General features: G+C 69.4%; 112 protein-coding genes, 1 tRNA gene and 3 pseudogenes (1 of these 116 running past the window's edge). 58 read left to right on the forward strand and 58 right to left on the reverse strand.

Going from position 1 to position 110,267, the window contains the following annotated elements:
- Positions 1-903: 903 nt before the first annotated feature.
- Positions 904-1,470, reverse strand: coding sequence for a NifU family protein (locus tag MKK84_RS33215; RefSeq protein ID WP_243926979.1), 567 nt, complete (start codon positions 1,468-1,470; stop codon positions 904-906).
- 174 nt (positions 1,471-1,644) lie between these two features.
- On the opposite strand from MKK84_RS33215, the gene MKK84_RS33220 reads away from it, so the two are divergent.
- The 4 genes from MKK84_RS33220 to MKK84_RS33235 all read left to right on the forward strand — a co-directional run bounded on the left by MKK84_RS33220 (position 1,645) and on the right by MKK84_RS33235 (position 3,851).
- A complete protein-coding gene (locus tag MKK84_RS33220; protein ID WP_243926981.1) occupies positions 1,645-2,109 on the forward strand; it encodes an atp-dependent helicase in 465 nt (154 codons plus the stop codon).
- A 78-nt stretch (positions 2,110-2,187) separates the two neighbouring features.
- Complete coding sequence (locus MKK84_RS33225; RefSeq protein ID WP_243926983.1) at positions 2,188-2,643, forward strand: DUF2934 domain-containing protein; 456 nt, start codon at positions 2,188-2,190, stop codon at positions 2,641-2,643.
- 146 nt (positions 2,644-2,789) lie between these two features.
- Positions 2,790-3,455, forward strand: coding sequence for an HAD family hydrolase (locus MKK84_RS33230; protein WP_243926985.1), 666 nt, complete (start codon positions 2,790-2,792; stop codon positions 3,453-3,455).
- Between the two features lie 189 nt (positions 3,456-3,644).
- Positions 3,645-3,851 (forward strand): hypothetical protein, encoded by a 207-nt coding sequence (locus MKK84_RS33235; RefSeq protein ID WP_243926987.1) that lies wholly within the window; start codon positions 3,645-3,647, stop codon positions 3,849-3,851.
- A gap of 18 nt (positions 3,852-3,869) precedes the next feature.
- On the opposite strand, the gene MKK84_RS33240 is transcribed toward MKK84_RS33235, so the two are convergent.
- The 3 genes from MKK84_RS33240 to MKK84_RS33250 form a co-directional block, all read right to left on the reverse strand.
- Positions 3,870-4,124: a hypothetical protein gene (locus MKK84_RS33240; protein ID WP_243926989.1), complete on the reverse strand. Its 255-nt coding sequence runs from the start codon at positions 4,122-4,124 to the stop codon at positions 3,870-3,872.
- 130 nt (positions 4,125-4,254) lie between these two features.
- Entirely contained in the window at positions 4,255-4,521 is a 267-nt protein-coding gene (locus MKK84_RS33245; RefSeq protein WP_243926991.1) for a hypothetical protein, read from the reverse strand.
- Between the two features lie 175 nt (positions 4,522-4,696).
- Positions 4,697-5,077, reverse strand: a complete 381-nt coding sequence (locus MKK84_RS33250; RefSeq protein ID WP_243926993.1) for a DUF6481 family protein — start codon at positions 5,075-5,077, stop codon at positions 4,697-4,699.
- A 922-nt stretch (positions 5,078-5,999) separates the two neighbouring features.
- Between MKK84_RS33250 and MKK84_RS33255 the strand changes: the two genes are divergently transcribed.
- The 9 genes from MKK84_RS33255 (at position 6,000) to MKK84_RS33295 (ending at position 15,482) form a co-directional block, all read left to right on the forward strand.
- Positions 6,000-6,206 (forward strand): DUF4089 domain-containing protein, encoded by a 207-nt coding sequence (locus MKK84_RS33255; RefSeq protein WP_243926995.1) that lies wholly within the window; start codon positions 6,000-6,002, stop codon positions 6,204-6,206.
- 14 nt (positions 6,207-6,220) lie between these two features.
- The gene (locus MKK84_RS33260) at positions 6,221-7,600 is read left to right on the forward strand and encodes an AtzE family amidohydrolase (RefSeq protein ID WP_243927217.1); all 1,380 of its coding nucleotides are present in this window, start codon (positions 6,221-6,223) and stop codon (positions 7,598-7,600) included.
- Positions 7,600-7,983 (forward strand): oxalurate catabolism protein HpxZ, encoded by a 384-nt coding sequence (hpxZ, locus tag MKK84_RS33265; protein ID WP_243926997.1) that lies wholly within the window; start codon positions 7,600-7,602, stop codon positions 7,981-7,983. Before MKK84_RS33260 ends, hpxZ begins: the two co-directional genes overlap by 1 nt.
- Positions 7,984-8,400: 417 nt before the next feature.
- Entirely contained in the window at positions 8,401-10,023 is a 1,623-nt protein-coding gene (locus MKK84_RS33270; RefSeq protein WP_243926999.1) for an ABC transporter substrate-binding protein, read from the forward strand.
- A gap of 161 nt (positions 10,024-10,184) precedes the next feature.
- Positions 10,185-11,138 carry an ABC transporter permease gene (locus MKK84_RS33275; RefSeq protein WP_243927002.1) on the forward strand — a complete coding sequence of 318 codons (954 nt, stop codon included), beginning with the start codon at positions 10,185-10,187 and terminating at the stop codon, positions 11,136-11,138.
- Between the two features lie 13 nt (positions 11,139-11,151).
- Positions 11,152-12,081, forward strand: a complete 930-nt coding sequence (locus MKK84_RS33280; protein ID WP_243927219.1) for an ABC transporter permease — start codon at positions 11,152-11,154, stop codon at positions 12,079-12,081.
- The gene (locus MKK84_RS33285; RefSeq protein WP_243927004.1) at positions 12,078-13,133 is read left to right on the forward strand and encodes an ABC transporter ATP-binding protein; all 1,056 of its coding nucleotides are present in this window, start codon (positions 12,078-12,080) and stop codon (positions 13,131-13,133) included. The genes MKK84_RS33280 and MKK84_RS33285 overlap by 4 nt, the downstream gene beginning before the upstream one ends.
- An 8-nt stretch (positions 13,134-13,141) precedes the next feature.
- On the forward strand, positions 13,142-14,167 hold the full coding sequence (locus MKK84_RS33290) for an ABC transporter ATP-binding protein (RefSeq protein WP_243927005.1): 1,026 nt from the start codon (positions 13,142-13,144) through the stop codon (positions 14,165-14,167).
- A gap of 70 nt (positions 14,168-14,237) precedes the next feature.
- Complete coding sequence (locus MKK84_RS33295; protein ID WP_243927007.1) at positions 14,238-15,482, forward strand: hypothetical protein; 1,245 nt, start codon at positions 14,238-14,240, stop codon at positions 15,480-15,482.
- A 12-nt stretch (positions 15,483-15,494) separates the two neighbouring features.
- Here the strand turns inward: MKK84_RS33295 and MKK84_RS33300 are convergent, their stop codons facing one another.
- The gene (locus tag MKK84_RS33300) at positions 15,495-16,976 is read right to left on the reverse strand and encodes a PLP-dependent aminotransferase family protein (RefSeq protein ID WP_243927009.1); all 1,482 of its coding nucleotides are present in this window, start codon (positions 16,974-16,976) and stop codon (positions 15,495-15,497) included.
- A gap of 112 nt (positions 16,977-17,088) precedes the next feature.
- Here MKK84_RS33300 and MKK84_RS33305 point away from each other — a divergent pair, with 112 nt between their 5' ends.
- From MKK84_RS33305 to MKK84_RS33315, 3 genes are all read left to right on the forward strand, one after another.
- The gene (locus tag MKK84_RS33305) at positions 17,089-17,715 is read left to right on the forward strand and encodes an FMN-binding negative transcriptional regulator (protein WP_243927011.1); all 627 of its coding nucleotides are present in this window, start codon (positions 17,089-17,091) and stop codon (positions 17,713-17,715) included.
- A complete protein-coding gene (locus tag MKK84_RS33310) occupies positions 17,712-18,428 on the forward strand; it encodes a GNAT family N-acetyltransferase (protein ID WP_243927013.1) in 717 nt (238 codons plus the stop codon). The genes MKK84_RS33305 and MKK84_RS33310 overlap by 4 nt, the downstream gene beginning before the upstream one ends.
- A gap of 300 nt (positions 18,429-18,728) precedes the next feature.
- Positions 18,729-20,825, forward strand: coding sequence for a methyl-accepting chemotaxis protein (locus MKK84_RS33315; RefSeq protein ID WP_243927016.1), 2,097 nt, complete (start codon positions 18,729-18,731; stop codon positions 20,823-20,825).
- 81 nt (positions 20,826-20,906) lie between these two features.
- On the opposite strand, the gene MKK84_RS33320 is transcribed toward MKK84_RS33315, so the two are convergent.
- A complete protein-coding gene (locus MKK84_RS33320; RefSeq protein WP_243927018.1) occupies positions 20,907-22,466 on the reverse strand; it encodes a GMC family oxidoreductase in 1,560 nt (519 codons plus the stop codon).
- Positions 22,463-23,887, reverse strand: coding sequence for an alpha/beta hydrolase (locus tag MKK84_RS33325; RefSeq protein ID WP_243927020.1), 1,425 nt, complete (start codon positions 23,885-23,887; stop codon positions 22,463-22,465). Before MKK84_RS33325 ends, MKK84_RS33320 begins: the two co-directional genes overlap by 4 nt.
- 123 nt (positions 23,888-24,010) lie before the next feature.
- Here MKK84_RS33325 and MKK84_RS33330 point away from each other — a divergent pair, with 123 nt between their 5' ends.
- Positions 24,011-24,766 carry a GNAT family N-acetyltransferase gene (locus MKK84_RS33330; RefSeq protein WP_243927021.1) on the forward strand — a complete coding sequence of 252 codons (756 nt, stop codon included), beginning with the start codon at positions 24,011-24,013 and terminating at the stop codon, positions 24,764-24,766.
- Positions 24,767-24,917: 151 nt separating this feature from the next.
- Here MKK84_RS33330 and xseA read toward each other — a convergent pair whose 3' ends face one another.
- The 7 genes from xseA to MKK84_RS33365 form a co-directional block, all read right to left on the reverse strand.
- Positions 24,918-26,606 carry an exodeoxyribonuclease VII large subunit gene (xseA, locus tag MKK84_RS33335; RefSeq protein WP_243927023.1) on the reverse strand — a complete coding sequence of 563 codons (1,689 nt, stop codon included), beginning with the start codon at positions 26,604-26,606 and terminating at the stop codon, positions 24,918-24,920.
- Positions 26,607-26,658: 52 nt separating this feature from the next.
- Entirely contained in the window at positions 26,659-28,131 is a 1,473-nt protein-coding gene (locus MKK84_RS33340) for an MDR family MFS transporter (RefSeq protein WP_243927025.1), read from the reverse strand.
- A 371-nt stretch (positions 28,132-28,502) separates the two neighbouring features.
- Positions 28,503-29,831, reverse strand: coding sequence for an MFS transporter (locus MKK84_RS33345; RefSeq protein WP_243927026.1), 1,329 nt, complete (start codon positions 29,829-29,831; stop codon positions 28,503-28,505).
- Positions 29,831-30,034, reverse strand: coding sequence for an Rmf/CrpP family protein (locus MKK84_RS33350; RefSeq protein WP_243927029.1), 204 nt, complete (start codon positions 30,032-30,034; stop codon positions 29,831-29,833). Before MKK84_RS33350 ends, MKK84_RS33345 begins: the two co-directional genes overlap by 1 nt.
- A gap of 66 nt (positions 30,035-30,100) precedes the next feature.
- Positions 30,101-30,358, reverse strand: a complete 258-nt coding sequence (locus tag MKK84_RS33355) for a DUF6894 family protein (RefSeq protein WP_243927031.1) — start codon at positions 30,356-30,358, stop codon at positions 30,101-30,103.
- An 87-nt stretch (positions 30,359-30,445) separates the two neighbouring features.
- Positions 30,446-30,709, reverse strand: a complete 264-nt coding sequence (locus MKK84_RS33360) for a hypothetical protein (RefSeq protein ID WP_243927032.1) — start codon at positions 30,707-30,709, stop codon at positions 30,446-30,448.
- Positions 30,710-30,864: 155 nt separating this feature from the next.
- On the reverse strand, positions 30,865-31,086 hold the full coding sequence (locus MKK84_RS33365; RefSeq protein WP_243927034.1) for a hypothetical protein: 222 nt from the start codon (positions 31,084-31,086) through the stop codon (positions 30,865-30,867).
- A 293-nt stretch (positions 31,087-31,379) separates the two neighbouring features.
- Between MKK84_RS33365 and MKK84_RS33370 the strand changes: the two genes are divergently transcribed.
- Positions 31,380-31,745: a c-type cytochrome gene (locus MKK84_RS33370; protein ID WP_243927036.1), complete on the forward strand. Its 366-nt coding sequence runs from the start codon at positions 31,380-31,382 to the stop codon at positions 31,743-31,745.
- 169 nt (positions 31,746-31,914) lie between these two features.
- Here MKK84_RS33370 and MKK84_RS33375 read toward each other — a convergent pair whose 3' ends face one another.
- From MKK84_RS33375 to MKK84_RS33385, 3 genes are all read right to left on the reverse strand, one after another.
- Complete coding sequence (locus MKK84_RS33375) at positions 31,915-32,433, reverse strand: MarR family winged helix-turn-helix transcriptional regulator (protein WP_243927038.1); 519 nt, start codon at positions 32,431-32,433, stop codon at positions 31,915-31,917.
- A gap of 211 nt (positions 32,434-32,644) precedes the next feature.
- Positions 32,645-33,586, reverse strand: coding sequence for a site-specific tyrosine recombinase XerD (locus tag MKK84_RS33380; RefSeq protein WP_279599855.1), 942 nt, complete (start codon positions 33,584-33,586; stop codon positions 32,645-32,647).
- Positions 33,583-33,735: a histidine kinase gene (locus MKK84_RS33385; RefSeq protein WP_243927040.1), complete on the reverse strand. Its 153-nt coding sequence runs from the start codon at positions 33,733-33,735 to the stop codon at positions 33,583-33,585. The genes MKK84_RS33380 and MKK84_RS33385 overlap by 4 nt, the downstream gene beginning before the upstream one ends.
- A gap of 269 nt (positions 33,736-34,004) precedes the next feature.
- On the opposite strand from MKK84_RS33385, the gene MKK84_RS33390 reads away from it, so the two are divergent.
- From MKK84_RS33390 to MKK84_RS33400, 3 genes are all read left to right on the forward strand, one after another.
- Positions 34,005-34,616 carry a shikimate kinase gene (locus MKK84_RS33390; protein ID WP_243927223.1) on the forward strand — a complete coding sequence of 204 codons (612 nt, stop codon included), beginning with the start codon at positions 34,005-34,007 and terminating at the stop codon, positions 34,614-34,616.
- 13 nt (positions 34,617-34,629) lie between these two features.
- Complete coding sequence (aroB, locus tag MKK84_RS33395) at positions 34,630-35,775, forward strand: 3-dehydroquinate synthase (protein ID WP_243927042.1); 1,146 nt, start codon at positions 34,630-34,632, stop codon at positions 35,773-35,775.
- A 110-nt stretch (positions 35,776-35,885) separates the two neighbouring features.
- Positions 35,886-35,961 (forward strand) — tRNA-Thr (locus MKK84_RS33400).
- Positions 35,962-36,055: 94 nt separating this feature from the next.
- Here the strand turns inward: MKK84_RS33400 and selB are convergent.
- Positions 36,056-37,891 (reverse strand): annotated as a pseudogene (gene selB, locus MKK84_RS33405) (selenocysteine-specific translation elongation factor); the annotation flags it as partial.
- A 67-nt stretch (positions 37,892-37,958) separates the two neighbouring features.
- A pseudogene (locus MKK84_RS33410) lies at positions 37,959-39,467 on the reverse strand (ABC transporter substrate-binding protein).
- Between the two features lie 576 nt (positions 39,468-40,043).
- Between MKK84_RS33410 and MKK84_RS33415 the strand changes: the two are divergent.
- A complete protein-coding gene (locus tag MKK84_RS33415) occupies positions 40,044-41,669 on the forward strand; it encodes a hypothetical protein (protein WP_243927044.1) in 1,626 nt (541 codons plus the stop codon).
- Positions 41,670-41,743: 74 nt separating this feature from the next.
- Positions 41,744-42,337, forward strand: a complete 594-nt coding sequence (gene cysC, locus MKK84_RS33420) for an adenylyl-sulfate kinase (RefSeq protein WP_243927046.1) — start codon at positions 41,744-41,746, stop codon at positions 42,335-42,337.
- A 97-nt stretch (positions 42,338-42,434) separates the two neighbouring features.
- Here the strand turns inward: cysC and MKK84_RS33425 are convergent, their stop codons facing one another.
- Genes MKK84_RS33425 through MKK84_RS33455 form a run of 7 tightly spaced genes read right to left on the reverse strand, consistent with a single transcriptional unit; the run spans position 42,435 to position 46,645 of the window.
- A complete protein-coding gene (locus tag MKK84_RS33425; protein ID WP_243927048.1) occupies positions 42,435-44,189 on the reverse strand; it encodes a complex I subunit 5 family protein in 1,755 nt (584 codons plus the stop codon).
- Positions 44,186-44,593 (reverse strand): sodium:proton antiporter, encoded by a 408-nt coding sequence (locus MKK84_RS33430; protein ID WP_243927050.1) that lies wholly within the window; start codon positions 44,591-44,593, stop codon positions 44,186-44,188. Before MKK84_RS33430 ends, MKK84_RS33425 begins: the two co-directional genes overlap by 4 nt.
- Positions 44,590-45,366, reverse strand: coding sequence for an MnhB domain-containing protein (locus tag MKK84_RS33435; protein WP_243927052.1), 777 nt, complete (start codon positions 45,364-45,366; stop codon positions 44,590-44,592). The genes MKK84_RS33430 and MKK84_RS33435 overlap by 4 nt, the downstream gene beginning before the upstream one ends.
- Complete coding sequence (locus tag MKK84_RS33440; RefSeq protein ID WP_243927054.1) at positions 45,363-45,614, reverse strand: Na(+)/H(+) antiporter subunit B; 252 nt, start codon at positions 45,612-45,614, stop codon at positions 45,363-45,365. Before MKK84_RS33440 ends, MKK84_RS33435 begins: the two co-directional genes overlap by 4 nt.
- A 10-nt stretch (positions 45,615-45,624) precedes the next feature.
- Positions 45,625-45,909, reverse strand: coding sequence for a monovalent cation/H(+) antiporter subunit G (locus MKK84_RS33445; RefSeq protein ID WP_243927055.1), 285 nt, complete (start codon positions 45,907-45,909; stop codon positions 45,625-45,627).
- Positions 45,906-46,157, reverse strand: a complete 252-nt coding sequence (locus MKK84_RS33450) for a monovalent cation/H+ antiporter complex subunit F (protein WP_243927057.1) — start codon at positions 46,155-46,157, stop codon at positions 45,906-45,908. The genes MKK84_RS33445 and MKK84_RS33450 overlap by 4 nt, the downstream gene beginning before the upstream one ends.
- On the reverse strand, positions 46,154-46,645 hold the full coding sequence (locus MKK84_RS33455) for a hypothetical protein (protein WP_243927059.1): 492 nt from the start codon (positions 46,643-46,645) through the stop codon (positions 46,154-46,156). Before MKK84_RS33455 ends, MKK84_RS33450 begins: the two co-directional genes overlap by 4 nt.
- A 147-nt stretch (positions 46,646-46,792) precedes the next feature.
- Here MKK84_RS33455 and MKK84_RS33460 point away from each other — a divergent pair, with 147 nt between their 5' ends.
- The 3 genes from MKK84_RS33460 to MKK84_RS33470 all read left to right on the forward strand — a co-directional run bounded on the left by MKK84_RS33460 (position 46,793) and on the right by MKK84_RS33470 (position 50,434).
- Positions 46,793-47,362, forward strand: a complete 570-nt coding sequence (locus MKK84_RS33460) for an NUDIX domain-containing protein (RefSeq protein WP_243927061.1) — start codon at positions 46,793-46,795, stop codon at positions 47,360-47,362.
- Positions 47,363-47,481: 119 nt separating this feature from the next.
- Positions 47,482-49,200 carry an IlvD/Edd family dehydratase gene (locus tag MKK84_RS33465; protein WP_243927062.1) on the forward strand — a complete coding sequence of 573 codons (1,719 nt, stop codon included), beginning with the start codon at positions 47,482-47,484 and terminating at the stop codon, positions 49,198-49,200.
- Positions 49,201-49,264: 64 nt separating this feature from the next.
- Entirely contained in the window at positions 49,265-50,434 is a 1,170-nt protein-coding gene (locus MKK84_RS33470) for an acetyl-CoA acetyltransferase (RefSeq protein WP_243927064.1), read from the forward strand.
- Positions 50,435-50,673: 239 nt separating this feature from the next.
- On the opposite strand, the gene MKK84_RS33475 is transcribed toward MKK84_RS33470, so the two are convergent.
- From MKK84_RS33475 to MKK84_RS33485, 3 genes are all read right to left on the reverse strand, one after another.
- Positions 50,674-51,966: an O-acetylhomoserine aminocarboxypropyltransferase/cysteine synthase family protein gene (locus MKK84_RS33475; protein ID WP_243927066.1), complete on the reverse strand. Its 1,293-nt coding sequence runs from the start codon at positions 51,964-51,966 to the stop codon at positions 50,674-50,676.
- Between the two features lie 58 nt (positions 51,967-52,024).
- Positions 52,025-52,411 (reverse strand): response regulator, encoded by a 387-nt coding sequence (locus tag MKK84_RS33480; RefSeq protein WP_243927068.1) that lies wholly within the window; start codon positions 52,409-52,411, stop codon positions 52,025-52,027.
- Between the two features lie 86 nt (positions 52,412-52,497).
- A complete protein-coding gene (locus MKK84_RS33485) occupies positions 52,498-53,154 on the reverse strand; it encodes an alpha/beta hydrolase (RefSeq protein ID WP_243927070.1) in 657 nt (218 codons plus the stop codon).
- Positions 53,155-53,426: 272 nt separating this feature from the next.
- On the opposite strand from MKK84_RS33485, the gene MKK84_RS33490 reads away from it, so the two are divergent.
- The 7 genes from MKK84_RS33490 (at position 53,427) to MKK84_RS33520 (ending at position 60,371) form a co-directional block, all read left to right on the forward strand.
- Positions 53,427-54,596: a cysteine desulfurase family protein gene (locus MKK84_RS33490; protein WP_243927073.1), complete on the forward strand. Its 1,170-nt coding sequence runs from the start codon at positions 53,427-53,429 to the stop codon at positions 54,594-54,596.
- A gap of 68 nt (positions 54,597-54,664) precedes the next feature.
- A complete protein-coding gene (gene sufB / locus MKK84_RS33495; RefSeq protein WP_243927075.1) occupies positions 54,665-56,134 on the forward strand; it encodes a Fe-S cluster assembly protein SufB in 1,470 nt (489 codons plus the stop codon).
- A 10-nt stretch (positions 56,135-56,144) separates the two neighbouring features.
- Positions 56,145-56,402 carry a hypothetical protein gene (locus tag MKK84_RS33500; protein ID WP_243927076.1) on the forward strand — a complete coding sequence of 86 codons (258 nt, stop codon included), beginning with the start codon at positions 56,145-56,147 and terminating at the stop codon, positions 56,400-56,402.
- A gap of 45 nt (positions 56,403-56,447) precedes the next feature.
- Positions 56,448-57,200, forward strand: a complete 753-nt coding sequence (gene sufC / locus MKK84_RS33505) for a Fe-S cluster assembly ATPase SufC (protein WP_243927078.1) — start codon at positions 56,448-56,450, stop codon at positions 57,198-57,200.
- A gap of 3 nt (positions 57,201-57,203) precedes the next feature.
- Positions 57,204-58,526, forward strand: a complete 1,323-nt coding sequence (locus MKK84_RS33510) for a SufB/SufD family protein (RefSeq protein WP_243927080.1) — start codon at positions 57,204-57,206, stop codon at positions 58,524-58,526.
- A gap of 164 nt (positions 58,527-58,690) precedes the next feature.
- On the forward strand, positions 58,691-59,935 hold the full coding sequence (locus tag MKK84_RS33515; protein WP_243927082.1) for a cysteine desulfurase: 1,245 nt from the start codon (positions 58,691-58,693) through the stop codon (positions 59,933-59,935).
- A 52-nt stretch (positions 59,936-59,987) separates the two neighbouring features.
- Positions 59,988-60,371: an SUF system Fe-S cluster assembly protein gene (locus MKK84_RS33520; RefSeq protein ID WP_243927084.1), complete on the forward strand. Its 384-nt coding sequence runs from the start codon at positions 59,988-59,990 to the stop codon at positions 60,369-60,371.
- Positions 60,372-60,378: 7 nt separating this feature from the next.
- Here the strand turns inward: MKK84_RS33520 and MKK84_RS33525 are convergent, their stop codons facing one another.
- Positions 60,379-60,966 carry a Uma2 family endonuclease gene (locus MKK84_RS33525; RefSeq protein WP_243927086.1) on the reverse strand — a complete coding sequence of 196 codons (588 nt, stop codon included), beginning with the start codon at positions 60,964-60,966 and terminating at the stop codon, positions 60,379-60,381.
- Between the two features lie 256 nt (positions 60,967-61,222).
- Here MKK84_RS33525 and MKK84_RS33530 point away from each other — a divergent pair, with 256 nt between their 5' ends.
- From MKK84_RS33530 to MKK84_RS33550, 5 genes are all read left to right on the forward strand, one after another.
- Positions 61,223-61,561 (forward strand): hypothetical protein, encoded by a 339-nt coding sequence (locus MKK84_RS33530; protein ID WP_243927088.1) that lies wholly within the window; start codon positions 61,223-61,225, stop codon positions 61,559-61,561.
- Between the two features lie 307 nt (positions 61,562-61,868).
- A complete protein-coding gene (locus MKK84_RS33535; protein ID WP_243927090.1) occupies positions 61,869-62,180 on the forward strand; it encodes a hypothetical protein in 312 nt (103 codons plus the stop codon).
- 220 nt (positions 62,181-62,400) lie between these two features.
- Positions 62,401-62,655: a hypothetical protein gene (locus MKK84_RS33540; RefSeq protein WP_243927092.1), complete on the forward strand. Its 255-nt coding sequence runs from the start codon at positions 62,401-62,403 to the stop codon at positions 62,653-62,655.
- A gap of 163 nt (positions 62,656-62,818) precedes the next feature.
- The gene (locus tag MKK84_RS33545) at positions 62,819-63,754 is read left to right on the forward strand and encodes an ABC transporter ATP-binding protein (protein WP_243927225.1); all 936 of its coding nucleotides are present in this window, start codon (positions 62,819-62,821) and stop codon (positions 63,752-63,754) included.
- Between the two features lie 14 nt (positions 63,755-63,768).
- The gene (locus MKK84_RS33550) at positions 63,769-64,530 is read left to right on the forward strand and encodes an ABC transporter permease (protein ID WP_243927227.1); all 762 of its coding nucleotides are present in this window, start codon (positions 63,769-63,771) and stop codon (positions 64,528-64,530) included.
- A 4-nt stretch (positions 64,531-64,534) separates the two neighbouring features.
- Here the strand turns inward: MKK84_RS33550 and MKK84_RS33555 are convergent, their stop codons facing one another.
- A complete protein-coding gene (locus MKK84_RS33555) occupies positions 64,535-65,311 on the reverse strand; it encodes an alpha/beta fold hydrolase (protein ID WP_243927094.1) in 777 nt (258 codons plus the stop codon).
- A 116-nt stretch (positions 65,312-65,427) separates the two neighbouring features.
- On the opposite strand from MKK84_RS33555, the gene MKK84_RS33560 reads away from it, so the two are divergent.
- Positions 65,428-66,270, forward strand: a complete 843-nt coding sequence (locus MKK84_RS33560; protein WP_243927096.1) for an FkbM family methyltransferase — start codon at positions 65,428-65,430, stop codon at positions 66,268-66,270.
- Here the strand turns inward: MKK84_RS33560 and sfsA are convergent.
- Positions 66,257-66,970: a DNA/RNA nuclease SfsA gene (sfsA, locus tag MKK84_RS33565; RefSeq protein WP_243927098.1), complete on the reverse strand. Its 714-nt coding sequence runs from the start codon at positions 66,968-66,970 to the stop codon at positions 66,257-66,259. The two genes, MKK84_RS33560 and sfsA, sit on opposite strands and share 14 nt — an antisense overlap.
- 77 nt (positions 66,971-67,047) lie before the next feature.
- Here sfsA and MKK84_RS33570 point away from each other — a divergent pair, with 77 nt between their 5' ends.
- Both MKK84_RS33570 and MKK84_RS33575 read left to right on the forward strand, forming a co-directional pair.
- A complete protein-coding gene (locus MKK84_RS33570) occupies positions 67,048-67,788 on the forward strand; it encodes a competence/damage-inducible protein A (protein ID WP_243927100.1) in 741 nt (246 codons plus the stop codon).
- Positions 67,789-67,834: 46 nt separating this feature from the next.
- Positions 67,835-68,704, forward strand: a complete 870-nt coding sequence (locus tag MKK84_RS33575; protein ID WP_243927102.1) for a formate/nitrite transporter family protein — start codon at positions 67,835-67,837, stop codon at positions 68,702-68,704.
- 10 nt (positions 68,705-68,714) lie between these two features.
- Here MKK84_RS33575 and MKK84_RS33580 read toward each other — a convergent pair whose 3' ends face one another.
- The 8 genes from MKK84_RS33580 to MKK84_RS33615 all read right to left on the reverse strand — a co-directional run bounded on the left by MKK84_RS33580 (position 68,715) and on the right by MKK84_RS33615 (position 74,322).
- Positions 68,715-69,995 carry an NAD(P)/FAD-dependent oxidoreductase gene (locus tag MKK84_RS33580; RefSeq protein ID WP_243927104.1) on the reverse strand — a complete coding sequence of 427 codons (1,281 nt, stop codon included), beginning with the start codon at positions 69,993-69,995 and terminating at the stop codon, positions 68,715-68,717.
- Between the two features lie 210 nt (positions 69,996-70,205).
- Positions 70,206-70,691, reverse strand: coding sequence for an ATP F0F1 synthase subunit B (locus MKK84_RS33585; protein WP_243927229.1), 486 nt, complete (start codon positions 70,689-70,691; stop codon positions 70,206-70,208).
- A gap of 17 nt (positions 70,692-70,708) precedes the next feature.
- A complete protein-coding gene (locus MKK84_RS33590; RefSeq protein WP_243927105.1) occupies positions 70,709-71,287 on the reverse strand; it encodes a F0F1 ATP synthase subunit B' in 579 nt (192 codons plus the stop codon).
- 118 nt (positions 71,288-71,405) lie between these two features.
- A complete protein-coding gene (locus MKK84_RS33595) occupies positions 71,406-71,633 on the reverse strand; it encodes a F0F1 ATP synthase subunit C (RefSeq protein WP_007566773.1) in 228 nt (75 codons plus the stop codon).
- Positions 71,634-71,700: 67 nt separating this feature from the next.
- Positions 71,701-72,456, reverse strand: a complete 756-nt coding sequence (locus MKK84_RS33600; RefSeq protein WP_243927107.1) for a F0F1 ATP synthase subunit A — start codon at positions 72,454-72,456, stop codon at positions 71,701-71,703.
- Positions 72,457-72,528: 72 nt separating this feature from the next.
- Positions 72,529-72,915, reverse strand: coding sequence for an AtpZ/AtpI family protein (locus MKK84_RS33605; protein ID WP_243927109.1), 387 nt, complete (start codon positions 72,913-72,915; stop codon positions 72,529-72,531).
- Between the two features lie 189 nt (positions 72,916-73,104).
- Entirely contained in the window at positions 73,105-73,749 is a 645-nt protein-coding gene (locus tag MKK84_RS33610; protein WP_243927111.1) for a DsbA family protein, read from the reverse strand.
- 90 nt (positions 73,750-73,839) lie between these two features.
- Positions 73,840-74,322 carry a DUF721 domain-containing protein gene (locus MKK84_RS33615; RefSeq protein ID WP_243927113.1) on the reverse strand — a complete coding sequence of 161 codons (483 nt, stop codon included), beginning with the start codon at positions 74,320-74,322 and terminating at the stop codon, positions 73,840-73,842.
- Positions 74,323-74,455: 133 nt separating this feature from the next.
- Between MKK84_RS33615 and mutY the strand changes: the two genes are divergently transcribed.
- Positions 74,456-75,799 carry an A/G-specific adenine glycosylase gene (mutY, locus tag MKK84_RS33620; protein WP_243927115.1) on the forward strand — a complete coding sequence of 448 codons (1,344 nt, stop codon included), beginning with the start codon at positions 74,456-74,458 and terminating at the stop codon, positions 75,797-75,799.
- Positions 75,800-75,899: 100 nt separating this feature from the next.
- Here mutY and MKK84_RS33625 read toward each other — a convergent pair whose 3' ends face one another.
- On the reverse strand, positions 75,900-77,090 hold the full coding sequence (locus MKK84_RS33625; RefSeq protein ID WP_279599856.1) for a site-specific DNA-methyltransferase: 1,191 nt from the start codon (positions 77,088-77,090) through the stop codon (positions 75,900-75,902).
- A 585-nt stretch (positions 77,091-77,675) separates the two neighbouring features.
- On the opposite strand from MKK84_RS33625, the gene MKK84_RS33630 reads away from it, so the two are divergent.
- The 5 genes from MKK84_RS33630 (at position 77,676) to MKK84_RS33650 (ending at position 82,178) form a co-directional block, all read left to right on the forward strand.
- Positions 77,676-78,026: a septal ring lytic transglycosylase RlpA family protein gene (locus MKK84_RS33630; protein WP_243927117.1), complete on the forward strand. Its 351-nt coding sequence runs from the start codon at positions 77,676-77,678 to the stop codon at positions 78,024-78,026.
- A 122-nt stretch (positions 78,027-78,148) separates the two neighbouring features.
- Complete coding sequence (locus MKK84_RS33635; protein WP_243927119.1) at positions 78,149-78,463, forward strand: polyhydroxyalkanoic acid system family protein; 315 nt, start codon at positions 78,149-78,151, stop codon at positions 78,461-78,463.
- 80 nt (positions 78,464-78,543) lie between these two features.
- Complete coding sequence (locus MKK84_RS33640) at positions 78,544-78,777, forward strand: hypothetical protein (RefSeq protein ID WP_243927121.1); 234 nt, start codon at positions 78,544-78,546, stop codon at positions 78,775-78,777.
- 66 nt (positions 78,778-78,843) lie between these two features.
- Positions 78,844-80,646, forward strand: coding sequence for an ATP-binding cassette domain-containing protein (locus MKK84_RS33645; protein WP_243927123.1), 1,803 nt, complete (start codon positions 78,844-78,846; stop codon positions 80,644-80,646).
- 41 nt (positions 80,647-80,687) lie between these two features.
- A complete protein-coding gene (locus MKK84_RS33650; protein WP_243927125.1) occupies positions 80,688-82,178 on the forward strand; it encodes a carboxypeptidase M32 in 1,491 nt (496 codons plus the stop codon).
- Between the two features lie 117 nt (positions 82,179-82,295).
- Here MKK84_RS33650 and MKK84_RS33655 read toward each other — a convergent pair whose 3' ends face one another.
- The 4 genes from MKK84_RS33655 to MKK84_RS33670 form a co-directional block, all read right to left on the reverse strand.
- Entirely contained in the window at positions 82,296-85,772 is a 3,477-nt protein-coding gene (locus MKK84_RS33655; protein WP_243927127.1) for a YhaN family protein, read from the reverse strand.
- 17 nt (positions 85,773-85,789) lie between these two features.
- Positions 85,790-87,028, reverse strand: coding sequence for an exonuclease SbcCD subunit D (locus MKK84_RS33660; protein WP_243927129.1), 1,239 nt, complete (start codon positions 87,026-87,028; stop codon positions 85,790-85,792).
- A gap of 279 nt (positions 87,029-87,307) precedes the next feature.
- Positions 87,308-87,688: an energy transducer TonB gene (locus MKK84_RS33665; RefSeq protein WP_243927131.1), complete on the reverse strand. Its 381-nt coding sequence runs from the start codon at positions 87,686-87,688 to the stop codon at positions 87,308-87,310.
- Between the two features lie 88 nt (positions 87,689-87,776).
- The gene (locus MKK84_RS33670; protein ID WP_243927133.1) at positions 87,777-88,526 is read right to left on the reverse strand and encodes a sigma-70 family RNA polymerase sigma factor; all 750 of its coding nucleotides are present in this window, start codon (positions 88,524-88,526) and stop codon (positions 87,777-87,779) included.
- Between the two features lie 300 nt (positions 88,527-88,826).
- Here MKK84_RS33670 and MKK84_RS33675 point away from each other — a divergent pair, with 300 nt between their 5' ends.
- A complete protein-coding gene (locus tag MKK84_RS33675) occupies positions 88,827-89,072 on the forward strand; it encodes a hypothetical protein (protein WP_243927135.1) in 246 nt (81 codons plus the stop codon).
- A 57-nt stretch (positions 89,073-89,129) separates the two neighbouring features.
- Here MKK84_RS33675 and MKK84_RS33680 read toward each other — a convergent pair whose 3' ends face one another.
- The gene (locus MKK84_RS33680) at positions 89,130-89,453 is read right to left on the reverse strand and encodes a metal-sensitive transcriptional regulator (RefSeq protein WP_243927137.1); all 324 of its coding nucleotides are present in this window, start codon (positions 89,451-89,453) and stop codon (positions 89,130-89,132) included.
- A 57-nt stretch (positions 89,454-89,510) separates the two neighbouring features.
- Positions 89,511-90,368, reverse strand: a complete 858-nt coding sequence (locus tag MKK84_RS33685) for a manganese catalase family protein (protein ID WP_243927139.1) — start codon at positions 90,366-90,368, stop codon at positions 89,511-89,513.
- Between the two features lie 716 nt (positions 90,369-91,084).
- Here MKK84_RS33685 and MKK84_RS33690 point away from each other — a divergent pair.
- Positions 91,085-91,717 carry a Crp/Fnr family transcriptional regulator gene (locus MKK84_RS33690; protein WP_243927142.1) on the forward strand — a complete coding sequence of 211 codons (633 nt, stop codon included), beginning with the start codon at positions 91,085-91,087 and terminating at the stop codon, positions 91,715-91,717.
- Between the two features lie 94 nt (positions 91,718-91,811).
- Here MKK84_RS33690 and MKK84_RS33695 read toward each other — a convergent pair whose 3' ends face one another.
- A complete protein-coding gene (locus tag MKK84_RS33695; RefSeq protein ID WP_243927144.1) occupies positions 91,812-92,093 on the reverse strand; it encodes a hypothetical protein in 282 nt (93 codons plus the stop codon).
- Positions 92,094-92,412: 319 nt separating this feature from the next.
- Between MKK84_RS33695 and MKK84_RS33700 the strand changes: the two genes are divergently transcribed.
- The 5 genes from MKK84_RS33700 (at position 92,413) to MKK84_RS33720 (ending at position 96,551) form a co-directional block, all read left to right on the forward strand.
- Positions 92,413-93,834 carry a hypothetical protein gene (locus tag MKK84_RS33700; protein WP_243927145.1) on the forward strand — a complete coding sequence of 474 codons (1,422 nt, stop codon included), beginning with the start codon at positions 92,413-92,415 and terminating at the stop codon, positions 93,832-93,834.
- Between the two features lie 156 nt (positions 93,835-93,990).
- Entirely contained in the window at positions 93,991-94,443 is a 453-nt protein-coding gene (locus MKK84_RS33705) for a cupredoxin domain-containing protein (RefSeq protein ID WP_243927147.1), read from the forward strand.
- Between the two features lie 15 nt (positions 94,444-94,458).
- On the forward strand, positions 94,459-94,875 hold the full coding sequence (locus MKK84_RS33710; RefSeq protein ID WP_243927149.1) for a thiol-disulfide oxidoreductase DCC family protein: 417 nt from the start codon (positions 94,459-94,461) through the stop codon (positions 94,873-94,875).
- Between the two features lie 7 nt (positions 94,876-94,882).
- On the forward strand, positions 94,883-95,098 hold the full coding sequence (locus MKK84_RS33715) for a hypothetical protein (RefSeq protein ID WP_243927151.1): 216 nt from the start codon (positions 94,883-94,885) through the stop codon (positions 95,096-95,098).
- 1,036 nt (positions 95,099-96,134) lie between these two features.
- On the forward strand, positions 96,135-96,551 hold the full coding sequence (locus MKK84_RS33720) for a cupin domain-containing protein (protein ID WP_243927153.1): 417 nt from the start codon (positions 96,135-96,137) through the stop codon (positions 96,549-96,551).
- A 15-nt stretch (positions 96,552-96,566) separates the two neighbouring features.
- Here MKK84_RS33720 and MKK84_RS33725 read toward each other — a convergent pair whose 3' ends face one another.
- On the reverse strand, positions 96,567-97,142 hold the full coding sequence (locus MKK84_RS33725) for a hypothetical protein (protein ID WP_279599859.1): 576 nt from the start codon (positions 97,140-97,142) through the stop codon (positions 96,567-96,569).
- A gap of 165 nt (positions 97,143-97,307) precedes the next feature.
- Positions 97,308-97,592: a hypothetical protein gene (locus MKK84_RS33730; protein WP_243927155.1), complete on the reverse strand. Its 285-nt coding sequence runs from the start codon at positions 97,590-97,592 to the stop codon at positions 97,308-97,310.
- A 559-nt stretch (positions 97,593-98,151) separates the two neighbouring features.
- Here MKK84_RS33730 and MKK84_RS35785 point away from each other — a divergent pair.
- A pseudogene (locus tag MKK84_RS35785) lies at positions 98,152-98,247 on the forward strand (EamA-like transporter family protein); the annotation flags it as partial.
- Between the two features lie 156 nt (positions 98,248-98,403).
- Here the strand turns inward: MKK84_RS35785 and MKK84_RS33735 are convergent.
- From MKK84_RS33735 to MKK84_RS33765, 7 genes are all read right to left on the reverse strand, one after another.
- Positions 98,404-99,318, reverse strand: coding sequence for a manganese catalase family protein (locus MKK84_RS33735; RefSeq protein WP_243927157.1), 915 nt, complete (start codon positions 99,316-99,318; stop codon positions 98,404-98,406).
- A gap of 167 nt (positions 99,319-99,485) precedes the next feature.
- On the reverse strand, positions 99,486-100,154 hold the full coding sequence (locus tag MKK84_RS33740; protein WP_243927158.1) for a class I SAM-dependent methyltransferase: 669 nt from the start codon (positions 100,152-100,154) through the stop codon (positions 99,486-99,488).
- Positions 100,155-100,198: 44 nt separating this feature from the next.
- Positions 100,199-101,269: a glycosyltransferase gene (locus MKK84_RS33745; RefSeq protein ID WP_243927160.1), complete on the reverse strand. Its 1,071-nt coding sequence runs from the start codon at positions 101,267-101,269 to the stop codon at positions 100,199-100,201.
- Positions 101,266-102,189: a glycosyltransferase family 2 protein gene (locus MKK84_RS33750; protein WP_243927162.1), complete on the reverse strand. Its 924-nt coding sequence runs from the start codon at positions 102,187-102,189 to the stop codon at positions 101,266-101,268. Before MKK84_RS33750 ends, MKK84_RS33745 begins: the two co-directional genes overlap by 4 nt.
- 41 nt (positions 102,190-102,230) lie before the next feature.
- Positions 102,231-103,394, reverse strand: coding sequence for a glycosyltransferase (locus tag MKK84_RS33755; protein WP_243927163.1), 1,164 nt, complete (start codon positions 103,392-103,394; stop codon positions 102,231-102,233).
- 17 nt (positions 103,395-103,411) lie between these two features.
- Positions 103,412-104,320, reverse strand: coding sequence for a glycosyltransferase family 2 protein (locus tag MKK84_RS33760; protein WP_243927165.1), 909 nt, complete (start codon positions 104,318-104,320; stop codon positions 103,412-103,414).
- Complete coding sequence (locus MKK84_RS33765; protein WP_243927167.1) at positions 104,310-106,361, reverse strand: HAD-IIB family hydrolase; 2,052 nt, start codon at positions 106,359-106,361, stop codon at positions 104,310-104,312. The genes MKK84_RS33760 and MKK84_RS33765 overlap by 11 nt, the downstream gene beginning before the upstream one ends.
- Before the next feature lie 93 nt (positions 106,362-106,454).
- Here MKK84_RS33765 and MKK84_RS33770 point away from each other — a divergent pair, with 93 nt between their 5' ends.
- Entirely contained in the window at positions 106,455-107,495 is a 1,041-nt protein-coding gene (locus tag MKK84_RS33770) for a glycosyltransferase family 4 protein (RefSeq protein ID WP_243927169.1), read from the forward strand.
- On the forward strand, positions 107,495-108,688 hold the full coding sequence (locus tag MKK84_RS33775; protein WP_243927171.1) for a glycosyltransferase family 4 protein: 1,194 nt from the start codon (positions 107,495-107,497) through the stop codon (positions 108,686-108,688). The genes MKK84_RS33770 and MKK84_RS33775 overlap by 1 nt, the downstream gene beginning before the upstream one ends.
- On the opposite strand, the gene MKK84_RS33780 is transcribed toward MKK84_RS33775, so the two are convergent.
- Positions 108,676-109,659 carry a hypothetical protein gene (locus tag MKK84_RS33780; RefSeq protein ID WP_243927172.1) on the reverse strand — a complete coding sequence of 328 codons (984 nt, stop codon included), beginning with the start codon at positions 109,657-109,659 and terminating at the stop codon, positions 108,676-108,678. The two genes, MKK84_RS33775 and MKK84_RS33780, sit on opposite strands and share 13 nt — an antisense overlap.
- Between MKK84_RS33780 and MKK84_RS33785 the strand changes: the two genes are divergently transcribed.
- Positions 109,658-110,267, forward strand: partial view of a hypothetical protein gene (locus MKK84_RS33785; RefSeq protein WP_243927174.1) — the 5' portion only. Its footprint extends 119 nt past the window's final position; the window shows 610 of its 729 coding nt (coding positions 1-610); the start codon lies at positions 109,658-109,660; its stop codon lies beyond the right edge, outside the window. The genes MKK84_RS33780 and MKK84_RS33785 overlap by 2 nt on opposite strands.

The raw sequence follows: 110,267 nt of genomic DNA on the forward strand, positions 1-110,267 counted from the left end.
GGCAGGGGTCTCGTGCGCGCCGGTCCTGCGCCTCCCCGTTAGCGGTGCCGGGCCGGGTCCACGCACCCCCGGAACCCGCATCGGCGCCGTGGCCTTCCAGCCGGCCCCCGCCTGGTCGTGGGCGGGTCCGCAGGTCGCTCAGGGTAAGCCCAGACGCGGGTCGGCGCGGGGGGCATTTCCTCCCCCCGCCGGGGAAACTGCCGCCCGGTCTCACGCCCGCATCCGGGGCACGCCCCGTAGCGGTCCGCCGCCCGGGGCGATGGCGGCTGAGAGCCACCGACGCGGGCACCGCCCCGTCCCCGGACCCGCACGGTCAGCCACCGCGCGGGCCCCCGAAGGATGCCGCTGGGTCACCCCAGAAGCGTCGCGGACAGGTGGCGGCTAATGAGCACAAAATAGGAACATTGTCAAGGATGGCGTAGGGTGGTCAGCTCTTTGGGCACGCTGATCACACCTTCCCCCCGATGCGCGCTCTCCTACCGCGGCTGCGGGGGACGCAGGTTTGAAGCATGCGGCTCATGATAGAGCGCGACCGGCCCCCTCTCCCGAGCGGGAAAGGGTTGGGGTGAGGGAGAAGAACTCTCAGGATCGAGTGCGTGATTGATGAGCAGACAGGGCGCGTCTCGTTCGGAGAGTTCTCGACCCTCACCCTGTCCCTCTCCCGCTTGGGAGAGGGGACCTGTGCCTCAACCTGCAGAAGGGCGCGCCTGACGAGACCGAAAACCTGTGTCACCCGTAGCCGCAAGGGGGAGAAGAGAGCCCCGCGGCGAGAAAGGTTTAACTATCGTATCGTGTGCGGAGAGCGGAAAAACGCACACTTTTCGAAGCATCGGCGCCACGCCGACACCCTCGCGGCCGCGGGCGAAAAAGCCCGCGGCGCACCGTTCGTCGCCGATACGCTCCTCAGATCGCCTGAACTTCCCGCACCTCGGGGAGGAAGTGCCGGAACAGGTTCTGAACCCCGTGCCGCAGCGTCGCGGTCGAGGACGGGCAGCCCGAGCACGCACCCTTCATCTCGAGATAGACGACGCCCTCCTTGTAGCCGCGGAAGGTGATGTCGCCGCCGTCGCCGGCTACGGCCGGGCGCACGCGCGTTTCGAGCAGATCCTTGATGGTGACGACCGTGTCGTGATCGGCCTCGTCGTAGAACTCGTCGCCGGCCTCGGTCGCATCGTGACCGCCCTCATCCATCACGGGGGCGCCGGACTGGAAATGCTCCATGATCGCGCCGAGCACGGCGGGCTTCACCTGCGCCCAGTCGGACCCGTCCTCGGCCTTGGTGACCGAGATGAAGTCGTGCCCGAAATAGACGCCCGAAACGCCCGGGACCGCGAACAGGGCGGACGCCAGGGGCGAGCGGGCGGCAGCCTCGGCGTCCTTCGCCTCGAAGGTCGATTCGGACAGGACGACGCGCCCGGGGAGGAACTTGAGGGTGGCCGGGTTCGGCGTGGCTTCGGTCTGGATGAACATGCTGGCATAACTCCGCTGCGCCGGTTCAAGGCCGGCCGGGACATGCGCCCCAGGGCGCCCTGTTCATGTGGACCGACCATCGGATTTTCTCAACCTGCGCGGCCTCCCGCGAGAGTGGACATTCCGCTTCGCGCATCCGAGGACGGGCGCATCGAGGCAACAGAGGAGCCAGCGGTGACCGTGACCGGGGACGAGATGCTCGCGCAGGATCAGCCGGGAGACCTTCGCGAGATCCAGGCGAAGCTCGACGCGGCCCAGACCGAGGTCGCGGCCCTCAAGGTCCTGCTCGCCCTGCGCACGCACCAGCACGCGCAAGCCTGGCAGGCCGCGCGGCGCGCGGGCCTGGACCTCGATCACGCCCGGGCCGGCGCAGACATCGCGGCTGCGGACGCCAGGACCGTGGCGGATGCCACAGCCGCCCACGGCGAGGTCGTCGCCCGCGCCGAGGCGCGTACCGATGCCGTCCGCATCGTTCTCGACGCCGTACTGGCAAGCCTGCGCGTCTGGGGCTTGGACCGGCGCCGGTTCCAGAAGCGCATCGCCCAAGCCGGCCGCGACGCTCCCGTGGCCGGTCCCGGGGCGGAGCGCCACGCGATTCTCCTCGCCGAGGCCCGGCGCATTCTCGGCCGCACCGAGTAGCCGATCTGCAGGGTTAACTGCCCCTTAACCCAGCCCTCCCATCGTCAGTCGCGGGACGGACAGCAGGAGGCCAACGGCATGCAGATCAGCGAACACCACGTGCGCGAATGCGCCTATTTCATCTGGGAAAACGAAGGCCGGATCCATGGCCAGGCCGTGGCGCATTGGATGCGCGCGGAGACCGAGCTGCACGCCAACGCCACGCTGGCGGCGGGAACCGTGATCCAGGCCGTCACCGCCGAGAAGGCCGCCATTCCGGCCTCTGCCAAGGTTGCCGCGCCCAAGGCCGCTGCCCCCAAGTCCGCTGCCCTCAAAGCCGCTGCCCCCAAGGCTGCGACGAAGGCCGCCGCGCCGAAGACCGCGAAGGCGGTTGCGCCCCAGGCTGCCGCCAACCCGGTTGCGCCGAAGCCCGCCCCCGTCAAGGCTGCCGCGAAGCCGACGGCGCCGAAGCCCGTCCGGGCCTCGAAGGTTGCGGTCACCGCTGGGCTGGCCGCCAAGGCGAAGCCCGCCCGCACCCCGGCCGCGATGCACTGACGCACGCCGCACCGGATTCATTTCGGAAGCCCGTCCCCGACCGGGGGCGGGCTTCTGCCGTTCCGGCGCCCCGAAAGGGAACAGGCCTCCCGCCGCCCCGGTTGTTGGCCCTGAAGCGGGCTGCCCTGCGCCGCAACGAGGCTCGCATGCGCGCTGTTATCTTCGACATCGACGGGACCCTGCTCGACAGCGTCGATCTGCATGCCCGCGCCTGGGTGGAAGCCTTCGCGCATTTCGGCGTGGAGACGGATCAGGGCCACGTCCGCAGCCAGATCGGGAAGGGCGGCGACGAACTGATGCCGGTGTTCCTGCCGCAGGAGCGGATCGAACGCGAGGGCAAGACCATCGAGGCGTTCCGGTCGGACCTGTTCAAGCAGAAGTTCCTGCCCGAGGTGCGGCCGTTTCCGGGCGTCCGCGCCCTGTTCGAGCGGATCCGCGCGGATGGCCTCACGATCGCGCTGGCCTCGTCGGGCAAGCGGCCCGAGGTGGAGCGCTACACCGAGATCCTGAAGATCGGCGATCTCGTCGATGTCGCCACCAGCTCGGATGACGCCGAGCGGTCGAAACCGCATCCCGACATCTTTCAGGCTGCCCTGACCAAGCTCGGAGCCGGGCGGTCCGACACGATCCACGCGGTCGGTGATACGCCCTACGATGCCGAGGCCGCGGGAAAGGCCGGCGTGCCGACGATCGGCGTGCTCTGCGGCGGATTCCCGGAGGCCGACCTCTCGGCGGCGGGCTGCGTGGCGATCTTCCGCGATCCCCAGGATCTCCTCGACGGCTACGACCGCTCCCCGCTGGCGCAGCGTTGACGGCCCGCCAGACCCGCGCTGTCTATACGGCAACCCGCGCTATCCCCATGTTTCACGCGATCTGTTGCAGCGCGGTGACTCGGCACAATGCCGGCTACGTAAAATCGCGATAGGGGCTGGTGCGGCTTCGGCAAAAGGCGTAGCCAGCCGCCCGCCAACCTGGATCCTTTCAAAGGACGAGCGCTGCGGATGCCTCAGACCCATCAGGCCGAACCGGCGATGCGCTTCGTTCCGGCCGCCAAGTCGCTGCCGGATCAGATCGCCGACGCCGTCGCGTGTCAGTCGACCCCGCTGAGCCACCTGCTGCGCCTGATGGCGGCCCTGCAGGCCGAGGGCGGCGACGAGACCCTGCGCCTGCGTCTGCGCGCCCGGATCGGAGCGCCGCTCAACTCGTAATCGCCGGAGCCTGAGGGCTCACGACCGCCGATGGCGCCGCTTGTGCCGTCGGTGTGCGGGCTTGGCGGGCTGCGCGGCTTCGCCCAGCCGCGCCATGCAGGCGTAATAGATCTGCTTCCCGATCTCCTCGAGTTCCAGACCGCGGGGGTTGGGTGCCACGAAGACCTTGGCCCGGGCCTCCAGCCGGCAGGCCGCGTCTTCCGGACTGCGAATCGGGGGTTCGGCGCGGGCGGGGCTCACGGCCAGCATCAGGCCGATCAGCGTTCCGAACACTCCGCATGCGGATAAACGCTGTCTCGCCCAATTATTCAGCATTCCGATCGCGATCCCTGCTCCACTCCGATGCCGAAATAGAGCGTTTCGCGCGGCAGTGAACCGTCCGAGACTACGGTCTGCGCGTCCGTCAGGGCACGATCCACAGGCAGCGGCCGGCACCCGCGATCGTCATGCATTCGTACGGCGCGCCGCCGATCAAAGCCCGCTGCTCCACCGAACCGATCGACTTCCGATCGATGCTGCGGCAGCCAACCTCGCCCTCGGCGGTACGGCTCGCGCCAGTCGAGGCATCGACCCGGCGGGCCGCCAGCAGCGTGTCGCACGCCATCGCCTTGGCCGGGTCCTGAGCCGCGGCGGCCCCTGACCACAGCAGAACGGCAACGAGCGGACCCATCCTGCACAGCATCGCGCGACCTCTCCAGGGCAGCCGCACGAATCAGGACGGCCGAAAGACAGTCGCAAACGCGGCACGCCGCGCGCAGGTTTCAGGCTCCAGGCCCAAATACGACGACGCCCGCCGGAGAGGCGGGCGTCGTGCCATCGAAACAGCCGAGTCGACCGGCGCGCGCTTAGCGCTTGACCTTGACGCTGGCCTTTCGCGCCGCGTACCGCGCGTCGCGCTGGGCCTTCTTGGCGTGAAGTTCGGCCGACTTGCGCTCCTGCGCGGCGGCGAACTCGGCGACTTCGCGGGCGAGCTGGGCAGCCAGCTCGGTTTCCTCGCGCTCACGCTTCTCTTCGGCGGCCTTCAGCTCGGCGGCGATGCGCGCGGCCTCACGCTCGCGGGTACGCTCCTCGCGGGCCTTCGTGATCTCGGCCCGGGCCTTGGCCTTGGCGATCACCTCCGGATCATCGGCCGGGGGGCGCGCCTTGAACTTGGCCAGCAGGGCAGCCTTGGCACTCTGGGAGTGCTGGCGGCGGTCGTCGAAATTTCTGTAGTCGAATGCGCTCATCTGACCTTTCTCAGTTCAATACGTTCGACATGCACAGGGACATCCGGCCACGCCGGTGCGGGACCTTTCGTCTGCGGATCCCGATGCCGTCCCCGGACCTCGGAACCATGCCGACCCATCGGGTGTACCGATGGTTCGACCCGAGCGCTCAGCGGACGCCGCAGCGCTCGGGTCGAACCAAGGTTTGAAAACGGTTAGCCTTTAGCCGGAGCCCCGGCGGCGATGCAATCGCGGGAACACGTTCGGCCCGCCGACACAGCGACAATCCACACCGTCTCTGTAAGAGTCTCACCCGGCGATGCAGAAAAACATCAAGCGCCAGTCGCAACGCACGCCTCAGTGAGTGGGATGCCAGCATCGCGCGGCGCCGTCCACAAGATAGGACGGGGCCTAAGAGGCGGCAAGATGGCCAACCTGTATTGGCCGTCACCCTGATAGACGGCCCGAGGCCATGCGCAGCTCATTCGGCATCACGGTTCGCGCGCCAACATACCACCGGACTTGTTTGCGATGGTTCACCTTCGGTGGCTGCAACCCTGATTTGCACCAGCGACATCTTTGCGTTGCCGGGTGATGCGAGCCGATCTGCGGAATGGCTGCGCCGTATTTGGAAGCGGGGTCTCGGCCCACGGGTATTGGTGGCGACGGGCCGCCCAGGCTGCGTCTCAGCGCATCACGATCAGGCACAGCGTCTAAACCCGGCACCGACGCGGTCTATCAGGTCGACCCGGAGCCAGCCTTGGCGACGAGCGCTTTGCGCTCAAGAATGAGGCAGCGCGGCATCCTGAACTGCTCGCTCGCGCAGCCGATAGGGCGTTGCACACTAATGAGGCAGGGGATCAAAGTCTTCGCCGCCGAACCTGTCGGCATGAGGCCTGCTAAACCCAGCCGCGTCGATCCCAGCGCCGAATTGAGTCGCGCCATGCCCGAACCCGTACCGTCATCCGCCGCCGTGTTCGATCCGGAGGCGTACATCGCGGCGACCGCGCCGCTTCTCGGCATCGCCATCGAGGCCGGGTGGACGGACGCGATCACGGCCAATCTGCGCGTCCTCGCGGGGGCCGCCGCGTTGCTGACCGAGTTCCCGCTGCCCGATACAGTCGAGGCCGCGCCGAGGTTCGAAGCGTGAGCGCGGCGCCTCCGATGGATGCGGCGTCGATCGCCGCCGCGGTCGCCGGCCGACGCAGCACCGCGCGCGACGTGGTTGCGCAGACCCTCGACCGGATCGCGCGGACCGACGGTCGCATCAACGCCTTCACCGACGTGCTCGGCGCCCGCGCCCTGGCCCGGGCCGAGGCCCTCGACGCCGCCCTCGGTGAGGGCGCCACCGCCGGGCCGCTCGCGGGCGTGCCGTTCGCGGTGAAGAACCTCATCGATGTCGCGGGCCTGACCACCCGGGCGGGCGCGAAGATCAACCGGGGGCATCCCCAGGCCCAGCGGGACGGCGCCCTGGTGCGTCGGCTCGAGGCGGCCGGGGCGATCCTCGTCGGGGCGCTCAACATGGGCGAATACGCCTATGACTTCACGGGCGAGAACATCCACGACGGGGACGCCCACAACCCGCACGCGCTGGATCACATGACCGGCGGCTCATCCAGCGGGTCCGGCGCGGCGCTGGCTGCCGGAATGGTGCCGCTGACGCTGGGCTCGGATACCAACGGCTCGATCCGGGTGCCCGCCGCCTTCTGCGGCTGTTTCGGGTTGAAGCCGACCTACGGCCGGCTCAGCCGCGCCGGGAGCTTCCCCTTCGTCGGCAGCCTCGATCATCTCGGGCCGATGGCCCGCGGCGTCGCCGATCTCACCCTGGCGTATGACGCGATGCAGGGCCCGGATCCGGACGATCCCGTGGCAACGCCCCGCGCAGCCGAGCCGGTCCTGCCGGTTCTGGAATCCGGCATCGACGGCCTGCGGATCGCGGTTGCGGGCGACTATTTCGCCCGGGGCGGCGATCCAGACGCGTTCGCGGCGGTGGCGCGCGTCGCCCAGGCCCTCGGCGCAGGCCGGACCGTCGAGCTGCCGGAGGCCCATCGCGCCCGGGCTGCCGCCTACCTCATCACCGCGGCCGAGGGCGCGACGCTCCACCTCGACCGCCTGCGCACCCGGCCGGGGGATTTCGATCCTGCGGTGCGGGACCGGCTGATCGCCGGCGCGATGATCCCGGCGCCCTTCGTCGAGCGGGCGCAGCGCTTCCGCCGCTGGTACCGGGATGCGGTGCTCGACCTGTTCGGTGGCGTCGACGTGATCCTGGCGCCCGCCACCCCCTGCCGGGCGCCGAAGGGTGGCCAGACCCACTTCGTGCTCGACGGGGTGAGCCTGCCGGTGCGGGCCAATATCGGCGTGTTCACGCAGCCGATCTCGTTCATCGGCCTGCCGGTGGTCGCCGTCCCGGTCCGGCTCGACGACGGGCTGCCGCTCGGTGTTCAGGTGATCGCCGCCCCCTGGCGGGAGGATCTGGCCCTGCGTGTCGCCCGCTACCTCGAACGGGCTGGAATCTGCACGGCGCCCATCGCGGAGTTGACCTGATGGTGATCGACGATCCCGCCGTGAAGGCCGAGGTCGAGGCCGCGTTCGAGGCCTACGAAACGGCGCTCACTACCAACGATGTCCCGACCCTGGAGGCTTTGTTCCGGGACGATCCGCTGACCATCCGCTACGGTATCGGCGAGAACCTCTACGGCATGGACGCCATCCGCGCCTTCCGTCGCGCCCGCTCGCCCGTGGGCCTGGAGCGCACCCTGGCGCAGACACAGATCACCACGTACGGGCGCGATGCCGCTATCGCCATGACGCTGTTCACCCGCGCGTCGGCACCCGGGAAGATCGGCCGCCAGAGCCAGACTTGGATGCGCTTCCCCGAGGGCTGGCGGGTGATCGCCGCGCATGTGAGTTTGATTGACGCTGACTAAAGCGCTCGGCGCCGACGTGGACACTGGTTCGCAGCACGAAAGCGGTTTAAAAATAAAGGTTTGGTGCTGCGCATGTATGCAACGCGCACAGTACACGACAGAAGACTGAAACCCCTCCGGTCATCCCACCCAAGCCCTCATCCTGAAGTGCCGAAGCGTTGCGCAGGCCTCGAAGGAGGTCTCCAGGGATCGCGCGGCTGGCTAGAGGCCTCCTTCGAGGCTCGCTGCGCTCACACCTCAGGATGAGGGGGATTGGGTGGGATCGCTCATGACCCAGCCGCAGGGTTCTGTCGTGCACGATGGGCAACGCAATCAGTCGCCGTTCCAGCTCCGCGGGGCGAGTGGCCGCGGGCTTGCATACGGTCGAGCGTATTCCGGGCCGTCCTGGCCCGGACCGACGCGAGTACCCGACCCAAGATGCTGTCCCGTCTGAGAAAACTCGGCGCCCGTGCGGCGCTGGCCGGCGCCCTGGCGCTCACCGCGAGCACCGCTGCCCTCGCGCAGGGGACGCTGCGGATCGGCATGACCGCCTCCGACATCCCGCTGACCACCGGCCAGACCGACAATGGCGGCGAGGGCATGCGCTTCCTCGGCTACACGGTCTATGACGGGCTGATCAATTGGGACCTGTCGAGCGCGGAACTCGCCTCCGACCTCGTGCCCGGGCTGGCGACCAGCTGGGCCGTCGATCCCGCCGACAAGACCAAGTGGACCTTCAAGCTGCGGCCCGGCGTGAAATTTCACGACGGTTCCGACTTCACCGCCGACGCGGTGGTGTGGAACCTCGACAAGCTCCTGAAGGCCGACGCGCCGCAATACGATCCGCGCCAGTCGGCGCAGGGCAAGACCCGCGTCCCGGCCGTGGCCAGCTACCGCGTGGTCGATCCGTTGACGGTGGAGATCACCACCAAGGCTCCCGACGCGACGCTGCCCTACCAGATCGCCTGGATCATGATGTCGTCGCCCGCCCAGTGGGAGAAGCTGGGCAAGTCCTGGGATGCCTTCGCCAAGCAGCCCTCGGGCACCGGCCCGTGGAAGCTGACCCTGTTCGCCCCGCGCGAGCGCGCCGAGATGGTCCCCTTCAAGGAGTACTGGGACACGGACCGGGTGCCGAAGCTCGACAAGCTGGTGCTGATCCCGCTGCCGGAGGCCAATGCCCGGACCGCGGCACTCCGCTCCGGCCAGGTCGACTGGATCGAGGCGCCCGCGCCGGATTCCGTGGCCTCGCTCAAGGGCGCCGGCTTCACCATCGTCACCAACGCCTATCCGCATAACTGGACGTGGCACCTGTCGCGGGTCGAGGGCTCGCCCTGGAACGACATCCGGGTGCGCAAGGCCGCCAACCTCGCCATCGACCGCGATGGGCTGAAGGAATTGCTCGGCGGCCTCGCCATCCCCGCCAAGGGCTTCATGCCGCCCGGCCACCAGTGGTTCGGCCATCCGACCTTCGACGTGAAGTACGATCCCGAGGCGGCCAAGAAGCTGCTCGCGGAGGCCGGCTACAGCGCCGCCAAGCCGTTGAAGCTGAAGGTCGCGATCTCGGCCTCGGGCTCGGGCCAGATGCAGCCGCTGCCGATGAACGAGTTCATCCAGCAGAACCTCGCCGACGTGGGCATCCAGGTCGATTACGAAGTGGTCGAGTGGAATACGCTGATCAATATCTGGCGGGCCGGCGCCAAGGCCGAGATCTCCCGTGGCGTCTCGGCGATCAACTACTCGTACTTCATCCAGGACCCGTTCACCGGCTTCATCCGCCATCTGCAGTGCAATTTCGCCCCGCCGAACGGCACCAACTGGGGTTATTACTGTGACCCGGCGATGGACAAGCTGTTCGATCAGGTCCGCAACGCCTTCGACAAGGCCGAGCAGACGAAGGTGCTGGAGAAGATCCACGAGAAGTACGTTGACGACGCGCTGTTCGTCATGATCACGCACGACGTCAATCCGCGGGCGATGAGCCCGAAGGTGAAGGGCTTCGTTCAGGCGCAGAACTGGTTCCAGGACTTTTCGAAGATCACTATCGCCACGGCGGGGCGGTAGCGTAACGGGGCCCCTCTCTCCTCCCCCTTGCGGGGAGGAGCCGGAGGTGGGGGTGGTGCAGAATGAGGTGCTGCGGTGCCTCCTGCACCACCCCCACCCCTAACCCCTCCCCGCAAGGGGGAGGGGAATAGCTTCGGCTATGCATGACAACAGGTCTTTGAATGCTCCTCTACACCCTCAAACGACTGGTCTCCGCCACGCCGGTGGCGTTCGGTGTCAGCATCGTCTGCTTCCTGCTCGTCCATCTCGCGCCGGGCGATCCCCTGAGCGCGATCCTGCCGGCCGACGCCACCCAGGCGACCATCGACGAGATGCGCGCCGCCTATGGCTTCGATAAGCCGTTGCCGATCCAGTACGCGATCTGGCTCTGGCACGTGCTGCACGGCGATCTCGGCATCTCGATCGCCACCGGCCGTCCGGTGCTGGGGGAGGTCAGCCGCGCGGTGGTCAACTCCCTGATCCTCGCCTCCGTGGCGACCGTGATCGGCTTCACCTTCGGCACGCTGTTCGGCTTCGTGGCGGGCTATCACCGCAACTCGCTCGCGGACCGGGCCGCCTCCGCCCTCTCGGTCTTCGGGGTGAGCGTGCCGCATTACTGGCTCGGCATGGTGCTGGTGATCGTGTTCTCGGCGACGCTGGGCTGGCTGCCGCCGACCGGCGCCGGGCCCGACGGATCGGGCAACTGGCGGCCGGACTTCGACCACCTACGCTACCTGCTTCTGCCCGCGATCACCATGTCGGTGATCCCGATGGGCATCATCGCCCGCACGGTCCGGGCGCTGGTGGCCGACATCCTGTCCCAGGATTTCGTCGAGGCCCTGCGCGCCAAGGGTATGGACGAGCGCGGCGTGTTCAAGCACGTCGTGCGCAACGCCGCCCCGACCGCACTGGCCATCATGGGCCTGCAGCTCGGCTACCTGCTCGGCGGCTCGATCCTGGTCGAGACCGTGTTCGCATGGCCGGGCACCGGCTTCCTGCTCAACGCCGCGATCTTCCAGCGCGACCTGCCCCTGCTGCAAGGCTCGATCCTCGTGCTGGCGATGTTCTTCGTGCTGCTCAACCTGCTGGTGGACGTGATGCAAACCGCCCTCGATCCGCGCATCGAGCGCGCCTGACCCGGAGGCCATGATGACCGCGCCCATCACCGCCGCCTCACTGGCCCTCGACGGCGGCGTGCTCGCCGTCGACGACATCGCCCCCGAGGCCGCCTTCGCGCCGTCGCGCGGGTTCTGGGGCCATGTCGGCCACCGGCTTGTCCGCGACCCCGTCGCCATGGGCGCGGGCGCCGTGATCCTCCTCGTGGTCCTGATCGCGATCCTGTCGCCCTGGATCACCCCGATGGACCCCTACAAGGGCTCCATGATCCGCCGCCTGAAGCATGTCGGCGACGCGACCTATTGGCTGGGCTCCGACGAGCTCGGCCGCGACATGATCAGCCGGCTGATGCTGGGCTCGCGGCTGTCGCTGTTCATCGGCGTCACCCCGGTGCTGATCGCCTTCGTGATCGGCTCCGGCATCGGAATCCTGGCCGGCTACGTCGGCGGCTGGACCAACACGATCCTGATGCGCACGATCGACGTATTCTTCGCGTTCCCCTCCGTCCTGCTGGCGATCGCGCTGTCCGGCGCCCTGGGGGCGGGCATCTTCAACTCGATCGTCTCGCTGACCTGCGTGTTCGTGCCCCAGATCGCCCGGGTGGCCGAGAGCGTCACCACCGGCATCCGCCGCCGCGACTACATCGACGCCGCCAAGCTCTCGGGGGCCTCGGCGCTGACGATCATGCGCGTGCAGGTGTTGGGCAACGTCGTCGGGCCGATCTTCGTCTATTCCACGAGCCTGATCTCGGTCTCGATGATCCTGGCCTCGGGCCTGTCGTTCCTCGGCCTCGGCGTGCGCCCGCCGGAGCCCGAATGGGGCCTGATGCTCAACACCCTGCGCACCGCGATCTACGTCAATCCGGTCGTGGCCGCCCTGCCGGGCGTGTGCATCTTCATCGTCTCGATCGCCTTCAACCTGTTCTCGGACGGCCTGCGCGCGGCCATGGAGATTCGCCAGTGAGCGTCATCCCGGACGCCCCCGATCCGTTCGCCCACGACCGCGGCGGACCGGCCCAGCCGCTGCTGTCGGTCTCGGGGCTGATCAAGCACTTCCCGGTCCGCAAGGCCGGCGGCAAGAAACAGGTCATCCGCGCGGTCGACGGTGTCGATTTCGATGTCCTGAAGGGCGAAACGCTCGGCATCGTCGGCGAATCCGGCTGCGGCAAGTCCACCACCGCCAAGCTGCTCATGGGGCTGATCGAGCGCGATTCCGGCGCCATGCTGTATGACGGCCAGGCGATCGGCGAGCGCGCCATGCCGTGGCGCGCCTACCGCCGCCAGGTCCAGATGGTGTTCCAAGACAGCTACGCATCCTTGAACCCGCGCATGACGGTCGAGCAGTCGATCGCGTTCGGCCCGAAGGTCAACGGCGTGCCGGGCCGCGAGGCGGTGGAGCGCGCCCGCGCGCTGCTGGCCCGGGTCGGGCTGGAGCCGAAGCGCTTCGCGGGCCGCTATCCGCACGAGATCTCCGGCGGCCAGCGCCAGCGGGTCAACATCGCCCGCTCGCTCGCCCTGGAGCCGCGGCTGGTGCTGCTCGACGAGGCGGTCTCGGCGCTCGACAAGTCGGTGGAGGCGCAGGTGCTGAACCTGCTCCTCGACCTGAAGGCCGAGTTCGGCCTGACCTACATCTTCATCAGCCACGATCTGAACGTGGTGCGCTTCATCTCCGACCGGGTGATGGTGATGTATCTCGGCCGGGTCGCCGAGATCGGCCCGTCCGACACCGTGCTCGACGCGCCGGCGCATCCCTACACCGAGGCGCTGCTCGCCTCGATGCCGTCGCTCGATCCCGACAACCGCACGGAGGTTGCGCTGCTGGCCGGCGACCCGCCGAACCCGATCGACCCGCCCTCCGGCTGCCGCTTCCATCCCCGCTGCGCCCTGGCGGAGGGCGTCTGCGCCGAGACCGAGCCGCCGCTCGACCCGATCCGGCCGCTGCACCGCGTCGCCTGCCTCGCCCGTCAGCCCGGCTCAGGCCATTCCGCGGCCCCCGCCGCGGCCCTGGCCGCATGAGCACCCCGATGTCCTCTTCAGAACCCGCCGTTGCGCTCAAGGACCTGCGCGTCGCCTTCGGCAAGGTGCAGGTCGTCGACGGTGTCGACCTGACCCTGGAGCGCGGGCAGGCGCTGGCGCTCATCGGCGAATCCGGCTCCGGCAAGAGCGTGACCCTGCGGGCGATCCTGCGGCTGTTCCCGGAGGGGCGCAGCCGGATCGAGGGCGGGATCCTGGCCGCCGGCAAGGACGTGCAGGCCCTGACCAAGCGCCAGCTCGCCGATTTCCGCGGCGGCGACGTCTCGATGATCTTCCAGGAACCGCTGCTCGCCTTCGATCCGGTCTATACGGTCGGCCAGCAGATCACCGAGGCGATCCGGCGGCACGAGACGATCTCCAAGGACGAGGCCCGCAAGCGGGCGCTGGCCCTGTTCGAGCGGGTTCGGATCCCGAGCCCGGAGCGGCGCCTCGACAACTACCCGCACGAGATGTCGGGCGGCATGCGCCAGCGGGCCATGATCGCGCTGGCGCTCTCCTGCCACCCGCAGGTGCTGCTGGCCGACGAGCCCACCACGGCGCTCGACGCCACGGTGCAGATCCAGGTGCTGCTGCTGCTGCGTGAGCTGCAGCGCGATCTGGGCCTGTCGATCGTGATCGTCACGCACGATCTCGGCGCGGCGGTTGAGGTCGCCGACCGGATCGCCGTGATGTACGCGGGCAAGATCGTCGAGACCGGCACCGCGCATCAGGTGGTGCTGAACCCGCACCACCCCTACACGATCGGCCTCCTGCGCAGCCGCGCAGAGGGGGCGCTCGCCAAGGGCTCCCGGCTGGAGACCATCCCGGGCAGCCCGCCGGATCTCGCGAACCGCCCGCCGGGCTGTCCCTTCGCGCCGCGCTGCTTCCTGGCGGAGGAGCGCTGCCGCCGGGAAATGCCGCCGGTCGCCGCGATCGCCGCCGGCCACGACGTCGCCTGCTGGCGGACCGAGGAGGCCTCGGCCGCCTACCGGGCGGGGCCGACGCCGGTGCGCGCCGCGGAGCCGGTCCCGGCCTGACCTCGACGCCTGCGCGCAGAGTCTTTATCCGGCTTCGCGCGGCCCGGTTGTGGGCCGTCCGGGCGTGACGATGAGCCAACCCTCCTCCGCAATTCTGCTCGTCCCCCGGGGAGAGGCCGGCCATTTCCTGCCGGCTGCGCTCGGCTGGATGGGCAAGCCGATCACCGTCACGGCCGATCCGGGAGCGGCGCGCCACGTCCTCTGCCTGCCGGTGCTCGATTTCGTCCGCCTGGGTTTCCCGGAAGCGAACGGACGGCTGGATCTGCTGCACCCGGGCGATGTCGAGAACCTGCGCACCGGGCGCGCGGCGCTGCTGCTCGACCTCTCGAACGAGGGCCCGGGCCTGCACGCGCCAACCTTCGAGGCGCTCCACCGCAACCTCGACGGCCTCGGGATCCCCCGCGACCGGGTCGTGCTCGTGTCCCAGAACCACCTGTTGCGGCTGGAGTACGACCGGCTTTACGGCGACGGCCTGCGCTTCTGGACGTTCGAGTTCTTCCCGCTCCAGGTCGCCCTCTGGCTCGACGCGGAGGCCGGCCCGCGCCTCTTCCCGCAGCATCCGCTCGATCGCACCGGCTATGCACCATTCGCGCGGAGCGCGGGTCCGGCGCGCTTCCTGTGCCAGAACGCGGCCCTGCGCTGGCACCGGGTGCTGCTCTACCGCTGGTTCCAGCTCAACGGCCTGGACCGCGACGGTGTGATCTCCTTCCACGGCATCGGCACCGACAACCCGAAGGCGGGCGGCATCGACGTCTTTCACCGGCCGCCGGAGATCGAGGCCGCCTTCGGCCCGCTGCTGGCCGATATCGAAACCTGGATCCCCCGCCGGGCCCAGCGGATCGACGCCGACCAGGGCACCGACATGGTGATGACCCTGGACACGCAGGCTTACGCCGATTGCGACCTGACGGTGATCTCGGAGACCGACTTCTTCGAACCCGGCGTGGAGCGGATCACGGAAAAATCCCTGAAGGCCGCCGCGACCGGTCTGCCCTTCGTGATGGTCGGCGCCCCGCGCGCCGTGGCGCGGCTCTCCGAATTGGGGTTCCACACCTTCGACGACCTGATCGACCACGGCTACGACCCGATTGCCGACCCGATCGAACGCCTGCCGCAGGTGTTTCGCGCGATCGAGCGGGCTTGGACCGACTGCAAGGCGGATCGCCCGGCTTGGCACCGCCGGGCGCGCGAGCAGGCCGAGGCGAACGTCGCCCATGCGCAGAGCGGTCTGCTGCGGCAGCTGGACCGCGTGATGGTCGCGCCCCTCGTCGCGCGGCTGGCCCGGTTCGCCGAGACCGGCGCGATCGTGCCCTGAACGGGCTCCGTCTCACAGCATCTCCCGCAGCGCCTCCGCCAGGCGCCGCACCGCCGGGGCGATCGCCCGGTCGGGGACGGCAGCGTAGCCGAGCAGCAGCCCGGGCTCCGGCACCCCCGCGTGATAGGCCGAGAGCGCCACCGCGGAGATCCCGGCGTGGCCGAGCGCTGCCGCGGCGGCGGCATCGGTGAGGCTCGGCACCCAGGCCGGGCCGGGCCGCGCGATGAGATGCATCCCACCCTCCATCGGGTCGACCGCGATCACGTCCGCGGCGAAGGTCACGGCGGCCTCCACCAGAGCCTCCTGCCGCAGGGCGTAGAGGCGGCGGGTCCGGCGCAGATGACCGGCGAGGTGCCCGTCCTCGATGAAGCGCGCGAGCGCCCACTGGCCGATCCCGGGCGGGGCGGGACCGATCTCGGCGAGCGCTTGATTGACCGAGGCCACCAGCCCCCGGGGAAGGACAAGGTAGCTCAAGCCGAGGGCCGGCAGCAGGAGCTTGGAGAAGCTGCCGACGTAGATGACCCGGCCCGACCGATCGAGGGCGCGCAACGGCGCGAGCGGACGGCCGGCATACCGGTAGGCGCCGTCGTAATCGTCCTCGACGATCCAGCCCGCGACGGAATCCGCCCAAGCCAGGAGGTCGAGGCGGTTCTCCAGGCTCATGGTATGGCCGAGGGGGTAGTGGTGGGCCGGCGTCACCACGGCGAGCCGCGCACCGGGCGCCAGGAGGGCCGCGCGGGACGCCGACAGCCCGCCCGGTCCGACCGGGATCGGCACCGGCCGCAGGCCCGCGCTGGCCAGCGCCTGGGCAATCCCGGGAAATCCCGGCTCCTCCACCAGGGCGGTCTCCCCGGGATCGAGCAGCAGCTCCGCGAGCAGCCGCAGGCTCTGCCGGATGCCGGTCGTGACGATCACGTCGTCGGCCTCGCAGACGACGCCCCGCGCCTGCGCCAGATAGGCCGCGATGGCGCCGCGCAACGCCGGTGATCCGCGGGGATCCGGCGGCTCGGCCGGCCCCTGCCGCCATTCGGCCTGGAGCAGGCGCGCCCAGACCGCATACGGGAAGGCATCGGGTGCGGGACGGCCCAGCGCGAAGGCGTCGGGCGCGGTGGATCCCGCCATGTACCGCTGCCGCGGCGTCGCGGTGAGGCCGGCACCCCGGCGCGACAGGGTGGGCAGCGGTGCGACCGACGCTCCGACAAGCCGGACCGCCGACGGCACCGAATCGTCCGGCAGGGTCCCGGCGACGCGCGTGGCCGAGCCGGGGCGGGCGATCAGGTAGCCTTCGGCCACGAGCTGCTCGAGGGCGAGCACCACCGTGCCGCGGGCGCAGGCGAGGTCGGCGGCCAGCACGCGCGAGGCCGGGAGGCGAGCCCCGCGCGGCAGCCGGCGGTCGAGGATCGCCCGGCGCAACGCTTCCCGGAGCTGCACATGGAGCGGCAGCGGGTTCGCCGGATCGAGGCTGACGGGCAGCGGAAGCGGGGCCCTGGACATCCCGGCAAGTGGTCCAGTCGCGTTTCAGGAATTGGACCTTTCCTCTGGTCCACCGAATGGTCAAGCACCCCGGGCAAACGATGCGTTCACGTGACCCGACAGGAGGAGGCCCGTGTACCAGCCGCCACACTTCAGGGAGGATGCTCTCGAAGCCCAGCACGCGCTGATCCGCGCCTATCCGCTCGGCCTCCTGATCACCGCCGGGCCGGGGGGCCTGATCGCCAACCCGATCCCGTTCCTTATCGACGCCGGCGGGGAACACGGCATCCTGCGCGCGCATCTCGCGCGCGCCAACCCGCAGGGCGCAGAGCTCGCGGCGGTCGCCGAATGCCTCGTGGTGTTCCAGGGGCCGCAGGGCTACGTCACCCCGAGCTGGTACGCGAGCAAGCCGATTCATGGCCGCGTCGTGCCGACCTGGAACTACGCCACCGTCCATGCCTGGGGCCGCCCGCGCGTGATCGAGGACGCGGCATGGTTGCGGCGCCAGATCGCCGATCTCACCGCGCTGCGGGAAGGATCGCGCGCCGAGCCCTGGGCGGTGTCCGACGCGCCGGAGCCGTTCGTGGCGGCGCAGGTTCGGGCGCTGATCGGTCTCGAGATCCCGATCACGCGTATCGAGGGGAAGTGGAAGATGAGCCAGAACAGGACCGAGCTTGACCGGGCGGGCGTCATCGCGGGATTCCAGGCCGCGGGCGAGGCGGAACTCGCCGAACTGGTCGCCGAGCGGAGCCGGTCATGAGCGCACGCGTCGACGATTTCGGTCAGCCGATCGGACCGGCTCTGCCGGACTGGACGCCGCGTCCGCACCCGCCCCGGACGCCGATGGAGGGCCGCACCTGCCGGGTCGTACCCCTCGACGCCGAGGCCCACGCGGCCGGCCTGTTCGCAGCCTACAGCGCAGCGCCCGATCGGCGGACGTGGACTTATCTCTCCGACGAGATGCCCGAGAGCGAGGCAGCGTTCCGGGAGCGTCTCGAAGCCAGGGCGGCGAGCCGGGATCCGCTGTTCCAGGCGATCCTCGACCGCGAGAGCGGCGAGCCCCTAGGCATCGCCGCGTATCTGCGAATCGATCCGGCCAACGGCGTGATCGAGGTCGGGCACCTCCATTATGGGCCGCGCCTGCAGCGCAGCCCGGCCTCGACCGAAGCCATGGCGCTGATGATGGCGCGCGCCTTCGACGAGCTCGGCTACCGCCGCTACGAGTGGAAGTGCGACAGCCTCAACGCCCCGTCCCGGGCGGCGGCCCTGCGCCTGGGTTTCACCTTTGAGGGCATTTTCCGGAATGCCACCGTGGTGAAGGGTCGCTCGCGCGACACGGCGTGGTTCTCGATCACCGACGCGGACTGGCCGAAGGTCCGCGCCGGCTTCGAAGCATGGCTCGATCCCGTGAATTTCGACGCCGAGGGCCGCCAGCGGCGCGGGCTTGCCGCATTGCGCGGTGCGGCTGGCTGAGGGCACCCGTCCGGCGCAGCCACGGCGGACGCGTCGAGGCTGCCTGGGACGCGCCACGAACGGCGTCCCGGTCGATCGGAGTAAGTCGATCCTGCCAGGGAGCATGATGTAACCGACCGAGAAACCCGATCGGCTCCGGTGGAGAGCGGCGCGCACCGCAATGCAGACCGGTTCAAGACACATTGCGAAGTTGTCGATCTTATCGCCATACTCTGAAACTCCGAGTCTGCGCGCGAAAAAACAGGACCTTGTTCGCACAACTCTGGAAAATTGATCTATAAGCGACAGGGAATACAGAGCATGCGCGCGCTCAATATCTCGCTCCGGACGAATCTCTTTGCGGTCGTTGGGTTCCTCGGCCTCGCGCTCATCGCCGATGTCGCGGTGCGGGCGTGGCATGCGTGGGAGGTCGTGGCCGCGTCTGAAATCGCCAAGCTCGATGCCGTCGCGGACAAAGCCGTCTTGAACGCATTGCAGGCCCTTCGCTTCGAGCGGGGCAACAGCCTTTCCGGCCTCAAGGCGAGTACCGGGGAGGCCCGGACAGTCATCGAGCGGATCGCCAAGGTCCGCTCGGAAGTCGATGCGACGATGCGGGAGATCGGTTTGCAGGCGGCCGGGTTCGCCGACCCCGAACTCACGAAGGCCGCGGCAGAGACACACTCCGAGTATCGGGCGCTCGTCGCGCTGCGTCCGGCGATCGACCATGCGTTGGCCCGCACGGAAGACCGGGATGATGCGCTGGCGGAGCGCTGGGCGACGCAAGCGGACCGCCTGCTGGCGACGCTCGATCGTCTCTCAGTCGGCCTGGGAGACCGGATCCAGCGGATCGCGCCCGAAACCGGCTCCCTCGTGGCGATCAAGAACGCGGCGTGGCACGCCCGCTCCGCAGTCGGATCGGCCTATGCCACGCTCACGCAGGCGGTCGCCGGCCGGAAGCCCCTGTCGGCAGCCGAGGCGGAATCCATGGCGGCGAACCTGGGAAAGGCCGACGCCTTCTGGTCTTCCGTCCAAGAGCGCCTTCACCGGCCGGACGTGCCGGATCTGATCCGGCAGAACGTTGCCGTGGCGCAGGCGCGCATGTTCTCCGCCGAGAACGCCCAGTTCAGACACGCTGTCCGCGAGGGTCTAGTCGGCGGGGCGATGCCGATTTCCCTGGCCGACCTCCAGGCGGACAACGGCGTCCGCCAGCGCACGGTCCTGACCGTCGCGACGAGTGCGATGGATCAGGTCGTAGCCGCGACGGAAACCGCGGTCGAACGGGCGCGGCGGCTCATGACAGCGATGTCGGCCGTCATCGGGGCGGCGTTGCTCGTGGTCCTGGGGGGCCTGGCGATCACGCAGTTCCGCGTCGTCCGGCCGCTCACCGCCATGCAGGGGACGATGTCCAGGCTCGGGGCCGGTGATCTGGACGTCCGGATCCCGAGCTTGAACCGCCGCGATGAGATCGGCGTGATGGCGGCGGCCATGCAGGTATTCAAGGACAACCTGATCCGCACCCGCGCGCTCGAGGCGGAGACCGCCCAGGCGCGGCTGGCCGCCGAGGAGCAGCGCAGGACCGTCATGCGGCAGATGGCCGACGGCTTCGAGCGGGCGGTCGGCAGCATCATCGACCTCGTCTCGGCGTCGGCCACCGAATTGCAGGCCACCGCCCAGACCATGAGCGCCACCGCGGCCCAGACGGCCGACCAATCCACCACCGTGGCGGCCGCCGCCGAGCAGGCCGCCAGCAACGTCAGCACCGTGGCGGCGGCGGCCGAGGAACTGGGCTCCTCGGTTCTTGAGATCGGCCGACAGGTGCAGGGCTCCGCGGAACTCGCGCAGGCGACGGCTTCGGAGGCCGATCGGACCACCGCGCTGGTGCAGGAGCTGAGTGGGGCGGTCGCGCGCATCGGCGATGTGGTCGGGCTGATCGCCTCGATCGCGAGCCAAACCAACCTCCTGGCGCTCAACGCCACGATCGAGGCGGCCCGGGCCGGTGCCGCCGGCCGCGGTTTTGCGGTGGTCGCCTCGGAGGTCAAGGCGCTCGCCGAGCAGACCGCCAAGGCCACCGATGAGATCTCCGGGCAGATCACGCGGGTCCAGGCCTCGACCGGCCAGGCGGTGACGGCGATCGGGGTGATCACCGGGCGGATCCAGGATCTCAGCGGGGTGGCGACCACGATCGCCGCGGCGGTAGAGCAACAGGGCTCGGCGACCCAGGAGATCGTGCGCAACGTCACCCAGGCGGCGCAGGGCACTGGCGCGGTGAGGAGCAACGTCGCGGGCGTGGCGGATGCCGCCGAGGAGACGGGGGCGGCGGCGAGCCAGGTCCTCGGGGCGGCCTCCGAACTCTCGCGCCAGTCCGAGCACCTCTCCGCGGAGGTCGATCGCTTCCTCACGACGGTGCGGGCCGCGTAGGCCGACGGAACGCCCCTCGCGCGTCTCAGGCTGCCCCCGCGTCCGCCACGCTGCGCCGTTTCACCGTGCGCCGGCCGGACCTCAGCCCCGCCCGGCCGATCCGCCGCCCAGAAACGCGTCGGCGGTGCGCAGGCTCAGCGCCATGATAGTCAGCGCCGGGTTGGCAGCCAGCGAACTCGGGAAGGTCGAGCCGTCGCAGATCCACAAATTGTCGATGTCGAAGCTGCGGCCCTGCGGATCGACCACGGCGCTCGACCCATCGCGGCCCATCCGGCAGGTACCCAGCGTGTGCGCGACGCGCTCCAGCACCCAGATGTCGTCGGCGCCGGCCTGTTCCCACAGGTCACGCATCACCTGCGTGGCGTGGGCGTTGAGGCGGTTCTCGTTGGTGCCGTAGCCGAAGCTGATCTGGGGCTTGCGCATCCCGCGCGCGTCGGTTTCGTCGGAGAGCGTCAGCACGTTGGCGTCGCAGGGCAGCGTCTCGCCGTTGATGCCGATGCCGGCGAGGTTGTTGTAGCGGTCGAGATAGTCGAGGAGCGGCTTGCCCCACAGGCCGCGCCCACGCGCCACCGCGTTGCCGAAGGTCACCGGCACCACGCCGAGGCTCTGGATCAGGTAGCCGCCGGCGAAATCCGACCCCGCGCGGATGAAGTCCTCGGTGATGAGCGACGAGGGATAGCCGCGGTTCATCCGCACCTCGTGCGGGAAGGTGCCCCAGACCTGCGTCGCCACATGGCCCATGTAGTTCCGGCCGATCTGGTCGCTGGAATTGGCCAGCCCGCAATGCAGCAGCAGCCGCGGCGTCTCGACGGCGCCGGCGCAGAGGAAGACCGTGGCGCAACGCTGGCGCCGATCCTGGCCGTCCTGCCGGTAGACCACGGCGGTGATGCGCCCGTCCGTGCCGCGCTCCAGGCCGTGCACGAAGGCCTCGGCCCGGATCTCCGCACCGCGGGCCAGCGCCATCGGCAGGTAGGTGACATCCATGCTGGCCTTGGCGCCGTTGCGGCAGCCCTGGTGGCAGTAGCCGCAATTGATGCAGGCGCCGCGGTGGGGTCCGTCCTCGGACTGGAAGTCCCTCGAGACCACGGCCGCAGGCGCATCGGCCCAGCGGATGCCCCGGGCTTCGCAGGCCTGCGCCATGATCTGCGCGGGGCCGTTGCGCGGCACCGGGGGCAGGGGATAGCGCCGGTCGGCATCCCACGGATAGCTCTGCGCCCCCGAGACGCCGATGAAGCGCTCGACGCGCTCGTAATACGGCAGCAGGTCGTCGTAGCCGAGGGGCCAGTCGACGCCCTCGCCGGTCTCCGTGTGGAGCCGCAGGTCGCGGGCATCGGCCCGCGGCACGAAGGCACCCCAGTGCAGCGTCGAGCCGCCGACGCCGGTGCCGCTGTTGTTGCCGCCGAAGGCCTCCGGCGTGGAGCCGCCGCTGAGGCGCTCATCCGTCCAGTAGATCTCGTCGGCCAGGGTCTCGTCGAAGGCGAAGCGCTCCGGTGTGAAGTTCGGTCCGGCCTCCAGGGCCACGACCTTCAGGCCCGCCGCGGCGAGGCGGGCGAGAAGCGGCGCGCCGCCCGCCCCGGTGCCGACGATCACGGCATCGACGACGTCATCCTCGCGGTAGGTCCGCATCCCCGCGAAGTTCATCGTGCAGTCTCCCCGTGTGACGGTCGTGGTTCCCAGGCCTCGGGCGTGTCGAGCCCGACCGCGTGGAAGCCGGGCAGGTCCGTGGCGATCGCATCAGGCCGGTCGCCGCCGGCGCCGATCCCCGAAAAACCGATCCGCGCCAGGGCCGCCGGATGGCTGAGCCAGAGCCGGGCCGCGTCGCCGCGCAGGTCCTCGAACCAGAAGCGCATCCGGTCGGCGTCGAGCCGGCCGCCGAGCGTGTCCGGAACCGTCAGTTCGCCCCGCTGGCAGAGCGTCAGCAGCGCGTCCTGGTTGCCGGTGTCGAGGGCCACGAACGGGCGGCCGTGGGCCGTGCGTGCGGCAGCATCGAGGGTCCGCAGCGCGGCCCGATAGGCGTCCGGGTCGGCGGGCAGGGCCGAGAAGCGCCAGCCGTCGCCCTGTCCGGAGGCGAGGCGGCGGTCGATCCGTGCGGCCAGGTCGAGGCCGGCCTCGGGCAGGACCCGGGCGAGGGCGGCACGCAGGATCGCGAGTTCCACCGGGTCGATGGCCTCCGGCCGGTAGGCGGAATCATCCGGCTCGGCACGGGTGTTCAGTGCTTCGCGCAGCCGGCTGTTGACCCGCTCGGAGGCGATCAGCGTCGCGTAGGCGGCCGGAACTTCGGGCGGGCCGGCGACGGGCGCCGCGTCCCGCGTGGCGAAATGCTCGCGCACCGACCCGGCCAGGAGGTCGGGGCGCTCCAGCGGCAGGAGATGGCCGACGCCATCGACGGTCACGCGGCGATGCTGCGCGAGATGGGGCGCCATCAGCGCCTGCTGCGCGTCCGCGCCGAGATCGGCATCCTCCGAACCGGCCAGGATCAAGGCCGGCGTGCGCAGGACGCCGATGCGGCGGCACCAATCCTCCCGGGCACCGGACTCGAGCCAGGCCTTCCAGGCTTCCGGCGCGGCCCGGAGCACATCGGCCACAGCCGCGTCCTCGATCGCGCGATCCAGGGTAGTCCCAACATTCTCGCGCACGAAGGCCCTGGCCTCCCGCGCCCGCGTCTCGGGATCCGCGTCGATCCAGGCCCCCATCCGGGTGCGGCGCTCCTCCGGGATCGGCTCGGGGCTCGGCGGCGAGCCGGACACCAGGATCAGGTCGGTGAGGCCGGCAAGACCGGGCGCCCCGTCCTCGGAGCGGCGCGCCAGGGCCAGCGCCACCTTGGCCCCCATGCTGTGCCCCGCGATCCCGTAGGAAGCGGGTGCGCGGGCGCGGATGGCCTCCGCTACGTGATCGGCCATTGCGTCGACCGAGAACCCGGTCATGCCGGCTTCCTCGCCGAAGCCCGGCAAGTCTATGGGTACGCATGTCACGACGCCGTCGAGCGCCTCGGCGAGCCGCGCCCAACTTCGGGCAGACCCGCCGAGAAAGTGCAGGCAGAACAGGTATTCGGGTTCGGACATCGCGAAGACATCGCGCGGGCCTGGAATGCTTCAAGCGTACGCGACGCCGCACGGCAAAACTCTTGGCCGGAGGTCCGTTGGCCGCGTTCCCGCGGCATGCGATCACCGCGCCAGGAGGACATCATGACCGGGGATTCCGATCTGGCCTGGCGCGTGGATGAGGCCTGCCTCAACGCCTGGCCGAGCCCGCGCCAGATCCTGCTTGAGGGCTATCTGCTGCGCGCCGCGGGCGGCCGGTCGAAGCGGCAGAACTCGGTCAATCCGATGCGCGGAAGCGGCGCCCCCGAGCCTGCTATCGCGGCAGCTTGCGCGCTCTACCGGAGCCTCGGCCAGCGCCCGATCTTCCGCATTCCCGCCATCGCGCCGCAGATGGAGCCGCTCCTCGCACACGGCGCCTACGCGGTCGTTGACGAGACCTGCACCCTGTACCGCACCCTCGACGGCGTGCCGGATACGCTCGACCCGTCCGGCACCGTCGCGACGGCGCCCGGCGCGGAGTGGCTGGCGCTTCGCGACGCGGTGAACCAGGCCGACGCCGCGGCCGCGCAGGTGTTTCGCGACACGGTCGCGGCCCTGATGCTGCCGCGGGTTTTCTCCAGCACGGCCGCGGAGGACGGGATCGGGGCGATCGCCTTCGGGGTCCTCGACCGCGGGTTGCTGGTGATCGAGTCGGTTGCGACCCCCGCGCCCCTGCGCGGCCGCGGCCATGCCCGGCGCGCCGTGGGGGCGTTGCTCCGCTGGAGCCGGGCCCAGGGGGCCGAGGCCGCCTGCCTGCAGGTGGTAGCGGAGAACACCCCCGCGCGGGCGCTGTATCGCAGCCTCGGATTCGAGCGCGAGTTGTACCGCTACCACTACCGGGTCGGGCCAGAGCCGGGCTGAACGGGTGCCGCGCGGGCTGGCCTGCACGTCTTCGAGAGGGCGTTTTACCGTCGTTGTATCATTAATCGGGTCGCCTCTGCCGGCTTCGCCCGCACAGCGACGGGACGACCGGGTGGATTGCAGCGATGCGTTCCTTCAACCCGCCACCCTGTCAGGCGTCGAACAGCGAGCCCTGCCGCACCGGGCTGGCCGGCTTCGCGCTACGCCGTTCCGTCGGGCGAGAAGAGGTTGAGGTCGGCCGCGCGCCAGCCCGGCGCTTGGGCGAGTCGTCCGGATCCCGCTCCCCCTCCGGCACGACGGCGACAGTCCCGTCCGAAAACTGCAGACTGAGACGCGTGGCGGCGGCAGCCTCGGCGGCGCGGCGCATCGGCAGGCCGGCGGCGTCCCGGACCAGCACGTAACCCCGTTCGAGCACGGCATGGTAGCTGAGCGAGCCGAGGAGCCCGGCCAGCCCCTCCAGGCGATCCCGGCGCCGCTCGATCCCGCGCGCGCCGGCCTGGGCCAGGCGGTCGGACAGGGCGAGCAGCCGGTCGGTCCGGCGCGCCTGCAGGGCGCGGGCCCGCTCCAGGCTCGCGTCGCGGGCGACGACAAGGCGGCGCCCGAGTTGGACCAGCGCCTCGCCCTTGCGCTGCACGTCGTTGCGCAGGGCGTGGAGCGGCCGGTGATCGATCCGCGCCAACCGGGCGCGGGCATTGGCCAGCGCCACATCGGGCGAACGCCGCGCCATCCGGTCGAGCAGGAGCTGGAGCCGTGCCCGATGCCGGCTTGCACCCGCGGCCAGGGCCGGCGCGAGGCGCGCCTCCGCGAGATCGAGCCGCTGACGCTTGGCCGCCAGCAGGGCATCGGCGCTCGGCAAGGCCCGCCCCAGCGCCCGCAAGTCCACCCGGTCGCGCTCGATCCGGCGCCCGACCGCGCCGAACGCACGAGCGGAGAGATCCGCCACCGTGGCGATCAGTTCGGCCCGGACCGGCACCGCCATCTCGGCGGCCCCGGTCGGGGTCGGGGCGCGGCGATCGGACACGTAATCGATCAGCGTGGTGTCGGTCTCGTGACCCACCGCCGAGATCAGCGGGATCGCGCTCTCGAAGGCGGCGCGGACCACGCATTCCTCGTTGAACGCCCAGAGATCCTCGATCGAGCCTCCGCCGCGGGCGACGATCAGCACGTCCGGGCGCGGGATCGAGCCGCCGGGCTTCAGGGCGTTGAAGCCGCGGATCGCGGCGGCGACCTCCTCGGCCGCGCCGTCGCCCTGAACCCGCACCGGCCAGACCAGGACGGGGCGCGGGAAGCGATCTTCCAACCGGTGGAGGATGTCCCGGATCACCGCGCCGGTGGGCGAGGTGACGACGCCGACGACGCGCGGCAGGTAGGGGATCGCGCGCTTGTGCTCGGGCGCGAACAGCCCCTCGGCGGCAAGCTGCTTCTTGCGCTCCTCCAGCAAAGCCATCCAGGCGCCGAGGCCCGCCGGCTCCAGGCTCTCGACCACGATCTGGTACGACGATTTGCCCGCGAAGGTGGTGATGCGCCCGGTGGCGATCACCTCCAGCCCCTCCTGGGGCCGCTGGCGCAGGCGCCCGAACACGCCCTTCCAGACCACCGCATCGATGCGCGCCTGCCCGTCCTTCAGCGAGAAGTAGGCATGGCCCGAGCCGTGCTGCCCGCGATAGCCCGAGATCTCGCCGCGCAGGCGCACATGGCCGAACGCGTCTTCGAGGGTGCGCTTCAGCGCGCCCGCGAGGTCGCCCACCGACCATTCGGGCTGGTTCGCATTCAGCACGCTGGTCGGCGGGATGTCCGTCGCGGGCGGGGCGGCGGGGCGCGGGGGTGGAACGAGGGGCATGGTGGGAGGCTAATGCATGAGGCCGCGGCACGGAAGCATCCAGGCTCGCCGCCTACTCCACCGCGAGCTCGCGCGGCCCCTCCGAGATCGCCACGGGCGGCACGAGGAGCGACAGGAGCAGGGTCAACACGGCGATCGCAAAGACGGTCCAGAACGTCCCGTGGAGCGCATGCTGCAGCCCGGCCCGGATCGCCTCGCCGCCAGCGCCGAAGCTCGACGGATCGTCGAGCAGGCGCCGGAGTTCATCCGAACTGACCGTGGCCCCGCTCGTCGGATGCGCCAGCCGGTAGTTCAGGACGGCGCCGAGCGCAGTCGCGCCGAGCGTCGAGCCCAGGTTGCGCGCAAAAATGTTCGACGCGGTGGCAGCCCCGCGCTGCGCCCAGGCGACGCTGTCCTGGATGATCACGATGGCGGCGGTGGACAGGAAGCCCATGCCCAGCCCCATCACGATCGAGCCCGCAGCCGCCACGGCGGGTGAAGTCGATGGCCCCAGGGCGACGAACGCGGTGGCCCCGAGCGGCAGGAGTACCGCGCCGACCAGCAGGATCGGGCGCAGGCCGAAGCGCACGAAGCTGCGCGCCGCGGTCGTCGCGCCGATCGGCCAGCCCAGCACCATCAGGGTCAGGGTCAGGCCGGCGATCAGCGGCGATTGCTGCAGCACGCCCTGGACGTACATCGGCAGGAAGGCCGTGAGCCCGATCACCGTCATGCCGGACAGGAGTGTCGCGGTGTTGGCGGTGGCGATCGGCCGCTGCATCCACCGGCGGATGTCGAGCATCGGGTCGGGCGCGCGGCGCTCCTGCAGCACGAACAGGAGCGCGGCGACCACGAAGGCCACGCCTGGCCAAAGCGCTGCTGCAGCCGACTCGCCCGCCTGGGTCAGCGCGATCATCAAAGCCGCGATCGCGGCGGTGAACAAGCCTGCGCCGATCACGTCGATCTGGCGGCTGCGGCGCTCGACGCCCTCGTGCAGGAACCGGAGGAACAGGCCCGCCGCGATGAGACCGATCGGCAGGTTGATCCAGAAGATCCACGGCCAGCTCAGATGGCCGATGATCAGCCCGCCGACCAGCGGGCCGGCCACCGACGAGATGCCCCAGACGCTGGCGAGATAGCCCTGGACCCGGCCGCGCTCCCGCGCCGAATAGAGATCCCCGACCACCGTCAGGCTCACCGGCTGGATCGCCCCCGCGCCGATCCCCTGCACCAGGCGGAACAGGATCAGCGAGGGCATCGACCACGCGAGGCCGCAGAGCAGCGAGCCGAGGAGGAACACCGCGATGCCGAACAGCAGGACCGGCCGGCGCCCGTAGAGGTCGGACAGCTTGCCGAACACCACCGTGGTGGCCGTCTGGGTCAGCAGGAAGGACGCGAACACCCAGGCATAGAGGTGGAGATCCCCGAGCTGACCGGCGATCTGCGGCATCGCGGTCGAGACGATCGTCGCCTCGATGGCGATCATGAACATCGCCGCCATCACCGCGGCGAGGACCAGGGGGCGGTGCGTCTCAGGGGGTGTCGGCATTAGACCGATCTAGGCCCAGCGCGGCTCACAACCTAGCATCGCCGCGAGGGAGCAGCTCCGTTGGGGCGACGTGCGTGCGCGATCACACATCGGTGACGCGGGCCCACCGCGCCGACGAAGGGGCCTGCGGCAACCGTATCCCCTGCGATATTTGCAGATCTCCGACGAAGATCGGCAGGGGCGGCAGAGCGCGACAAGTCCAATCTCCCGTGCGGGCTACAATATTCACGGATCGGGAACTGGAAGCGCACGTCTCCCTCCCCCCTTTGCGGGGGAGGGAGTTGCGCGCCCGCCCGTCAGCCCTATCCAACCCGAATTTGCGTCCGCAAGACCCTGCTGCGGAGGCCTCTCTCCAAAGTCTGGCAACCCGATCAGCGAGCCCCGGCCTCCTCGTTCGAGTCGAGGTCGCGCCCGCGGGTCTCCGGCATCAGGAAGGCCGCGACCGTCCCAATGAGGCTGAAGGCCGCGAGGTAGTAGGCGGGCGTAAGCCGGTCCCCGGTCGTGGCGATCAGCCAGTTCACCACGAAGTTGGTGCTGCCGCCGAACACCGAGACCGAGACCGCGTAGACGATCGACAGGCCGGCGCTGCGCACCGCCCGGGGCAGGGCCTCCGGGATGCCGACGATCACCGCGGCAGCGTTGATGGAGGAGAGCGCCGAGAGCAGGAACGTCACCGCGTAGACGCTGGCCGCGCTCGGCGCCTGCACCACCCAGGCGAAGGCCGGGACCGCCAGGATCAGGATCAGCGCCCGCGGCCAGATCATGACGGGCCGCCGGCCGATCCGGTCGGCCAGCCAGCCGCCCAGCAGCGGGAACGCCACCGAGGCGAGCCCCAGCGCGATCGGCACCGCGGTTGCGGCGGTCTCGCTCAGGCCGAGCGTCGCGCCGGCATAGACCGGCATGTTGGTGCCGATGGCGTTCGAGACGGTCGAGGCGGAGATCACCAGGAAGGTCACACCGAGCAGCCGGCCGTGGTCGCGCAGGAGCCGGCCGACCACCGCGAGGGTCGAGTCGGCCGCGTTCGGATCCGCCTCGACGCCCGCCGTCTCCGGCAGGTGGCTGCGGATGACGAGGCCGACCGGCACGACGCCGAGACCCAGCACGAACATCAGCCGCCAGCCCCACTCGCTCATCGCCTGATCGCCGACGACGAGCGCCAGGGTGGTGGCCACGATCCCGGCGAACAGGGCGGCGCAGCCCTGGCTGGCGATCTGCCAGCTGGTCACGAAGCCGCGCCGGTCCGGGGGTGCGGCCTCCAGCAGGTAGGCGGTGGACGGGCCGACCTCGCCGCCGAGCGCCAGGCCCTGGATCAGCCGCCCCGCGATGACGATCACCTGCGCCCAGCCGCCGATCGCCGCGTAGGACGGGCAAACGGCCAGCATCAGCATGCCGAGCGCCATGAGCGCGATCGTGATCAGCATCGCGGGTTTGCGCCCGGCGCGATCGGCGAAGGCGCCGATCAAGGCCCCGCCGATCGGCCGCATGACGTAGCCGATGCCGAACAGCGCCAGCGATGCGAGCAGGCTGTGGGTCGGGTCGGCCGCCGGGAAGAACGCCGCCCCGATGGGCTTGGCGAAGAAGGCGTAGACCGTGAAGTCATAGAACTCGAGCGCGTTGCCCAGCACCACGGCGCCGACCGCCTTGCGGTCCAGGGCCGGATGCGCGGCGGCGCCGGGATGGGCTCCGGTCCGGGCGTCCATCACCGCCCCCCGTTGATCGGATGCTCGGCGATGCCGCCCGTTATGGGCTCGGCGCCGTCCGCCAGCGCCGCATCGTAACCAGCGAGCCAGAGCGCGCGGGCCTGCGTGCCCTCGGCGTAGGGGCAGGCCTCCCGCGCCAAGCCCTTGGCGGGCGCAGCCTGGCCGAGCGCATGCGCGTCGAGGTCGTTCGGGGGTGTGTCCATCGTGGCGCAGATCCTGATCACTCGCGGTCGACGCGATGTAGGGCGCTTGAGCGCATCGCGCCGCTGTCAGTGCAGGATCGGATCGTCCGTGGTCGGAATGGCGACCACCTCGCTGAACGGAAATTCCAGCACGATGTCGCCAGCCGCATCGGCGACGATCAGGCAGGCGGTCAGGAGCCGGGCTTGGTCCCCCTGCTCGCGCAGGGCCGCACGGATCGTGTCGCGTGCCCTGTCCCAGGCTGCGTCCGGGTCGCGCAGCTCGACGCCGGTCGGATCGCTGATCAGGTCGTCGCCGATCTGCGTGTGGAAGAAATAGCGCGGCATGATCCCGTCACCTCCGAGAACGGGCCCCGGGCGGGGCACGGCGCTCACGTGGTGATCCGGGCCGGCCAGCGCACGCAAGGCCGCGGCTCAGCCGTTGGCCGACCGCATTTCTGTAGGCACGGGGACCGGCCGTAGGGTGCGCACCTGTGCGGATCCGGCGTTTGCGCGCTGATGCTTCTCCATCACCATCAGCGGCCGCAATTCGGGCTCCGCGAAATCGAGCAATCGGGCATTGCGCCAGCGCGGCTTTCCGGCGCCACGGCCGAACCACCGGGGCTTCTCCTCCTCGACCAGCAGCACGAGCCGCCCCGTCCAGGATTTTCGAAACCAGAAGCGCCCGGTCAGCGACATGGTCTGGTTCCTCGCACAGAGCGCCTGCCGCGCAGGCCAAGAACAATCTTGGCCGCAGCATCGCCTGTCGATAGCGGATTTGACCGGGCAAGTCTTGATTGATCGGCCGGACGCATGCGTGGATCGTCGCTGTCCACAGGGCCCCGGGGAGCCCCCTAACCCACGATATGGCGGACGATCAGCAGCATCACGATCAGCCAGACCAGGCCCGATACGCCGTACACGAAGCCCCGCAGCAAGGCGGATTCCAGTGCAACATGGGCGGACGCGCCATCCCGCGCGGGCAGCCTGTGCTCCCTCGGCGGCAGCCGCGCGGATGGGGTCGCGGCGAGCAGGCGCGTCAGGCTTGTCGGAAGCGGTCGTTCGTCGGTCTGCACGGCATCATGAGGCTTACAGGACGGGCGACCGGGGCCACAAGCCGGCCCGTGACCGATGAGGCCTTCGTACGGTGTCTCGGTCCCCGAGCCGGCCCGCGGCGTGGCTTCGATGTGCCGCACCGAGCCGGGATCGCGATGATGCACTCAGGCTTTGCCGGTCGCCGTCGCGGTCGGGCGGGGGGCCGGGCCGGGTGGGACCGTTGCGCCTTGGCTGTAACTTCAATTAGACCTATTCCAGGCAGGACCATTCTGCCCACAGTGCTGCCGCGACGGCGGCCAATAGGAGGAAATCCATGCGTTCACTCGTTCTCGGCGCCGTCCTTGCCGTTCTGGTTCCGCTCTCGGTTCAGGCCCAGGAGGCCGGAGACGCGGCCGCCGGCGAGAAGGCGTTCGCCCCCTGCAAGGCTTGCCACAACTTTCAGAAGAATGGCGTCGGACCTGATCTGAAGGGCGTCGTGGGCCGCAAGGCGGGCACCTACGAAGGCTACAGCTACTCGGCGGCCCTGAAGAATTCGGGCATCACCTGGGACGAGGCCAATCTGCACGAGTGGCTGAAGAACCCGAAGGCGAAGGTGCCCGGCACCAAGATGATCTTCCAGGGCTATCCGGACGATAAGAAGATCAACGACGTGATCGCCTACCTGAAGACGCAGTCCTAAGTTCCGTCCGCACGGATTGTGACCCCGGGGGTGGCCGAAGGGCCGCCCCCGACCTGTTTCGGGACCGCTGAAGTCCGTACCCGATCGCGCCGCCATCGTGCGCCGCTGTGCACCCTGGTCGCGACACGCCCTCTCGAGCCGAACCGGTGCGCGGGCGGCAGGGAGCGCTCTAATCCGCGATGATGCCGGCCTGCAGGCCCATCCGCAGCGTCACAAGATCGTGAAGCAAGGCCTTCCGGCCCTCCGTATCGAGGCCGGTCAAGCCGCCGGCATCGTCGGGGATGCAGGCGAGGACGTCGCGCAGCTTGGCGCCGGCCGGTGTCAGGAAGATGCTGACCTGCCGCTCATCGACCCGGTCCCGGGCCCGACGCACGCGGCCCGACGCTTCGAGGCGCTTCAGCAACGGGGTCAGCGTGCCGGAATCGAGGAACAGGCGGTTGCCGATCTCCTTGACCGACAGGCCGTCCTGTTCCCACAGCACCAGCAGCACGAGATATTGTGGATAAGTCAGCTCGTAGCGGCCGAGGAGGTTGCGATAGGCGCGGCCGAAGGCGTGTGCGGCGGCGTAGACCGCAAAGCACAGCTGGTTGTCGAGCCGCTGCCGCTCCTGCTGCGTCGACGGGTCGACGGTTGCATGATCCGACTGGTTCGGCACAGCGCCGCTCTGCAGAGCAGTCGGGCCTGGCATGGATTGATCTCTCTCTGGTAAAGTCTGGCTCGCGTACCGGTATGGCGATCCGTCACATTTAGGCAGTTCGGCATACAAGAACAATCGTCGCAAGCGTCAGGGCACGCGCCGCGTCATTGCGACAGGACATGGTTGCCGACGCTGAAACGCCCCCGACGCCGTCTGGGCTTCCCGTAAACGCCCTTGTGACCGGCCGTTCCGCGACAGTCCGTCAGCCGTCCATCAACGGGTGCAGATCCCGGACCATCGCCTTCAGGCGCTCATCGAGCACGTGGGTGTAGATCTGGGTGGTCGAGATATCGGCGTGGCCGAGCAATTCCTGGACGATGCGCAGATCGGCCCCGTTCTGCAGCAGATGACTGGCGAAGGCGTGGCGCAGCACGTGCGGGCTCACGCGGTCCGGCCGCAATCCGGCCGCCAAAGCTGCGGCCTTCAGGTCGCGGGCGAAGGCCTGCCGGGTCAGATGGCCGCTGTCGCTGTCGGCGGGGAAGAGCCACGGGCTTTCCTCCGGCACCGCCGAAAGATGGACCGTCATGGCGGCGCGGGCCGCGTCGGTGAGCGGCACGAGGCGCTCGCGTCCGCCCTTGCCCTTGACGATCAGGTATCGCTCGCGGCTCGCCCCCGCAGCCCGGGGCAGGGAAACGAGTTCGGATACGCGCAGGCCCGTGGCGTAGAGGAGTTCGAGCAGGCACATCATCCGGCGCGCCCGCCGGGCCGGGCCGGGCGCCTGTTCGGCGTCGGCAGCCGCCTGCGCGACGGCCAGGAGGCGGTCGACCTCGACCACCGACAGGATCTTGGGCAGCGTGCGGCCCTGGCGCGGTCCCGAGACCGCGACGCTCGGGTCGACCTCGGCGAGACCCTCGGCGTACAGGAACTTGTGGAAACCGCGCACGCAGGACAGGCGCCGCGCCGCCGACGAGGCCTTGAGACCGCGCGTCTCCAGATCGACCAGGAAGGCGCGCAGCGTCCCGGCATTCACGGCATCGCGGGCGATCCCCGAACGGACGAGGTAGGCCAGATAATCATCCAGGTCGCGCCGATAGGCGGCCAGGGTGTTGGCGCTGGCACCGCGCTCGGCGGCCAGCATGTCGAGATAATCGGCGACCTCGGTGCTGGACGCCCCGTCGCCGCCGCCGTCCTCCGTCGCGCTCAACGGTTGCCGGGCTGCAGCTTCGAGGCGGGGATGGCCACGCTCATCTCCCGCGGCGTCGGCTGAATGAAGGTCGCGAGCGCGAACATCGCCGCGAAGACGAGACCCGCCAGGATCGCAAGGGTGGCGAAGAAACGGAACAGGGTCGGCACGTCGGTCGAACCTCGGGCAGACGATACGGTCGGCGGGGGAAAACGGGCGGCGGCTTTTCCCAACCGACGCGGGTGCCCGGTTTCGACCATGCGAACAAGGCGCTGACAAGGCCCACAACGACACAGCGATGCGTTTCGCTGGCCGCTTGAATCGCGCTAAGAGCCTGCCGCAGGATGGAGGATCGCCCGGCGCCGTGCGCCCGGTGCGGCCAAGGGGGCACCGAATCGAAGCGGTGCGACGGATGTTGGAAGCGGCGGTACACGGGGTGATGCAGGAGTCGGTGGGCGAGGCGGAGGGTGGCGAACCGATCGAGGCGCGGCTGCGCCGCGCGCTCGGCCTGCGCTCGATCGTGCTCGTGGGGTTGATGGGAGCCGGAAAGAGCACCGTCGGCCGGCGCCTCGCGAGCCGCCTGGGTCTGATCTTCAAGGACGCCGACATCGAGATCGAGGCGGCGGCCGGTCTGACCATCCCCGACATCTTCGCCATCTACGGCGAGCCGAGCTTTCGCGACGGCGAGGAGCGCGTGATCTCGCGCCTGTTGCGGGCCGGGCCCCTGGTGCTGGCCACTGGCGGCGGCGCCTATCTGCGTGAGGCCACCCGCCTGCGCATCACGGAATCGGCGATCTCGGTCTGGCTCAAGGCCGACCTCGACGTCCTGATGCGGCGGGTGCGCAAGCGGGGCAACCGACCGCTCCTCCAGACCGAGGACCCCGAGGCGACGATGCGCGAGCTGATGGCGGTCCGCCACCCTGTCTACGCCGCGGCCGACGTGATGGTGATCTCGCGGGAGGTCTCGCACGACCGGGTCGTGCAGGACGTGCTGGAGGCGCTGGACGCGCATCTCAGCGGCGAACGCTCGATCTCGCTCGCCGCGCAGTAGGAATTCATTGACCGTGACCGAGCCCACGCCCCGCCCCGAGCCGCTGACCGTCCACGTCCCCCTCGACGGCGGCCGTGCCTACGACATCCGGATCGGGCGCGGCCTGATCGATACGGCGGGCGAGGCGGTGGCCGCACTCGGCGGCCGCCGGGCCGCGATCGTCACGGACGAGACTGTCGGGGCGCTCTATGCCGGCCGCCTGCGGGAGAGCCTGGAGCGGGCCGGCCTGCAGGCGGGCGTGGTGACGGTGGCGCCCGGCGAAGGCTCGAAATCCTACGCGGGCTACGCCGCGGTCTGCGACGGGCTGCTCGGCCTCAAGGTGGAGCGTGGGGACCTCGTGGTGGCGCTCGGCGGCGGCGTGGTCGGCGACCTCGCGGGGTTCGCCGCCGCAACCCTGCGGCGGGGCGTGCGCTTCGTCCAGGTGCCCACCAGCCTGCTCGCGCAGGTCGATTCCTCGGTCGGCGGCAAGACCGGCATCAACGCGCCCCTCGGCAAGAACCTGATCGGCGCCTTCCATCAGCCCCGCCTCGTGCTGGCCGATACCGCGACCCTCGACACCCTGTCGGAGCGCGAGATGCGCGCCGGCTACGCCGAGGTCGCCAAGTACGGGCTGATCGCCGATTCGGGCTTCTTCGATTGGTGCGAGGTGAACTGGCGGGGCATTTTCGCCGGTGGACCGGAGCGCGAGGCGGCCGTGGCGGCCTGCTGCCGCGCCAAGGCTGCGGTCGTGACCCGCGACGAGCGGGAGGATGGCGAGCGCGCCCTGCTCAATCTCGGCCACACCTTCGGGCATGCCCTTGAACGCCTGACCGGCTACGATTCGGCGCGACTGGTCCATGGCGAGGGCGTCGCGATCGGTCTCGCGCTGGCGTTCCGCTTCTCGGCCCGGCTCGGCCTGTGTGCCGGCCAGGAGGCCGGCCGCGTCGCCAACCATCTGGCGCTCGCGGGCCTGCCGACCCGCCTCCAGGCGGTCCCGGGCGGGTGCGGCGGCGCCGAGGCGATCGTGGACGCGATGGCGCAGGACAAGAAGGTGCGGGACGGCGCACTGACCTTCATCCTCGCCCGCGGAATCGGCCAGAGCTTCATCGCGCCGGGCGTGGACCGGTCCGCGGTGACGGCCTTCCTGCGCGACGAGCTGACCGCCCAATCCGACGCGTGATCGCGATCCGGCGCGGCTCCGGCCTTGCCTAAAGCAGGGCGGGCCGCTATGAGCCTGCCACGTCCGAAGCGCTCGATCGCGCGCCGGGCATGGCCTCCGTTGGGGCCCGGGCCGCAATAGCTCAGCTGGTAGAGCACCTCATTCGTAATGAGGGGGTCGGGGGTTCGAATCCCTCTTGCGGCACCACCAACTCCTCGTTCTCCACCGCGCTCCAGTCCGCCCGGATACGCCGTCCCTCTGGGATGCGGAGCGTGAACCCCCGCGCGTCGAAGAATTCGAGGAGCGGCATCGTGAGATTCCGCCCGATGCCGGCGGCCTCGCGGAACTGCCCCACGGTCAGAAGTCCCTCCGGATGCTGCGCCGCCACGTCCCGGGCGATCCGCGCAAGGTCGGTGAGGATTACCGGCGGAATGTAGTAGCTCTTCGAAATCCGGTGGAGCCAGCCGATGCGGCCGATCTTGTCGAGGAGCGGGCGCAAGACATCCGGATCGCGCCCGAGCCGTTCGGCGAGGAGCGCGAGCCGGGGCTGATCGCGCCCGGCCGCGTCCAGAACGGCCCGGATCGCAGCGTAGAGCGCGGCGTCGGCCGGTTGCAGGCGTGCGATGTGGCCCGAACGGTGGAACAGCCGGCCGCTGCGCGCGATCAGGCCATCCCGCAGAAGCCGGTCGAGGGCCGTTGCGAGGACCGGCCGGTCCGGGTCCGGCATCGCACCGGCGATTTCTTCGACCAGCAGGCCGGGATTGTCGGGTGCATCGGCATGAGCCCGGTCGAGGTCCGCCAGCACGCGCAGGACCAGTGCCGCGACCCGCGCCCCGGAGAAGGCCAGCCGCGCCGCGCCGGCCTTGATCACGACCGCGCCGAGGTCCGCCGCCAGGGCCTCTCCCGTCTCGGGCGGCAGGTTGCGCAAGCGAGCGAAGCGGCCGAGGTCGATGCCGGTTTCCGACGCGGCGAGCAGGGACTCCAGCGCCCGGCGATCGTCCGCCCGATCGAGCGCCTCCACGACGGCACGCCGTCCGGGAGCCCAGGCGCCGCGGCGCGGCCCATCGATGTCGATGACCCGGCCGCCGCCAAGGGTGCGTGTCGCCGAGATGTCGCGCAGGATGAAGCGGTCGCCGGCCAGCGCGCCGAGCCCCGCATCCAGCGTGAGGATCGCGTGGGCTGCCGCACCGGGGGATACTGCGCCATGGGCCTCCAGCAGCACCCGGCCGGTGACCGCGGCGGCGCCGAGATGCACGTGGACGGGCGCGCGATGCCGCAACGGCCGCGCCGAGCCGGGCAGGAGACGCAGCGCCACGTCGAGGCGAACGGTCGGCCCGTGAAGGTCCGGCGCCAGGATCCAGTGGCCGCGGCCGACCGCCTCCCGCGTGAGTCTTGGGCCGGTCAGGTTGAGGGCGCAGCGTTCCCCGGCCTGCGCCGAGCCGGCCTCGCCGTCGCGGACGCGGATCGCGCGGACCCGCGCCTCGTATCCGCCGGGGGAGACCAGCAGCCGGTCGCCCACGCGAACCGTGCCGGCATACACGGCGCCGGTCACCACGAGGCCCGCCCCCGGCACCGTGAAGTGGCGATCGACGGCGAGGCGAAATCCGCGTGCGGCGACATCGGTTTCGCCGGCGTGACCCATGGCTTCGAGATGGCTGGCGAGGTCGGCGATCCCGGCTCCTGTCAGGGCCGAGCAGGGCAGGATCGGCGCAGCGGCGAGCCCGGTTTCGGCGAGCAACGTGCCGATCTCCGCGGTCACGGCGGCGATGCGCGCCGGGTCCGCCCGGTCGGTCTTGGTGATCGCCACGACCCCGCGGCTCAACCCCAGGAGGTCGAGGATCGCGACGTGCTCGCGGGTCTGCGGCATGATCCCGTCGTCGGCCGCGACCGCGAGCAGCGCACAGGCGACGCCGGTGGCGCCCACCACCATGGTGCGTACCAAGCGCTCGTGACCCGGAACGTCGACGAAGCCGATCGGCGTTTTGAGGAGCCCGCCCTCCGGCGCGTAGGCGAAGCCGAGATCAAGGGTGATGCCCCGGGCCTTCTCCTCGGGCAGCCGGTCGGCGTCGATACCGGTGAGCGCCTTCACCAGCGCGGTCTTGCCGTGATCGATATGCCCCGCTGTCGCGACGATCATGCGGCCCGCGCGTGTTCAACCCGATTGAGGACCGGCGCGGATCACTCCGCGCCGGTTGGTTGTGTTGTCAGCCCTTGATGCGGGTCTCGGCGAGTTCGGACATGCAGGTGTCGTAGGCCGTGAACGCCACCCGGTCGGAGACCGCGAACAGCGTGAACGGTGAATACAGGAACAGGGCCTTGGACCTGTCCTGGATGTACCGTTCCACCTCCCGAACGACCTCCTCCGTCCGCTCTGCCGGCGTGTGCAGGAGCTTCTCGTAGAGGGCGTCGAACTCCGGATCCTCCGGACCCTGGCGCAGGGTCGCGTCCTTGCCGAAGAACTCGCGGTGCACGCAGGCGACCGGATATTGCGGCGTCCAATCGAAATACCATTCGATCTTGACGTCGAAATCCTCCGGCAGGGCGCCGCGATCGCTGACGAAGCGCGCCGAGAGGCCGATCTTGGACAGGCATTGCCCGATCGCCGCGACCACGCCTTGCCAGCTCGGCGAGGCGACGATCATGATCTCCCGTCCACCGAGGCCCGCCTTCTCCAGAACCGCGCGTGCGGCCTCCGGATCGTGCGGGATCGGGCTCATGCCAGGATCGGCCCCGTAGCGGCCGGGCTGGATGAAGGCCGGGATCACCGTGCCGTAGCCGTGCGCGCCCTGGTCGAGCACGAACTGCCGATCGATGGCGCGGTTGAGGGCCTGCCGCACGGCGGGATCGCGCCAGACGGAATCGGGCTTGGTCTCGTTGAAGACGCCGGTGAGGATCGTCTTGGCCTTCTTCGTCTGGATCCTGCCCTTGTCGCTCTGCGGAAAGGTTTTGGCCTCCGCGGGCGTCAGGTCGAACACCACGTCCACACGGCCGTCACCGGACGCCACGGACTTGATGCCCTCATCCTTACCGATGCCGTTGTCGTAGACGATCCGGACCGTCGGCTTGCGCTCCGGGTTCCAGTAGGTCGGGTTGGGCTCCATCACGACACGATCGGAGCGGGAGTCGATCAGCGAGACACCCTCGGTAAGCACGAACGGGCCAGTCCCCCACGGACCGGGCGCGTCGATGACTCACCAATGGCCTTCGGCCGATCCCGTCTTCGGGTCGATGAAGCCCCATTCGTTCCAGAAGCGTGTCGACGGCAGGTGCATGCCGCGCAGCTTCATCAGAGCCGCGGAATCGCCACCGGGGAAGCGCATGCGGATGGTCCGATCATCCACCGCCTCGCAGGTGACGTCCCGGGCGAAGTTCAGGAAGGCGCCCGGCGGATGCGGGTTGGTCCATTCCTGCACCTTGTCGAAGCCGAGCTTGAACATCGCGGCGTTGTACGGCTCGCCATCCTGATAGACGGCATCGCGCATCTTGAGTTCGAGGGTCTCGCCGTCGAGCCACCGCCAGGATTCCGCGAGGCTCGGCTGGCCGATCCCGTCGTGATCGACGCGATTGGCCTCTTCCATCGTGTTCCAGGTGATCGATAGCCAGTTGACCGGCGACGGATCCACCACCGTCACCGTGTTGTGAGGTCCCCAGGCGTTGCCGCCTCCGGGATCCCCGGTCGCTTGCGCGTCCATGTCTCCTCCTTGATCCGACATCCGCTGAGGTGCGGGCGCCGTCCGGTTCCGGTTGGGCCGGATGAGGGGAAAGATAGTGCGCTATGGCATTGCCCTCAATCGATCCGGTCTCGGCAATTGGGAGGGGGGCGGTTCCATCGCGTCGCGGTGAAAATCGCCGAGATAACAGGCCGAACTCAGGCTCGCAGTGCCGCGGTTCTCAGCAGAACGAATTCGAATAGGCGGGATATGCCGCGGAATATTTTGAGCTTATGCATAGATGCGCCCCTCAAAACGATTTTTTTATGAATAAGAAAATTACTAATCTCAGTTTTATCAAATGATGTGGCGGGTAAAAGATCCGATTTATAGCTTTAGTATGCAATTACCGCCCGATCTGAATTGTAAAAATAACTTACAATTGAAAAACGGGGGCCTTTTTTATTTCTATATCTTCGATACTTCTTCGATGGACTCAAAGATCGGAATGTTTTAACGACCACGCACGGCTCATCAACAAATCGTGAAAGCGAGAATTTCGAATCCATGCTTGTGACGCGGAGCGATCATTCTCTGAGTCCGTCCGTCAGCCGGCACGATCCTGTCCGAACGCCGATCGTGATCGTACTGGGCATGCATCGCAGCGGAACCTCGTTGTGCTCGCAGGTGCTCAGTCTCTTGGGCCTGGATATGGCCGACGATGTCGGGCAACACCCAAACAACCAGGCGGGACACTGGGAACGCTGGGAAATTGTCGAGTTCCACGATCGTGTCCTACGGCTCCTCGGGCGCGATTACTGGTCCGGGACCCATGACTTTCCCTTGCCGAGCGGCTGGTGGGCGCAGCCCGAAGTTCGCGCCATTCAACGTGAACTCGAAGACTTCATCCGGACACGGATGCGGCCGGGGCATCCGTTCGGTTTCAAGGATCCGAGGACGGCACGCCTCCTCCCGCTCTGGACACCGATTTTCCGCGCCCTGAATCTGGATCCGCGATTCGTGTTCTGCGTACGAAGCCCATCGCAGGTGGCACGCTCGCTGAACGACCGCGACGGCCTCCCCCTTGCGACCGGCGAGTATCGCTGGGCGGTCTACAATGCGGATTGCTGGCGCAACCTACGCACCGAGCCCTGCACCATCGTGTACGATGCGTGGTTCACGGACCCGGACCGGACGTTGGATCGTCTCCTCGCCTTCCTTTCCGACGTGGTCGACGTGGATCGAGCCTCGATCGCGCAGTCCCTCGAGACGCGGATCGACAGGTCACTCCGCCACGACGGGCTGACCCCGAAGAGCGCCCAGCAACCGGCGCTGCGTTATTTCTATGAGTTACTGAGCCAATCGGAAAAGACGTCCGCGACTCACGCCGCCATTGCCCGATTTGTCGAGCAGTTTACTGCCTTCCAGCAGATTCTCCCATTCGAGGGACGAGTAAAGGCAGCAGAGGACCACGAGTCCGCTCAGACCGCGGGGGGGGAGCGCATCCGGGCAGTTGGGACCGAACGGGAACAGCAAGCCGCTGAATTGGACGTCCTTCGCACATCCTTGGACCAAGCGAGGATTGAGTTCCAAACGGCTCGCCAGGAGAGCGAGTCATGGGGCGCGCAGCACGACGCAGCCGTACAGGCCCAGCAGGAGGCCGTGCAGGCGCGGGACGAGGCTGTCGCGGAGGCCGAACGGCACGCCAGAGACGCAGAAGCCGCACGCCGGGACAGCGAGTCATGGCGCGCGCAGCACGACGCCGCCGTGCAGACGCGGGACGAGGCCGTCGCGGAGGCCGAACGGCACGCCAGAGAAACAGAAGCCGCACGCCGGGACAGCGAGTCATGGCGCGCGCAGCACGGCGCCGCTGTGCTGGCCCGGCACGAGGCAGTTGCGGAGGCCGCACGGCACGCCAGAGACGCACAAGCTCTTCGCCGGGACAGCGAGTCATGGCGCGCGCAGCTCGACGCCGCCGTGCAGGCGCGGGACGAAGCCGTCGCGGAGGCTGAACGGCACGCCAGAGACGCAGACGCTGCACGCCGGGACCTCGAGGCGCAGGGCATGCGGTACGCAGCGGCGATCGCCGAAGCCGAGGCGGAGATCCGGCGCCACCGCGACGCCCATGCCGGCCTCCATCAATGGGCGGCGGCCTTCCAGAACGGGATCGCGTCCTCGTGGAGCTGGCGTCTGACCCGGCCGCTCCGCCGCGTCGGGTTTGCCCGCGCGATCCTTCCTCCCCACCCGGACCACATCGACTCCTGACGGCGCTCCGATGCCCGGAGTTGGTGGGCATGCGTACGGACCCTCGCTCGGGATCGAGCAGACTTGAGGCGAGATTGAGTAAGACTATCCGATGGCAAACCTACGCGCCGCGTGAGGCGCGCTGGGCGCAGCTTGGCCAGCGGCCGGCGATCGCTTGGCTGACCGGCTTACCGGGCTCTGGCAAGACCACGATCAGTGATGCGGTGGATCGGGAACTGGCGGCGCATGGACGGCATGTCTGCGTGCTCGACGGGGACAATCTGCGTCACGGACTCTGCAGCGATCTCGGATTCAGCGCCGCAGACCGAGCCGAGAACGTGCGCCGGACCGCCGAAGTCGCGCGGCTGATGGCGGAGGCCGGGCTCGTGGTCATCGTGTCGCTGATCTCGCCGTTCCGGACAGACCGCGCGCGCGCGCGGGAGATCGCCGGAGACCTGCCATTCTTGGAGGTCTACGTCGATACATCCGTCGCGGTGTGTGAGACCCGCGATCCGAAGGGGCTGTACGCGCGGGCGCGGACCGGAGAGATCTCCGCCTTCACCGGCGTGTCGGCGCCCTACGAAATACCGGAGGCGCCGGACCTGACCCTGCGCACGCAGGGGCTCACGGTCGCGGCGTCGGCGCAACCTCTGTGCACGAGGCTGATGCAGCTCTGCGCAAACACGTGATCGGCGGAGCGCTTTATCCGGGGCATCCTGACGACTGACGGTGCAGAGCGGCGGTGTCGTTCGGATTCGCAGTGACCGAAAACGACGATCGGGTCGCTCATACCATCGCCAGCACCGCCGCGATCACCGCCACGCCGACGGCGAGCCAGACCGCATAATCGCCGATCAACCCGCTATGCAGGATCTCCAGCGCGCGCGTCGGCGCCGACTGTGTGGCGCTCACCGGCCGGACCACGAAGGCCGGCAAGCGCTTTCGGAACAGCCCGTAGCCGGCCCCCGCCAGGGCCGCCGCCACCGAGACCCACGGCAGCCAGCCCGGCCCCTCGGCCAGCATTCCGGCTTCCGGCCGGTGCATGAAGGCCGAGACGGCCCGGGGGAGGGCGTGCGCGATCGGGCCCGCCGGGAGCGCGACGTCGACCGCCAGCAGCGCGCAGCACGGGGCCAGCATCAGCCAGAGGGGCCGGTTGGCTTTCTCGCGCTCATCCGCACTCGGCGCACCGGCCTCGTCGCCGGGATCGGGCCCGAGCCCGAGGAAGATGCGACCCGCCGCCCGCAGCACCGCCGCCCCGGTCAGCGCGGCGCCGATCGCGGTGGCGGCGAGCGCGATCCCGTGCCCCTGCTGCGACAGCGCCCCCTGGACGAGGCGAGTGCCCTGGTCGAGAATCCCGATCGGCAGGCCGCAGAGCAGGAGGCCGGCCAGCCCCATGGCGATCCCGGCCGGCCAGATCCCGCGGCCGAGGCCCCGCAGGGCGATCTCGTCGATGCTTGCCTGCGTGGCGAGCAGGATGCCGGCGATCATGAACAGGGCGCCCTTCACCAGCCCGTGGCCGACCACGTAGACCAGCATCCCGCCGGTGCCGCCGGCCGAGAGCGCGCCGAGGCCGGTCAGCATGATCCCGGCATGCGAGATCGTCGAGAAGGCGAGCATCCGCTTGAGGTGGCGTTGCAGCAGGGCCATCCAGCCGCCGAGCAGGGCCGTGGCGCTGCCCAGCCCGATCAGCAGCACCGGCAGGGCACCCTGGACCTGATCGGAGCCCCCGAACACGACGGCGCTCACCTTCGCGAGGCCGAACAGCCCGAGCGAGACCATCGAGCCGGAGAAGATCACCGAAACCGGGCTCGGCGCCACCGCATGGGCGTCGGCGAGCCAGAACTGGAACGGAACAATCGATCCCTTGATCATCAGGGCCGCCGCCACGAGGCAGAAGGCCCCCGCCACCACGGGGCTGCGGCCGCCCTGGGCGATGGAAGCCGCCATGCCGTCGAAATCGAGCGTCCCGGTCTGCGCGTAGATCAACCCGATGCCGCCGAGCATCAGGAAGCCCGCGAGGCTGTTGACCACGGTGAAGTTGATGGCTCCCGCGAGCGAGGATTCCGCGAGGTGATAGGCCGTGAGCGCGAAGGCCGCGACGCTCATCACCTCGAACCACACGAACAGGTTGAACATGTCCCGGGTGAAGCAGAACCCGACCATGGCGGCCAGGAACAGCAGCATCAGGATGTGGAAGTGCCCGTGGGTGCGGTCGAAGAAGCCCCAGGCGAACACGAAGGTCAGGGCGTAGAGCAGCCCGATGAAGGCCGCGATCCAGCCGCTCGCCGCATCGACCGAGAAGCCGATCCCGAGATGGACGCCGTCGCGCGGCTCCCAGCCGCCGAACCAGTAGACGAGGGGGCCGTCGGCGGCGTGGACGGCGATCACGGCGGAGAGCGCCGCGACGGCAAGGGCTGCGATCAGCGCCAGGATGTCGGGGATGCGGCCCGGCAGCAGGTGTGCGGTCGCCAGCAGCGTGGCGCAGACCACGAGCGGGATGGCGACCGGGAGCGGCAGGAGGGCGGCGGGAGCGAGCGTCACGAAGCTTGGCGCCCACCGTCGGAGACTTGGCTTGAACCCCGGCTCTGGCCGGGCTTGTCGCCTGCCCGCATCGGCCGGAGCTTTTCCGGGTCCAGGCTGCCGCCCCGCTTGTAGGCCTGGACCGTCAGGACGAGGAGCAGGGCGGTCAGCGTCGCGCCGACCACGATGTCGGTGAGAACCAGCGCCTGCATCACGGGATCGACCGCGGGGGTACCCGGCGGGTGATCATAAAAAATCGGCGCGATGCTGCCCCAGCGATAGCCGAGCCCCAGCAGCAGCACATAGGTCGCCGACTGGCAGACCCCGAGGCAGCCGACGAGGTGGATGAAGTTGCGACTCGTGGCGATGCCGTAGAGGCCGATGCCGAACAGCCACGCGGCGACCGCGTATGGCAGAACACTCACGCGGATTCCTCCCCGGGCTCGTCGGGTTCCTCGGCCTCACGGGTCTCCTCCATGAATTCCAGGAAGAGCTGCGTGAACCCGCCCGTCACCGCCATCGCGACGCCGAGGTTCTCGACCAGCATCAGGCCGCCGGAGAACAGGTCGCGCAGCGTGCCGAGCGGCAGGATGTTCTGCATGAACGCGGCGCCGGTCAGCATCGGCACGAGCCCGCACAAGGCGAACAGGAGCGCGCCCCCGCCCTCCAGCGCGTCGAGCCAGTGGCTGTGGATGGCGTCGCGCCAACCGGAATAGCCCTCACCGAGGTAGATCAGCAGGGTCCCCGAGGCGAGGATCACGCCGCCCTGGAAGCCGCCGCCGGGGGTGACGGTGGCGTGCAGCACCACGTAGAGGCCGAACAGGCAGGTGAGCGGCCCGGCGATCCGGCAGGCCAGCACCGTCGCCTCCGAGCGCGGGATCACGGCGCGGCCGGGCCGGCGCATGGCGCGCCCGGTGATGCCCTCGCCGCGGTGGCCGCGCAGCAGCACCACCGTGCCGGTGATGGCGGCGAGCAACATGAATTCCTCGCCCAGCGTGTCGAGGCCGCGCAGGTCGAAGTTGATCGCGCTCACCATGTTGGCGACGTGCCGCGCCTCCGGGGTGATCGCGTTGATGCGCTCGCCGTACAGCGCGATCTTGGATCCGAAGGCCGGCAGCCCCGCGATCACCGAGGCGGCGCAGGGCAGCAGGATCAGGCCCGACAGGGCGAGCAGCGCGACGCGGATGCGCGGGCTCACGGTTCCGCCCCGGGCGGCTGCGTGCGCACCGCCATCAGCGCCACGAGGAAGAGGAGCGGAACCGCGGCCGAGCCCACCGCCAGTTCCGACAGGGCGACATCGGGGGCCTGAAGGGCGTCGAACAGGATCGTCAGCACCAGCCCGTTGATCGCGATGGCGAAAACCTGCCGGATCGGATCGCGCACCAGCACCACGGCGCTGCCGGAGATCGCCGTGAGCAGGAACAGCAGCGGCAGGATCACGCTCATCGGTCCGACCTCATGCCGAGCGCCCCTCGCGCATCAGCAGGGCCCGGCCGGACACGTGCGACAGCACCGCGGCCCAGCCTAAGAACACCACCATCATCACCAGGATCTTGAGCGAACGCCCGGAGATCCCGTCGGACAGGAAGGCCGCCACGGTGACGAGGACGGAGGCGGCGACGTTGAGGAAGGCGATGGCGTGCATCCGGTCGAGGGCCCGGGGCAGGCGCCACAGGGCCAGCGCGGCGATCCACGTCACCGCCACCACGAGGGCGAGCAGCACGCCGATTGCGAGGCTCATATCCAGCGCTCCAGGAAGACCGCGAGCAGCATCGAGCCGGGCAGATTGAGCAGGACCAGGGTGAGGGCGAGGTCGGTGATCGAGGCCTGATCGGTGGCGAAGGCCATCAACGTCAGAATCAGGACCGTCACGCTGCCGGCGAGCTGGTAGGCGGCGAAGCGCTGGCCGGGCGTTCCGCGCCACGCCAGCATCGCCGCGAGGATCAGCGGCGGCAGCAACGCCAGGATGGCGGCCGTCCAGATGTTCATGGCGCCTCAGGCTCCAGGGCATGCGTCGTCACCGTCCCGTGCGCGCGGTCGAGGGTCAGCACGTAGCTGTCCGGCGCGAGCGAGGCGGCGAGCAGCCCGACGGCCCGCGTCGCGGATGCCGTCTCCCCCTCCGGCCGCGCCCACGCGATCGTGGCGGCGCTTCGCTCCTGCGTCGCACCACCCTCTGCGCGCCCGAGCACCACCCGCGCCAGATGGAGACCGACCCGCCACGTCTGCCGGGCCATGCCCAGGATGGCGGGGCCGAGGGGCCGAAGCGATGCGCGATCGAACCGGAAGCGCACGCCGCCGTGCCGCGCCACGACCCACCACCAAGCCGTGCCGAGGGTCGCGCAAGCCACCATGGCGATGCCTTCGTTGACGCTCAGGGAGCCGGCGAAGACCAAGTAGGTCAGAGCGAGCAGCACCCAGATCGCGACGGCATCGCGCGTCGACTGCTCCTTGAGCCCGCTGATCGGTCCTAGCCGCATCGATCCTAACCGGAAGACGCCTCAAAAGCGTAGCCATACGCCTGATCGACCCAACCGGCTTCGAAGCATGGGCGTTCCCGGAACCCGAGGACACGCCTTCGTGTAAGCACAGCGGACATCGGACGGTTCGGCGGGCGAGGGCGCATCATGAAGGCCGAGATCCTGTCGATCCGCTTCCTTCACGAGGGCTGGAACCGGTTCGGACTCGCACGGGTGCGCCTGCACGACGGATCCGTAGCGGAGCGGGCGATCGAGGATCACGGACATTCGGTCGGGATCCTCCCCTACGATCCCGAGCGTCGGGTCGCGACGCTGGTGCGCGAGCTACGGGTGCCGCCACTTTTCGCGTCCGGCGAGCAGGTCCAGCTGGAGGCGCCGGCCGGCCTGATCGACGACGGCGGCCCGGAGGAGAATGCCCGCAGGGAGGTCCTCGAAGAGGTCGGCCTGCGCCTGCATGGCCTGGACTTCGTCGGCGCCGCCTATTCCTGCGCGAGTTTGACCACCGAGAAGATCCACCTCTACCTCGCCGCCTACGGCCGCGGAGACCGGGCCGAAGAAGGCGGCGGGGCCGAGGGCGAGCACGAGAACATCCGGATCATCGAGATGCCGCTCGCGGAGCTGGCCGCCATGGCCGACCGGGCCGAACTCACCGATCTGAAGACGCTGACCCTCGTGCTGGCACTGCGCCTTCGGCATCCGGAGCTTTTCCCGGCATGAGAATGGGCTCTCGCATCTTCGCGCGGTGGTTGCTAACCGCCATCGTGCTCACCGGGGTCGCGTGGATCGCCTTCCATCTGCGCTGACCGTCGGCGTGCCTGCCTTCAGGGACCGAAGCCATGAGCGATGACGCCCACCATGACGAACCGCACGGGCTCGACCGCGGACTGACCAATTACGGCGACCGCGACTTCGCCCGCTACCTGCGCCGCTCCTTCGCCCGCTCGATGGGTATCTCGATCGGGCTTCTGAACAAGCCGGTGATCGGCATCGCCATGACGCCCTCGGGCTTCAACAACTGCCACCGGGGCATGGACGAGCTGGTGGAGGCGGTCTCCCGCGGCGTGCTAGCGGCCGGCGCCCTGCCGCGGCCGTTCCCGACCGTGTCACTCGGCGAGGTTTTCCTCAACCCGACCAGCATGATGTACCGCAACCTGATGGCCATGGACACGGAGGAGATGATCCAGGCCCAACCGATGGACGCGGTTGTGCTGATCGGCGGCTGCGACAAGACCGTGCCGGCCCAGCTCATGGGCGCGGCCTCGGCGGGGCTGCCGGCGATCCAGCTCGTCACCGGCCCGATGTCGACCGGCCGCCACAGGGGCCAGCGCCTCGGCGCCTGCACGGATTGCCGGGGGTTCTGGGCCAAATACCGGGCCGGTACCGTGGACGCGGAAGAGATCGCCGAGGTCGAGGGTCGGCTCTCGGTCACCGCCGGCACCTGCGCGGTAATGGGCACGGCCTCGACCATGGCGTGCATCGCGGAGGCACTCGGCATGTCGCTGCCGGGCACGGCCGCGATACCGGCGGTGCATTCCGACCGGCTGGTCGCCGCCGAGGAGACCGGCCGCGCCGCCGTGCGGTTGATCCAGACAAGGATCGCGCCGTCTCAGGTCATCACCCGCCAGTCTGTCGAGAACGCGATTCGGGTCCTGATGGCGGTCTCGGGCTCGACCAACGCCATCGTCCACCTCACGGCCATCGCCGGGCGGCTCGGCATCCGCGTTCCATATGAGCGCTTCAACCAGATCTCCGACGAGACCCCGGTGCTGGTCGACCTGAAGCCCGTGGGCGAGGGCTACATGGAGGATTTCCACGCGGCCGGCGGCATGGGCGCGCTGCTGCGCGAATTGCGCCCGCTCCTCCACCTCGACACCGTGGACGTCGAGGGCCGGACGCTGGCCGAGCGTCTCGACGAACCTGCCGGCTGGGTCGACCGGGGGGTGATCCGTGCCTTCGACAATCCCGTCTCGCCGGTCGGCGGCTTGGTGGCGCTGACCGGCAACCTCGCCCCCGAGGGCGCGATCTTCAAGCGCGCGGCCGCGACCCCGGAGCTGTTCGAATCCGAGGGCCGGGCGGTTGTGTTCACCGGTCTGGAGGACCTGAGCCGGCGAATCGACGATCCGGATCTCGACGTAAACCCTGGCGACGTGCTGGTTCTCCAGAATGCCGGCCCGCACGCGGCCGGGATGCCGGAGGCGGGCTACCTGCCGATCCCGAAGAAGCTTGCCCGGGCGGGAGTGAAGGACATGGTGCGCATCTCCGATGCGCGGATGTCGGGCACGGCCTTCGGGTCGATCGTGCTGCACGTTGCACCCGAATCGGCCGTCGGCGGCCCGCTGGCCGCGGTGCGCGACGGGGACCGGATCAAGCTGTCGATCCGGGACAAGCGGATCGACCTGCTGGTCGAGCCCGCAGAGATCGCCCGGCGCCTCGCCAACCACCAGCCGCCGCCGGCCCCGACCCGGGGCTACAAGGCGCTCTACCGCCGTACCGTCACGCAGGCGCCGGAGGGTTGCGACTTCGACTTCCTGATGGGGCAGGGGAGCGACGGCTGAGCGGCCGGCTTGATCGCCGGCCGTGCCGGGCCCATCGTCCGGCAAAGAATCGGGAGGTCACCGGATGACGCGCGCCTGCATCGTGGGCTGGGCCCACACCCCCTTCGGCAAGCTGGAGGAGCCGGATGTCGAGGGGCTGATCGCCCGCATCTCCGGCGAGGCGCTGGCCCATGCCGGCGTGGAGGAATCGCAGGTCGACGGCATCTACGTCGGCTCGATGAACACCGGCTTCTCGAAGCAGGGCTTCGAGGGCTCGCTCGTCGCCGTGAACCGGCCGGGCCTCGCCCACGCGCCGGCGACCCATCTGGAGAATGCCTGCGCAACCGGCTCGGCCGCGCTCTACGCGGCGCTCGATTTCGTGAATAGCGGCCGGGGCCGCGTCGCCCTGGTGATCGGCGCCGAGAAGATGACCGCCAAGACCGTGGCCGAGACCGGCGACATCCTGCTGGGCGCCTCCTACCGGAAGGAGGAGGCCGAGATCGAGGGCGGCTTCGCGGGCGTGTTCGGGCGGATCGCGGCGGGGTACTTCCAGCGCTACGGCGACCGCAGCGAGGAGCTGGCCCGGATCGCCGCCAAGAACCACCGCAACGGCGTCGCCAACCCCTATGCGCAGTTGCGCAAGGATCTCGGCTTCGAGTTCTGCAACCGGGTCTCGGACAAGAACCCCTACGTGGCCGCACCCCTGCGGCGCACCGATTGCTCGCTGATCTCCGATGGGGCGGCGGCCCTGGTGGTGGCCGATGCCGAGACCGCCGAGGGGCTGGAACGGGCGATCGGCTTCCGCGCCCGGGCCCATGTCAACGACATCCTGCCGCTCTCCCGCCGCGACCCGACGGAGTTCAAGGGCGCGCGGATGGCCTGGGACAAGGCGCGGGCGCAGGCCGGCATCGGCAACGACGACCTGTCCTTCGTGGAGACCCACGACTGCTTCACCATCGCCGAACTGATCGAATACGAGGCCATGGGCCTCGCCGCCCCGGGCGAGGGTTTCCGCGTGGTGCGCGAGGGGCTGGCCGAAAAGGGCGGCCGGCTGCCGATCAACCCGTCCGGCGGGCTGAAGGCCAAGGGCCACCCGGTGGGCGCCACCGGCGTGTCGATGCACGTGATGGCCTGCCTGCAACTGATGGGCGAGGCCGGCGAGATGCAGGTGCCCGGGGCAGAACTCGCCGGGATCTTCAATATGGGTGGGGCCGCGGTGGCGAATTACGTGTCGATCCTCGAGCGGCGACGCTGAGGCGATAACGGTCGCCCGGCGTTCTCACTCCCCCTCTGCGGGCTACGGGCTGCACAGGTTTTGGGCTTCAATCTGATGACAGAGCGCGACGGCCCCCCTCTCCCGCCCGGGAGAGGGGACCTGCGCCTCAAATTGCCCACGGACGAGCCCGCCGAGACATCAAACCTGTGTAGCCCGTAGCTCTGCGGGGAAGGGGTAATTGCGCGCCTACCTGCGACGTGACCGCTAAAGCGCCCCGCTCAGCCCAGCCGATCTAGGGCCTGCTGAAGATCCGCGATCAGATCCGCCTCGTTTTCCAGTCCGATCGACAGCCGCACGGTCTCAGGCCCGACCTGCGCGGCGGCCTTCTCGTGCTCCGGCAGCTGCCGGTGCGTGGTCGAGGAGGGGTGGATCGCCAGCGACTTGATCTCGCCGATATTCACGAGGTGCGAGATCAGTTCAAGCCCGGCGATGAGTTCGAGCGCCGCCGGCTCGCCGCCCTTGAGCGCGACGGTGAAGATCGAGCCCGGCCCGTCCGGCGTGTAGCGGCGCGCGAGTTCCTCCCCGGGCTGCCCCGGCAGAAGCGGATAGCTTACCCAAGCCACCGCCGGATGGTCCTTGAGAAAGGCCGCCACCGCCCGCGCGTTGGCGCAGTGCCGCTCCATGCGCAGTGGCAGGGTCTCGATGCCCATCAGCGTCAGGAACGCGTTCATCGGCGACAGGCCGGGGCCGAGGTCGCGCAGGCCGAAGAACCGGCACGCCGCCGCGAAGGGCGTCGCCGGAAACGCCTCGGTCAGCACGAGGTCGTCGTAATCCGGCCAGGGCTCGGTGATCAGGTTGTAGCCGCCGGCCTTGGCCCAATCGAACGTCCCGGCATCGCAGATCATGCCGCCGATGGTCTGGCCGGATCCGCTCAGGAACTTCGAGGTGGAGTGCCAGACGATGTCGGCGCCGTGCTCGATCGGCCGGATCAGGGCCGGCGACGCCAGGGTGTTGTCCACCACGAGCGGCAGGCCGTGGCGGCGGGCCACCGCGGCGATCCCGTCGAGGTCCATCACCGAGCCGCACGGGTTCACGATCGATTCGCAGAAGATTGCCCGGCAGTCGGGGGTGATCGCCGCCTCGAAATCCTCCGGGGCCATGCCGCGGGCGAAGCGAGGCTTCAGGTCGTAGCGCCCGTCGAGGCGCCGCATCAGGCCGAGGGAACCACCGAACAGACGCGGGGACGCGACATAGGCGTCGCCGCTCTTCATCAGCGTCATCAGGACCAGCTGCATGGCGGATTGTCCGGAGGACACCGCCACCCCGGCCTTGGCGCCCTCCAGATCGGCGATGCGGCGCTCCAGCGCGGCCACCGTCGGGTTCGAACCGCGTGAATAGGAGAACCCGGTGCGGCGGCCCGCGAAGATATCGGCGGCCTGCTCGGTCGAGTCGAACACGAAGCCGTTCGTGAAGTAGATCGGCTGGACCCGCGCACCCGTGGCGGGGTCCGGCGAGGCGCCCGCGTGGATGGCCCGCGTGGCGAAACGGTGCTGTCGCGTGGTGTCCGTCATGGCTCTCGGTCGGCGGTTCGGAGCCCGGAGCCTCGGTGAGCCCGGGCGGACCGGTGCGTCAAGCCGCGCGCTGGATGAAGGCGCGCAGTGTGCGGACCAGCGTGGTCGGCTCGTAGGGCTTGGGGATGAACCGGGCGCCCTCCGGCATGTCGTTCGGGCCGGGCGTGCCCATGCCGGACACGACCAGCACGGGGATCGACGGCCAGCGATGCGCGACCAGCCGGGCGAGGGCGAAGCCGTCCATCGAGCCCTGCGGCATGTCGACATCCGTCATCAGGACGCCGACATCGTCGCGGTTCTCCAGCACCTTCAGCGCCTTGTCGGCGTGGCTCGCCTCCAGGACCGTGAAGCCCGCATCCGCCAGGGTGTCCGCGGCCTCCATCAGCAGGAGACCATCATCCTCGACCAGGAGCACCACGGGTTGGTCGCACGGGCTTTCTGACATCAGACCTGCGGAGCTGTGGTGGATTCCGATGCCCGCGCCGTATTCCTCCGAGGCGCTCCCCGTCAAGGCGCAGGGTTGGCGCAGCGTCAGGCGGCCTCCTCGCGCTTGCCGAGGCGCTTGTCGAGGTAGGTGTCCACCGTCTGGGTCAGTTCGTCGACCTTGCCGTCGAAGAAGTGGTTGGCGCCGTCGACCACCTGATGCTCGATGATGACGCCCTTCTGCACCTTCACCTTCTCGATCACCGGCATGACCTCGCGGGCCGGCGCGACGCGGTCCTCCGAGCCGTGCACGAACAGCCCGGAGGACGGGCAGGGCGCCAGGAAGGTGAAGTCGTAGCGATTCGCCATCGCGGCGATCGAGATGAAGCCCTCGATCTCGGGGCGGCGCATCAGCAGCTGCATGCCGATCCACGAACCGAACGAGACACCCGCGATCCAGCAGGACTTCGCCTCCGGATTGACCGACTGCACCCAATCGAGGGCCGCGGCGGCATCGGACAGCTCGCCCGAACCGTGATCGAACGCGCCCTGGCTGCGGCCGACCCCGCGGAAATTGAAGCGCAGGGCTGCGAAGCCGCGATTGGCGAACGTGTAAAAAAGGTTGTACACAATCTGATTGTTCATCGTGCCCCCGAATTGCGGGTGCGGGTGCAGGATGATGGCGATCGGCGCGCCGCGCTTCTTGGGGGCCTGATAGCGGCCTTCCAGGCGACCGGCGGGGCCGGTGAAGATGACTTCGGGCATGGTTCGCTACTCACTCTCGCATTCGCCCGCCGCGCGCGTGGCGCCAAGCTCCGGCAGCCTTGACTCAAAGCGGGAGCACCATAAAAGCACTCTTAGAACAGTTCTAGTCGATTAGAATTGTTCTAAAAAGGCCGCTCGATGTGTCGCACGGGCTGCCTGAGCCGATCCTGCCGGTCGGCGGGCCTCGATCCATCGGCGGCCCTTAGCACGTCGGACCGGTCGGAAGGCAAGGAATTGTGACGCGCGGCAGACAAGGATCGCACGGAACGCCGATGAGCCGGGCACGCGCCTATCTCGATTACAACGCCACTGCTCCGGCCCGCCCGACCGTCGCGGATGCGGTGGCGCGCGCGCTGATGCTCCCGGGTAATCCGTCCTCGATCCACGCCGAGGGGCGCGCCGCACGGGCCGCTCTGGAGGCCGCCCGTGCGGAAGTCGCGGCTCTGGTCGGTGCCCGGCCCGAACAGGTCGTGTTCACCAGCGGCGGGACCGAGGCAGCGAACGCGGTCCTGTCGGGCGATCTGCGCCGCCGCGGCCTGCCGGCGCCGACACGGCTGCTGCACACGGCGACCGAGCACCCTTGCGTCGCCGCAGGCCACCGGTTCCCGGAGGCTGCGGTGGAGCTGCTGCCGGTGACCCGGGAAGGCATCATCGACCTCGCTGCCCTGGAAAGCGGTCTCGCCGCGCTGACGGACGAGAGCGTGCTGCTCTCGGTCCATGCGGCGAACAATGAGACCGGTGCCGTGCAGCCGCTCTCCGAGGTCGTGGCATTGGCCCGGACCCATGGCCGGACGCTGGTTCACAGCGACGCCGTGCAGGCGGTCGGCAAGGTTCCCCTCGACATGGAGGCGCTCGACCTCGACGCCCTGACCCTGTCGGGCCACAAATTCGCGGCGCCGAAGGGTGTCGGCGCGCTGGTGCTCGCCGAAGGCGTCAGCCTTGAGAGCGCCTTCCTGCGCGGCGGTGGCCAGGAACGTGGGCAGCGCTGCGGCACCGAGTGTTTGCCGGCCATCGTCGGCATGGGCGAGGCAGCCCGGGCCGCCCGCGCGGCGCTCGATGAAGAGAGCACACGGCTCACCGACCTGCGCGATCGGATCGAAGCCGGGGTGCGGGCTTTGGCGCCCGATGCCGTCATCTTCGCGGCCGGAGCCCCGCGCCTGCCCAACACCTTAAATTTCTCGGTCCCGGGCCTCGACGCGCCCGCGTCCGTGATCGCCCTCGACCTCGCCGGCGTGGCGGTATCGTCGGGCTCGGCCTGCTCGTCGGGCAAGGTCGCGCGCTCGGCGACGCTCGCCGCGATGGGCGTGGATGCGGATCTTGCCGGGGGGGCGCTGCGCGTCAGCCTCGGCTGGAACACGGTGGACGCGGATGCGGCATGCTTCCTCGACGCCTTCGAACGGGTCGTGCAGACCCTATATAGACGGCGAGGACAGGCGGCCTGAGCGCCGTCCCCCCGCTTTCCGCCAGATGCTTCCCGGCCCTTGACGCCGGAGATGCCTAGGAGACGCATATGCCTGCCGTGCAGGAAACCATTGACCGGGTCCGCTCGATCGACCTCGACCAGTACAAGTATGGGTTCGAGACCACCATCGAGATGGAGAAGTCCGAGAAGGGCATCTCCGAGGATGTAGTGCGCTTCATCTCGGCCAAGAAGAACGAGCCGGCCTGGCTGCTGGAATGGCGCCTCGACGCCTATCGGCGCTGGCTGACCATGCAGGAGCCGGAATGGGCCCGGGTTTCCTACGACAAGGTCAACTACAACGACATCTACTACTACGCGGCCCCCAAGCGCCCGGCCGCGATGTCGCTCGACGAGATCGACCCGGAGATCCTGAAGACCTACGAGAAGCTTGGCATCCCCCTCCGTGAGGTCGAGGTGCTGGAGGGCATCGCACCGGAGCGCCGCGTCGCGGTCGACGCCGTGTTCGATTCGGTCTCGGTGGCCACGACCTTCAAGAAGGAGCTCTCGAAGGCCGGCGTGATCTTCATGCCGATTTCGGAGGCCGTGCAGGAATACCCGGAGCTGGTAAAGAAGTATCTCGGCTCCGTCGTGCCGGCGACCGACAACTTCTTCGCGACGCTCAATTCGGCGGTCTTCTCCGACGGGTCGTTCGTCTACATCCCGCCGGGCGTCCGCTGCCCGATGGAGCTGTCGACCTATTTCCGCATCAACGAGCGCGATACCGGCCAGTTCGAGCGCACGCTGATCATCGCCGACAAGGGCTCCTACGTCTCGTATCTGGAGGGCTGCACCGCCCCGAAGCGCGACGACAACCAGCTCCACGCCGCGGTGGTCGAGCTGGTCGCCCTGGATGACGCCGAGATCAAGTACTCGACCGTCCAGAACTGGTACCCGGGCGACAACGACGGAAAGGGCGGGATCTACAACTTCGTGACGAAGCGTGGCGATTGCCGTGGCGCCCGCTCGAAGATCTCGTGGACGCAGGTCGAGACCGGCTCGGCGATCACGTGGAAGTACCCGTCCTGCATCCTGCGCGGCGACGAGTCCCGCGGCGAGTTCTACTCGATCGCGGTGTCGAACGGCATGCAGCAGGTCGATTCCGGCACCAAGATGATCCACCTCGGCAAGAACACGACGAGCCGGATCATCTCGAAGGGCATCTCGGCGGGCCGTTCGCAGAACACCTACCGCGGCTTGGTCTCGGCCCACCGCAAGGCCTCGAACGCCCGGAACTTCACGAACTGCGACTCCCTGCTGATCGGCGACCAGTGCGGCGCGCACACCGTGCCCTACATCGAGTCGAAGAACGCCTCGGCGGTGTTCGAGCACGAGGCCACCACCTCGAAGATCTCCGAGGACCAGAAGTTCTACTGCCAGCAGCGCGGCCTCTCCGAGGAGGAAGCGACTGCCCTCATCGTCAACGGCTTCGTCCGGGACGTGCTGCAGCAGCTGCCGATGGAGTTCGCCGTCGAGGCCCAGAAGTTGATCTCGATCAGCCTGGAAGGCTCGGTGGGGTGATCTCGCGGCCATGACTTACGCGTTCGATACCCTCAAGTTCAGGCAGCGGCTGGAACAGGTCGGTGTCGGGCGCGATCAGGCCGTGGCTCATGCCGAACTCGCTCGGGACATGGTCGTCGCCGATACGGCAACCAAGGCAGATCTCGCGGAGCTGAAGAAGGACGTCGAATCTTCGCTCCGCGAACTCGAACTCCGCACGGCCGTGAAGATCGGCGCCATCGTGGGGGCGGCCGTCGCGGTCATTGCGGCCCTTCAGAAATTCCTTTGACGGCTTCGGCCGCTCAACACGTCTAAAGTTTAGGACTACCAAGACATGCTGGAAATCAAGAACCTCGTCGTGCAGATCGAGGACAACCGCATCCTGAACGGGTTGAACCTCACCGTGAATGACGGCGAGGTCGCCGCCATCATGGGCCCCAACGGCTCGGGCAAGTCGACCCTCTCATACGTCATCGCCGGCAAGGAGGACTACGAGGTCCTCGACGGCGAGATCCTGCTCGACGGGCACAACGTGCTGGAGATGGCCGCCGACGAGCGCGCCGCCGCCGGCATCTTCTTGGCGTTCCAGTATCCGCTGGAGATCCCCGGCGTCGGCACGATGACGTTCCTGAAGGCCTGCCTCAACGCCCAGCGCAAGGCGCGCGGCGAGGCCGAGCTGTCGACCCCCGATTTCATCCGGGCGGTGAACGGCGCGGCCGACAAGCTCGAGATCAACAAGGAGATGCTCAAGCGCGCCCTCAATGTCGGCTTCTCCGGCGGCGAGAAGAAGCGCATGGAGATCCTCCAGATGGCGCTGCTGCAGCCGAAGTTCTGCGTGCTCGACGAGACCGATTCCGGCCTCGACATCGACGCCCTGCGCATAGTCTCCGAGGGCGTGAATGCCCTGCGCGACCAGGGCCGCGCGTTCCTCGTCATCACCCACTACCAGCGGCTGCTCAACCACATCGTGCCCGATACCGTGCACGTCATGTCGAAGGGCCAGATCGTGAAGACCGGCGGGAAGGAGCTGGCCCTGGAGCTCGAAGCCTCGGGCTACGCCGAATACCGCACCAACGAGGCGGCCTGAGCCATGGCCGACGTCACCAACCTCCGCTCCCCCGCCGAGGCCGGCCTGTCGAAGCTGTTCGAGACGGCCCGCCAGAGCTTTGCCAGCGACGCCACCATCGCCCGCGAGGAGGCGTTCCGCTTCTTCGAGGCGACCGGCCTGCCGAGCCGCCGGGTCGAGGCGTTCAAGTACACCGACCTGCGCGCCGCGATCAGCGAAGCCGCGCCGCCGGCCGAGGCGCCGAGTCTCAATGTCTCCAAGGTGGCGGTCGCCGAGGCGAAGGGCTTTGCCGGGATCGAGACCGCGCGCTTGACCTTCGTGAACGGCCACCTCGTCCGCGAGCTGTCCGATCTCGACCGGATCCCAGCCGGCGTCACGGTCATGCCGCTGAACGACGCGCTGAGCCAGGGCAATGACGCCTTGACCCAGCTCGCCCCCGTGCCCCAGGCCCGGGAGAACCCGATCTATCAGCTCAACACCGCCTTCCTGGCGGACGGCGCTGTCATCCGGATTGCGGCCGGCGCCAAGCCGGAGCAGCCGATACACCTGCGCTTCGTCGGCACCGGCAGCACGCCGTTCTCGACGGCGACCCGCGTGCTCGTCCAGATCGGGGAAGGCGCGGAATTCAGCCTGCTGGAGAGCCACGAGGGACCGAACGGCCTCACCTGCCAGCCCAACGACGCCCTCGACGTGGTGGTCGGCCCCAAGGCCGCCTTCCGGCACACCCGCCTGAACATCGAGGGCGACGCGACCATCGCGCTCTCGACCTTGTCGCTGAAGGTCGAGGCCGAGGGTCAGGTCGAGACCGTGAACCTCGTCACCGGGGCTGTGCTGTCACGCCACCAGATCTACGTCCATGTCGCGGGCGACGACACCAACGTCGTGGTCAATGGCGCCGCCATGCTGCGCAACGGCCAGCTCGCCGACTCGACGCTGCTGGCCGACCACGCCGCCGTGGGCGGCGTCGGCCGTGAGCAGTTCAAGTGGATCATCGACGGCGATGCCACCGGCGTGTTCCAGGGCAAGATCATCGTCCGTCAGGCCGCCCAGAAAACCGACGGCAAGATGAAGTCCGACTGTCTCCTCCTCACCGACGAGGGGCAGATGATGAACAAGCCGGAACTGGAAATCTTCGCCGACGACGTCGCCTGCGGCCATGGCGCAACCTGCGGCGCGCCGGATCCGGAACTGCTGTTCTACCTGATGGCCCGCGGCCTGCCGCGCCCGATCGCCGAGAGCCTGTTGGTTCAGGCCTTCGTGGGCGAGGCGGTGGAAGCGGTCACGCACGAGGGCGCCCGCGCGGCGCTGATCGGCGAGATCGAAGCCTGGCTGAAGGCGCGGGGCTAGCGCGACGCGCTCTCCTCCCCCCTCTGGGGAGGAGCCGGAGGTGGGGGTGGCTCCGGGTGTGGCTCGGCGGTGCCTCCTGAACCACCCCCACCCCTAACCCCTTCCCCACAAGGGGGAGGGGACACCGTCCTTCCGCAAGGAGGGCGACCCGTGAGTGAGAAGCGATGAACGCACCCGTCCTCACCCCCACCTACGACGTCGAGGCGATCCGCAAGGATTTCCCGATCCTGGCGCAGCAGGTCTACGGCAAAAAGCTGGTCTATCTCGACAACGCCGCCTCGGCGCAGAAACCGCGGCAGGTGATCGACGCGATGGTGTCCTGCATGGAGACCGGCTACGCCAACGTCCACCGCGGCCTGCACTACATGGCCAACGCCGCGACCGAAGGGTTCGAGGGCGCCCGCGAGACCACGCGGCAGTTCCTCAACGCGGCCTCGACCGACGAGATCATCTTCACCCGCAACGCCACCGAGGCCTACAATCTCGTGGCCTCGTCGATGGGCTGGGGCGGCCTGATCGGGGAGGGGGACGAGATCATCCTCTCGATCATGGAGCATCACTCCAACATCGTGCCCTGGCACTTCCTGCGCGAGCGCCGCGGCGCCGTGATCAAGTGGGCGCCGGTGGACGACGAGGGCAACTTCCTCGTCGAGGAATTCGAAAAGCTGTTCTCGCCCCGCACCAAGATGGTGGCGATCACCCACATGTCGAACGTGCTCGGCACGGTGACGCCGGCCGCCGAGATCGTGCGCATCGCCCACGCCCACGGCGTGCCGGTGCTGCTCGACGGGGCCCAGAGCGCGGTGCACCAGCCGGTCGACGTCCGGGCGCTCGATTGCGACTTCTTCGTCTTCACCGGCCACAAGGTCTACGGCCCGACCGGGATCGGCGTGCTTTACGGCAAGAAGGAGTGGCTGGATCGGCTGCCACCCTACCAGGGCGGCGGCGAGATGATCCGGACGGTCGGCGAAGATGCGATCAGCTACAACGATCCGCCGCACAAGTTCGAGGCCGGCACCCCGGCGATCATCGAGGCGGTGGGTCTCGGAGCGGCGCTCGAATACATGATGTCGCTCGGGCGCGATGCGATCGCCGCGCACGAGGCGAAGCTGACGGCCTACGCGCAGGAGCGGCTCGGCGCGATGAATTCCCTGCGCCTGATCGGCACGGCTGAGGGGAAGGGCGGCGTGATCGCGTTCGAGATGAAGGGGGCCCATGCCCACGACATCGCCACGGTGATCGACCGGCAGGGCGTGGCGGTGCGGGCCGGGACCCATTGCGCCATGCCGCTGCTCAACCGCTTCGGCGTCACCTCGACCTGCCGCGCTTCGTTCGGCCTCTACAACACGACGGCCGAGATCGATGCCCTTGCCGAGGCGCTCGCCAAGGCAGAAATGCTGTTCACCTGATATACGGGTTCGAGGCTGGTCCCATCCGGACGCGTCCGAAGAGAGTGAAGCGATGACCACCGACGCCACCATCACGGGCGGCATGAACGCCCCCGCCGTCGCCGGCGATTCCGCGATCCCGCCGGCGGAACTGGATCGCCTGACCGACGACATCGTCGCGGCGCTGAAGAGCGTCTACGATCCGGAGATCCCGGCCGACATCTACGAACTCGGCTTGATCTACAAGGTCGATATCGGCGACGATCGAAAGGTGGCGATCGACATGACGCTGACGGCGCCCGGCTGCCCGGTGGCGGGCGAGATGCCCGGCTGGGTCGAGAACGCGGTGGCTGCGGTGCCGGGCGTTCAATCCTGCTCGGTCACGATGGTGTTCGATCCGCCGTGGGATCAGAGCCGCATGTCGGACGAGGCCCGCGTCGCCCTCGACATGTGGTAGCGCGCGGTCACGGCGCGTTGCGCCCAGGCTCGAAGGCCACAGCCTCGTAGATGTCGGCCAGCGCCAGACGCGCGCCGATCTCCGACAGGTCGATGATGTCGGTCATCGCCTCGTAGGTCTCCGGCTCCCAGGCCTCGCCGGTACGTCGGTACAGAAGGACGCTGGGAAACCGGGTCTCAACCAGCAGGATGCCGCGCAGGGTCGGGTGGCGGCGATACTCGTCGAGCTTGCGGAAGCGGTCGACGCTGCTTGTTGAAGGCGAGAGGACCTCCACGACGAGGCGGGGCGACCTGCTCTCATGGCTGTCGCGCACCAGCTCGCCGCACTCGACCGTGACGTCCGGGCGCCGGAGCGTCGCGATGCTCGTGCGCAGAGCGATGTCATCGGTGGTCGGGCGGCAGCCTGTTCCCCGAAGCTGGTGATGCAAATCCGCGATGATGTTGACGGTGACCCGATCGTGCTGGGCGCTGGCCCCAATCATCATCTTGACGTGCGGCACCGGGACGCCGTCGACGAGTTCGTAGAGCCCGTCCTGTCCGAGCTGCCACGCGAAGAATTGGTCCGGTGTCATGCGGCGCAGGGCAGGATCGGCCATGGCATCGTCTCATCAACGTCCGACCGCGGGGCTGGCGCTCAGGGCAGCGGGCGTCGCTCGCCGAATGATACCGTGTCCCGGCCTTGGGACATAGATGGGTGGTGACACGGCGGAGCTTCGGTACGTCGGCGCCCGATACGGCGCCCAGCCGCTGCGGCGATCGAAGATGCCATTAAGGTCGCGCTAACCATGCGGGCGCAGATCGGGACCGGCCGCTGCGGCGCGGTGTCCCCATCAGAGTGCTCGGTGAAATTGGATGGCTTTGGGCTACGTGGTTGCAGCCATTCTGGAGACCGCCGGGCTGGTCGGTCTCGTGCTTGCTCTGTTGAGAATCCAGGCGGAACGTCGGGCGAAAGTCGCCGAGCTGCGGAGCTTCCTCCGCTCCGGCCAAACCGTTTCCACCCCACGCGATATCGCTGGCTCGCATCACCGGGCCGCCTTCGGGACCCGCGTGGTCGCTATCCCCTACGCTGCGGAATCAGGCCGTACAGCACCGACCCGTGACACGGCGGCGCGTTCCGCCCTCCGGCGCGCCATCGCGCGCGGTGGCCAGCGGTTCCATGCCGACGCGGCCGTCTCGATCAGCGCAGGATGATATCGAGGCCGCTGCCGAAGAGCACGACGGCGCTGAGCGTCAGCATGAACTTCAGGTCTTCGAGACGGGCGCTCATGGTCGATCCTCTCTGAAGGGCGGCTGCCTCGCTGCCCGGCCAACGCATTACCAACGTATTAACGGAATTTCCGCGAGTCTTTTCAGCTTCCGTTAGGGATTTGCGGGCGGTTTCCATTTACTAAGGTTAGTTCTTCGTTAAGACCGCGCCCAACCCGTTAACGCGTTCTAGCTCCGCCGGCGCGGCTCGGCAGTGCGGCAGAGCACGCATTCTCCCAGAAGGTTCGCCGCCATGGAGCAGAGCAGGACCGGCGTGTTCGCCAGAGCGGTCGATTGGATGTTCCGGAACCGCAAAACCGGCGCGCTGACCGTTGGGCAATGGCCCAATCTGCCCCTGTGGCTGTTCGGTGGGCTAACGTTGGGCGCCTGGGCGGCCCAGACGAACCAGCCCCTGGCGCGATGGCTGTCTGTCGGCGCTGATCTCGCCCTCGCGTGGTGGGCGCTCGATGAGTTGCTGCGCGGGGTGAACCCCTGGCGCAGGTTCCTCGGGGCCGGGACGCTGGTCGGGCTTATCGCGCTCATCACGCTTCGGCTAGCGGGTTGAGCCAAGCTCGTCTGATCACGGCGCCATTTCACGGCGCGATGATGGACTTGGCTGTTGCCCAGAGGCCGGCTGATCCGGTCCGCACCCCCTGTCCATTGAAGCTCCGTTGTCTGCCGCGGGGTTCGACACCTAACGGTAGGTTGCACCGGTCGCGAATATGTGGATGTTCGCGCCGGGCGTCGGCGCATGCGTCCGATCGAGGGTTGGTGTTGAAGGCATCATGACGGACGCAGCGGGCTTCGATCCCATGACAGCCACGTCCTCCGCCGACGAGCGGGTGCGGCTGCTCGGACAGATTGCAGAGGCGTTGAAGATCCCCGTCTCGACCTTCCAGGGACGCGGGACCGCGAACGCGGGACCGCGTGGGCCGGCGGCCTCGGAATGCGCTGCGCTGCTGGCGGCGTTCTCGCGCATCGAAGACCCGGATCAGCGCCGGGAATGCTTGGCGATCGTCGAGCGCTTCAGCGAGCGGTAGCGGCTGACGTGCCCGGCCGTGCGCCGGCGCACACCGGATCGGTCCGGCTTCGCGATCGGCGTGCTATAGGGCCGGCCTTCCCGAGGCGACGGCCATCGGCGCATCGACGCGCGAGCGATGCGCACGTTGCCGGCTCCGGGCTCGCCAACGCTCCATTCAGGCCCTGATGCCGATCATATCCATCTCGCAGCTGTCGAAGACCTACACGTCCGGCTTCACGGCCCTGCGCGACATCGACCTCGCGATCGAGGCCGGGGAGATCTTCGCGTTGCTCGGCCCGAACGGCGCCGGCAAGTCGACCCTGATCAACATCGTCTGCGGGATCGTCACGCCGAGTTCCGGCACCGTGCTGGTCGATGGCCACGACATTGCCGGCGACTACCGCGCCGCGCGGCGCGCCATCGGGCTCGTGCCGCAGGAACTCACCACCGACGCCTTCGAGACGGTGCTGAACACGGTCAGCTTCTCCCGCGGTCTGTTCGGGCTGCGGCCGGATCCCGGCCATATCGAGCGGATCCTGCGGGCGCTGTCCCTGTGGGACAAGCGCGACAGCCGGCTGATGACCCTCTCGGGCGGGATGAAGCGTCGGGTCCTGATTGCCAAGGCCCTGTCGCACGAGCCCCGGGTGCTGTTCCTCGATGAACCGACCGCAGGCGTCGATGTCGAGCTGCGCCAGGACATGTGGCGCTTGGTGCGCGAGCTGCGCCAACAGGGCGTCACCGTCATCCTCACCACCCACTACATCGAGGAAGCGGAGGAGATGGCCGACCGCATCGGCGTGATCCGCCGTGGCGAGATCATCCTGGTGGAGGAGAAGGCCGCGCTGATGCGCAAGCTGGGGCGCAAGCAGCTCACCCTGAATCTCCAGCAGCCGATCGCCGAGGTTCCGCCGGAGCTGGCCGATTACGAATTGGCCCTCGCCGCGGAGGGGCGCGAGCTGGTCTATACCTACGACACGCGCGCCGAGCGCACCGGCATCACCGGGCTGCTCACCGGGCTCGCCGCGGCGGGCATCCGGTTCAACGACCTGCACACCGAACAGAGTTCGCTGGAGGACATCTTTGTGGGCCTCGTGCGCGAAGAAGGAGCACGGGCATGAGCACGGCCTACAGCATGAACTGGCCGGCGGTCCGGGCGATCTATCGGTTCGAGATGGGACGGTTCTGGCGCACGGCCGGGCAGAGCATCCTGGCCCCGGTGATCTCGACGACGCTGTACTTCGTGGTGTTCGGCGCCGCGATCGGCTCGCGGGTCTCGGCGGTCGACGGCGTGCCCTACGGGTTGTTCATCGTGCCCGGGCTAATCATGCTGTCGCTGCTGACGCAGAGCATCTCGAACGCCTCGTTCGGCATCTACTTCCCGCGCTTCGCCGGCACGATCTATGAGATCCTGTCGGCGCCGATCTCGCCGCTGGAGGTCGTACTGGGCTTCGTCGGCGCGGCGGCCTCCAAGTCGATCCTGATCGGCTTGATCATCCTGGCGACCTCGGCGCTGTTCGTGCCGCTGCGGATCGAGCATCCGGTCTGGATGATCGGCTTCCTGCTGCTCACCGCCGTGACCTTCAGCCTATTCGGCTTCGTGATCGGCCTGTGGGCGGACGGGTTCGAGAAGCTTCAGCTCGTGCCGCTCCTCGTCGTCACGCCGCTGACCTTCCTGGGCGGCAGCTTCTACGCCATCGGCATGCTGCCGCCGTTCTGGCACGCGGTGAGTTTGCTCAACCCGGTCGTGTACCTGATCAGCGGTTTCCGCTGGGCGTTCTTCGGCAAGGCGGACGTGAACATCGCGATCAGCCTCGGCATGACCGCCTTGTTCCTGGTGATCTGCCTCGGCCTCGTCACCTACATCTTCCGCACGGGCTACCGGCTGAAGAGCTGATCGGTCACGGCTGCGCCGCGAGGAACGTCAGCACGCCGTCCCGGTGCGGCTTGGCGCCGACCGCGGTGGAGTGATCCTTGCCCTCGATCTCGAGCGCCCGCGCATCCGGGATCAGGGCGGCGAGACCCGGACCGGAGCCCGCGACCGTATCGAGGGTGCCGACCGAGACCAGCACCGGAACCTCGATCTGCCCGAGTTCCGCCCGGCTCAGGGTCTGGCGGGAGCCGCGCATGCAGGCCGCCAGCGCCCGCAGGTCGCTCCGTGTCTGCTCGGCGAACATGCGGAAGGCCGCCGCGGTCGGGTTCGCTGCCTTTGTGCCGGCGGGCGCCTCCAGCGCCTCCGCGATACCCGACGGAAGCCCCTTGCCCTCGACGAGATGCATCCCGAGCCCGCCGATCAGCGCCGAGCGGACCCGGCTCGCGTGATCCAGGGCGATGTGGGCCGTGATCCGCCCGCCCATCGAGTAGCCCATCACGTGGGCGCGTTCGATGCCGAGATGGTCGAGCAGCCGGATCGCGTCGCCCGCCATCGACTCCGAGCTGTAGGCAGCCGGATCATAGAGCTTCTCGCTCTCGCCATGGCCGCGATTGTCCAGGGCGATCGCCCGGTATCCGGCCTGGGTCAGGGCCTTCACCCACTGGGTGTTGACCCAGTTGACCGCGTGGTTCGACGCGAAGCCGTGGATCAGCAGGATCGGCTTGCCCGCCGACTGACTGTCCCCTGCCGCCGGTGGGACATCGATATAGGCGATCCGCACGCCGTCGGAATTGAAGGATTCCATGCCGGGCAACCCATGCTCCTCACGCTCGGCCACCGCTTAGACCACGCGGGCTTCCCGGGGCAACGCATCGTGATCGGCTTGCGGGGTGGCGCGCCGGCTGGCAAACCCCGCCGGTCATGACGGACACGCAGCCTTACGGCACCTACGAACCCACCGGTCTCGTGGCGGCCATCACCCGCCGCACGAACCGGATCCCGGCCGAATCCTGGTATGGGCGGCGCCTCGCGCTGTTTCTGCGCCGGATCGCGATCTCGCGGCTGCGGGGCAAGCCCCTGGACGTCACCCGCTACGGGGCGCGGATGCGGCTGCACCCGTACAACAACAATTGCGAGAAGAAGGTGCTGTTCACCCCGCAGTTCTTCGATCCCGAGGAACGGGCACTTCTTCAGGAACGCCTGCCGAAGGACTGCGTCTTCCTCGACATCGGCGCCAATATCGGAGCCTACGCGTTGTGCGTGGCCGCGTTCTCGGGCCCAGGTGCACGGATCGTCGCGGTGGAACCGCAGCCCGACGTGTTCGACCGCCTGACCTACAACATCGCCCAGAATCCGTTCCACACCGTGAAGGCAGTCGCCTGCGCGGTGGCCGACAAGGCCGGCGAGCTCACCCTGTTCATCGATCCCCGCAACCGGGGCGAATCGAGCCTGCGGATCGTCGGCACCAACGAAGGCGCCCGGATCACCGTGCCGGCGGTGACGCTGATGGATCTGCTGCGGGGCGAAGGGCTGTCGCGGGTCGATGCCGTCAAGCTCGACGTGGAGGGCGCCGAGGATCTGATCCTGGAGCCGTTTCTGCGCGAGGCGCCGGAAGCCCTCCTGCCACGCATCCTGCTGATCGAGAACGGCACGGGCCAGTGGCAGATCGACCTGCCGAAGCACCTTGAGGGCTTCGGCTATCGCGAGGTCGCGCGCTCCCGGCTCAACCTGATGTTCGAGCGCTCGGCCGTCAGGGCGGCGTGACGACCGGTATCTCCTCCGCGATGGTCACGCCCTCCGGGCCGACGGCACAGCGATAGGCCCGAACCTCCACGCCCGCGGCACGCGCCTCCCGAAAGGCTCGATCGAAGGCCGGGTCGATGTCGCGGGCGACATCGAACGCCTCCGCGTGCATCTGCACCACGATGACGACCAGCGCCCGCCCACCCGCGACGACAACCTGGGCAAGGTCGCGCATGTGCCGGGCGCTGCGGGCGGCCGTGCAGTCCGGGAACTCCGCTAGACCGGCCCGACGCATCAGGTGGCAGTTCTTGACCTCGACATGGCACGGCCCGCCACCACCGCCGCTCGCCAGGAAATCGACCCGGCTCGCCTGTGCGTAGCGGACCTCCGGCTTCAGCACGTCGTATCCGGCCAAGGCCGAAATCGCCCCGGCCCGGAAAGCCTCGGCCACCAGGGCGTTCGGGCGCAGGGTGTTGAGGCCGACCCATTGCGGGCCGCCGGGCAGATCGGCCTCGACCAGCTCCCAGGTCAGCGGGAGCTTGCGCGTCGGGTTCGCCGAGCGGGAGAGTAGTGCCCGCGCCCCAGGCGTATTCAGCCCCAGCATCGCCCCCGGATTGGGACAATGCGCGGTGACGAGCCCCTCCGCGGTCTCGATATCGGCCAGGAAGCGCTTGTAGCGTCGAACCAGCCGTCCCGGCAGGAGCGGCGCGGCGAACTGCATGGCATCCTCGGGATTGTCGTAGCCAGGAGAGCGTGTCGCGCTATCTGCCCACGCGATCCACCCGACGCCAGAGACCCATGGACCAGACCACCGAATCCGTCACCGCCGCCATCCTCGTGATCGGCGATGAGATCCTCTCGGGTCGCACCAAGGACAAGAACATCGGCACCATCGCGGACTTCCTCACCGCGGCCGGCATCGATCTCCGCGAGGTGCGGGTCGTGCCGGATGAGGCCGACATGATCGTCGAAGCGGTCAACGCCCTGCGAACCCGTTATACCTATCTGTTCACCACCGGCGGGATCGGCCCGACCCACGACGACATCACGGCGGATTGCGTCGCCCGAGCCTTCGGGGTCGGCATCGATGTCGATGAGCGCGCCCGGGCGATGCTGCTGGAACGGCACAAGCCGGAGGATCTGAACGAAGCCCGCCTGCGCATGGCACGGATCCCGTTCGGCGCCGACCTGATCGCTAACCCGGTCTCGAAGGCGCCAGGCTTCCGGATCGGCAACGTTCACGTGATGGCCGGTGTGCCCGCCATCATGCAGGCCATGCTGGATTCGATCGCCCCGACCCTGCAGGGCGGCGCCGCGATGCTCTCCGAGACGATCGAGGCGGCCGGCCTGCCGGAGGGCAATTACGCCGGCGAACTCGGCCTGATCGCCAAGGAGCGGCCAAAGGTGTCGATCGGTTCGTACCCGGCGATGACACCGGAGGGTTTTCGCAATCGGATCGTCGTGCGCAGTCGGGACTCTGCGGCGCTCGCCGAGGCGCGCGGCGCGGTCGAAGCCTTGCTGGCCCGGCTGTCGGCCTGAATGACGGACCTCCAATCGGGTCGCGTTGCGTCACGGAGCTGAGTGGATGGTGCGGGACAAGGACAAGCGGGCCGATCCGGCGGCCCGCCGCGACGAGTTGCTGAAGGAGGTCTCGGAGATCGGCCGCCCCGATGCCTACGTCCTGCACGAGGTGATCCGGCTGGAAGGCGACGAGGAGTTGCGGCGCAACGGCCTCGCGCTGTTCCTCTCGGCCTTCTCGGCGGGCTTGAGCATCGCCCTGTCCCTGATCGTGCCCGGCGTCCTGCGGACCCACCTGCCCGAGACGGACTGGGCGAAGATCGTGAGCTCCATGGGCTACGCGGTCGGCTTCCTCGTCGTGGTCCTCGGGCGGCAGCAGCTCTTCACCGAGAACACGATCACGCCGGTCCTGCCGCTGCTGCACGACCGTTCCATGAAGACGGCCCTGAGGGTAGTCCGGCTCTGGTCGATCGTCCTGTCGGGCAACATCCTGGGGACGCTCACGATCGCGACGGTGGTGGCCTATTCGGGTGCGTTCGAGCCCCCGGTGCTCAAGGCCTTCGCGGAGATCAGCCACGACGCCATCGCGCACGGATTCTGGGCGACGTTCGTCAAGGCGGTCTTCGCCGGTTGGATGATCGCCCTGATGGTGTGGTTCCTGCCCGCCACGGCCAGCGCGGCACCCTTCGTGATCCTGCTGATGACGTGGCTGGTGGCGCTCTGCAGCCTGGCCCATATCGTGGCCGGCTCCGTGGAGGCCTTCTACCTCGTGGTCACAGGGGCCGCCTCGATGGGCGATTACGGGTTCAAGTTTTTTCTGCCGACGCTGCTCGGCAACACCTTCGGCGGAGCCGCTCTGGTGGCGGTGCTGAATTACGGACAGGTCGCGCCGGAGGTGGAGGAGACCAAGGCGGTCGAGGGCGAACGGCTTGATTAAGGTCTGCCAGTCAGTCGAGCTTCACGGGCGGGCTGATCAGATGATCGAGATCGTCGAGTAGCCACGTCAAGGTCCCGCGGACGGGTCCGTACAGGCCGATCTGATGCTGGCGGTACAGCAGGTCGTGGGTCAGCCGGGCGGACAGCCCGTTCAGGCGACCGCCGCCGAAGGTGTAGCGGCCCAGCGTCCCCCAGCCGTTGAAATCGGCCAGCGAGACGATGGCGCCCTTCTCGACGTAGCGGAATGGCGGCAACTGGGTCGCCACAGTGCCGCCGCGGGACAGCGCGCGTCCGAGATGGCGGGCAAGGTGCTGCGCCTGCTGCCGAGCGGCTTGAGCGGTGGCGGGAACCGGCTTGTCGGTTTGCGGATCGGCGAGGCTGGCGCAATCGCCGAGCGCGATGATCGCCGGATCGCGGGTCGCGCGCAGGTCTGGGCCGACGACGAGCTGTCCGGTCCGTGACCGCTCCAGCCCGTCGAGGCCGGCGAGCACGTCGGGGGCCTTCACGCCGGCCGCCCAGACCTTCAGAACGGCGGAGATGCGGCTTCCATCCTTCAGGGTGAAGCCCGACGCGTCCGCCGCCGTCACCATTGCGCCGGTCCGCACCGCGACGCCGAGGTCCGACAGGGTGCGGGCGGCGGCGCGCGAGACCCGCTCCGGAAAGGCCGGCAACAGGCGCGGCCCGCTTTCGATCAAGGTCAGGCGCAAGCGCTGCGGCAGGTCCGGCGAACCGTAGGCCGAGAGCAGGTTGATGGCGTGTTTCAGCTCGGCAGCGAGTTCGACGCCAGTTGCCCCACCACCCACGATCGCGATCTCCAGCAGGCCGCCGCGATCCAGCCGCGCCAGCAGATGGCATCGGAGCTGATCGTGGAAGTGCTCGGCCTCGGTCAGATCGTCGATGGTCAGGCAATGCTCCGCGACGCCGGGCGTGCCGAAATCATTGGCCCGGCTCCCCATGGCGATGACCAAGAGGTCGTAAGCGAGATCGACCTCCGGCCGCCCCTCGGAGGCTTCGACCGCGAGTTTCGCCCGCTTCGCCGCCCGGTCGATACCAGTCAGGGCCCCGGGCTGGAACCGGAAGCCGTTGCGGTGCGCCTGGGCGAAGAAGTCGACCTTCTGCCGGTCGGCCCGGGCCGTGCCGGCCGCAAAGGTGTGCAGCATCGGCTTCCAGACGTGGGACAGGCTGCGATCGGCGAGGATTACGTCGGCTCGACCGCCGCGCCCGAGGCTCGTGGCCACCTCGATGCCGGCGACGCCGCCGCCGATGATCACGATGCGTGCCTTATCTGGCATACCGTCCCCGTGCTCACACGCTTCGGGAACGTCGTTCACAGCCACGATGTTCGCCGGTGCCGACGGTCTTCGTCATCGCGATTGACAGCGATGCGGCGCAGGCAGGGCGCTCTCAATGAGCGGGGCGCGATGGGCTCTTTCTTGAGAGCCGAAGGCGCTGAACGAAAAAAGCCACCCGAAGGCGGCTTCTCTACGCGGGGATGAACAGGATCAGGACCGCAGGCGCGTCCGGACCTCACCGAGGCTCGCGCGGATCAGGCCCTGAGCGGCCTCGCCCTGCAACCGGTCGCGCAGGATCGTCTCCGACACCTTCACGGCGGCCTCCGCGGCCGCAGCCCGCACCTGGGCTTCGGCTTGCGCCTCGGCCTGGGCGATCTTGACTTCGGCAGCCTTGGTGCGGCGAGCCAGGAAGTCGTCGAGCTTGCGGTGACCCTCTTCGGCGGCGCGCTGCGCCTCCTCACGGGCGCCGGCGACGATCGACTCGGCCTCCTTCTCGGCCTCGGCGCGGCGGCGCTTGTAGTCGGCCAGCACGGCGGCTGCCTCCTCGCGCAGGCGCTTGGCCTCATCGAGTTCGTGGCGGACGCGCTTGGCACGGCCGTCGAGTCCCTTGGTCATCGCCGAGAAGGCACCGGCCTTCCAGGCGATGCCCATGAAGATGACGAACGCGACGGCGACCCAGAATTCGGCTTCGAGCAGCATCGTTGGGGTCCCGTCTAGTGAGCGGTGGCGTCGAGGGCGCGGTCGAGGGTTGCCCGATCGGGCGCCTGACCCGTCAGACGCTCGACGATCGCCGCCGCAGCCTCGCCCGCGATCGAGCGGACATTGCCCATGGCGGCCTCGGTCCGCTGGCGGATCGTCGCTTCGGAAGCAGCGAGCTTCGCGTTCAGCTGCTCCTCCAGCGCCTTGCGCTTGGCATCGGCCTCGGCGGCCAGTTCGTTGCGGGTGGTCTGCGCGATGTCACGCGCCTTGCTCTGGGCGTCCCGCAGCGCGGTCTCGAAGGCGACGCCTGCGGCATCTGCCTCGGTCTTCATGGCCTGCGCCTGATCGAGATCGGCCCGCAGACGCTCCGCGCGGGTGTGCAGGATCGACTGGATCCGCGGCAGCGCGATCTTGTCCATCAGGTAGTAGAGAAGCCCGAAGGCGAGCGCGAGCCAGATCAGCTGCGCCAGGAAGCCGGAGCTCTCGAAGGGCGGGAAGGCGCCGGTATGCCCTTCCGGGTGCTCGACATGGCCCGGCACGACCTGCGTGTCGGCGCCCGGGGGCGGCGTGGTGAGGGGGTTGGGCTGCGCCATGGGACCGCTACACTGACACCGTTCGCTGAAGCCACCGCGATGCGGTGACGGACGAAGGTGGGCGCCCCATCACGGAGCGCCCACCCATTGACCGGGAGGCCGCAGCCTCCGTTGCCGATCAGACGGCGAAGAGCAGCAGCAGCGCGATCAGCAGCGAGAAGATGCCGAGCGCCTCGGTGAGGGCGAAGCCCAGGAGCAGCGTGGCGCGCTGGCCGTCGGCAGCGGACGGGTTGCGAAGAGCGCCGGCGAGGAACTGACCGAACAGGTTGCCGAGGCCGATGCCCGCACCCGCCATGCCGAGGCAAGCGAGGCCGGCGCCGATGTACTTCGCAGCGACGGGATCCATGATAACTCCTGAGGTCTCTTCAGATCGAAACGTGCTTTGACGTTTGCGGCGGGTGGAGCCGGCCGGATTAGTGGCCGGGGTGAAGGGCGTCGTTGAGGTAGATCGCCGTCAGCGTCGCGAAGACGTAGGCCTGCAGCGCCGCAACGAGGAATTCGAGCGCGGTCAGCGCGATCGTCAGGAACAGCGGAAGCGGCGATAGCACGCTCCAGGCGCCCGCGAGAAGAAGCTGAACCACGAAGAACGCGAAGATCTTCATCGCGATGTGGCCGGCCAGCATGTTGGCGAACAGACGGACCGACAGGCTGATCGGGCGCGAGATGAACGAGATGATCTCGATCGGCACCAGGATCGCCAGAAGCGGCTTCGGCACGCCCGACGGCACGAACAGGCCGAAGAAGTGGGTGCCGTGCTTCATCACGCCGAAGATCACCACGGTGCAGATCACCAGCGCGGCCAGCCCGAAGGTGACGATCAGGTGGCTGGTCACCGCGAAGGCGTAGGGGATCATCCCGAACAGGTTCAGGATCAGCACGAACATGAACAGGGAGAACACCAGCGGCATGAACCGCTTGCCGCCGTCGCCGGTGGACTGGTGCAGCGTGTCGGCGATGAATTCGTAGAAGATCTCAGCCAGCGACTGCATCCGGCCCGGGACGATCGAGCGCGACGAGGTCGCCACGATGGTGATCAGCGCGATCACGCCGACGGCGGCGAACATGTACAGGGCGGATTGGGTGAACGCGAGTTGCTGATGGCCGATATGGCCGAGCGATACGAGCGGCTTCAGCTCGAACTGCTCGATCGGGTCGATCGTGACCGCCATTCCCGCTCCCGCCCTTCTTGTCCGACGCACCGGCTCATGCCGGCCGCCTCGATTATCACCGACCGGCGCGCCTTATGGCTCCTGCCGGTCGCGCCGCTCTGGACGCGCGCCGGAGAAACCCGACACCCGCATCACGTTGTAGACCCCCGCGACGAACCCGAGCATCAGAAGGACGATCAAGCCCCAGGGTTTGGTCCCGAAGACATGATCGACGATCCAGCCGAGTACCCCTCCTGCGATCACGCCAGCGACGAACTCGGTCGAGAGCGTCATGGCCTGGCCCAGCGACGAGCCTCCGCCGTTTCGAGGGCGCGTCGAAGGATCGGCAGCAGCCTGCGGCCGCTTCCGTTCGATCTGCATCTCGAGACGTCTGAGCCTCGCGGAGAGTTCGCTGTCCGTCGGCGTCCCCTCGGTCCCGTCTCCGTCCCTTGCCCCGCCCCTCGTGTCGTCGCCGTTCACGGCTCAAAACTCACAGGGCAGGAGGATCCGAAACCGGCTGGACGCCCCCAGCAAGCGGGCGCACCATAGTTTCGCCTATCTTGGGTGTCAAGGCGAAGCCCATACATGGTAAGCCGTTGATTTTAATTTGGTATTCCAGCTCGGACCACAACTCCTGCACGGTGCTTCGCAAGAGCGTCGGCCCGGCCTTCAGGCACCGATGATCGGCTTGATCACCTTCTCCATGCCCTCGACCGTCATCTCGCCGGTGTAGCGCTCGCCGTTGATGAAGAAGGTCGGTGTGGAATCGACCTTGAACACGTCGAGCCCGCGCTGCTTCACGGTGTTGACGGCGCCGTAGATCTTCTGGTCCTTCAGGCAGGCCTCGAAGGTCTGCTTGGTGTAGCCGGCCTGCCGCAGCATCTGCTCCAGCGCATCCACCGGCTTCGGCGTGAAGGCCCAGGCCGCCTGCTGATCGAACAGCAGGTCGGTGATCGGGTAGTACTTCGAATCGCCCTCGCAGCGCGCCAGCATGAAGGCCGCGGTGGCGAGCGGGTCGAGGGGGAACTCGCGCAGCGTGAACCGCACCTTGCCGGTGTCGATGTACCGCTCCTTGAGCGTCGGCCACGTGTTCTTATGGAACGCGGCGCAGTGCGAGCAGGTCATCGAGGCGTACTCGATGATCGTGCACTTCGCATCCGCCGGTCCGAGCCAGACATCGCCGAGCGGGCCCGGCTGCATCAGGGTCGCGAGATCCGCGCCCTGTGCCTGCGCCGAGCGGGACAGGTAGGGCAGGGCGAGGCCGGCGCCGAAGGCGAGGCCGGAGAACTTGAGAGCGTCGCGTCGCGTCGTCATCGGTCAGGCTCCGCCGGATTGATTAGTCTTGGCGTCCCGATGCGGGTACTCGGGCGCGGCCGTCCTGGCAAGGCGACCGAATCGCCTCGCTTATCGATCCGGGCGGGTGGCGACGGCCGCGGTACCGAGGCGGTCGAGGGCCGCGCGCAGGCCGTCATCGGCGATCCCGGCGACCGCCTTCTGGACCTCGACGGCCCGAACGGGATCCACGCGGGTTGGTTTGGCCTGCGTGCCGCTCCGGCCGACCCGATCCTGCTGCAGGACGATCCGCGACACGCAGGCCCAGCCGTAATGTCTGTTGATCCGCTGGATCACCACGGGCGCGAGGTGCTGCAATTCGATGGCGAACACCCCTTCGACGCGCACGACCAGCGTACCGGATTCCGGCGCCTCGCCATCCCGGCGGCGGCGCTTCGGCCATTCGAGCTTGGACGGCCGGCAGTAGCGGGCCAGCCGCTCGCCCACGATCTCGGGCCACGCGGCCAGGATGTCGGTCGAGGCGAAGCCCTGCGCCGCAAAGGCCGGGCCGATGCAACCCTCGATCAGTTCGGCCAGCGGTTTGACGCGCGCCATGGTGGTCCCGGCCCTGTGGATCCGGTGACGTTAGCGCAGGATGGTTGACGAAGGGAGGACGCAGCCGCGCTTTCGCCGCCCTATGATCGCCTCACCCCGCCGGCTATGCAGCGCGGACCCTGTCGATCTGCCCATGCCGCCCCGCACAGCCATGGATCATCAAGCCGGTGCCGGACCGCGCGCCGACGACCTGCTCGTCTGGTACGACCGCCATCGGCGCGCCCTGCCGTGGCGGGCGCTCGCCGGCGAGGTGCCCGATCCGTACCGGGTCTGGCTCTCGGAGGTGATGCTGCAGCAGACCACGATCGCGGCGGTCCGGCCGTATTTCGAGCGCTTCCTAGGGCGCTTTCCCGACGTGTTCGCCCTGGCGGACGCCCCCGAGGAGGCCGTAATGGCGGCCTGGGCCGGGCTCGGCTACTACTCCCGCGCACGCAATCTGCACGCCTGCGCGAAGGCCGTGGCCGCGGGCGGCGGGCGCTTCCCCGATACGGCGGAGGCCTTGCGCAAGCTCCCGGGGATCGGCGCCTATACGGCCGGGGCGATCGCCGCGATCGCCTTCGACCGGCCGGAAGCGGCCGTCGACGGCAATGTCGAGCGGGTCCTCAGCCGCGCCTACGCGGTCGAGGCACCCCTGCCGGGCAGCCGCCCGGAGATCCGGCGACTGACCCAGGCGCTCGTCCCGGACGACAGGCCGGGCGACTTCGCGCAGGCGCTGATGGATCTCGGTGCGACGATCTGCACGCCCAAGCGGCCCGCCTGCGCGCTCTGCCCCTGGATGCTGCCCTGTCGGGCCCGGGGGCTCGGCACGCAGGACACGTTCCCGCGCAAGATCAAGGTCGCCAAGGGTGCGCTGCGCCGCGGCGCGGCCTTCGTGGCGATCCGCAGCGGCGACGAGGGGGTGCTGCTGCGGACGCGGGCGCCGGAGGGACTGCTCGGCAACATGGCCGAACCGCCGGGCAGCGCCTGGGAGCCCGATTACGACGCGGCCGGAGCGCTGCTGGACGCGCCCCTCGACGCCCGCTGGAAGCGCCTGCCGGGACTCGTGCGTCACGGCTTCACGCATTTTCCCCTGGAGCTGACGGTGTTCGTGGCCCGGGTCGCCCTCTCGACGCCCGCGCCGCCCGGCATGCGCTTCACGCCGCGCAACGCCCTCGACGACGAGCCGCTGCCCGGCCTGATGCGCAAGGTTCTGGCCCACGCCTTCGACCCGAAGCCGGAGCCCGAGAAGAAGCCGCGCGGGCGCCCGAAGAAGGACCCGCCGCCGATGCCGCTGCTGGCGGCGATGGAAGCCCCGGTGTCGATGCCGGATCCGGAGCCGCGCCCGCGCATCCGGGCCGTGCCGAAACCCCAGCCGAAGCCGGCGCCTGCACCGCCGCTGGAGGTGGATGATCTGCTGGAGGGGGAGGTCGAGCCACGGATGGCTCCGGCGCCCACCAGGGCGCCGACACGGCGATCAGGTCCGGCTCGGAAACGCTGAGGCAGCGTCCCGGCAAGGGTGGCCGCCAACACGATGCGCGTCGAAAAAACAGCGCCGCGACTTTGCGAGCGTCGCGACGCTCGCAAAGTCGTAAAGGGTCCTATCCGTTCGCCATCGCCTGCCGCAGGCCGGCCCGGTAGCTGTCGATCACCAACGGCTTGCCGCCGCGCTCCACGTGCCAGAAGGTCCAGCCATTGCAGGCCGGCAATCCCTGGACCAGGGCGCCGATCTTGTGAATCGAGCCAATGACGAGGCCGTTGTCGAGCTGGCCGTCCGGACGCACCGTGGCGCGGAAGCGGCGGCGCTCATCGGTCACGATCTCACCGGGACGGATATGCCCCGCCTCGATCACCGACAGGAACGGCACCCGCGGCTCGGCCCGCTTTGTCGGCGCCACCATGAGGGCGGCCTTCGACAGCGGCTCCACGGCGGCGATCCGCGCACGGGCCGCCTCGGCGTAGGTCGTCTCGCGCTCGATGCCGATGAAGCGGCGGCCGAGGCGCTTGGCGACGGCGCCCGTGGTGCCGGTGCCGAAGAAGGGATCGAGCACCACGTCGCCGGGATTGGTCGCCGCGAGCAGGGTGCGGGCCAGCAGGGCCTCGGGCTTCTGGGTCGGGTGGACCTTGTGGCCCTCCGTATCCTTCAGCCGCTCCTCGCCGGTGCAGAGCGGGATGAACCAGTCCGAGCGCATCTGGAGGTCTTCATTCCCCCCTTTGAGCGCGTCGTAATGGAAGGTGTAGCCCTTCGACTCCGCCGAGCGCGAGGCCCAGATCAAGGTCTCGTGGGCGTTGGTGAAGCGCTTGCCGCGGAAATTCGGCATCGGGTTGGCCTTGCGCCAGACGATGTCGTTGAGGATCCAGTAACCGAGATCCTGCAACGCGCTCCCGACCCGGAAGATGTTGTGGTATGACCCGATCACCCAAAGGGTTGCGTTCGGCTTCATCACGCGGCGGCAGGCCGCGAGCCAGTCCCGGGTGAAGGCGTCGTAGGCCTCGAAGGTCGCGAATTTGTCCCAGTCGTCGTCGACGGCGTCGACACGGCTCTGGTCGGGACGCAGCAGGCCGGCATCGCCGAGCTGCAGGTTGTAGGGCGGGTCGGCGAACACGCAGTCGACGCTCGACGCCGGCAGGCTGTTCATGGCTGCGATACAATCCCCGATCAGCACTTGATCGAGGGGCAGAGAACGCTGGGCGGGTACGAGACCCATCCGTGGCGCCGACGCGGGCCGCCCGGCACGCGAGACCTGTTTCCGGGCGACGACGTCGGCAGCCACGGTACGCGGGGAAGCCATGGCAAACACCGGTTACGCGACTGACCGGCAGACCATGACCCGAACAGGGTAAAGGACGCGTTTTCGAATTTCGTCGGCCCGCGTCCCGTTCTGGGGCTGCAGTTTTTGCCGAGCACAATGTCCGGCCCATCCCGCGAAAGATTAAGCTTCGGTTACAGCGCGCGCACGACGCCCTTTGAGCCGCGAAAGGCTGGCTCGTCTGCGCTTGCCCCGCCGTTCGGGCCCGCTGTTCTTCTGGACCAGCCCGGCATGACAATCACCGCCGCGATCGCACCGCTGGCGCGCGCCGTCTCCATCTCAGCGGGACGCAGGGTCACGGCCAGCGCAGGGCTTAGGAACGACGACCTATTTTCGAGGCCGGCGGCACGACATCCATAGTTCTTTCCGCCACCCAGGGACGACTACGCACTATTTCATCCGCAACAAGCAGCGAAATAAACTGTCACACTAGGGCATGTAATCGTGCTGATCAGCACGAAATCGGCCAAAATGTGACGTGAATCGGTTGCGAAAACCTGCCTTATTCCGGACGATTTCTGACACGACTGGCGCCGCCCCGATAACAACAAAGGGAATGCGGTGAGAATGTCGTTTGGTTTCGGTAAGCTCGTTGTCTCGCTTGGAATGCTGACCACCGTCGTCGGAACAACCCTCCCGGCCACCGCGCAGAGCGGAGGGGCCTCCTGGTACGGAAGCGGTCACCGCACCGCGAATGGTGAGCGTTTCAACCCCAACGGTCTGACCGCCGCCCATCGCAGCCTGCCGTTCGGCACCCGCGTCCGCGTCGAGAACACCCGGACCGGCCGCTCGGTGGTGGTTCGCATCAACGATCGCGGGCCCTTCGTGCATGGCCGCATCATCGATCTGTCGCGCGGATCGGCCCGTGCCCTGGGCATGGGCGGCACGACCTACGTGTCGCTGCACGTCCTGAACTGATCCCAACGCGCCTGTAGCGCCGGGCCGCCTCCGTCCCGACAGGGCGAGGCGGCCCCCGGGGGCGTTGTCTGAGGCGGCCTGAGGCCCCATCTGCTGCCGGGTTCAGCTCGGATCAGCCTACCATGCCCAAGCCCCTCATCGTCGACATCCCGCACGACCTCGGCCGCGACGAGGCCAAGCGGCGCCTTGAGCACGGCACCGATCAGGCGCGCGCCTTCCTGGCCAAGAGCGGCATCAGCGTCGACCAGCTCGCCTGGACGGGGGATCGCCTCGATTTCGGCGTCTCCGCGGTCGCACAGAAGATCGCCGGCACGATCGACGTGGGCCCCGAGAGCGTCCGGCTCGAGGTCAAGCTGCCCTTCCTGCTCGCCCTGTTCGCCGAGAAGATCCAGAAGGTGGCGAGCAAGGAGGGCAATCTCCTGCTGACCAAGAAGTAGCGGTCCGGAACCGGATCGGCCGGACCTTGTTTCCGCCGGAACGACGCCGAGATGCAGCGTCGGCAGCGCGGAGGATCCCAGTGTCCGATTTCACCCTCGCCGATCCGGGGCCGATCCCCGAGGTCCCGCAGCAGCCCGGCCCCGGACCGGAGCGGCCTTACGAGCCCCCGCAGGCGCCGACCCAGCCGCCCGGGCCGGAGATCCCCGGCAACACCCCCGCCGAGGCCCCGGGCATTCAGCCGCCGGAGATTCCGGTGAACGATCCGGGCGTGCCGGAGATCAGCCCCCCGGGTCCGGCAAACCCCGTCGCCTGACCGGAGGATCGGAGAGAGGCGGGGGCGGGTTTGAACGGACCGACGCACACTGCCATAAGCCGGCGCATGGCCGCTCCCCCGCTTCTGACTCTCCAAGACGTCGCGCTGACCTTCGGTGGCACGCCGCTGATCACCCGCGGCGAGATCGCCATCGCACCCGGCGAGCGAACCTGCCTCGTTGGACGCAACGGGTCCGGCAAGTCGACGCTGATGAAGATCGCCGCGGGCCTGGTCGAGCTCGACAAGGGCCGCCGCTTCGTGCAGCCCGGCACCACGATCCGCTACCTCGCGCAGGAGCCGGATTTTTCCGGCTTTGCCACTACGATGGATTTCGTCGAGTCCGGCCTGCCTCCCGGGGAATCGACCCATCGGGCCCGCTACCTGCTGGAGAGCCTCGGACTGACGGGTGAGGAAGACCCCACGAAGCTTTCGGGCGGGGAGGGGCGGCGCACCGCGCTCGCCCAGGCGCTCGCCCCGGAGCCGGACGTGCTGCTCCTCGACGAGCCCACCAACCACCTCGACCTTCCGGCGATCGAGTGGCTCGAATCGGAACTCCGGTCCACCCGCGCCGCGCTCGTGCTGATCAGCCACGATCGGCGCTTCCTTTCGGCCCTGTCGCGGGCGACGATCTGGCTCGACCGCGGCGAGACCCGCCGGATCGACCAGGGCTTTTCAGGTTTCGAGGCGTGGCGCGATGCCTTCTTCGAGGAGGAGGAGCGCGACCAGCACAAGCTCGACCGCAAGATCGTCGCCGAGGAGCATTGGCTGCGCTACGGCGTCACCGCGCGGCGCAAGCGCAACGTCCGGCGTCTCGGCAACCTGCACGAGCTGCGCCAGAGCCGCCGCGAGGTACGCCGTCCGGTCGGCAGCGTCAGCATGCAGGCCTCGGACGCCGAATCCTCCGGCAGCCTCGTGGTCGAGGCCCGCGACATCGCGAAATCCTACGGTGAACGCAAAATCGTGGACGGCCTGTCGCTCCGGGTGATGCGTGGCGACCGGCTCGGCATCGTCGGGGCGAACGGCGCCGGCAAGTCGACGCTGATCAACCTCCTGATGGGGCGGCTGGAGCCCGATGCCGGTCAGGTCGTGCTCGGCACCAACCTGATGCCGGTGGTGCTCGATCAGGCCCGGGCCGTGCTCGAACCAGGAATGACCGTCACCGACGTGCTGACCGGCGGCCGCGGCGACAGCGTCACGGTGAACGGCCAGAGCCGCCACGTGATCGGCTATCTGAAGGACTTCCTGTTCAGCCCCGAGCAGGCGCGCACGCCGGTCTCGGTGCTGTCGGGCGGCGAGCGCAACCGGCTGCTGATCGCCCGCGCCCTGGCCCAGCCCGCGAACCTCCTCGTCCTCGACGAGCCGACCAACGACCTCGACCTCGAGACCCTCGACCTGCTGCAGGAGATGCTCGGCGACTACCAGGGCACGCTGATCCTGGTGAGCCACGACCGCGACTTCCTCGACCGGGTGGCCGGCAGCGTCCTGGTTTCCGAGGGCGCGGGCCGCTGGGTCGAGTATGCCGGCGGCTACAGCGACATGCTGGTCCAGCGCGGGCAGGGCGTCGAGGCGCGGGCCGCGGCGCCGAAGGCGAAGGAGTCGCGCGAACGATCGGCGAACCCGGCGGCGCAGCCAGCGGGCAAGCCCAAGCTCGGCTTTAACGAGCAGCACGAATTGAAGACGCTGCCCGCCCGGATGCAGAAGCTGGAAGCGGCGATCGGCCAGCTCAAGACGATCCTGGCCGACCCCGACCTCTATGCCCGCGACCCCGCCCGCTTCGACAAGGCCTCGACCATGCTGGCGCAGGCCGAGACCGAGCTGTCGCAGGCGGAGGACCGCTGGCTGGAGCTGGAGATGCTGCAGGCGGGGTGAGTCCCGCAACCGCCTGCACGATGGACCGGACCGGAGACCGCATGACCGCCTACCAGACCCTCGAACAGCGCTTCGCCCGCCTCGCCGCCCTCGAAGGGGCCGCAGGCATCCTCGGCTGGGATGCGCAGACCCTGATGCCGGACGGCGCCGCGTCGGCGCGGGGTGACCAGCTCGCGATCCTGCGCGGCCTCGCCCACGCGATGCTGACCGAGCCCGAGGCGGCCGGGGATCTCGACGCGGCCGAGCGCGAAGGCGGCCTCGAAGCCTGGTCCGCCGCCAACCTGCGCGAGATGCGCCGCGCGCAGGCCCACGCCACAGCGGTCCCGCGCGACCTCGTCGAGGCGAGTTCCCGTGCGGTCTCCCGCTCCGAGATGGTCTGGCGCGAGGCGCGCCGCGACGCGGACTTCGCCAAGCTGGAGCCCCACCTCGCCGAAGTGCTGCGGCTCCAACGCGAGATCGGCCAGGCCAAGGGCGCAGCCCTCGGGCTCGACCCCTACGATGCGTTGCTCGACAGCTACGATCCGGGCATGCGCCGGGCGACGATCGACCCGCTCTTCTCCGATCTGACTTCGTGGCTGCCGGGGCTGATCGCCCAGGCCCGGGAGATCCAGGCCGGCCGCCCGGCGCCGGTGCCGCTGACCGGCCCGTTCGACGTGGCGGTGCAGCGCGCCCTCGGCCTCAAGCTGATGGAGGCGGTGGGGTTCGACTTCACCCGGGGTCGGCTCGACATCAGCCTCCACCCGTTCTGCGGCGGCGCCACCGACGACGTGCGGATCACCACCCGCTACGACGAGGCCGATTTCGGCCGCGCGCTGATGGGTGTGCTGCACGAGACCGGCCACGCCCTCTACGAGCAGGGCCGGCCGGGCTCCTGGCGCAACCAGCCGGTGGGCGCGGCTCGGGGCATGAGCCTGCACGAGAGCCAGTCGCTCATCGTCGAGATGCAGGCCTGTCGGAGCCGGGAGTTCTTCACCTTCCTGGCGCCTCTGCTGCGGGAGGCGTTCGGGCGCACGGGGCCGGAATGGTCTCCGGAGAACCTGCACGCGCTCAACACCCAGGTCGCGCCGGGCTTCATCCGGGTCGATGCCGACGAGGCGACCTACCCGGCGCACATCCTCCTGCGCTACCGGCTGGAGACCGCGATGATCGCGGGCGATCTCGCGGTGCGGGATCTGCCGGGGGCATTCAACGACGGAATGCGGGAGTTGCTGGGTCTCACGGTCCCGGACGACCGGATGGGCTGCCTGCAGGACATCCACTGGCCGAGTGGCGCGTTCGGCTATTTCCCGACCTACACGCTGGGCGCGCTCGCGGCCGCCCAGCTGTTCCGGGCTGCCCGGGCGGCCGAGCCGGCGCTGCCAAGCTGCCTGGCGCAGGGCGATTTCGCGCCGCTGCGGCGCTGGCTGCGTGCGAATGTGCATGAGGTCGGCAGCCTGCTCGACACCGACGCGCTGCTGACCCGCGCCACGGGGGCGCCGCTCGGCACGGCGGCGTTCCGGACGCATCTGGAGGCGCGGTATCTCGGGGCGTGATGGGTCGGCGGGCTTTCGTAGGAGGAGGCCTGGAGCGGCCTTTGCGTCTCTCCCTGCCCACAAACGGGGAGGGGGATCCGCGGAGACAACCAATCCTGAGCGATTGAAGCCCGCTCCCTACAAAGCCACCACATCCACCGCGTCCCCCAGCCGCGCACGGGCGATCTCAGCCACGTGGCGGTGGTGGGTGAACAGGATCGGCTGCACCGCAGCGCCGATCTCGGCGAGCGCGTCGAGGCCGTACCCGGTTCGCGCCTCGTCGAACGTCGAAAAAAGATCGTCGCCGATGAACGGCGCCGGCTCGGCGCGCGAAGCGTAATCCTCCAGATAGGCGAGCCGCAGGGCGAGGTAGAGCTGATCGCGGGTGCCCTCGCTCATGCCCTCGATGCCGACCCATCCGCCCCCGCTGCGCTGCCCGGCGAGCTTCGGGGTATCGGCCTCGTCGAAGGTCTGGGCGAGGCCCGAGAAGGCGCCGCCGGTAAGCGACCGGAACAGCGCCCCGGCTCGGGCCACCAGGGGATCCTGCTGCCCCGACCGGTGCCGGGCCACCGCCTGACCGAGCATCAGCCCGGCCAGCCGCAGCACCGCCCAGGAACGGGCCGCCGCCTGCAGATCGGCCTCCGCGGCTTTGCGCTCGGCGAGCGCCAGTTCGGCCCCGGTCCCGCCCTCCAGCTCTGCCCGCCGCCGCTCGGCCCTGTCACGGTCGGAAAAAATCACCCGGCCGCGCTCCTCCAGCTCCTCGGCCTCCAGGGCAAGCCGGGCCAGCTCGGCCTCGATCGCCTCGGGCGGCAGCGCCTCGAGCCCGGTGCGCAGCTCCGCCTCCGGCAGCCCATCCGACGCGCCCGCGAGGCTGACACGCAGCCGCTCCAGCTCGGCACGGAGCGCCTCCCGGGCGCTGAGACGGCCGAACAGCGCTTCGAGTTCCGGCATCGACGCATCGCTTTGGTCCGGCATCCGTGCGGCGACGTGGCGGGTCAGCGCCGCGCGCGCGGTCGTCAACGCGTCGGCGGCGGCACGACCGGCTGCGGCGGCCTCGTCCAACCGCCGGTCGAGTTCGACCCGCCGGGCCTCGTGGGCCTGGGCGGCGACGAGCCGGCCGTGGAGGGCGCGGATCGCCGCCGTGGGGCCGGCCTCCACGAGATCGGGGGCGAGCGCTTCGACAAGAGCCGCAGCGGCATTCCGGAACGTCTCCATGTCGCGCCGGATGCCGGTGGCCCGTCGGGTCAGCGCGGCGCGCTCGGTGAGCCGTTCGGGGACCGCCCGCCACGCCTCCAGGGCGCTCTCGGCCTCCTCGGGCCGGGCCGAGGCGTCGAGGCCGATGAGCCGCAGCGCCGCGCTCCACTCACTCTGCCACCCCGCTCGGCGGTTCTCCGTCTCGGCCCGGGCAGCGTCCAGCCGCTCGGCCGCGGCGCGCGCGGCGCGCAGGAGCCCGCCGGTCTGTAGGCTGGCCTCCCAGCGGCTGGTCAGCGTGGCGAGGCGCGCTTCGAGCCGTTCGAGAGCCGGCCCGACCTCGATCCCGGGCGAGGCGTCGAGCCCGGCTCTGGCACTCAGTTCGGCGAGAGGCGCCCGGGCGGCCTCGATCGCGGCGCGGGTCTCGTCGAGCCGGAGCCGGTCACCCGAGAGCCGCTGCTCGGCCTCGACCAGGTCCTCGACCTCCGCGAGCCACGCCGCCATCTCGACCGGCGACGCGGGGGTGATGCCGGTCCCCCCCCAAGCCGCGCGCCACGCGGCCTCGCCCTCGGCGATCTGGGCCTCGATCCCGGAGAGCTCATGCAGGGCGCCGGCGAGAGTCTCCTCCTCGGCGGCGAGGCGGTCGAGGTCGGCCGCGTGGGCCGCGACCCGGGCGGCGTCGTCGGCGCGCGCATCGGCCAAGCGGTCCGCGTCGAGCCGCGCACGTTCGTAAGCCGCGATCTCGGCGGACTCCAGCATGCGCCCCGACTCGAGGGCTCTGCGCAGCGGCGCGAAGGCCGCGTCGCGCGCCTCCCGAAGCGCCGCGACGCGCTCCCGGGTGGCGATCGGCTGGCCGGCCGCGCGCTCGCGCAGCCGGTCCCGGGTGGCCTTCACCTGACGCTGCGCCGCGTCGCGGTGGTCGGCGGCCCGCTCCCGCTCGCGGGCCTTCCCGTCGAGAAGCACACGATAGCCCGCCACCGCCTCCGGGTGGGGCAGGGGCGTCCGGACAAGGACGGCGATATCCGAGATGGCCGGCGCCATCCGGGCCGCCTGATTGCGCAGCAGCGCCGTCTCGTGCCGGATGTTGGCGCTGAGGCTGTCGTGCGCGGCAATCCGCTCGTGAAGGCGCGCCAGGGGCTTCAGCGCCTCGCGGAGCGGGGTCGGATCGCGGGTTGCGCCCGCCGCCTCGATCTCCCCGGCCAGACGGTCGCGCTCAGTGAGCGCCGCCGCGTGATCGCGGGATAGCTGGTCCTCGGCGGCCGCGAGTGTCCTGTGGTCCCGGATCAGCCGGTCGATCCGGGCCCGGGCGGCGTCGGTCGGCTGGCCGGCCTCCAGGGCCGCGAGGTCGGCAAGGCCGATCCGGGCGCGCAGCCGTTCGAGATCCAGGTCGACCTTATGGATCTCACCCTCGATCCGGGGCAGGTCGGTGCCGCCCTTCTCGAATTCCTTGGTGCCACTGAAAACCGCCAGGATCTCGTCGGCCCGGAGCGTCAGGCCCGGCTCGACGGGCACCGCCTCCGCGTCGTCCCGGGCGCGGGCGACGGCGGAGCCGGCCCGTTCGGCTTCGGCCTCCGCGGCGCGACACGCCGCAAGGGCCATACCGAGGCGGTCGATCCAGGCAGGATCGGCATCGACCAAGCCATCCTCGGCCCCGATGCGCTGCGCCAGGGCATCGATCTCGGACAGGATCGGCCGGACCCGCTTGAACCGCTCCAGCCGCGCGCGCGCGACTGCCAAATCCTTCTGGCCGTCGCGGAGGGTTTCGAGCTGGCCGGCCGCGGCCGCGATCTCGTCGTTCAGGGCACGCCAATCCGTCGCGCGCAGGCTCGTCTCGCGGATCGTCCGGCGGGCATTGTCGTGGCGTTCCAGCGCTTGGTAGAAGGTCCGGTGCTTGGCCTTGTGAGGCGTGAAGATCGCGTCCGCCTCCCCCTCCAGGTCAGCGTGCAGCTCCGTAAGCCCGCGCAGGCCGGAACCCGCCGCGAACAGGCTCGCCCCGACCTCGCCCTCGACATCGACCATCTCGCGCCCGCCCGCCCGCAGGTTCGCTGCGTCGAGGCCGAAGGCGCGGCAGAACACGGTCCGCGAGATGCCGCCGACGAACGGTGCCAGGGCGTCGTCGGGGATCGGCGCCTCGGCGGCGTCGATCAGGGTGCGGGTGTTGCCCTTCCGGCGGCGGAAGCTCAGCCGGCGCCCGTCCGCGGCGACGATCTCGGCGCCCAGGCGCAGCAGGGGCATGTCGTGCTGGAAGGCGTACGGGGTGGATTTCCCGAAGCCGAACAGCAGGTCGGTGACGGCCGCGAGCGCCGTGCTCTTGCCGGCCTCGTTGGCACCCAGCACCACGTGCAGGCGCGCATCCGGCCGGAAGGCGATCGTGCGGTCCGTAAAGGCGCCGTAGCGCTCCAGGGCGAGGTGGATCAGGCGCATCGGGGCTCTCGATCCACTTAGCAGTGCCGGCCGGTGAGACGGCCGAGGATCAGCGCCTCGGCCTCGGCGCAGAGGGCATCGAACTCGGCCTCCAGATCCGCCTCGGCAGCGACCGGAGCGGGTAGACGGCCACGGATCTGCGCGAGGGCGGCCCCGGCCCGGGTCCGGAATTCCGGATCGCGGTCGAGATCCGCCATCAGGGCGGCCGGGTCGATCGCGGCACCGGAGGACTCGACTGCGGCCGGCGGCCGACGCGTCGCGATCTTCAGGCGCTCCAGCCAGAGATCCTCGTGCAGCCGGTGGGCCGCGGCCTGGATCTCGGCCGTCACGCCGTCCCGGTCGGCAGCGAGCGCGTCGTGGGCCTTCGTGGTGCCGGTCAGGTGGACGCGCACCAGGACCAAGCGGCCCGCCGCCGCGTCCGCCAGCGGCCGCAGGGCCGCCTCGGCCGCCTCGATCGCGCTGCGGGTATCGGCGGCGTCGGAGAGATCCACCGACACCTGCTCGAACCGCGCGCGGTCGAGGGCGAGGCGGGTGAGACCGGTCACCCGTCCGTCGGACACAGCGACCAGGACGGCGCCCTTCTGACCGCATTCGCGGATGCTGCGGCCCTGGAGATTGCCGGGGAACACGATCCAGGGATCCCGGGACAGCTCGGCATACTCGTGGATATGGCCGAGCGCCCAGTAATCGTAGCCCCGGGCCTGGAGGTCGGCGATCGAGCAGGGGGCGTAGGTTTCATGGCCCGCATGGCCCGTGCAGGAGGTATGGAGAATCCCGAGGTTGAACCAGCCCGGCAGGGCCTCCGGGTAGGTCAGCGACAGGTTTTCCGGGACGGCCCGGTTCTCGAAGCTGCGGCCATGCAGGGCGACGCGCAACGCTTCGATGCGGTGAGTGCCGGCGCGTTTGGCCTCGAAGACGTGGACCGAGGGGGGCAGGGTGATCGACTTGGTGATCACGCTCTCGGCGTCGTGGTTGCCGCGGACCAGGATGGTCGGGATGCCGGCCCGGTCGAGGCGGGCCACCTGCCGGGCGAAGAACAGGCCTATCGTGTTGTCGGCCCAGTCGCCGTCGTAGACGTCGCCGGCCACGACCACGAAGGCGACCTGCCGCTCGATCGCCTGCGTGACCAGATCCTCGAAGGCGTGCCGCCCGGCCGCGGCGAGGCGGCGGGCGAGATCCGCGTCGCGGGTCGCCAGGCTCGACAGCGGCGAGCCGAGATGCAGATCGGCCGCGTGGATGAAGCTGAAGCCCGACATCGACCTCCGGGAGGATCGTGGGAACGGTTGGCTGCGCGCGCGGAAGCGCCGCCGTGACCGCGCTCATAGGCTGCCGGCGGGTTTGGCCTCAAGCACCGTGGGCGTGCGAGACCGGGTTTGTCCCGCGTCGCGGATCCCTGCGGCGCGGAATCATCGCCGGATCCGCGCCGCACCTCTTAGGACTCTTGGATTCCGAACTTCGCGTAGCGGCCGATCATCCAGCCCCGCTGTACCGGAAGAGGGCTTCGGCGAGCGCGTCGTCGCCGGGCCGCAGACCGGTCAGCGCCCGAGTTCGACCGGAATGCTGAGGTCGGCCACGCCTCCGCTGCTCACGAGACCCGCCGGCGGTGCCGAGAGCGGACCGACGGCCCGGACCGCGCGCAGCGCCCGCTGGTCGAGATCGGGCGAGCCTGAGCTGCGCTCCACCTCGGCTCGCTGCAACACCCCGTCGGGGGCAATCACCACATGGACCACCACGGTGCCGCCCCGCCGCCCCGATCCCGGCCGCCGTTCGGCGCGGTCGGCGCCATCGATCCGCATGACGAGATCCGACAGCCAGGCACGCGCCGCAGGTCCGGGCGCCGCCCGGGCCGGAAACGCGCATGGGATCAGGAGCAGACCGAGGAGGAGGGTCCGGCGGGCGAACTCGGGCAACGGCATGCGGGACCGACGGCTCCTGGCGCGCGTGACGGTTGAACGTTCCTACGCGCGCTGGGTGCCCGAGGCGAGCCCTGACCGTGGGTCGCAATCAGGAGATCGTGGTGGGTCTCCGGCCCCGCGGCCCAGCGGCGGCCAGCATGACTTCGTCGGTGCCGACCTCCAGGCCGGTATAGCCCAGCAGCTCGGCGAGCTGGGTCCGGGCGCGCCAGACGCGGCTCTTCACGGTGCCGATCCGGCACTGCATGACGGAAGCGGTCTCCTCGTAGGTGAGGTTCTCGATCGCCACGAGCACCAGCGCCTGCCGCATCGCCGGCGCGAGCCGGTCGAGGGCGACGCGCACGTCGCTTAGGTCGAGATGGCCGCCCTGCTCGGGCAGCGACACCATCCGCTCCGCCTGCGCGCCGTCCTCGTCCTGCACCTCGCGGCCGCGCTTGCGGTGCTCGTTGTAGAACTGGTTGCGCATGATCGTGAACAGCCACGCCTCCAGGTTCGTGCCCGGCACGAAGCTGGCCCGCGAGCGCCACGCCCGCAGCAGGGTGTTCTGGAGGAGGTCGTCGGCTCCGACATGGTTGCGCAGCAGCGAGCGCGCGAAGCGCTGCAGGTTCGGCACTAGGCGCAGCAGGGCAGTCTGGAACGCCTTCTCGTGGCCGTCTTGGGCCTTACCGAAGGCCGCATCCAGGAGCTGCAGCAGTTCGGCGAACCGATCCGCGATGGGTGGCTCGATCACATCCTGTGCGTACGTCGCAGCGAGCAGATGGCCCAGGTGAGACTGGACGCTGCCGGGGAGCCGGGGAGCCTGCGGGGCGATTGTCCCGCCGTCGTTGGCATGTCGAAGCATGATCGCCGATCACCTATGAGGAATAAAGAGTATCGGTCCGGCCATTAGCGCCCGTTCCCAGGACGATCGCCGCAACATAGATCAGCCGATATCGAGATCTTAAGATTGATCCATGATGTGCCGACTGCTAATCCGAGCGGAATAGTGGGCCGACGGCACGCTTTCGCTCCGGATGTCTCGCGCGAAAACCTGTCCTGCGTGACGCAGCATCTGCGCACCGGCACGGAAGCATGTTGCGCTGGCGGCCGGCGAAGCGAAGCCGTAGTGCTGCAACCGGACGCCGAACTCGGGACTACACGCATGACACGCCTGTCCGACCTCGAAGACGATCCGGCCTTCCAGCAGGCCGTGCTGGCCGTGCGAGGTGCGGCCAGCACGCTGAGCGGACGCGCCGTGACCGAGGAGGAGGCGCGCTTTCTCGTCGGCATCGCGCTGACCACCTTCGCCCATGCCGGTGGCCTGAGCGAAGCGAGCCAACGGCGCCTGGCCCGCTTCTCGGAGACGATCGAGCACGGCACGGTGGTCGAGACCTTGACGCGTCACTGAGCCCGCCTCCCTGCCGACCTCGATTGCCGCAAGCGGAGCCGCCGCAGGCGGAACCGGTCAACCCGACCGAGCCTCCGTCATGCCGGACCGCAGGACGCGCAGGAGGTCTTCCAGCACCGCCTCGCGGTCCTGCGGCTGGGTCGCCAGAGCCAGGCCCGCCTCGAGATGCTGGCCGATGATCAGAAGCCCCACTTCGCGCAGCGCGGCGCTGGCCGCCCGGATCTGCTGGATCTCGTCGAGGCAGTAGCGATCCGCCTCGATCATCGCCCGCAGCCCCCGGACCTGGCCCTCGATCCGGCCGAGCCGCCGGACCAGCGGGGTACGCTCCGCGTCGGTGCGGGCAAGGCAGACGCGACCCTCGACGAATGTGGCGCTTGTCACCGTTCTGAGACCTGCCTGTCCTAGTCCGCACCGATGGCGCTTCGGAGCGCCGTGCCGTCAGCCGATCTGCTGGGTCTCGGCCGCGCTGTCCGGGCGTGCCGGACCGAGCACCGGCTCCTCGCCCATCGGCTGGTTCTGCACGACGCTGAACTGGCCCTTACCGTCGAGCGATGGGCCTTCCGTCCAGCGGCCGGCCGGGGGCGGCGAGCCGTCCGCAGCGGTCCCGAAGAAGTTGTAGTTGAACTTCTGGTTTTCCTTCTCCTGCGGGAAGGAGTTCGGGATCGGCAGGGTGCCGGCGTGACCCCCGAGTTCCTCGATCACCGCCAGCCATTGCTGCTGGTGCATCGTGTCCCGGGCGATGAGGAAGCTCCACATGTCGCGCATGCCGGCATCGTTCGTGGCGTTGTAGAGGCGCACCGCCAGGACGCGCCCGGTGCTTTCGGCCGCGACGTTGCAGTACATGTCGGCCGCGATGTTGCCGCTGGCGTAGATGTGGCTCATGTCGAAGGGCAAGCCGTCGGAATTGCCCGGGAAGGCGGCCATGCCGGTGGACAGCAGCGTCTTGTGCAGCATGCCCTCGACGATGTGGCGCGGGTTCTCGCCGCCCATCACGGCGCCGACGATCGCATCGGCCGCGCCGGCCTCCTGGACCTTGGTGGGGGCGGTCTCGAGATTCATCGCCACCGCGGTCGCCAGCATCTCGATGTGGCCGATCTCTTCGGTGGCCGTGTGGAGCAGCATGTCACGGTACTTGGTCGTCGGAGCACGGTTGCCCCAGGCCTGGAAGAAGTATTGGAACGCGACCCGGATCTCGCCCTCGATACCGCCGATCGCCTGCTGAAGCATACGGGCGTAAATCGGATCCGGACTGTCGACCTTGACCGGGTACTGCAGGCGCTTGTCGTGATAGTACATGATGAGTGTTCCTCGCGTGAGGCACGGCGCGCTTAAGCCCACCGCACGATCGGCCGCAGGTCCCATACTCCACGGGAGCATCGAGCCTCGCTCCCTGCCCAACCCGGCTTTAGGACATCGGTTCGGTCGACGGGCGCATTGAGAACAATTTAAATGATCGAAATCCAATTTTCCTTCATGAAATCAACGCAAAACTTTTTTCGAAAAAGACATCGTTATCCGCCCGCCACAAGAATGACATGATATTAACATAGGTTTTAGTCGATAGATCTAGATCAATATCGTGCCTTCGGGCGGAGGATGAGCCCGAAATAGCCTGACCTGCAGACCCGGGCGCTTCAGCCCGTCGCGACCGCGGGCTCGTCACACACGCAGCGGCTGTGGCGCGAGGGCGTGTCGTTGGCTCTGACCGCGTTCGAATTCAGATCCAACCGTGACGGCAATCGATCGATGAATGCGCAATTTAATCGTGCAAATATCCAATGTCCGATTGCGTACGCTTCGGAAAATACTAAAACGACTTTTGGTCCAATCATATCCGACCGACTTGTACTCGAAGATGCGTTGATCTCACGCGCTCGTGAATATCCAGGTTGGCGCATCGCCAATGGCCTGGAGTGCGTCCTATGCTCACTGCCCCAATGGCCGATCTGGCCCAGCTCTTTGGGACCCGTCCGGCAACCCCTGATGGGTTCGCGAGAGAGCTTGGCCTGCCCATGCGCGAGCGGTCCATTCCCAAGCAGCACGATCTGCTCCTGCCCGGCGCCGAGCCGGAGGTCGCCCATCTGTTGCTCGCCGGCCATGCCTGCCGCAGCCGCATGCTGCGGGATGGGCGCCGGCAGATCACCGCTATCCTGATACCGGGCGATATCTGCGATCCGGAAGCGATCGTGGCGAACCGCGCGGATTATGCCGTCAACACGCTCACCCGATGTACGGTCGGCGAGATCTCCCTGGCGCGGATCGCCACCCTCGATCATCAGGACCTGACCGCCATCCTCGGCCACCGCCTGCGCCGCGAGGCGGCCATCGCCCGGGAATGGATCGTCAGCCTGGGGCGCCGGGTCGGGATCGAGCGGATGGCGCATCTCCTGTGCGAGTTGCGCTGGCGGCTGGCGACGGTGGGCTTCGCCACCGAGGACAGTTTCGAGATGCGGATCACGCAGAGCGACTTCGCCGACGCACTGGGATTGACCCCGGTCCACGTCAATCGGGTGCTGAAGAGCCTGCGCGAGAGCCGGCTGATCCATCTGCGCGGCGGCCAGCTGACGTTCCTCGATCGCCCACGCCTGGAACGGCTGGCGCAGTTCGACGCGACCTATCTGGAGATCTGGGCCGATCCCGCCTGATCGGACCGTTCGAACCGCTGGTCCGACGCGCGCGCCGAGTGGCGCCGCGCCGACGCGGCCGTCACGGCCCCATGACCCCGGAACCGGGCCCCGATCACAGCCACCCGATCCGACGGGCCAGCATCACGCAGAGGGCGAGGCAGGCCGCCACCGTGACGATCAGCATGGCGGCGTTCGTCCAGAACCGGACCGGCCGGCTGGACCCGTCGATCCCGCTGGCGCGCAGCCGAACCCACGGCACGTAGAGGTAGAGCGCGATCACCGTGAGGATCAAAAACGCGAAGGTCGGCACCCGGCCGCTCGCGAGCGCAGCCCCTGCCAGGATGGCCCATCCGAGAACGAGGCTCACCATCGTGAACAGGGCTGTCGAATTCACGGGCCTTCACAATCCTTCCAACGGATCCTTGCCCCTGTGGGACGGCGGGGCTCGATCCCGTCCTCCAGCCCGGACACGCGGATGTCCGCGCCCCGGTGCCGCGCGCTCGCGTGAGCGCGGTTCCCAAGCTGATACAGGGACTTACAGGCAGCGGTAATCCAAGTGTGTGAAATCCGGCCGCGTCCGTCAAGTCGCGCGTCGGGGCGATTCGGGCACCGATTCGAATCGCCCGCGGCCATGCTGGGCGCGTGACCGTGCCGCGATATAACCGGCTTGGCGAGACGGGCTGGGTCGGTGGCGCCCTCTGCGCCGGAACAGGATGGCCGTGAAACCGAAGCTGCTTCGTCTCGCCCTCGCCGCAACGGCGACGCTGTCCCTGTCCGTGGCGCAAGCCGGCTGGCAGGGCCCCGGGGCACAGCCCCTGTTCGTCAACGAGGCCAATCCGAGCGGATACAATTACGCCCCGAGCGTCATCGTCGAGGGCCAGACGACCGATATCTGGTGGTGCGGCCAGGGCAAGACCGACGTGATCTTCCACCGGACCTTCACCGCCCAAGGCGGCTTCTCGCCGGCGCAGGTCGTCTTCCAGCCCACGCCGGGATCCTGGAACCGCCAGTATGTCTGCGACCCGAGCGTGATCAAGGGCGCGTTCCGCAACCCCGCGGACGGGCAGCCCTACGCCTACGCGATGTACTATTCGGGGGCCGACAACCTGCCGGGCCACAACAACCACACCGGGCTGGCCTTCTCCAACGACAAGGTGACCTGGATCGACTACCCCGAGCCGGTCATCGCCCCGCTCAACCCGACCGTGGCCCAGGGCAATTACGGCGCCGGGCAGCCGGCGACCATCAACCTCGACGGCCGCTCCAGCCTGCTCGTCTTCACCACCGACCTGACCGGCCCGCAGGGCGTAGCGGGGTTCGGCGACCTGTACGTGCGCCGGACGGCGGACGCGGTGCATTTCGATCCGCCGGTCCGGGTGCCCAACCGGACCACCGACGGCGCGACCCTCAATCCGAATTCCGATTTCGCCTACGACCCGTCATCCGGCGACGTCTACGTCATCACGGGGCTGCCGGGGCGCAACTGCCAGCAGGTCGCCTGCAAGGATCCGGCCCGCAACCCCGACCGGGAGACCTTCCAGATGGGTCTCTACCGGATGCCGCTGAAGGCCCTGCTGAGCGGCGCGCCCGCGACCTGGGTCCCGGCCGGCGACCTGAACACGGACGTGACGGGGTTCTACCTCAATCACAGCCCGGGCTTTCAGCGCGACCCCTTCGGCAGCCTCACGCCCTTCCTGCCATCCGTCACGGTCTATTTCTCCGGGGGCGATCCCTATCCGGGCACCTGGCGGATCGCCGCGGCGACCGAGAACCCGGCCGCCGACCGTGCGCCCCTGAAGCGGGCGCTCGGACCGGGCGGACACTGGGTCACGACCGGCTTCATCGCCCCCGGCTACACGATGGAGACCGCGCTCGGGACGCTGTTCCTCCTGCCGAAGCCGGGCACCGCCAAGCTGATGAGCTGCCTGGCCGGGGCGGACCACTTCGTCAGCCGCGATCCGAACTGCGAGGGCCGGACCCCGCTGGGGCAGACCGGCTACCTCTACGAGGCGCCGCGCCCGGGCAGCCACCCGATCTACCGCTGCCTCGCCGGCGGCCGGGACCACTTCGTGTCGACCGACGCCAAGTGCGAGGGGCAGGCGACCGAGGGCCTGCTCGGCTACGCGCTCGACTGACCTCGGGGCAGGCCCGCCCGACGGGTCCCGGTGCGGCGTTGCGCCCGGGAACAGGGCGGAGCGCGTCGCCTTTCTGACGGTACCGTCGGCTTATGCCGAACCTGTCGGCTCACGCCGCGTGGCTGCCGCCGAAAACCCGTCCCGGAGATGCCCCTGATGCCGACTCTCACCCGTGGCGCGGCCGTCCTCGTCGCCTGTCTCGTCGCGGGGCCGGCCTTCGCGCAGGGCAAGCCGCTTCCGCCCCCGGCGAGCGACGTGACGCCGCCGGTCGAACTGACGATCAGCATGCAGGACGGCAAGCCGGTCTGTGATCCGGCCGAGCTCCGTCTGCCGGCGGAGACGAACGTCGTGCTCCACATCAAGAGCAGCGCCGACGCCCCCGTGGTCCTCACCGCGCCGGGTCAGTTCGAGAATGGGCTGATCCAGCATTCGGACGGCGACCTGGTCCATGTGGAGAGCGAGAAGGGCTACACGATCAAGCAGAATGGCCAGGGCACGCTGCGCCTGCGGACGATGAAGGCGGGGGAGGAGACCTATGCCTGCACCAGCACCCGCAACCAGGCCGCGCCCTTCAAGGGGAAGCTGATCCTGATCCCGCCTGCCAATTGAGGCTTTGACGAACCCATGACCAGCGGCACATCCAGCGAGACCCTCAGGATCTTCTACGACGGGGATTGCCCGCTCTGCCGCGCCGAGATCGGCCATTATCGCACCTGCGACGGCGCCGACCGGCTGGCCTTCGTCGATGTCGGGCATTCTCAGCCCGCTCCGACGCTCGCGCCCGGCCTGACCCACGAGGCCGCCCTGCGACGCTTCCACGTCCGCACGGCGGACGGGCGGCTGGTCTCGGGTGCCGAGGCGTTCGCCCATCTCTGGACGAGTCTCCCGGGCTGGCGCTGGCTCGGCCGTCTGATCGGCCTGCGCATCCTCGGCTTCCGCCCCGTGCTGGCGATCGCCGAGGCAACCTATCGCCTGTCACTGCCCCTGCGGCCGCGCTTGGCGCGGTGGGTCTCGCGGCAGGACGCACCTCAGCGCCGATGACCGGCGGATGACGACGCGCTGCGTCCACTATGTCGGCTTCCGCGACGACCGGTACTGGAACGCCTTCCGGATCTTCGGTGGTCCCCGGGTCATCCATCGCCGTTGGGACTTCTATGCCACCCGCGATGTCGGCCCCGACGATATCGTGGTCTTCGCCCAGGGCGACGAAACGCAGCCCCTCGCCGAACGAAACGCCACGGATATCGACGAGCGCTGGCTTTAGCGTGCGCTCCGCCGCGGCGGCCACCGGTCCGGCGTAAGGCAAAACTTCACACCGAAGCATGAGAGACGTGCCCGATTGCAGAGTGATCGCGCACGCCCGCAAGGTCTCGTTCGATGCGCCGGCATCGGTCGGGCCGGCCTCCGCTTTCCCTGTTGACGATCCGCAAGCCGGCCTCGCCGCGGCACAAGCTCAGCGTTATGGTTCATTACTGATGTTGCGGGCCACGATTTCTCCTGGCACTGGTTCAACGGAAAGCTCGTTCCAAACAGAGCCCGTTTAACGGGTTATTAACTATCCTCGGTGCTGGTTCGCTCTAGTCCAAGGAGCCTGTTCCATGATCTCCGCAAGTCTCCTCGTCGTGATCAGTGCGGCGCTCAGCGCGGCCGCGGCGGGTGCCGTGCGCGATGCGAACGCCCGAAGCCGCTGACGACGCGGCGGCCGGACTGTTGCCGGTCTGCGACAGGACACGGATCGCGCGATCCCGACCCGCCTGAGCCTTCGAACGGGCACAGTTCGACGGCACCCCTGATCGGACGATCCTTGATCTCCGGTCCCGTGCATGTTCCCTGCAGTCCGTGCCTTCGTCCTCCAGCATCGGGAAGGCAGTGCGGTGCTCGCCTCGTCGGGCGCGTTCCTGCTCATCGTCTCCGTGTTCGCCGCCCTCCTGGCCTGATCGGGCTGCGGCGGCCGAGATCCTGCCGGATCGGTCCCAGGCCTCCTTCGAATAGGTGATGCGGCTCGGCCTCCCCTCTGGTTGTCTGGCGCCTCCCAAACCCCAATGGCATACTCAGCCCGCTCCGATCGCCGGAGCGGGCTCTTTCGTGCCGGCCGGCCGTGGATCCGGCGCGCGATGGCGGCCAAACAGAGCTCACGGCCGACATAAGACCGGCGATCGACTGCTTTCATTCGATCCGGCGGGCCATGAATATCCAGCAACCAGGCATTTACGAGCTGCCGGAACTGGGCCCATCGTGACGGCTGCGCGTGACCGATCGGCAATCGGGACAAACAAGCGCGCGAATGCGAGGAGACGCCCATGCTGTCGAGACGAAGCTTCGTGAATTGCGCGCTCTGCATGCTCTCGAGCGGCTTCACGGCCGTCGCGGTCGAAGGGCAGGCGCAGCCGGCCGGTCAAACCTCCGGCGTCACGCGCACGATCCTCAGCACCGAGGAATTACCGGGCGGGCATTACGTCGTCGTGCAGGTCGCCGCCGAGATCGCGCCCGGGGCGACAGTCGCGCGCCATACGCACCCGGGAATCGAATCCTCGGTGATCCTGGCGGGCGAGGCGGAGTTGCTCGTCGACGGCCAGCCCAATCGCACGTTGCGGGCCGGCGACAGCTTCCAGGTTCCGGCTGTCACCCCGCATAGCCTGCGCAACGGCTCCGGATCGACGCGCGTGGCGGGAACCTACACGGTGGAGAAGGGCAAGCCCCTCGCGTCGCCGGCCTGAACCGACCGCGCCCGTTCAGGTGCCGAGACCGGAGGTCGGCCTCTGCGGCGGGAGCGGCGGTCGCACGATGCGGGATCCGGGCGGCGTCGGTTCGCGATCCCCGCTGACCGGTGCCTCGGATCCGGCCGCCGAGTCCGCCGGCCGGCCCGGTCCCGGACCCTCGGCATGCCGGGAATCGGTGACGCTACGGGTCTCGCCGATGTCGCGGGACGTGTCGGTGCCGCGGATCTTGCCACTGTCGCGGATCTTGCCGGTGTCGCGGATCTTGCCGGTGTCGCTGGAATCGGGAATCGCGCATTGCTCGCCGCAATTGCTGACCACCGCGTCGTAGGCTTTGCCGGCGATCGCCGCCGAGACGATGCAACGCGGCGGGTGATAGACCAACTCGTACTGGAACTTGCCCTGATCGTCGGACTCGGTGCGGAATCGGCCGTCCAGCACCACCGGCATATGCGGCTGATCGGTGGTGCCGACCACATAGAGCCGCCCGGTCGCAATCGCCGCAATGGTGATGTCGGAGGCCGCCTGCGCGGAGCCGCAGGCCAGCAAGGCAACCGCCCCTACGGCGGCGATCGGGATCACATGAGCCAACCGGCCAACCTCCTGACGCGCGTTCAACCTCAACGTATGGCCCCGCGATGGCCCCGGCGGAGACGGCGACGCCGCCCGCCTCGAACACCGCAACGAAGAACCGGCGGGCTTTGCTCCATCGGGACGGGCCTGCCGCGGGATGCACCTGCCTGCTCAAGGTAGGCTTCAGGACCGCTTCACGGCGCCCAGGCTCCGCGTGAGTTGCACGACCACGTCGTCGCCCTCTGAGGGCGCGGTGGATGTGGCGGGCGCCTCGAAATCCTGCAGGCGTCGGGCGACCTCCATCACGACGTGCTCGACCGATGGTGGCCACGGCACCCCGTTATCCAGGAGCATCCGGGCGGCGCGGACGAGCATTCTGAACTGCTCGGGCGGGATCGACGCGCCCGCCACATGCTGATCGAGGATGCGATCGGCAATCGCCGCCGCCAGCCCGGCAACTTCAGCCATCTTGTCTGGCTCATCGCCGGTATCTGTCATGTGCGTGGGACCTTCGCGTCTGGCGCTGGGTGCGGATCCAACCCGGCCCCGGAGCGACCGACCTCCGTGGTGCCGATCCGTGGATCGAGGCGCGCCGCGGGCGGTCGTACCAGAACGGGTCCGGGGGTGGTCGAGCCTGACGAGCGGCCGCACGAGCGCGTTATTACGGGACGTGACCTCCGCAATTGTCCCCTGGTCAATAAACAGGCCCAGCGGCAGAGTTCAAGCTTCACCCTTCGGGCCGGGATGCGCCGGCGCTCCGAATCCGCCGCCCCGGTGACCGGGCGCCGGGCATCCACGGCCGCCCCTCAGACAGAGGGGGGAGATGACTGCGGAGCGGGCGTGGAGGTCGAGCGCAGAGCCCGACGACCTTCACCAGCAAGAATTATGCATTTCGGCCGTATCGCGCCTCGCCCGCGAAGCCCGGCCATGCGCTGGACCTGCCTGCGTGGGGCGCAACTTCTGCGCCGTGGGCCAAAACTTGGCCGTGTCCGCGGCGGCTTGGTCAGGCCTGTGATCTCTTTACGGTCTGATTGTTCTCGCCGGCATCGCCAACGCCATTCAGCCTGGACAGACCGCGACCCTATCCACATCGCTGGGCCAGCCAGTCACAGCCGCGGTGATCTTCGCGGGGGGTGGCGCTCGTCGGCCTGTTCTGAACCGTCCGGACTTCCCAGGTCCGGCGCAGAGCCCGCCCGGTCACGCCAACCCTGAACGCGGGTCCTGCGCGGGCGCCTGCGTCACGGCAGGCGCCCACGATCGGGTCGAGGTGGAAGGGCCCTCAGCGCCCCTTTTTGTAGAGCTTGCTGGCGATCTCGAAGATCTCCTCCGGGGCGTAATCCGGCGCGAACGCACCGTAATTGCCGTCCAGTTCCGGGATCTTGCCGCCCTCCGGCGCCCCATCGACGACTTCCAGATTCCCCGGCGGGTCACCCGGCAGCGCCACCTCGTCGTTCGACCACACGCCAGCCGCCTCCTTGTAGTCCGACTCGCTGAACGTGTAGAGGCGGCGGTGCTTGCCCTCGTCGAGGTACTTCTGACACTCGGGGATGCGCGACAGGTCGATGTTGGGCGTCGGCAGCATCTTCTCGATCTGCACCCCGGTGAGCTTCTTCAGCGCCAGGGCATAAGCGTGGGCGTGCAGCGAGCCGCGCACGAGCAGGTAGGCGCAGGTCTCGCGGCCCGTCGGCTCGATCATGGTCTCGTAGACCCGCAGCTTGTGGATGCGCGCGCCGCACTCCAGGTGGAAGTTGTGCAGCAGGTCGATGATCAGGTTCCCGGTCGTCGTCACCATGTCCATGTTCCAGGACGCGGCGTTGGAATTCATCGGCATGGCGCCGCCGCCGTTCGACAGGAAGCTGCCGGCGAGCCGGATGTCCTGCATCTCTTCGAAGGGCGCCTTCGAGATGTCGACATTCGACTTCGGGTTGCCCGGGCCGTTGTTGAGCATGGCGATGCCGGTCGAAACCAGTTCGACGTGGCCGATCTCCTCGGCGAAGATGCTCGACACGAGGCTGTAGAACGGCCGCAGCTTCTCCTTGTTGCGAAAGTTAAAGCTCTGGAACATGTAGTTCCCGAGGGTCGACATCTCGCCGTACTTGCCACCGAGCAGTTCCTGCAGGGCGGCGGCGGCGTTCGGTTCGGGCTTCTTCGGCTCGGGCAGTTCCGTCAGAAGACGGTCGATCTTCATGAACATGCTGGCGGCTCCACAGCGCGGGGTGCGCATGAGGGCATCTGTTTGGGGACTCGATCGTTCCTGCCTGATCGCACCACAACCGCGTATTCTGCCACGCTGGGTCTGTTCGCCACGGCGGCGCCGGCCGGAGGGGTCTCGGCCGCCGGTGATGACCGGCGACCTACGCTCTATTCCGGCTTCACGAACTTGCACTTGCCCCGCTGCGACCACGGACCGGCGACGCCAAACTCGGCGCAGAACGCATCCACGGCCCGGGTCACACCCGGGAAGCGGCCGCCGAGCCGGTCGTAATCGTCGGCGATGAACAACCCGCCGGGTCGCAGGACCGGCCACCACGCCCGCAGGTCGGCGGCCACCGATGCCTCCTCGTGGCCGGCATCGAGATGGATCACGTCGGCGCTCACGCCGCGCAGGCGCATCAGCTCCGCGGCGTTCACGGAGTCGAGGGGCAGCGGCACCACCCGATCGGCCATGCCTTCGCGCAGGACGTTGGCCAGGAAGGTCCGGTAGAGGCTCGGAAAGCCGTGCTCGGTGCGGAGTTCCGCGAAGAGGCCCGCATCGGCCCAATGGTCGACGGCCCCGAGCCACGTGTCGACCGCGACGATCGTGCCGTCGATGCCGCGCTCGGCCAAGGTGCGAGCGAGGTAGAGGGTGCTCGCCCCCTTCCAGGTTCCGATCTCGACGGTGACGGCGGGGCGGAGATCGATCACCGCCTCTTCCAAGTAGGGATGGATGCTGCGCCAGCCCTGGAGATCGGCCGGCCGCAGATCCGGCGGCGGGTCGGCGAAGGGGTCGCGGCCGTGCCACAGGGCGGCGATGAGGTCCTGTCGGGTCATGGTAGGGCTCGGGCTCTGGAGCGCACGCGGCGGTGCGGATTGTTTCAGGGTGCGGTCGCCGCCCCGGCCCGGGCCTGCGCGTAGAGCGCCTCGCAGCGGTCGAGCCAGAGCGCGCGGGTGAACAGGCGCAGAACGCGCGCGTGCGGGATCGGCCTCGGGATCGCGAGCGCCGCCGCGATGGCACGGGCGAGGTCGGCCGCGTCGCCGGGCGCAGCGAGGGAGCCGGCCTCTCCGACGATTTCCGGGACGCCGCCCCGGGCGAAGCCCGCGACCGGCAGGCCGCAGGCCATCGCCTCGACCGCTGCGAGCCCGAACGGCTCGTCCCAGCACGGCGTGGTCAGGAACACGGAGGCACGGCCGACCTCGGCGGCAAGCGCGGCGCCACCGAGCCGGCCGCCGTAGCGGATCGCGCCGCCGAGCAGCGGCGCGACCTGCGCATCCCAGTAATCGGGCTCCTCGATCGGGCCGAACAGGGTCAGCGGCAACCCGGCCCGGCGCGCCGCGGCAATTGCATGATGGGCACCCTTGTCCGGTGTGATCCGCGCGCACCAGACGGCGCTGCCGTCCCCGCGCGGCTGGTAGGGCCAGGCGGCGGGATCGATGCCGTTGTGGAACACCGAGGCCTCCGGGGGCGCCCCGTCCGGCCACCATGCGTCGAGTTGCGCCTGCGACGTGGCGGTGATCCGGTGTCCCGCGGCGGGGCTCGCCTGCACGAACCAGCGCAGGGCGTCGAAGGGTGGCACGTGCAGAGACGTGACGGTGGGTATGGCGGCGGTGCGCCGCGGTTCCAGCGGCAGGCGGCTCAGGCTGTTGTTGTGGAGTACGTCAAAACCCCCGGCGGCGATCCGGTCACAGGCGGATGCATAACCGGCGTCGAGATGATCCTTCAGACCCGCATTGCCCTGGTGCTCAAGTCCGGAAAAGCTCCGCTCGTGATGGACCGGGATCACCGGATCCAGGGCGAAGCGCCGGTCGCTGTCGCCGGAGGCGAACAGCACGACCGTGTGGCCGCGTGCCGTGAGGCCGTCCGCGAGGTTCCAGGTGTAGGCTTCGAGGCCGCCCGCGAAGGGCGGGGCGATCGGATGACGGAGATGGGCGAGGAGCGCGATCCTCACGCCGTCACCGGCGCGGGCTCGCCCGCCCGGGCCGCGATCGTGCGGATCACCGAAGCCGAATTGGTGTAGGGCTGGTGGCCCTGCTGTCCGGTCAGCGCGAGATCGTCGGCGTCGGGCCGGCGCAGGATGCGGATCGGCTGGTCGGGCGTGTCGTCGATCAGGCCCATCACCTTGAAGGCGTAAAGCCAGTGGCCCATGGTGCGGTAGCCCCACTTGGCCTCGAACAATTCGGCGTTGCGCACCACGCTGTCGAGGTGATGGACCGGCGGCATGTGGTGCGGGTGGTACTGATGATAGGCGCGGGCGCCCTTCATCCAGGCGATCGGGATGCCCTGGCTGTCCAGCAGCTTGCCGAAATCCGTGTCCTCGCCGCCGTAGCCGGTGTAGCGCTCGTCGAAGCCGCCGGTCGCCAGGAAGGTGGCCCGCCGGATCGCGAAGCTGAGCGACCAGAAGCAGCGGTAATCGTTGCAGATCTCGAGGCCGGTGGCCGGGGGCCCGCGGCGGTCGGAATGCCGTTCCGCCGCGGCGTCGAGGCCGTCATAGTCCCAGGCGCCCAGCGTGGCGCGCTCGGGCAGGTGCAGCACCTCGCCCATCAAGAGGCCGTCGAGCTCGGCGAGGCCGCGGGCGTAGTCGGCGACCAGATCGGGCGCCGGGATGCAGTCCACGTCGAGGAAGACCACGGCGTCGCTGTCCGCCGCCGCCACCCCGCGGTTACGCGCCGCCGCCAGCGGCAATTCACGGCCCGGCACGAGGATCTGGTGCACCGGGAAGCCGACCTCGGGCAGGTCGTAGGGCGTCTCCTGCATCACCGCGACGATGAACGCCGCGGGGGCTTGCGTCTGGCGCTCCAGGCCAAGGAGCACGTTGCGCAGGTGCGCCGGCCGCCCCTTCGCGAGGGTGACGACGGAGACGGTAGACATGCGGCGCTCGGGCTCCGAGGGGGGCGGGGGAGGGGCGGCGTTCATTCGGCTGCGACGCCCTGGAGCGGTCCGAAGGCGGGGTGCGGTGCGGGCTCGGCGCCGGCCGGGGCGAGGTCCCAGAGCGCGTCGGTCAGCCCTTCGAGCCAGTCGGCGGCCCGGGCGGCCGCATCCGGGGCGTAGAGGGCGCGCAGGGCGGTCCCGTCCAGGGTGCGGGCCCGGGCGAGGAGGTCGCGCCAGCCCTGGAGATCGCCGGGCCAGATCGGGGCCTGCACGGCGGCGCCGAGGCGGACCAGGGCCTCGGCCTTGCGGGTCTGCTCGGCGAAGTAGCGCCATTCCGGCATCACGATCAGGCGTCCGCTGACCCGGGCGACCTCGTGGACCGTGTTGTCGCCCGCCGAGGCGATCACGATGTCGGCGGCGGCGAGGTAATCGGTCACCGAGGCCACCCAGCCGAGTTCGCGCAGATTGGAAAAATCGGTCTCGTGGCCCTCGCGGTGGGTCGGCCCGAGGGTGAGCCACAGGGCGTCCGGCGCGGCCCGGGCCGCGACCGTGAGCGGCGCGTAGGGCGTACCGCTGCCGCCGCCGCCGGTCACCGCCACGATGATCTCCCGGCTGGGGTCGAGGCCGAGCTTGGCGCGCGCCTCGGCACGCTCCGGCACCCGGTCGACGGTCGTGCACAGGCCGCCGCTGTAGAAGGTCCTGGCACGCAGGCGCGCCGGGTAATCGTCCTGCTCCAGGCGCTCGTCGAAGGGGGCGAGCATCCCCACGCAGGCCTCGTAGGCGCCGACATGGCCGATATCGGAGCGGTCACCATGCATGCGGATCTGCACCGCGGGGACGCTGGCGATGCGGGACAGGAGCGCGATCTCCGCCGAGACGTCGACCACGAACAGGCCGACATTGCGATCGTCGAGGTGGTCGAGGATGGTCCGCATGGTCCGGCGCATCTCCGGCAGCCCCAGGGGAACGCAGTGCATCACCTGCGGCGTCGGCTCGGCGTAGAGGCGCGGGGTCGGCACCGCGGCGCCGATCATGTTGGGCAAAGCCACGATCTCGATGTCGCGGGTGAAGCCGTCGAACAGGCGCGGATCCGCTGTCAGCACCGAGACGGGGCGGTCGCGGGCGAAGGCGGCGGCCAACGCCATCGTGCGGTTGGCGTGGCCGCGGCCCTGGTGATGGACGAAGAACGCGATCGGCTTCTTCATTGGGGGGCGGTTCGATCTCAGGAGAACAGGGCGTCGGGCCGCAGGACGGCGGCGATCTCGGTCGGGGTGGGCGGGCGGATCAGGCGGATCGCGGGGGCGTCGGCGTCCCAGTCGATCAGCCCGGCCGCGCGGAACTGGTCGAGCCAGTAGGTCATGCACCAGCGCCCGTGCCGCGCCCGGAATCGCGTCGCGTTGGCGAGGATCGGCGCGAAGTGCTGCAGCGGCGGCACGTGGACCGGGTGGTGCTGGTGGTAGGCGCGGGCGCCCGCGACCCAGAAGGTCGGCAGCCCGGAGGCGGCCAGCCGGGCGGCAAGGTCGGTCTCCTCGCCGCCGTAACCCAGGAAGGCCTCGTCCATGCCGCCGGCCGCGCGCCACGCCTCGGCCGGCAGCGCGAAGGATAGGCCCCAGAGCTGACCCGCATCGGGTTCCGGCCGCAGACCCGTCTCCGGCAGGCCAGGCCGGGCTGGATGGGCGCGGCCCAGGCGGTCGAGGGCCGCCGGATCGGGATCGCCGTCGGACGCGCCGGGCGGCAGGTAGAGGACCTCGCCCAGGAACAGCCCCCGTGCCGTCCGGGCGGCCTGTGCGTAGGCCGCGACCAGCCCGGATGACGGGATGCAATCCACGTCGAGGAAGACGAGGAGATCCGCCGAGGCCGCTTCGGCCGCCCGGTTGCGTGCGGCGGCGAGCGGCATCGGCTCGCCCGGCACATGGAGGTGCCGGACCGGGCAGCCCGGATCGGGCAGGTCCGGCGCGCGCTCGGGCTGCATCCAGGCGATCACCAGTTCACGCGGCGGCAGGGTCTGGCGGGAAAGCCCGCGCATCAGGTTGCGCAGCCGGTCGGCCCGGTTTCGAACCAGCGTCAGGACGCTCGGACTGCGCTCCGCCCCGGGATCAGCCGACTTCTCAGCCGACTTCTCAGCCGACATGGGCCAGCATCCGGCGGAAATGCGAGACCCCCTCGATGATGCCCCGGGCATGGGTTCGCCGTGCAACGTAGGAGTGCTTCAGGGCGGCGTGGCTCGCGAGGTCGTCGGAATAGTTCGCCACGATGATCGCCTGGACCCGGGCGCCCAGCATCTCGATGTCGTTGCCGGAATCGCCGGCCACGAACACGGCGTGCTCCGGCAGATCGTACAGGGTTCGGACGTGATCGACGGCGGTGCCCTTCGAGGCCGATTCCGGCAGCACGTCGAGGTAGCGGCCGTGGCTGTGGATCACGCGGGCGGCGAGACCGGCCTCGGCCAGGCACGCACGGACACGCCGCGCGGCGGCCGGGTCGCCGAAATAGCTGAGCTTCAGGGCCCGCTGCTCCAGCGGCCCCTGCGGGCTGAGCCCGTCGAGCCCGGCCAGAGCCGCCTGCACGGCAGGCCGGTCCCAGCCCGGCTCGATGGTCCGGCGCCATGCGGCGTCCGCCGTGAAGGTCACGCCGTTGGCATCGAGGTGGTAGATCTCCGACCCCACCGAGGTGATCATCACCTGGGGTCGGGGACTCGCCTGCTGCTCCAGCACCGCCATGGCGCTGTGAAAGGACCGGCCGGTCGCAACGCCGAAGGCGAGCCCCGCCTGCCGGCTCCGCCACCGGCGGAAGATGCCGAGCGCTGCGTCGCAGCCGACCAGCGTGTTGTCGATATCGCAAACGAGGAGTTGCCGGGGTGCCGGAGCCGGCGGCTCCGGAGTCAGCAGCGCACGCAGCAGCACGTGGTAGCGGGCGGCGTGCCGGTCCCAATCGTAGGCAGCCGCCGCCCGGGCGCCGCCGGCCACGCAGCGGGCGTAGAGAGCCGGATCGCCCAGGATCCGCAGGCAGGCCTCGGCGATCGCCTCGGGCGCGCGGGGGTCGACCAGGAGCCCGTTGCCACACGTCTCGACGATGTCGTTGGGGCCGCCGCTGTCGGTGGCGACCAGCGGCAGGCCTGCGGCCGAGGCCTCCAGCAGCGTCAGGCCGAAGGGCTCGTTGAGGGCCGGGTTGACGAACAGGCCGCCCCGCGCCCGGGCATGGGCGTAAATCGCCGGAACGTCCTCCGGCCGGTGGGTCTTCGGATAGGCGACGCGCCCGTAGAGGTCGTAGCGGTCGATCAGCACCAGGAGGTCGCGCATCGTGGCGGCCATGTCGCCGTCGAGGGTGTCGATATCCTCACGGGTGCCGGCGACGATCACGAGGTTGGCGCGGGCTTGGAGCGCGCGGTTCTCGCCATAGGCCCGCACCAGAGCCGCGAGGTTCTTGCGCGCCACCGGCCGGGTCAGCGCCAGGATGGCCGGCTTGGCCGGATCGTCCAGGAAGCGGTCGATCGCGGCGTCGATCCGGGGGTTCGGACGGGCCGTGGCGAAGCGGGCGAGGTCGCTGCCCGGGGGCAGGATGCGGACGCGGCCCGGATCGTAGGCGGCATAGCCGGCATATTGCACCTCGGCCTCATCCCGCGACGAGGCAATGACGAGCTGGGCCCGGGCCAGGGCCTCCTCCTCGGCGGCGATCCGGTGGGCGAGGTCGGGGCGGATAGGGGATGCGTCGAGCATCCGCGCCTTCACGCGCCCGAGCGAATGAGCCGTGAACACGAAGGGGATGCCGAGGCGGTCCTCCACGAGGACCGCCACCGTAGCCGCGTCGGCGTAATGCGCGTGGATGAGATCCGGCGCCCGCTCCTGCGCGGCGATCCAGGCGATGAGATTCTCGGCGAAGCACGCAACCTCGGCGTGCATCGCTTCCTTGGCGCAATAGTCCGCAGACGCGCTGGCGAGCCGCACGAGCGTGACCTTGTCGGCGATCGGCTCTTCGGGCACGGCATAGGCGGCACCGAGGGGGCCGCGGAACAGGCGCGTCGCCACCACGATCCGCGCAAGGTCATGATCCTGCGCTGAGGCCGAGACCAGATCGAGCAGGTAGCGGATATGGCCACCGGTATCGGCGGTGAGCCCGTAGACGACGCCGTCGCCGCGCAGGCAGCCCTGCAGGGCGATATGCAGAACGAACATCAGGCGCAGGCTGCGGTTTTCGGACAGCCCTGATGACTTAACTTATGTAATGCGATTGCCGGGCTCCGGCTTAACATATGTAAAGAGGTTGCCGTGCTTCGCGTCGCCCAGGTCGCGCCGAACATTTTTCCCGTCCCCCCAGCCCATCACGGCGGCACCGAGCGGGTTGTGCATGATCTGAGCACGGCGCTACGAAGCTTGGGCGTCGAACTAACATTATTTAGCTCCTCGGACAGTGTGACAGACTTACCGCGCGTCGGTGAATATCCGAGCCTCGCGGCGTTGGAGCGCCAATACGGCCGTGTCGCGCCCGGGGTACCGGCCGCCCTGGATGCCCTCCAACTGGAGGCCCTGCGCCTGCGGCTGGACGATTTCGACATCGTCCATTGCCACGGCGAATTCGCGCACGCGGCGCTGCTGGGCGCGCGTCGCCGGCGCAGCCTGACCACCATTCACTGGCGGGTCGATGAACTCGACCGAGCCTTGTTCTTCCAGGGCTTTCCGGATCTGCCGGTCGCGGCGATCTCGGCGGCGCAAGCGGCCGGCATCCCGGCCGCGAACCGGGCCGGCATCGTGCATCACGGCATCGACCGGGACCGCTACGGTTTCCGCGCCGCGCCGGACGATCATGTCGCCTTCGTGGGCCGCATGACCGACCAGAAGCGACCCGACGTGGCGATCCGTGTTGCCCGCGCCGCCCGTCTGCCGATCCGGCTCGGCGGCACGGTCGATGTCGGCAACCCGGATTATTTCGAGACCCGGGTGCGTCCGCTGCTCGGCGCGGACGCCACCTATCTCGGGCCCGTCGACGATGCCCAAAAGAGCCAACTCCTGGGCGGTGCCAGGGCACTCCTGTTCCCGATCGACTGGCCGGAGCCCTTCGGCCTCGTGATGATCGAGGCCATGGCCTGCGGGACCCCCGTGGTCGCGTGGAACCGCGGCTCGGTCCCCGAGATCGTCGAGGACGGAGTGACGGGCTTCATCGTCGCCTCCGAGGCCGAGGCGGTCGCGGCTTTGGCCCGGATCGGGCAGCTCGACCGCGCCCGGATCCGCCGCCGATTCGAGGAGCGCTTCACGGCCGAGCGCATGGCGCGCGACTACCTCGCCCTCTACCACCGCCTGCTGGCCACCTGATGCGCACCGCTCTCCTGGCCTGGGACTACCCGCCATCACCGAGCGGGCTCTCCACGGCGGCCCGCGAGATCGCCGAGAGCCTTGCCGAAGCGGGGGCGGAGGTCACGGTTTTCACCCTGGACCGAACGGGCCACGCGCGGGTCGGTGGCGTCACGATCATCGGCCTCGCCCTGCCGCCGGGAAGCCCCCTGGCACGCCTGCGCCTCTGGGGCTCGGCCGGGCATCTCGCCGCGCCGCTCGCGTTCCGGCACGCCGTGCGCGCCGCCCACGCCGCGGCACCGTTCGACGTGATCGAAGCCACGAACTGGTACGCACCGGCCGCTTTGCTCGCCGGCCATCGGGGTCTGCCGCTGGTGACGCGCAGTTCGACACCGGCCGCCTTCACCCGCGATCCGGCCGGCTCCGTGAGGAATCGCCTCGACGGATGGACCGCCGACCGCCTGGAACGCCGGCAGGTCCGGGGGAGCGCCGGGCTTATCGCCAACACCGCCGCGCACGGCGACGTGGTCGCCCGGGCCTACGGGCTCGCCGGCCGGCAGCCCGCCGCGGTGATCGGCCTCAGCCTTCCGCCCGAGGTCGCGGCGGCCGTCCGTGGCGCCCCGTACCCGGAGACGGCGGAGCCCCTGCGCCTGCTCTTCGTCGGGCGGGCGGAGGCGCGCAAGGGTTTCGACGCGCTCCTCGCCGCCGTCGCGCTCCTCGGCACGGAGCAGGCGCGGGGGGACTTGCCGCCCTTCGTGCTCGACCTCGTCGGCGTGCCGCCGGACGATCTCCCGGCCGATCTGCCAGAGGCGGCACGCCGGCACGTCCGCGCCCGCGGCCGGATCGACGGGCAGGCCCTGTCGGCGGCCTACGCCGCTTCCCATGCGGTGCTCGCCCCCTCCCGCTACGAGAGCTTCGGCCTCGTCTATCAGGAGGCCCTGGCGTATGGCCGCCCGGTCGTCGCCTGTGCGGAGGATGCGAGCGCCCGCGCCTTCGTGGGCGCTCCCGGCGCCGGCCCCCTGGCCTCGACCGCCACCGGGCCGGCCTTGGCCGAGGCCCTGCGCCCGCTGCTCACAGATCCGGACCTGCGCCGTGCCTACCGCGCTCGCGCCCTCGCGGCGGCGGGCCGCTTCGATCGGGCAAGCCTCGGGCGCGAGACTCTGGCGCTCTACGAACGGGCAATCGCGGCGGCGCGGGTGCGTCAGTCCGCATAGGGGCGCAGCAGCGCGATCTCCTCCTCCGGGCGTCCGCGACCGGGATCCAGGGCCTCGTAGCGCCGCGACCGCGCCCGGACATGGGCGCCACTCAGACGGTGCTCGATCAGCCCGTGCAGGGCGATGAAGCTCTCCGGCCATCCGCCGTCGAGGACCGGCCGCTCGTGGACGCGGCCCGCGTAACGCAGGCCTGTGCGGTTCAGCCGGTATTGAACATCCGGAAAGACGTCCGACAGCACGCCGTCGACCCGGTTGGCCCGTGCGAGGCCGATCGAGGCCACGCCCTGCGCCTCGGCGATGGCCGCCAGGGCGGGCAGCAGGCGGCCGGCTTCCGGGCTGAGCACTTCGTCGGCATCGAGCTGCAGTATCCAGCCGTGACGGGCGAGGCCCTGGAGCGCGTTGCGCTGCGCGGCGAAATCCCCGTCCAGGGGCCGGGCGGCCACGCGCACCGCCCCCTCGGCGAAGCCGGCGACCGGCATCGGCACTGCGGCCATCGCCGGCCCGTCGATCAGGATCGCGACATCGTCCGCCCAGCCGCCGTGAACCGGCAATGCCGCCAGCACCTCGTCCCGCTCCGCCGGGCGGCAGAGCAGGCCCAGCGAGACCGGGCATCCGCCGGACGGTTCGAGCGCGAACAGCGCCGCCCGGGCGGCCCGGGTGCCATGGGGGTGCCGGAGTTCCGTGCGGCCGGCCTCGTCGAGCGGACGGGTGCCGAGGCGCCGCCCGGTCGCGGCGCTGCGCAGGGTGTAGAGGTCGAGCCCGTAGGCCGCCGCCGGGTCGGATACGAAGAGGGGTTCGGACAAGCTGCGGGCGAGATGCATCCGGCACGCCTCTGGATCGGCCCCGGCCGCGAGCAGGACCCCGCAGGATCCGCAGGCCAGCGAGAAGGTTCGGCGCTGCCCGCCCGGATAGATCAGATGCCGGTCGCTCGGCCCGAGCATGTCGGCCGCGCAGACGAAACAGCGGCGCATGGTTCCACCCCGACAGGCTCGCTCGGCGGAGGGCTGGCTGCGCCGGCCCGGCGCCTTACCTCCGCTGTTCCGCGTCAAACCCCTGCCGCACGTGCCCCCCGACGTCGACCCCCTTGTTCCCGGCCTGCCCGCCAGTGGATCCCTCGCGATCGTCGGCAACGCGCCCGGGATCGGCGCGGCCGGACCGGCGATCGATGCGGCGGATTGCGTGGTGCGGTTCAACAATGCCGCGGGCTTCGGCGGCGGGACCGGGTGCCGCGTCACGCACCTCGCTTTGGTCAATCGCGGCGGTCAGACGCGGGAATGGCTGGCCGATCGGGGCTTCCTGGAGCGTCCCGTCGTGCGCGCGGCGCAGGCCTTCATCCTGCCCTTCCCGATCCTGCCGGTGGCACACAACGTGCCGGAACCGATCTGCTGGACCCGGGAGATGCTGACGCTGCTGCAGCCGCTGGGCCGCCCGATCCACCTGCTGCCCGAGGCCCTGCACGCGCAGGCGCAGGCCGAGCTCGCGCCCTGGACATCGGGGACGCCGAACCCGAGCACCGGCTTCCTCGTGACGCTGGCGCTGCTGCTCGGCCGCTCCGCGCACGCGCAGCCGGCGCAGGCCT

The organism is Methylobacterium sp. E-065 (assembly GCF_022829605.1).
In the GTDB taxonomy this organism is placed as follows: Bacteria; Pseudomonadota; Alphaproteobacteria; order Rhizobiales; family Beijerinckiaceae; genus Methylobacterium.

Excerpts from the sequence above, each read along its gene's own strand:
- MKK84_RS33215 (WP_243926979.1), bottom strand. The coding sequence starts at position 1,470 with ATGTTCATCCAGACCGAAGCCACGCCGAACCCGGCCACCCTCAAGTTC.
- MKK84_RS33225 (WP_243926983.1), top strand. The coding sequence starts at position 2,188 with ATGCAGATCAGCGAACACCACGTGCGCGAATGCGCCTATTTCATCTGG.
- MKK84_RS33230 (WP_243926985.1), top strand. The coding sequence starts at position 2,790 with ATGCGCGCTGTTATCTTCGACATCGACGGGACCCTGCTCGACAGCGTC.
- MKK84_RS33235 (WP_243926987.1), top strand. The coding sequence starts at position 3,645 with ATGCCTCAGACCCATCAGGCCGAACCGGCGATGCGCTTCGTTCCGGCC.
- MKK84_RS33245 (WP_243926991.1), bottom strand. The coding sequence starts at position 4,521 with ATGGGTCCGCTCGTTGCCGTTCTGCTGTGGTCAGGGGCCGCCGCGGCT.
- MKK84_RS33250 (WP_243926993.1), bottom strand. The coding sequence starts at position 5,077 with ATGAGCGCATTCGACTACAGAAATTTCGACGACCGCCGCCAGCACTCC.
- MKK84_RS33255 (WP_243926995.1), top strand. The coding sequence starts at position 6,000 with ATGCCCGAACCCGTACCGTCATCCGCCGCCGTGTTCGATCCGGAGGCG.
- MKK84_RS33260 (WP_243927217.1), top strand. The coding sequence starts at position 6,221 with ATGGATGCGGCGTCGATCGCCGCCGCGGTCGCCGGCCGACGCAGCACC.
- hpxZ (WP_243926997.1), top strand. The coding sequence starts at position 7,600 with ATGGTGATCGACGATCCCGCCGTGAAGGCCGAGGTCGAGGCCGCGTTC.
- MKK84_RS33270 (WP_243926999.1), top strand. The coding sequence starts at position 8,401 with ATGCTGTCCCGTCTGAGAAAACTCGGCGCCCGTGCGGCGCTGGCCGGC.
- MKK84_RS33275 (WP_243927002.1), top strand. The coding sequence starts at position 10,185 with ATGCTCCTCTACACCCTCAAACGACTGGTCTCCGCCACGCCGGTGGCG.
- MKK84_RS33280 (WP_243927219.1), top strand. The coding sequence starts at position 11,152 with ATGACCGCGCCCATCACCGCCGCCTCACTGGCCCTCGACGGCGGCGTG.
- MKK84_RS33290 (WP_243927005.1), top strand. The coding sequence starts at position 13,142 with ATGTCCTCTTCAGAACCCGCCGTTGCGCTCAAGGACCTGCGCGTCGCC.
- MKK84_RS33295 (WP_243927007.1), top strand. The coding sequence starts at position 14,238 with ATGAGCCAACCCTCCTCCGCAATTCTGCTCGTCCCCCGGGGAGAGGCC.
- MKK84_RS33300 (WP_243927009.1), bottom strand. The coding sequence starts at position 16,976 with ATGTCCAGGGCCCCGCTTCCGCTGCCCGTCAGCCTCGATCCGGCGAAC.
- MKK84_RS33310 (WP_243927013.1), top strand. The coding sequence starts at position 17,712 with ATGAGCGCACGCGTCGACGATTTCGGTCAGCCGATCGGACCGGCTCTG.
- MKK84_RS33315 (WP_243927016.1), top strand. The coding sequence starts at position 18,729 with ATGCGCGCGCTCAATATCTCGCTCCGGACGAATCTCTTTGCGGTCGTT.
- MKK84_RS33320 (WP_243927018.1), bottom strand. The coding sequence starts at position 22,466 with ATGAACTTCGCGGGGATGCGGACCTACCGCGAGGATGACGTCGTCGAT.
- MKK84_RS33325 (WP_243927020.1), bottom strand. The coding sequence starts at position 23,887 with ATGTCCGAACCCGAATACCTGTTCTGCCTGCACTTTCTCGGCGGGTCT.
- MKK84_RS33330 (WP_243927021.1), top strand. The coding sequence starts at position 24,011 with ATGACCGGGGATTCCGATCTGGCCTGGCGCGTGGATGAGGCCTGCCTC.
- xseA (WP_243927023.1), bottom strand. The coding sequence starts at position 26,606 with ATGCCCCTCGTTCCACCCCCGCGCCCCGCCGCCCCGCCCGCGACGGAC.
- MKK84_RS33340 (WP_243927025.1), bottom strand. The coding sequence starts at position 28,131 with ATGCCGACACCCCCTGAGACGCACCGCCCCCTGGTCCTCGCCGCGGTG.
- MKK84_RS33345 (WP_243927026.1), bottom strand. The coding sequence starts at position 29,831 with ATGGACGCCCGGACCGGAGCCCATCCCGGCGCCGCCGCGCATCCGGCC.
- MKK84_RS33350 (WP_243927029.1), bottom strand. The coding sequence starts at position 30,034 with ATGGACACACCCCCGAACGACCTCGACGCGCATGCGCTCGGCCAGGCT.
- MKK84_RS33355 (WP_243927031.1), bottom strand. The coding sequence starts at position 30,358 with ATGCCGCGCTATTTCTTCCACACGCAGATCGGCGACGACCTGATCAGC.
- MKK84_RS33360 (WP_243927032.1), bottom strand. The coding sequence starts at position 30,709 with ATGTCGCTGACCGGGCGCTTCTGGTTTCGAAAATCCTGGACGGGGCGG.
- MKK84_RS33370 (WP_243927036.1), top strand. The coding sequence starts at position 31,380 with ATGCGTTCACTCGTTCTCGGCGCCGTCCTTGCCGTTCTGGTTCCGCTC.
- MKK84_RS33375 (WP_243927038.1), bottom strand. The coding sequence starts at position 32,433 with ATGCCAGGCCCGACTGCTCTGCAGAGCGGCGCTGTGCCGAACCAGTCG.
- MKK84_RS33390 (WP_243927223.1), top strand. The coding sequence starts at position 34,005 with ATGCAGGAGTCGGTGGGCGAGGCGGAGGGTGGCGAACCGATCGAGGCG.
- MKK84_RS33440 (WP_243927054.1), bottom strand. The coding sequence starts at position 45,614 with ATGAGCGTGATCCTGCCGCTGCTGTTCCTGCTCACGGCGATCTCCGGC.
- MKK84_RS33445 (WP_243927055.1), bottom strand. The coding sequence starts at position 45,909 with ATGAGCCTCGCAATCGGCGTGCTGCTCGCCCTCGTGGTGGCGGTGACG.
- MKK84_RS33450 (WP_243927057.1), bottom strand. The coding sequence starts at position 46,157 with ATGAACATCTGGACGGCCGCCATCCTGGCGTTGCTGCCGCCGCTGATC.
- MKK84_RS33455 (WP_243927059.1), bottom strand. The coding sequence starts at position 46,645 with ATGCGGCTAGGACCGATCAGCGGGCTCAAGGAGCAGTCGACGCGCGAT.
- MKK84_RS33460 (WP_243927061.1), top strand. The coding sequence starts at position 46,793 with ATGAAGGCCGAGATCCTGTCGATCCGCTTCCTTCACGAGGGCTGGAAC.
- MKK84_RS33465 (WP_243927062.1), top strand. The coding sequence starts at position 47,482 with ATGAGCGATGACGCCCACCATGACGAACCGCACGGGCTCGACCGCGGA.
- MKK84_RS33470 (WP_243927064.1), top strand. The coding sequence starts at position 49,265 with ATGACGCGCGCCTGCATCGTGGGCTGGGCCCACACCCCCTTCGGCAAG.
- MKK84_RS33475 (WP_243927066.1), bottom strand. The coding sequence starts at position 51,966 with ATGACGGACACCACGCGACAGCACCGTTTCGCCACGCGGGCCATCCAC.
- MKK84_RS33480 (WP_243927068.1), bottom strand. The coding sequence starts at position 52,411 with ATGTCAGAAAGCCCGTGCGACCAACCCGTGGTGCTCCTGGTCGAGGAT.
- MKK84_RS33485 (WP_243927070.1), bottom strand. The coding sequence starts at position 53,154 with ATGCCCGAAGTCATCTTCACCGGCCCCGCCGGTCGCCTGGAAGGCCGC.
- MKK84_RS33490 (WP_243927073.1), top strand. The coding sequence starts at position 53,427 with ATGAGCCGGGCACGCGCCTATCTCGATTACAACGCCACTGCTCCGGCC.
- sufB (WP_243927075.1), top strand. The coding sequence starts at position 54,665 with ATGCCTGCCGTGCAGGAAACCATTGACCGGGTCCGCTCGATCGACCTC.
- MKK84_RS33500 (WP_243927076.1), top strand. The coding sequence starts at position 56,145 with ATGACTTACGCGTTCGATACCCTCAAGTTCAGGCAGCGGCTGGAACAG.
- sufC (WP_243927078.1), top strand. The coding sequence starts at position 56,448 with ATGCTGGAAATCAAGAACCTCGTCGTGCAGATCGAGGACAACCGCATC.
- MKK84_RS33510 (WP_243927080.1), top strand. The coding sequence starts at position 57,204 with ATGGCCGACGTCACCAACCTCCGCTCCCCCGCCGAGGCCGGCCTGTCG.
- MKK84_RS33515 (WP_243927082.1), top strand. The coding sequence starts at position 58,691 with ATGAACGCACCCGTCCTCACCCCCACCTACGACGTCGAGGCGATCCGC.
- MKK84_RS33520 (WP_243927084.1), top strand. The coding sequence starts at position 59,988 with ATGACCACCGACGCCACCATCACGGGCGGCATGAACGCCCCCGCCGTC.
- MKK84_RS33525 (WP_243927086.1), bottom strand. The coding sequence starts at position 60,966 with ATGGCCGATCCTGCCCTGCGCCGCATGACACCGGACCAATTCTTCGCG.
- MKK84_RS33530 (WP_243927088.1), top strand. The coding sequence starts at position 61,223 with ATGGCTTTGGGCTACGTGGTTGCAGCCATTCTGGAGACCGCCGGGCTG.
- MKK84_RS33535 (WP_243927090.1), top strand. The coding sequence starts at position 61,869 with ATGGAGCAGAGCAGGACCGGCGTGTTCGCCAGAGCGGTCGATTGGATG.
- MKK84_RS33540 (WP_243927092.1), top strand. The coding sequence starts at position 62,401 with ATGACGGACGCAGCGGGCTTCGATCCCATGACAGCCACGTCCTCCGCC.
- MKK84_RS33550 (WP_243927227.1), top strand. The coding sequence starts at position 63,769 with ATGAACTGGCCGGCGGTCCGGGCGATCTATCGGTTCGAGATGGGACGG.
- MKK84_RS33555 (WP_243927094.1), bottom strand. The coding sequence starts at position 65,311 with ATGGAATCCTTCAATTCCGACGGCGTGCGGATCGCCTATATCGATGTC.
- MKK84_RS33560 (WP_243927096.1), top strand. The coding sequence starts at position 65,428 with ATGACGGACACGCAGCCTTACGGCACCTACGAACCCACCGGTCTCGTG.
- sfsA (WP_243927098.1), bottom strand. The coding sequence starts at position 66,970 with ATGCAGTTCGCCGCGCCGCTCCTGCCGGGACGGCTGGTTCGACGCTAC.
- MKK84_RS33570 (WP_243927100.1), top strand. The coding sequence starts at position 67,048 with ATGGACCAGACCACCGAATCCGTCACCGCCGCCATCCTCGTGATCGGC.
- MKK84_RS33575 (WP_243927102.1), top strand. The coding sequence starts at position 67,835 with ATGGTGCGGGACAAGGACAAGCGGGCCGATCCGGCGGCCCGCCGCGAC.
- MKK84_RS33580 (WP_243927104.1), bottom strand. The coding sequence starts at position 69,995 with ATGCCAGATAAGGCACGCATCGTGATCATCGGCGGCGGCGTCGCCGGC.
- MKK84_RS33590 (WP_243927105.1), bottom strand. The coding sequence starts at position 71,287 with ATGGCGCAGCCCAACCCCCTCACCACGCCGCCCCCGGGCGCCGACACG.
- MKK84_RS33595 (WP_007566773.1), bottom strand. The coding sequence starts at position 71,633 with ATGGATCCCGTCGCTGCGAAGTACATCGGCGCCGGCCTCGCTTGCCTC.
- MKK84_RS33600 (WP_243927107.1), bottom strand. The coding sequence starts at position 72,456 with ATGGCGGTCACGATCGACCCGATCGAGCAGTTCGAGCTGAAGCCGCTC.
- MKK84_RS33610 (WP_243927111.1), bottom strand. The coding sequence starts at position 73,749 with ATGACGACGCGACGCGACGCTCTCAAGTTCTCCGGCCTCGCCTTCGGC.
- MKK84_RS33615 (WP_243927113.1), bottom strand. The coding sequence starts at position 74,322 with ATGGCGCGCGTCAAACCGCTGGCCGAACTGATCGAGGGTTGCATCGGC.
- mutY (WP_243927115.1), top strand. The coding sequence starts at position 74,456 with ATGCCGCCCCGCACAGCCATGGATCATCAAGCCGGTGCCGGACCGCGC.
- MKK84_RS33625 (WP_279599856.1), bottom strand. The coding sequence starts at position 77,090 with ATGGCTTCCCCGCGTACCGTGGCTGCCGACGTCGTCGCCCGGAAACAG.
- MKK84_RS33630 (WP_243927117.1), top strand. The coding sequence starts at position 77,676 with ATGTCGTTTGGTTTCGGTAAGCTCGTTGTCTCGCTTGGAATGCTGACC.
- MKK84_RS33635 (WP_243927119.1), top strand. The coding sequence starts at position 78,149 with ATGCCCAAGCCCCTCATCGTCGACATCCCGCACGACCTCGGCCGCGAC.
- MKK84_RS33645 (WP_243927123.1), top strand. The coding sequence starts at position 78,844 with ATGGCCGCTCCCCCGCTTCTGACTCTCCAAGACGTCGCGCTGACCTTC.
- MKK84_RS33650 (WP_243927125.1), top strand. The coding sequence starts at position 80,688 with ATGACCGCCTACCAGACCCTCGAACAGCGCTTCGCCCGCCTCGCCGCC.
- MKK84_RS33655 (WP_243927127.1), bottom strand. The coding sequence starts at position 85,772 with ATGCGCCTGATCCACCTCGCCCTGGAGCGCTACGGCGCCTTTACGGAC.
- MKK84_RS33660 (WP_243927129.1), bottom strand. The coding sequence starts at position 87,028 with ATGTCGGGCTTCAGCTTCATCCACGCGGCCGATCTGCATCTCGGCTCG.
- MKK84_RS33665 (WP_243927131.1), bottom strand. The coding sequence starts at position 87,688 with ATGCCGTTGCCCGAGTTCGCCCGCCGGACCCTCCTCCTCGGTCTGCTC.
- MKK84_RS33670 (WP_243927133.1), bottom strand. The coding sequence starts at position 88,526 with ATGCTTCGACATGCCAACGACGGCGGGACAATCGCCCCGCAGGCTCCC.
- MKK84_RS33675 (WP_243927135.1), top strand. The coding sequence starts at position 88,827 with ATGACACGCCTGTCCGACCTCGAAGACGATCCGGCCTTCCAGCAGGCC.
- MKK84_RS33685 (WP_243927139.1), bottom strand. The coding sequence starts at position 90,368 with ATGTACTATCACGACAAGCGCCTGCAGTACCCGGTCAAGGTCGACAGT.
- MKK84_RS33690 (WP_243927142.1), top strand. The coding sequence starts at position 91,085 with ATGCGCGAGCGGTCCATTCCCAAGCAGCACGATCTGCTCCTGCCCGGC.
- MKK84_RS33700 (WP_243927145.1), top strand. The coding sequence starts at position 92,413 with ATGGCCGTGAAACCGAAGCTGCTTCGTCTCGCCCTCGCCGCAACGGCG.
- MKK84_RS33705 (WP_243927147.1), top strand. The coding sequence starts at position 93,991 with ATGCCGACTCTCACCCGTGGCGCGGCCGTCCTCGTCGCCTGTCTCGTC.
- MKK84_RS33710 (WP_243927149.1), top strand. The coding sequence starts at position 94,459 with ATGACCAGCGGCACATCCAGCGAGACCCTCAGGATCTTCTACGACGGG.
- MKK84_RS33715 (WP_243927151.1), top strand. The coding sequence starts at position 94,883 with ATGACGACGCGCTGCGTCCACTATGTCGGCTTCCGCGACGACCGGTAC.
- MKK84_RS33720 (WP_243927153.1), top strand. The coding sequence starts at position 96,135 with ATGCTGTCGAGACGAAGCTTCGTGAATTGCGCGCTCTGCATGCTCTCG.
- MKK84_RS33730 (WP_243927155.1), bottom strand. The coding sequence starts at position 97,592 with ATGGCTGAAGTTGCCGGGCTGGCGGCGGCGATTGCCGATCGCATCCTC.
- MKK84_RS33735 (WP_243927157.1), bottom strand. The coding sequence starts at position 99,318 with ATGTTCATGAAGATCGACCGTCTTCTGACGGAACTGCCCGAGCCGAAG.
- MKK84_RS33740 (WP_243927158.1), bottom strand. The coding sequence starts at position 100,154 with ATGACCCGACAGGACCTCATCGCCGCCCTGTGGCACGGCCGCGACCCC.
- MKK84_RS33750 (WP_243927162.1), bottom strand. The coding sequence starts at position 102,189 with ATGTCTACCGTCTCCGTCGTCACCCTCGCGAAGGGGCGGCCGGCGCAC.
- MKK84_RS33755 (WP_243927163.1), bottom strand. The coding sequence starts at position 103,394 with ATGAAGAAGCCGATCGCGTTCTTCGTCCATCACCAGGGCCGCGGCCAC.
- MKK84_RS33760 (WP_243927165.1), bottom strand. The coding sequence starts at position 104,320 with ATGTCGGCTGAGAAGTCGGCTGAGAAGTCGGCTGATCCCGGGGCGGAG.
- MKK84_RS33765 (WP_243927167.1), bottom strand. The coding sequence starts at position 106,361 with ATGTTCGTTCTGCATATCGCCCTGCAGGGCTGCCTGCGCGGCGACGGC.
- MKK84_RS33775 (WP_243927171.1), top strand. The coding sequence starts at position 107,495 with ATGCGCACCGCTCTCCTGGCCTGGGACTACCCGCCATCACCGAGCGGG.
- MKK84_RS33780 (WP_243927172.1), bottom strand. The coding sequence starts at position 109,659 with ATGCGCCGCTGTTTCGTCTGCGCGGCCGACATGCTCGGGCCGAGCGAC.